119 protein-coding genes, 9 tRNA genes and 1 pseudogene (1 of these 129 cut by a window edge) are annotated in these 113,254 nt (G+C 32.0%); 79 read left to right on the forward strand and 50 right to left on the reverse strand.

What is annotated here, in order from left to right:
- Positions 1-187: 187 nt before the first annotated feature.
- The 3 genes from ELQ04_RS04020 to ELQ04_RS04030 all read right to left on the reverse strand — a co-directional run bounded on the left by ELQ04_RS04020 (position 188) and on the right by ELQ04_RS04030 (position 4,508).
- The gene (locus ELQ04_RS04020) at positions 188-1,234 is read right to left on the reverse strand and encodes a type II asparaginase (protein ID WP_134224446.1); all 1,047 of its coding nucleotides are present in this window, start codon (positions 1,232-1,234) and stop codon (positions 188-190) included.
- Between the two features lie 84 nt (positions 1,235-1,318).
- Positions 1,319-2,890 carry a single-stranded-DNA-specific exonuclease RecJ gene (gene recJ, locus ELQ04_RS04025; RefSeq protein ID WP_002881844.1) on the reverse strand — a complete coding sequence of 524 codons (1,572 nt, stop codon included), beginning with the start codon at positions 2,888-2,890 and terminating at the stop codon, positions 1,319-1,321.
- Entirely contained in the window at positions 2,877-4,508 is a 1,632-nt protein-coding gene (locus tag ELQ04_RS04030) for a CTP synthase (protein ID WP_002860871.1), read from the reverse strand. The genes recJ and ELQ04_RS04030 overlap by 14 nt, the downstream gene beginning before the upstream one ends.
- Before the next feature lie 118 nt (positions 4,509-4,626).
- Here ELQ04_RS04030 and thyX point away from each other — a divergent pair, with 118 nt between their 5' ends.
- Positions 4,627-5,250, forward strand: a complete 624-nt coding sequence (gene thyX / locus ELQ04_RS04035; protein WP_134224448.1) for an FAD-dependent thymidylate synthase — start codon at positions 4,627-4,629, stop codon at positions 5,248-5,250.
- A 268-nt stretch (positions 5,251-5,518) separates the two neighbouring features.
- Positions 5,519-6,753: pseudogene (locus ELQ04_RS04040) on the forward strand (cation:dicarboxylase symporter family transporter).
- Between the two features lie 38 nt (positions 6,754-6,791).
- Here ELQ04_RS04040 and ELQ04_RS04045 read toward each other — a convergent pair.
- Both ELQ04_RS04045 and purB read right to left on the reverse strand, forming a co-directional pair.
- Positions 6,792-9,161, reverse strand: a complete 2,370-nt coding sequence (locus tag ELQ04_RS04045) for a ribonucleoside-diphosphate reductase subunit alpha (protein ID WP_002888402.1) — start codon at positions 9,159-9,161, stop codon at positions 6,792-6,794.
- A 15-nt stretch (positions 9,162-9,176) separates the two neighbouring features.
- On the reverse strand, positions 9,177-10,505 hold the full coding sequence (gene purB, locus ELQ04_RS04050) for an adenylosuccinate lyase (RefSeq protein ID WP_002865088.1): 1,329 nt from the start codon (positions 10,503-10,505) through the stop codon (positions 9,177-9,179).
- A 77-nt stretch (positions 10,506-10,582) separates the two neighbouring features.
- Between purB and ELQ04_RS04055 the strand changes: the two genes are divergently transcribed.
- The 6 genes from ELQ04_RS04055 to dsbI all read left to right on the forward strand — a co-directional run bounded on the left by ELQ04_RS04055 (position 10,583) and on the right by dsbI (position 17,037).
- Entirely contained in the window at positions 10,583-11,485 is a 903-nt protein-coding gene (locus ELQ04_RS04055) for an RluA family pseudouridine synthase (protein ID WP_010891825.1), read from the forward strand.
- A 111-nt stretch (positions 11,486-11,596) separates the two neighbouring features.
- Positions 11,597-12,463, forward strand: coding sequence for a fumarylacetoacetate hydrolase family protein (locus ELQ04_RS04060; RefSeq protein WP_002937576.1), 867 nt, complete (start codon positions 11,597-11,599; stop codon positions 12,461-12,463).
- 80 nt (positions 12,464-12,543) lie between these two features.
- Positions 12,544-13,458 (forward strand): cytochrome-c peroxidase, encoded by a 915-nt coding sequence (locus ELQ04_RS04065; protein WP_044778115.1) that lies wholly within the window; start codon positions 12,544-12,546, stop codon positions 13,456-13,458.
- Complete coding sequence (locus ELQ04_RS04070) at positions 13,448-15,226, forward strand: methyl-accepting chemotaxis protein (RefSeq protein WP_002937560.1); 1,779 nt, start codon at positions 13,448-13,450, stop codon at positions 15,224-15,226. Before ELQ04_RS04065 ends, ELQ04_RS04070 begins: the two co-directional genes overlap by 11 nt.
- A 105-nt stretch (positions 15,227-15,331) precedes the next feature.
- Positions 15,332-15,499, forward strand: a complete 168-nt coding sequence (dba, locus tag ELQ04_RS04075; RefSeq protein WP_002779270.1) for a disulfide bond formation protein Dba — start codon at positions 15,332-15,334, stop codon at positions 15,497-15,499.
- An 11-nt stretch (positions 15,500-15,510) separates the two neighbouring features.
- Complete coding sequence (dsbI, locus tag ELQ04_RS04080) at positions 15,511-17,037, forward strand: disulfide bond formation protein DsbI (RefSeq protein ID WP_044778114.1); 1,527 nt, start codon at positions 15,511-15,513, stop codon at positions 17,035-17,037.
- Positions 17,038-17,057: 20 nt separating this feature from the next.
- Here the strand turns inward: dsbI and queC are convergent, their stop codons facing one another.
- Complete coding sequence (gene queC, locus ELQ04_RS04085; protein WP_044778113.1) at positions 17,058-17,732, reverse strand: 7-cyano-7-deazaguanine synthase QueC; 675 nt, start codon at positions 17,730-17,732, stop codon at positions 17,058-17,060.
- Positions 17,733-17,808: 76 nt separating this feature from the next.
- Here queC and ELQ04_RS04090 point away from each other — a divergent pair, with 76 nt between their 5' ends.
- Both ELQ04_RS04090 and ELQ04_RS04095 read left to right on the forward strand, forming a co-directional pair.
- A complete protein-coding gene (locus ELQ04_RS04090; RefSeq protein WP_044778112.1) occupies positions 17,809-19,035 on the forward strand; it encodes an HD domain-containing protein in 1,227 nt (408 codons plus the stop codon).
- 91 nt (positions 19,036-19,126) lie between these two features.
- Positions 19,127-19,651: a YagU family protein gene (locus ELQ04_RS04095; RefSeq protein ID WP_002937542.1), complete on the forward strand. Its 525-nt coding sequence runs from the start codon at positions 19,127-19,129 to the stop codon at positions 19,649-19,651.
- A gap of 11 nt (positions 19,652-19,662) precedes the next feature.
- On the opposite strand, the gene ilvD is transcribed toward ELQ04_RS04095, so the two are convergent.
- Positions 19,663-21,339, reverse strand: a complete 1,677-nt coding sequence (gene ilvD / locus ELQ04_RS04100; protein ID WP_002937538.1) for a dihydroxy-acid dehydratase — start codon at positions 21,337-21,339, stop codon at positions 19,663-19,665.
- Between the two features lie 159 nt (positions 21,340-21,498).
- Between ilvD and ELQ04_RS04105 the strand changes: the two genes are divergently transcribed.
- From ELQ04_RS04105 to ELQ04_RS04115, 3 genes are all read left to right on the forward strand, one after another.
- Complete coding sequence (locus tag ELQ04_RS04105; protein ID WP_002855562.1) at positions 21,499-22,146, forward strand: ferritin family protein; 648 nt, start codon at positions 21,499-21,501, stop codon at positions 22,144-22,146.
- 64 nt (positions 22,147-22,210) lie between these two features.
- Positions 22,211-22,450 (forward strand): ComEA family DNA-binding protein, encoded by a 240-nt coding sequence (locus ELQ04_RS04110; protein WP_002866798.1) that lies wholly within the window; start codon positions 22,211-22,213, stop codon positions 22,448-22,450.
- A 32-nt stretch (positions 22,451-22,482) separates the two neighbouring features.
- On the forward strand, positions 22,483-23,058 hold the full coding sequence (locus ELQ04_RS04115; protein ID WP_002866799.1) for a ribonuclease HII: 576 nt from the start codon (positions 22,483-22,485) through the stop codon (positions 23,056-23,058).
- On the opposite strand, the gene ELQ04_RS04120 is transcribed toward ELQ04_RS04115, so the two are convergent.
- The 3 genes from ELQ04_RS04120 to ELQ04_RS04130 form a co-directional block, all read right to left on the reverse strand.
- Positions 23,059-24,504, reverse strand: a complete 1,446-nt coding sequence (locus ELQ04_RS04120) for a glutamate synthase subunit beta (protein WP_044778111.1) — start codon at positions 24,502-24,504, stop codon at positions 23,059-23,061.
- A 9-nt stretch (positions 24,505-24,513) separates the two neighbouring features.
- A complete protein-coding gene (gltB, locus tag ELQ04_RS04125; protein ID WP_134224450.1) occupies positions 24,514-29,004 on the reverse strand; it encodes a glutamate synthase large subunit in 4,491 nt (1,496 codons plus the stop codon).
- A 133-nt stretch (positions 29,005-29,137) separates the two neighbouring features.
- On the reverse strand, positions 29,138-30,445 hold the full coding sequence (locus ELQ04_RS04130) for a Na+/H+ antiporter family protein (protein WP_134224452.1): 1,308 nt from the start codon (positions 30,443-30,445) through the stop codon (positions 29,138-29,140).
- Between the two features lie 203 nt (positions 30,446-30,648).
- Here ELQ04_RS04130 and ELQ04_RS04135 point away from each other — a divergent pair, with 203 nt between their 5' ends.
- Positions 30,649-31,887: a sulfite oxidase gene (locus ELQ04_RS04135; protein WP_002937531.1), complete on the forward strand. Its 1,239-nt coding sequence runs from the start codon at positions 30,649-30,651 to the stop codon at positions 31,885-31,887.
- A gap of 2 nt (positions 31,888-31,889) precedes the next feature.
- Entirely contained in the window at positions 31,890-32,231 is a 342-nt protein-coding gene (locus ELQ04_RS04140; RefSeq protein ID WP_002853099.1) for a monoheme cytochrome C, read from the forward strand.
- Between the two features lie 25 nt (positions 32,232-32,256).
- Here ELQ04_RS04140 and gyrB read toward each other — a convergent pair whose 3' ends face one another.
- The 3 genes from gyrB to dnaA form a co-directional block, all read right to left on the reverse strand.
- On the reverse strand, positions 32,257-34,566 hold the full coding sequence (gene gyrB, locus ELQ04_RS04145; RefSeq protein ID WP_044778107.1) for a DNA topoisomerase (ATP-hydrolyzing) subunit B: 2,310 nt from the start codon (positions 34,564-34,566) through the stop codon (positions 32,257-32,259).
- A gap of 28 nt (positions 34,567-34,594) precedes the next feature.
- Positions 34,595-35,662, reverse strand: coding sequence for a DNA polymerase III subunit beta (gene dnaN / locus ELQ04_RS04150; RefSeq protein ID WP_044778106.1), 1,068 nt, complete (start codon positions 35,660-35,662; stop codon positions 34,595-34,597).
- A 159-nt stretch (positions 35,663-35,821) separates the two neighbouring features.
- Positions 35,822-37,144, reverse strand: coding sequence for a chromosomal replication initiator protein DnaA (dnaA, locus tag ELQ04_RS04155; RefSeq protein ID WP_134224454.1), 1,323 nt, complete (start codon positions 37,142-37,144; stop codon positions 35,822-35,824).
- Between the two features lie 95 nt (positions 37,145-37,239).
- Here dnaA and ruvC point away from each other — a divergent pair, with 95 nt between their 5' ends.
- From ruvC to ELQ04_RS04175, 4 genes are all read left to right on the forward strand, one after another.
- Positions 37,240-37,722 (forward strand): crossover junction endodeoxyribonuclease RuvC, encoded by a 483-nt coding sequence (gene ruvC / locus ELQ04_RS04160; RefSeq protein ID WP_010891952.1) that lies wholly within the window; start codon positions 37,240-37,242, stop codon positions 37,720-37,722.
- A 202-nt stretch (positions 37,723-37,924) separates the two neighbouring features.
- Complete coding sequence (gene flgE, locus ELQ04_RS04165; protein ID WP_134224455.1) at positions 37,925-40,507, forward strand: flagellar hook protein FlgE; 2,583 nt, start codon at positions 37,925-37,927, stop codon at positions 40,505-40,507.
- A gap of 246 nt (positions 40,508-40,753) precedes the next feature.
- On the forward strand, positions 40,754-41,137 hold the full coding sequence (queF, locus tag ELQ04_RS04170) for a preQ(1) synthase (protein ID WP_002834281.1): 384 nt from the start codon (positions 40,754-40,756) through the stop codon (positions 41,135-41,137).
- An 11-nt stretch (positions 41,138-41,148) separates the two neighbouring features.
- Positions 41,149-42,111, forward strand: a complete 963-nt coding sequence (locus tag ELQ04_RS04175; RefSeq protein WP_134224456.1) for a Gfo/Idh/MocA family oxidoreductase — start codon at positions 41,149-41,151, stop codon at positions 42,109-42,111.
- On the opposite strand, the gene ELQ04_RS04180 is transcribed toward ELQ04_RS04175, so the two are convergent.
- Positions 42,112-42,741, reverse strand: a complete 630-nt coding sequence (locus ELQ04_RS04180; RefSeq protein WP_002937514.1) for a hypothetical protein — start codon at positions 42,739-42,741, stop codon at positions 42,112-42,114.
- A gap of 320 nt (positions 42,742-43,061) precedes the next feature.
- Here ELQ04_RS04180 and leuA point away from each other — a divergent pair, with 320 nt between their 5' ends.
- The 4 genes from leuA to leuD are packed head-to-tail and all read left to right on the forward strand — an operon-like array spanning position 43,062 to position 47,673.
- Positions 43,062-44,597, forward strand: coding sequence for a 2-isopropylmalate synthase (leuA, locus tag ELQ04_RS04185; protein ID WP_002937512.1), 1,536 nt, complete (start codon positions 43,062-43,064; stop codon positions 44,595-44,597).
- Positions 44,594-45,670: a 3-isopropylmalate dehydrogenase gene (gene leuB / locus ELQ04_RS04190; RefSeq protein WP_002937511.1), complete on the forward strand. Its 1,077-nt coding sequence runs from the start codon at positions 44,594-44,596 to the stop codon at positions 45,668-45,670. The genes leuA and leuB overlap by 4 nt, the downstream gene beginning before the upstream one ends.
- Entirely contained in the window at positions 45,657-47,069 is a 1,413-nt protein-coding gene (gene leuC / locus ELQ04_RS04195; RefSeq protein ID WP_079396633.1) for a 3-isopropylmalate dehydratase large subunit, read from the forward strand. Before leuB ends, leuC begins: the two co-directional genes overlap by 14 nt.
- Position 47,070: 1 nt before the next feature.
- Positions 47,071-47,673, forward strand: coding sequence for a 3-isopropylmalate dehydratase small subunit (leuD, locus tag ELQ04_RS04200; protein WP_002937509.1), 603 nt, complete (start codon positions 47,071-47,073; stop codon positions 47,671-47,673).
- On the opposite strand, the gene ELQ04_RS04205 is transcribed toward leuD, so the two are convergent.
- The 4 genes from ELQ04_RS04205 to ELQ04_RS04220 all read right to left on the reverse strand — a co-directional run bounded on the left by ELQ04_RS04205 (position 47,653) and on the right by ELQ04_RS04220 (position 48,499).
- Complete coding sequence (locus tag ELQ04_RS04205; protein ID WP_002937508.1) at positions 47,653-48,183, reverse strand: GNAT family N-acetyltransferase; 531 nt, start codon at positions 48,181-48,183, stop codon at positions 47,653-47,655. The genes leuD and ELQ04_RS04205 overlap by 21 nt on opposite strands.
- Positions 48,184-48,210: 27 nt before the next feature.
- Positions 48,211-48,286 (reverse strand) — tRNA-Val (locus tag ELQ04_RS04210).
- A 3-nt stretch (positions 48,287-48,289) separates the two neighbouring features.
- Positions 48,290-48,365, reverse strand: a tRNA-Ala gene (locus tag ELQ04_RS04215).
- Positions 48,366-48,411: 46 nt separating this feature from the next.
- Positions 48,412-48,499 (reverse strand) — tRNA-Ser (locus ELQ04_RS04220).
- A 135-nt stretch (positions 48,500-48,634) separates the two neighbouring features.
- Between ELQ04_RS04220 and ELQ04_RS04225 the strand changes: the two genes are divergently transcribed.
- A tRNA-Met gene (locus ELQ04_RS04225) sits at positions 48,635-48,711 on the forward strand.
- A gap of 13 nt (positions 48,712-48,724) precedes the next feature.
- On the opposite strand, the gene ELQ04_RS04230 is transcribed toward ELQ04_RS04225, so the two are convergent.
- From ELQ04_RS04230 to ELQ04_RS04240, 3 genes are read right to left on the reverse strand one after another with little or no spacing between them, the layout of a single operon-like run.
- Positions 48,725-48,823 carry a hypothetical protein gene (locus ELQ04_RS04230; RefSeq protein WP_002867513.1) on the reverse strand — a complete coding sequence of 33 codons (99 nt, stop codon included), beginning with the start codon at positions 48,821-48,823 and terminating at the stop codon, positions 48,725-48,727.
- Positions 48,820-49,890 carry a 23S rRNA (adenine(2503)-C(2))-methyltransferase RlmN gene (rlmN, locus tag ELQ04_RS04235; RefSeq protein WP_044778101.1) on the reverse strand — a complete coding sequence of 357 codons (1,071 nt, stop codon included), beginning with the start codon at positions 49,888-49,890 and terminating at the stop codon, positions 48,820-48,822. Before rlmN ends, ELQ04_RS04230 begins: the two co-directional genes overlap by 4 nt.
- A gap of 22 nt (positions 49,891-49,912) precedes the next feature.
- Entirely contained in the window at positions 49,913-50,449 is a 537-nt protein-coding gene (locus tag ELQ04_RS04240) for a hypothetical protein (RefSeq protein ID WP_002937504.1), read from the reverse strand.
- Positions 50,450-50,529: 80 nt separating this feature from the next.
- Between ELQ04_RS04240 and rsmA the strand changes: the two genes are divergently transcribed.
- Genes rsmA through ELQ04_RS04255 form a run of 3 tightly spaced genes read left to right on the forward strand, consistent with a single transcriptional unit; the run spans position 50,530 to position 54,089 of the window.
- Entirely contained in the window at positions 50,530-51,330 is an 801-nt protein-coding gene (rsmA, locus tag ELQ04_RS04245; protein WP_002937496.1) for a 16S rRNA (adenine(1518)-N(6)/adenine(1519)-N(6))-dimethyltransferase RsmA, read from the forward strand.
- The gene (locus ELQ04_RS04250) at positions 51,299-53,293 is read left to right on the forward strand and encodes a ribonuclease J (protein ID WP_079396632.1); all 1,995 of its coding nucleotides are present in this window, start codon (positions 51,299-51,301) and stop codon (positions 53,291-53,293) included. The genes rsmA and ELQ04_RS04250 overlap by 32 nt, the downstream gene beginning before the upstream one ends.
- A 34-nt stretch (positions 53,294-53,327) precedes the next feature.
- Positions 53,328-54,089 carry a pseudouridine synthase gene (locus ELQ04_RS04255; protein WP_002937493.1) on the forward strand — a complete coding sequence of 254 codons (762 nt, stop codon included), beginning with the start codon at positions 53,328-53,330 and terminating at the stop codon, positions 54,087-54,089.
- A 124-nt stretch (positions 54,090-54,213) separates the two neighbouring features.
- On the opposite strand, the gene ELQ04_RS04260 is transcribed toward ELQ04_RS04255, so the two are convergent.
- Complete coding sequence (locus ELQ04_RS04260) at positions 54,214-54,747, reverse strand: phosphatase PAP2 family protein (RefSeq protein ID WP_052308520.1); 534 nt, start codon at positions 54,745-54,747, stop codon at positions 54,214-54,216.
- A gap of 265 nt (positions 54,748-55,012) precedes the next feature.
- Here ELQ04_RS04260 and rpsJ point away from each other — a divergent pair, with 265 nt between their 5' ends.
- The 21 genes from rpsJ to secY all read left to right on the forward strand — a co-directional run bounded on the left by rpsJ (position 55,013) and on the right by secY (position 64,762).
- A complete protein-coding gene (rpsJ, locus tag ELQ04_RS04265; RefSeq protein WP_002779353.1) occupies positions 55,013-55,324 on the forward strand; it encodes a 30S ribosomal protein S10 in 312 nt (103 codons plus the stop codon).
- Positions 55,325-55,333: 9 nt separating this feature from the next.
- Positions 55,334-55,909: a 50S ribosomal protein L3 gene (rplC, locus tag ELQ04_RS04270; RefSeq protein WP_002870458.1), complete on the forward strand. Its 576-nt coding sequence runs from the start codon at positions 55,334-55,336 to the stop codon at positions 55,907-55,909.
- Positions 55,906-56,520 carry a 50S ribosomal protein L4 gene (gene rplD / locus ELQ04_RS04275; RefSeq protein WP_002937486.1) on the forward strand — a complete coding sequence of 205 codons (615 nt, stop codon included), beginning with the start codon at positions 55,906-55,908 and terminating at the stop codon, positions 56,518-56,520. Before rplC ends, rplD begins: the two co-directional genes overlap by 4 nt.
- A gap of 2 nt (positions 56,521-56,522) precedes the next feature.
- A complete protein-coding gene (locus ELQ04_RS04280) occupies positions 56,523-56,804 on the forward strand; it encodes a 50S ribosomal protein L23 (RefSeq protein ID WP_002856384.1) in 282 nt (93 codons plus the stop codon).
- Position 56,805: 1 nt separating this feature from the next.
- Positions 56,806-57,636 (forward strand): 50S ribosomal protein L2, encoded by an 831-nt coding sequence (gene rplB, locus ELQ04_RS04285; RefSeq protein WP_002825501.1) that lies wholly within the window; start codon positions 56,806-56,808, stop codon positions 57,634-57,636.
- A 1-nt stretch (position 57,637) separates the two neighbouring features.
- Entirely contained in the window at positions 57,638-57,919 is a 282-nt protein-coding gene (gene rpsS, locus ELQ04_RS04290) for a 30S ribosomal protein S19 (protein WP_002851509.1), read from the forward strand.
- Positions 57,920-57,929: 10 nt separating this feature from the next.
- A complete protein-coding gene (gene rplV / locus ELQ04_RS04295) occupies positions 57,930-58,361 on the forward strand; it encodes a 50S ribosomal protein L22 (protein WP_044778099.1) in 432 nt (143 codons plus the stop codon).
- A complete protein-coding gene (gene rpsC / locus ELQ04_RS04300; RefSeq protein WP_002851138.1) occupies positions 58,361-59,062 on the forward strand; it encodes a 30S ribosomal protein S3 in 702 nt (233 codons plus the stop codon). The genes rplV and rpsC overlap by 1 nt, the downstream gene beginning before the upstream one ends.
- 2 nt (positions 59,063-59,064) lie before the next feature.
- The gene (gene rplP, locus ELQ04_RS04305) at positions 59,065-59,490 is read left to right on the forward strand and encodes a 50S ribosomal protein L16 (RefSeq protein ID WP_002779441.1); all 426 of its coding nucleotides are present in this window, start codon (positions 59,065-59,067) and stop codon (positions 59,488-59,490) included.
- Entirely contained in the window at positions 59,477-59,662 is a 186-nt protein-coding gene (gene rpmC / locus ELQ04_RS04310; RefSeq protein ID WP_002851566.1) for a 50S ribosomal protein L29, read from the forward strand. Before rplP ends, rpmC begins: the two co-directional genes overlap by 14 nt.
- A 9-nt stretch (positions 59,663-59,671) precedes the next feature.
- Positions 59,672-59,923: a 30S ribosomal protein S17 gene (rpsQ, locus tag ELQ04_RS04315; protein ID WP_002851549.1), complete on the forward strand. Its 252-nt coding sequence runs from the start codon at positions 59,672-59,674 to the stop codon at positions 59,921-59,923.
- A complete protein-coding gene (gene rplN, locus ELQ04_RS04320) occupies positions 59,923-60,291 on the forward strand; it encodes a 50S ribosomal protein L14 (RefSeq protein ID WP_002779438.1) in 369 nt (122 codons plus the stop codon). Before rpsQ ends, rplN begins: the two co-directional genes overlap by 1 nt.
- Positions 60,291-60,524 (forward strand): 50S ribosomal protein L24, encoded by a 234-nt coding sequence (gene rplX / locus ELQ04_RS04325; RefSeq protein ID WP_002779437.1) that lies wholly within the window; start codon positions 60,291-60,293, stop codon positions 60,522-60,524. Before rplN ends, rplX begins: the two co-directional genes overlap by 1 nt.
- A gap of 3 nt (positions 60,525-60,527) precedes the next feature.
- Complete coding sequence (gene rplE, locus ELQ04_RS04330) at positions 60,528-61,073, forward strand: 50S ribosomal protein L5 (protein WP_002937478.1); 546 nt, start codon at positions 60,528-60,530, stop codon at positions 61,071-61,073.
- 1 nt (position 61,074) lies between these two features.
- Positions 61,075-61,260, forward strand: a complete 186-nt coding sequence (locus ELQ04_RS04335) for a type Z 30S ribosomal protein S14 (RefSeq protein ID WP_002779433.1) — start codon at positions 61,075-61,077, stop codon at positions 61,258-61,260.
- A gap of 9 nt (positions 61,261-61,269) precedes the next feature.
- Entirely contained in the window at positions 61,270-61,665 is a 396-nt protein-coding gene (gene rpsH / locus ELQ04_RS04340) for a 30S ribosomal protein S8 (RefSeq protein ID WP_002851353.1), read from the forward strand.
- Positions 61,666-61,742: 77 nt separating this feature from the next.
- The gene (gene rplF / locus ELQ04_RS04345) at positions 61,743-62,279 is read left to right on the forward strand and encodes a 50S ribosomal protein L6 (RefSeq protein WP_002937477.1); all 537 of its coding nucleotides are present in this window, start codon (positions 61,743-61,745) and stop codon (positions 62,277-62,279) included.
- Positions 62,280-62,288: 9 nt separating this feature from the next.
- On the forward strand, positions 62,289-62,645 hold the full coding sequence (gene rplR, locus ELQ04_RS04350) for a 50S ribosomal protein L18 (protein ID WP_002785535.1): 357 nt from the start codon (positions 62,289-62,291) through the stop codon (positions 62,643-62,645).
- An 11-nt stretch (positions 62,646-62,656) separates the two neighbouring features.
- A complete protein-coding gene (gene rpsE, locus ELQ04_RS04355; protein ID WP_002779428.1) occupies positions 62,657-63,100 on the forward strand; it encodes a 30S ribosomal protein S5 in 444 nt (147 codons plus the stop codon).
- Between the two features lie 4 nt (positions 63,101-63,104).
- Positions 63,105-63,497, forward strand: a complete 393-nt coding sequence (gene rplO, locus ELQ04_RS04360; protein ID WP_002851292.1) for a 50S ribosomal protein L15 — start codon at positions 63,105-63,107, stop codon at positions 63,495-63,497.
- Entirely contained in the window at positions 63,497-64,762 is a 1,266-nt protein-coding gene (secY, locus tag ELQ04_RS04365) for a preprotein translocase subunit SecY (protein WP_002860827.1), read from the forward strand. Before rplO ends, secY begins: the two co-directional genes overlap by 1 nt.
- A 23-nt stretch (positions 64,763-64,785) precedes the next feature.
- Here secY and ELQ04_RS04370 read toward each other — a convergent pair whose 3' ends face one another.
- The gene (locus ELQ04_RS04370) at positions 64,786-66,057 is read right to left on the reverse strand and encodes an MFS transporter (protein ID WP_002937475.1); all 1,272 of its coding nucleotides are present in this window, start codon (positions 66,055-66,057) and stop codon (positions 64,786-64,788) included.
- A gap of 194 nt (positions 66,058-66,251) precedes the next feature.
- Here ELQ04_RS04370 and topA point away from each other — a divergent pair, with 194 nt between their 5' ends.
- From topA to ELQ04_RS04405, 6 genes are all read left to right on the forward strand, one after another.
- Positions 66,252-68,354, forward strand: coding sequence for a type I DNA topoisomerase (gene topA, locus ELQ04_RS04375; RefSeq protein WP_002937473.1), 2,103 nt, complete (start codon positions 66,252-66,254; stop codon positions 68,352-68,354).
- 1 nt (position 68,355) lies between these two features.
- Positions 68,356-69,192, forward strand: a complete 837-nt coding sequence (locus ELQ04_RS04380; RefSeq protein WP_002937471.1) for a biotin synthase — start codon at positions 68,356-68,358, stop codon at positions 69,190-69,192.
- Positions 69,173-70,348 (forward strand): cation:proton antiporter, encoded by a 1,176-nt coding sequence (locus tag ELQ04_RS04385; RefSeq protein WP_002937469.1) that lies wholly within the window; start codon positions 69,173-69,175, stop codon positions 70,346-70,348. Before ELQ04_RS04380 ends, ELQ04_RS04385 begins: the two co-directional genes overlap by 20 nt.
- A 114-nt stretch (positions 70,349-70,462) precedes the next feature.
- Positions 70,463-71,731, forward strand: a complete 1,269-nt coding sequence (locus tag ELQ04_RS04390) for a citrate synthase (protein WP_002937467.1) — start codon at positions 70,463-70,465, stop codon at positions 71,729-71,731.
- Between the two features lie 80 nt (positions 71,732-71,811).
- Positions 71,812-72,576 (forward strand): 3'(2'),5'-bisphosphate nucleotidase CysQ, encoded by a 765-nt coding sequence (locus ELQ04_RS04400; protein ID WP_002937465.1) that lies wholly within the window; start codon positions 71,812-71,814, stop codon positions 72,574-72,576.
- Between the two features lie 39 nt (positions 72,577-72,615).
- Positions 72,616-73,386 carry a hypothetical protein gene (locus tag ELQ04_RS04405; protein WP_079396631.1) on the forward strand — a complete coding sequence of 257 codons (771 nt, stop codon included), beginning with the start codon at positions 72,616-72,618 and terminating at the stop codon, positions 73,384-73,386.
- Between the two features lie 22 nt (positions 73,387-73,408).
- Here the strand turns inward: ELQ04_RS04405 and ELQ04_RS04410 are convergent, their stop codons facing one another.
- From ELQ04_RS04410 to ELQ04_RS04420, 3 genes are read right to left on the reverse strand one after another with little or no spacing between them, the layout of a single operon-like run.
- Positions 73,409-74,185, reverse strand: coding sequence for a UDP-N-acetylmuramate dehydrogenase (locus tag ELQ04_RS04410; protein WP_044778097.1), 777 nt, complete (start codon positions 74,183-74,185; stop codon positions 73,409-73,411).
- A complete protein-coding gene (fliQ, locus tag ELQ04_RS04415) occupies positions 74,182-74,451 on the reverse strand; it encodes a flagellar biosynthesis protein FliQ (protein WP_002851290.1) in 270 nt (89 codons plus the stop codon). Before fliQ ends, ELQ04_RS04410 begins: the two co-directional genes overlap by 4 nt.
- Before the next feature lie 11 nt (positions 74,452-74,462).
- Positions 74,463-75,323: a menaquinone biosynthesis family protein gene (locus tag ELQ04_RS04420; RefSeq protein ID WP_002937444.1), complete on the reverse strand. Its 861-nt coding sequence runs from the start codon at positions 75,321-75,323 to the stop codon at positions 74,463-74,465.
- 105 nt (positions 75,324-75,428) lie between these two features.
- On the opposite strand from ELQ04_RS04420, the gene recA reads away from it, so the two are divergent.
- The 13 genes from recA (at position 75,429) to ELQ04_RS04480 (ending at position 81,295) form a co-directional block, all read left to right on the forward strand.
- Positions 75,429-76,460: a recombinase RecA gene (gene recA, locus ELQ04_RS04425; protein WP_002851424.1), complete on the forward strand. Its 1,032-nt coding sequence runs from the start codon at positions 75,429-75,431 to the stop codon at positions 76,458-76,460.
- Positions 76,460-77,704 (forward strand): phosphopyruvate hydratase, encoded by a 1,245-nt coding sequence (gene eno, locus ELQ04_RS04430; RefSeq protein ID WP_002937443.1) that lies wholly within the window; start codon positions 76,460-76,462, stop codon positions 77,702-77,704. Before recA ends, eno begins: the two co-directional genes overlap by 1 nt.
- Positions 77,705-77,769: 65 nt before the next feature.
- Positions 77,770-77,973 carry a hypothetical protein gene (locus tag ELQ04_RS04435; protein WP_002839177.1) on the forward strand — a complete coding sequence of 68 codons (204 nt, stop codon included), beginning with the start codon at positions 77,770-77,772 and terminating at the stop codon, positions 77,971-77,973.
- Positions 77,963-78,625, forward strand: coding sequence for a glycoprotein CgpA (cgpA, locus tag ELQ04_RS04440; protein WP_002851387.1), 663 nt, complete (start codon positions 77,963-77,965; stop codon positions 78,623-78,625). The genes ELQ04_RS04435 and cgpA overlap by 11 nt, the downstream gene beginning before the upstream one ends.
- Positions 78,625-79,473 carry a DNA ligase gene (locus ELQ04_RS04445; RefSeq protein ID WP_044778096.1) on the forward strand — a complete coding sequence of 283 codons (849 nt, stop codon included), beginning with the start codon at positions 78,625-78,627 and terminating at the stop codon, positions 79,471-79,473. The genes cgpA and ELQ04_RS04445 overlap by 1 nt, the downstream gene beginning before the upstream one ends.
- Positions 79,474-79,515: 42 nt before the next feature.
- Positions 79,516-79,593, forward strand: a tRNA-Pro gene (locus tag ELQ04_RS04450).
- Between the two features lie 24 nt (positions 79,594-79,617).
- Positions 79,618-79,694 (forward strand) — tRNA-His (locus ELQ04_RS04455).
- A 4-nt stretch (positions 79,695-79,698) separates the two neighbouring features.
- Positions 79,699-79,775: transfer RNA gene (locus tag ELQ04_RS04460), tRNA-Arg, on the forward strand.
- 14 nt (positions 79,776-79,789) lie between these two features.
- A tRNA-Arg gene (locus ELQ04_RS04465) sits at positions 79,790-79,866 on the forward strand.
- A gap of 5 nt (positions 79,867-79,871) precedes the next feature.
- Positions 79,872-79,956 (forward strand) — tRNA-Leu (locus tag ELQ04_RS04470).
- 174 nt (positions 79,957-80,130) lie between these two features.
- Positions 80,131-80,547: a hypothetical protein gene (locus ELQ04_RS04475; RefSeq protein ID WP_002937441.1), complete on the forward strand. Its 417-nt coding sequence runs from the start codon at positions 80,131-80,133 to the stop codon at positions 80,545-80,547.
- A 68-nt stretch (positions 80,548-80,615) separates the two neighbouring features.
- Positions 80,616-80,777 (forward strand): hypothetical protein, encoded by a 162-nt coding sequence (locus ELQ04_RS08700; protein WP_002895271.1) that lies wholly within the window; start codon positions 80,616-80,618, stop codon positions 80,775-80,777.
- An 80-nt stretch (positions 80,778-80,857) separates the two neighbouring features.
- A complete protein-coding gene (locus tag ELQ04_RS04480; RefSeq protein ID WP_002858990.1) occupies positions 80,858-81,295 on the forward strand; it encodes a DUF411 domain-containing protein in 438 nt (145 codons plus the stop codon).
- An 8-nt stretch (positions 81,296-81,303) separates the two neighbouring features.
- On the opposite strand, the gene traF is transcribed toward ELQ04_RS04480, so the two are convergent.
- The 9 genes from traF to ELQ04_RS04525 all read right to left on the reverse strand — a co-directional run bounded on the left by traF (position 81,304) and on the right by ELQ04_RS04525 (position 89,953).
- Positions 81,304-81,807, reverse strand: a complete 504-nt coding sequence (gene traF, locus ELQ04_RS04485) for a conjugal transfer protein TraF (RefSeq protein WP_002851157.1) — start codon at positions 81,805-81,807, stop codon at positions 81,304-81,306.
- The gene (locus ELQ04_RS04490; RefSeq protein ID WP_002851267.1) at positions 81,768-82,256 is read right to left on the reverse strand and encodes a TlpA disulfide reductase family protein; all 489 of its coding nucleotides are present in this window, start codon (positions 82,254-82,256) and stop codon (positions 81,768-81,770) included. Before ELQ04_RS04490 ends, traF begins: the two co-directional genes overlap by 40 nt.
- The gene (locus ELQ04_RS04495) at positions 82,253-82,906 is read right to left on the reverse strand and encodes an ABC transporter ATP-binding protein (protein ID WP_002860103.1); all 654 of its coding nucleotides are present in this window, start codon (positions 82,904-82,906) and stop codon (positions 82,253-82,255) included. The genes ELQ04_RS04490 and ELQ04_RS04495 overlap by 4 nt, the downstream gene beginning before the upstream one ends.
- Entirely contained in the window at positions 82,903-84,021 is a 1,119-nt protein-coding gene (locus ELQ04_RS04500; protein WP_044778095.1) for an FtsX-like permease family protein, read from the reverse strand. Before ELQ04_RS04500 ends, ELQ04_RS04495 begins: the two co-directional genes overlap by 4 nt.
- Positions 84,011-85,300, reverse strand: coding sequence for an ABC transporter permease (locus tag ELQ04_RS04505; RefSeq protein ID WP_002926472.1), 1,290 nt, complete (start codon positions 85,298-85,300; stop codon positions 84,011-84,013). The genes ELQ04_RS04500 and ELQ04_RS04505 overlap by 11 nt, the downstream gene beginning before the upstream one ends.
- A complete protein-coding gene (locus tag ELQ04_RS04510) occupies positions 85,290-86,693 on the reverse strand; it encodes a Fe-S-containing protein (protein WP_134224457.1) in 1,404 nt (467 codons plus the stop codon). The genes ELQ04_RS04505 and ELQ04_RS04510 overlap by 11 nt, the downstream gene beginning before the upstream one ends.
- Positions 86,694-86,774: 81 nt before the next feature.
- Complete coding sequence (locus tag ELQ04_RS04515) at positions 86,775-87,314, reverse strand: iron transporter (RefSeq protein ID WP_002778842.1); 540 nt, start codon at positions 87,312-87,314, stop codon at positions 86,775-86,777.
- Entirely contained in the window at positions 87,311-89,401 is a 2,091-nt protein-coding gene (locus ELQ04_RS04520; RefSeq protein ID WP_052780830.1) for an FTR1 family protein, read from the reverse strand. Before ELQ04_RS04520 ends, ELQ04_RS04515 begins: the two co-directional genes overlap by 4 nt.
- 348 nt (positions 89,402-89,749) lie before the next feature.
- Complete coding sequence (locus ELQ04_RS04525; protein WP_002922159.1) at positions 89,750-89,953, reverse strand: hypothetical protein; 204 nt, start codon at positions 89,951-89,953, stop codon at positions 89,750-89,752.
- A 330-nt stretch (positions 89,954-90,283) separates the two neighbouring features.
- Between ELQ04_RS04525 and ELQ04_RS04530 the strand changes: the two genes are divergently transcribed.
- The 6 genes from ELQ04_RS04530 (at position 90,284) to map (ending at position 94,905) form a co-directional block, all read left to right on the forward strand.
- Positions 90,284-90,466 (forward strand): YjfB family protein, encoded by a 183-nt coding sequence (locus tag ELQ04_RS04530; RefSeq protein ID WP_002937402.1) that lies wholly within the window; start codon positions 90,284-90,286, stop codon positions 90,464-90,466.
- A gap of 141 nt (positions 90,467-90,607) precedes the next feature.
- Positions 90,608-91,756, forward strand: coding sequence for a Na+/H+ antiporter NhaA (gene nhaA / locus ELQ04_RS04535; RefSeq protein WP_002855944.1), 1,149 nt, complete (start codon positions 90,608-90,610; stop codon positions 91,754-91,756).
- Positions 91,753-92,922: a Na+/H+ antiporter NhaA gene (gene nhaA / locus ELQ04_RS04540; protein ID WP_002892077.1), complete on the forward strand. Its 1,170-nt coding sequence runs from the start codon at positions 91,753-91,755 to the stop codon at positions 92,920-92,922. The genes nhaA (ELQ04_RS04535) and nhaA (ELQ04_RS04540) overlap by 4 nt, the downstream gene beginning before the upstream one ends.
- 8 nt (positions 92,923-92,930) lie before the next feature.
- On the forward strand, positions 92,931-93,392 hold the full coding sequence (locus ELQ04_RS04545; RefSeq protein WP_044778090.1) for an NlpC/P60 family protein: 462 nt from the start codon (positions 92,931-92,933) through the stop codon (positions 93,390-93,392).
- A gap of 1 nt (position 93,393) precedes the next feature.
- Positions 93,394-94,137 (forward strand): glutamate racemase, encoded by a 744-nt coding sequence (gene murI / locus ELQ04_RS04550; RefSeq protein ID WP_002937396.1) that lies wholly within the window; start codon positions 93,394-93,396, stop codon positions 94,135-94,137.
- A gap of 9 nt (positions 94,138-94,146) precedes the next feature.
- Positions 94,147-94,905 (forward strand): type I methionyl aminopeptidase, encoded by a 759-nt coding sequence (gene map / locus ELQ04_RS04555; RefSeq protein ID WP_002868878.1) that lies wholly within the window; start codon positions 94,147-94,149, stop codon positions 94,903-94,905.
- Positions 94,906-95,274: 369 nt separating this feature from the next.
- Here the strand turns inward: map and ELQ04_RS04560 are convergent, their stop codons facing one another.
- The 13 genes from ELQ04_RS04560 to dnaG all read right to left on the reverse strand — a co-directional run bounded on the left by ELQ04_RS04560 (position 95,275) and on the right by dnaG (position 107,289).
- Positions 95,275-95,775, reverse strand: a complete 501-nt coding sequence (locus ELQ04_RS04560) for a flagellar FLiS export co-chaperone (protein ID WP_002937395.1) — start codon at positions 95,773-95,775, stop codon at positions 95,275-95,277.
- A 55-nt stretch (positions 95,776-95,830) separates the two neighbouring features.
- Positions 95,831-96,430, reverse strand: coding sequence for an ABC-type transport auxiliary lipoprotein family protein (locus ELQ04_RS04565; RefSeq protein WP_002937394.1), 600 nt, complete (start codon positions 96,428-96,430; stop codon positions 95,831-95,833).
- The gene (locus ELQ04_RS04570) at positions 96,430-97,320 is read right to left on the reverse strand and encodes an MlaD family protein (protein WP_002866847.1); all 891 of its coding nucleotides are present in this window, start codon (positions 97,318-97,320) and stop codon (positions 96,430-96,432) included. The genes ELQ04_RS04565 and ELQ04_RS04570 overlap by 1 nt, the downstream gene beginning before the upstream one ends.
- 2 nt (positions 97,321-97,322) lie before the next feature.
- Positions 97,323-98,045 carry an ATP-binding cassette domain-containing protein gene (locus ELQ04_RS04575; protein WP_002937393.1) on the reverse strand — a complete coding sequence of 241 codons (723 nt, stop codon included), beginning with the start codon at positions 98,043-98,045 and terminating at the stop codon, positions 97,323-97,325.
- The gene (locus tag ELQ04_RS04580) at positions 98,046-99,155 is read right to left on the reverse strand and encodes an ABC transporter permease (RefSeq protein ID WP_002937392.1); all 1,110 of its coding nucleotides are present in this window, start codon (positions 99,153-99,155) and stop codon (positions 98,046-98,048) included. It lies immediately after the preceding gene.
- A 1-nt stretch (position 99,156) separates the two neighbouring features.
- Positions 99,157-101,055: a transketolase gene (gene tkt / locus ELQ04_RS04585; RefSeq protein ID WP_044778089.1), complete on the reverse strand. Its 1,899-nt coding sequence runs from the start codon at positions 101,053-101,055 to the stop codon at positions 99,157-99,159.
- A 9-nt stretch (positions 101,056-101,064) separates the two neighbouring features.
- Entirely contained in the window at positions 101,065-101,910 is an 846-nt protein-coding gene (locus ELQ04_RS04590; RefSeq protein WP_002851379.1) for a polyprenyl synthetase family protein, read from the reverse strand.
- Complete coding sequence (locus ELQ04_RS04595; protein ID WP_002862279.1) at positions 101,907-103,001, reverse strand: PDZ domain-containing protein; 1,095 nt, start codon at positions 102,999-103,001, stop codon at positions 101,907-101,909. Before ELQ04_RS04595 ends, ELQ04_RS04590 begins: the two co-directional genes overlap by 4 nt.
- Positions 102,998-103,309 (reverse strand): YbaB/EbfC family nucleoid-associated protein, encoded by a 312-nt coding sequence (locus tag ELQ04_RS04600; protein WP_002851172.1) that lies wholly within the window; start codon positions 103,307-103,309, stop codon positions 102,998-103,000. Before ELQ04_RS04600 ends, ELQ04_RS04595 begins: the two co-directional genes overlap by 4 nt.
- Positions 103,310-103,312: 3 nt before the next feature.
- On the reverse strand, positions 103,313-104,596 hold the full coding sequence (locus ELQ04_RS04605) for a UDP-N-acetylmuramoyl-L-alanyl-D-glutamate--2,6-diaminopimelate ligase (RefSeq protein ID WP_002937390.1): 1,284 nt from the start codon (positions 104,594-104,596) through the stop codon (positions 103,313-103,315).
- A complete protein-coding gene (locus ELQ04_RS04610; protein WP_002855727.1) occupies positions 104,580-105,131 on the reverse strand; it encodes a hypothetical protein in 552 nt (183 codons plus the stop codon). Before ELQ04_RS04610 ends, ELQ04_RS04605 begins: the two co-directional genes overlap by 17 nt.
- Complete coding sequence (locus tag ELQ04_RS04615; RefSeq protein ID WP_002858971.1) at positions 105,118-105,390, reverse strand: NifU family protein; 273 nt, start codon at positions 105,388-105,390, stop codon at positions 105,118-105,120. The genes ELQ04_RS04610 and ELQ04_RS04615 overlap by 14 nt, the downstream gene beginning before the upstream one ends.
- Before the next feature lie 81 nt (positions 105,391-105,471).
- Positions 105,472-107,289 carry a DNA primase gene (gene dnaG, locus ELQ04_RS04620; RefSeq protein WP_002937387.1) on the reverse strand — a complete coding sequence of 606 codons (1,818 nt, stop codon included), beginning with the start codon at positions 107,287-107,289 and terminating at the stop codon, positions 105,472-105,474.
- A gap of 69 nt (positions 107,290-107,358) precedes the next feature.
- On the opposite strand from dnaG, the gene ELQ04_RS04625 reads away from it, so the two are divergent.
- Genes ELQ04_RS04625 through aroC form a run of 4 tightly spaced genes read left to right on the forward strand, consistent with a single transcriptional unit; the run spans position 107,359 to position 110,521 of the window.
- A complete protein-coding gene (locus ELQ04_RS04625; protein ID WP_002868888.1) occupies positions 107,359-108,345 on the forward strand; it encodes a CDC27 family protein in 987 nt (328 codons plus the stop codon).
- Complete coding sequence (gene rnhA / locus ELQ04_RS04630; protein WP_002851277.1) at positions 108,332-108,772, forward strand: ribonuclease HI; 441 nt, start codon at positions 108,332-108,334, stop codon at positions 108,770-108,772. The genes ELQ04_RS04625 and rnhA overlap by 14 nt, the downstream gene beginning before the upstream one ends.
- On the forward strand, positions 108,759-109,433 hold the full coding sequence (gene rnc, locus ELQ04_RS04635) for a ribonuclease III (RefSeq protein ID WP_002862275.1): 675 nt from the start codon (positions 108,759-108,761) through the stop codon (positions 109,431-109,433). Before rnhA ends, rnc begins: the two co-directional genes overlap by 14 nt.
- The gene (gene aroC, locus ELQ04_RS04640; protein ID WP_002937385.1) at positions 109,433-110,521 is read left to right on the forward strand and encodes a chorismate synthase; all 1,089 of its coding nucleotides are present in this window, start codon (positions 109,433-109,435) and stop codon (positions 110,519-110,521) included. Before rnc ends, aroC begins: the two co-directional genes overlap by 1 nt.
- Before the next feature lie 85 nt (positions 110,522-110,606).
- On the opposite strand, the gene ELQ04_RS04645 is transcribed toward aroC, so the two are convergent.
- Positions 110,607-111,590 carry an MnmA/TRMU family protein gene (locus ELQ04_RS04645; protein WP_002922187.1) on the reverse strand — a complete coding sequence of 328 codons (984 nt, stop codon included), beginning with the start codon at positions 111,588-111,590 and terminating at the stop codon, positions 110,607-110,609.
- Between the two features lie 94 nt (positions 111,591-111,684).
- On the opposite strand from ELQ04_RS04645, the gene ELQ04_RS04650 reads away from it, so the two are divergent.
- Entirely contained in the window at positions 111,685-111,846 is a 162-nt protein-coding gene (locus ELQ04_RS04650; protein ID WP_002937383.1) for a hypothetical protein, read from the forward strand.
- 3 nt (positions 111,847-111,849) lie between these two features.
- On the forward strand, positions 111,850-112,719 hold the full coding sequence (locus ELQ04_RS04655; protein ID WP_002937380.1) for a hypothetical protein: 870 nt from the start codon (positions 111,850-111,852) through the stop codon (positions 112,717-112,719).
- 12 nt (positions 112,720-112,731) lie between these two features.
- On the opposite strand, the gene ELQ04_RS04660 is transcribed toward ELQ04_RS04655, so the two are convergent.
- Positions 112,732-113,254, reverse strand: partial view of an energy transducer TonB gene (locus tag ELQ04_RS04660; RefSeq protein WP_002937378.1) — the 3' portion only. Its footprint extends 161 nt past the window's final position; the window shows 523 of its 684 coding nt (coding positions 162-684); the start codon falls outside the window, past its right edge; its stop codon occupies positions 112,732-112,734.

Raw genomic sequence — 113,254 nt, forward strand, 5'->3', positions numbered from 1 at the left:
GATTAAATAAAGGATTAAATAGTATAAATATTTGTGTAAGTATTTATATAAGTATTTGGTGGGTTGAAAAATGGGGGTTATATTTTAATGATAATAAAAAATGCAAGATATAATATACTATTATTAGGATTAAAAGGCTTGACTTAGGGAAGATAATTTCCCTAAGTTTAGAAATATTTAAAAAATTTTAATATTTTAAAAAATACTCTTGAATTTTTTTAGGATCACTTGTTTTTGTAAGCGCTAACATAAGTAAAACTCTTGCTTTTTGAGGATTCAAATCTTCAGCACTAATAAAACCTAATTTTTTATCTGAATCACTCACAGCAACACGCCCTGCCACAACCCTTGAACTTACAACAACATCAAGTCCTTTTTTCATAAGCTCTTTTAAAACATTTTTTTGATTTTCATGTATACTTCCTGCACCACTACCTGCAACAACTATACCCTTAGTTCCATGTTCAAATAAAGCTTTTGCAGCGACACCACTACCATCATTTGAATAGCTATAAAGAATATCTACTTTTGACAAACTTGTGAGTTTGCTTACATCAAAAGGAGCGTTTTTTGTATGAGCTTTAATAACATTATTATAGAAAAAGACTTTACCATCTACTATATAACCCAAATCCCCAAAATCAGGAGAAGAGAAAGCATCAACATTTAAACTATGGGTTTTTACCACGCCTCTAGCACTTAAAATTTTATCATTCATAGCTACCATAACACCCTTACCCTTAGACTCTTTATCAGCAGCTAATGCTACAGCATTGTAAAGATTTTTTGGCCCATCTGCACTTATAGCAGTTGATGGACGCATAGCGCCAACTAAAACTACAGGCTTATCGCTTTTAATGGTTAAATTTAAAAAATAAGCAGTTTCTTCCATAGTGTCAGTACCATGAGTTATAACCACACCATCCACCCCTTCGGCAAAAAGCTTATTGATTTCTTTAGCAAGCTTTAGCCAAATTTCATCACGCATATTTGAACTATCGATATTTGCTATTTGTTCCCCACTAATATTAGCTAAATCTTGAATTTGTGGAACCGCTTTGATTAAAACATCTACACCAACAACCCCAGCTGTATAACCTGTTGTGGCAACAGCACTATCAATAGAACCTGCTATCGTTCCACCTGTTGCTAAAATAGCAATCTTTGGTTTAGCTTCTGCCATACATGCTCCTATAGATAAAAATACTAATACACACAATAGTAACTTTTTCACAATTCTCCCCTTGTTTGTTAAAATTCGTTTCATTAATGAAACTTATATAATATTAATAAATAATAAATAAAAATTTTATAAATTTTATAAAATTTCTTTAATAACAAATTGTGGAGTTACTAATCCTCTAAATTCGTTCTTAGAAATACTTCCAAGCAAAGAAATATTTTGATTCAATTCTGGTTCTTTATCAAAATTAAAAAATAAAGCTTCTATGGTTTTATTTTCCTTGGTTAAAATAAGCTTTAAGTGTTTTTCATCTTTACCTAGAAGTTTTTTATTTTTTACACAAAGATTTTCTAAAACAAAAAAAGGTCGTGGATTTTTATGTCCAAAAGGTTCAAAAGATTCTAAAATTTCAAGCATTTCAAAATCAATTTCGCTAGGTTCTAAGATTCCTAAAATTTCATCTGTGTCCAAAAATTCACTTTCAGAAATTTGCGAACATTCTTTTTTGATTTTATTTTTAAATTGTTCAAAATTTTCAGAGTTTAAACTGATTCCAGCAGCACCTTTATGACCACCATAATTGCTTAATATAGAATTTGTCTTAGAAATTAAAGCTAAAATATCAATCTTGCCAACACTTCTTGCGCTACCTTTTAAGTGTTCTTCATTTTGAGAAAATACAAAAGCAGGTTTATTAAAATGTTTAGCTAAACGACTTGCTACAATCCCTAAAACCCCTTCATGCCAATTTAAACCCGATACCACAATACAAGAATCGTTTTCATCGATTTGATTTAAACTATCTTCAAAAAGCTGTTTTTCTTCATCTTTACGACTTTCATTAAAACTAACAATTTGCTCTAGATATTCTAAAGCTTTATTAAAATCTTTAGTGTGTAAAAATTCATAAGAAATACTTGCATCATCCATTCTTCCAGCACTATTTATAAGCGGAGCAATTAAAAATCCTATATTATCAAGAGCAAACTTATCCTTTTGATAATAATGCTTAATAGCCCGAAAAGCAGCTCTTTTAGATTTGTTAATATGATCTATACCACGCCTTACTAAAGCACGATTTAAATCTCTAAGCTCCATCATATCTGCAATAATTGCAATCGCCAAAAGTTCTAAAAATTTACTCATATCGTATTTAAGCTTGCAAACTTCTTTTAAAGCTGCTATCAAATACCATGCCACTTGAGCTCCACAAATTTCAATTTCTGGAAAATCACAATCTTTTTGCTTTGGATTGATAATGGCAAAAGCATCAGGCAAAACATCTTGAGGCATATGATGATCAGTGATAATCAAATCTATATTTTTTTCTTTGCAGAGTTTGGCTGCTTCAATAGCAGCTATTCCATTATCTACTGTTATTATTAAATTCACATCAAGTTCGTTGATAATCTCAGCATTTAATCCATATCCATCTTTAAAACGATTTGGAATTCTTACTATATAATCAAAACCTATATCATCGAAAAATTCTGCCATAATAACACAAGAAATGATTCCATCAACATCATAATCCCCTACTATGGCGACTTTCTCATTTTTTTCTACAGCTTCTTTGATGCGATTAGCTGCTTTATATGCATCCTTTAAACAGCATGGCAAAGGCAGATCGCAAAGTTTGGTATGCAAATCTTTTTCAAAGCGTGAAGCCAAAATTTTTTTAATTTCATTTTTATTAATTATCTTCATAGTTTATAGCTGCCTTGATAAAACCGCAAATCACAGGATTAACATGCTCAAGTCTTGATGTAAATTCTGGATGAAACTGCACAGCCAAGAAAAAAGGATGACAGTTAAGCTCAACCGCTTCGATCAATCCTTTGCTTTCACCACTTACAATCAAACCGTGTTTTTCAAAATCTGCTCTATATTTTGGATTTGCTTCATAACGGTGACGGTGGCGTTCTTTTACACTTTTTGCTTCATTATAAACCTTAGCCAAAAGGGATTTTTCCTTAATATCGCATTTATAAGCTCCTAAACGCATAGTTCCGCCTAAAGGAGTTTTTGCAGTACGAATTTGTTTTTCTCCATTTGTATCCATAAATTCATCAATCAAATAAACCACAGGATTTTGGCATTTCTCATCAAATTCACTTGAATTTGCATCTTTAAGTTTTAATACATTTCTAGCAAATTCCACCAAAGCAAGCTGCATACCCAAACAAATTCCTAAAAAAGGAATTTTATTTTCTCTTGCGTATTGAATGGCTTTTATCTTACCTTCTACACCACGATATCCAAATCCCCCTGCAACTAAAATTCCACTCACATCTTTAAATACTTCAGCACTTTCCATATTTTCAAGTTTTTCACTATCTACCCATTTTAACTCCACTTTAGTATCTAGGGCTGCACCTGCATGTATAATAGCTTCAGTAAGGCTTTTATAGCTTTCTTTTAAATCCACATATTTGCCTACAAAAGCGATTTTAACTTCATTGCTTGGAGCTATAACTCTTTTTACCAAAGAGTCCCAATTTTCCATATTAGGTTTTAAATTTTTCAAATCCAAAATTTCAGCAATAGGACTTAAAATATCTTGCTTTAAAAAATTAAGTGGAATTTGATAAATACTAGCCGCATCAACACTTTCTATCACACAATTTTTTTCCACACCACAAGAAATAGCAATTTTATCTTTTAAATCCCTATCAAGAGCTTTTTCACTACGACAAATAATCATATCAGGACTAATACCTATGCGTCTTAACTCGCCTACACTATGTTGAGTAGGCTTTGTTTTTAATTCCCCTGCAGCTTTGATAAAAGGTACTAGAGTAAGATGAATATTCATAGCATTATTTTTACCCACTTCCAAACGCAAAGCACGAATAGCTTCTAAAAAAGGCAAGCCTTCTATATCCCCAACAGTTCCGCCTATTTCAACGATGAGTATATCTTTGCCTTCTCCTGCTTTTTTAATGCGATCTTTGATTTCTCCTACTATATGAGGGATAACTTGAATGGTTTTGCCAAGATATTCTCCACGCCTTTCTTTTTCAATCACACTTTGATAAACGCGTCCTGTAGTAAAGTTATTATCTTGAGATAAACTCTCATCCAAAAAACGCTCATAATGCCCCAAATCAAGATCTGTTTCTGCTCCATCATCAGTTACAAAAACTTCCCCATGCTCAAAAGGACTCATAGTGCCTGGATCGACATTGATATAAGGATCAGCTTTTAAAATACTCACTTTAAGCCCTGAATTTTTTAAAAGTGTTGCGATAGAAGCAGCAGCTATCCCTTTACCTAAAGAACTTAAAACTCCACCTGTTACAAAAATATATTTTGTTTGTTTCATTGATAATAAGCCTTATTTTTTTATCTAATTATAGCTTGATAAAACTTTTTATTTCATTAGAATTTTAAGTAAAAAATGCAAGAATTACAAAAAATATTTTTATCAAAAAGGAATAAGCATGCAAATCACTTTACTTTCTCACACTCCATTATCTGTTTGTTCTCATGCAACAAGAACTTGTTGGCAAAGCTTTGAAAAAGGCGATTGCGGTGGCGAAAAAGATAAAGAACTTATCGATCGCGTGGGCAATAAATTCAAACACGCTTCAACCTTAGAACATCTAAACTATACTTTTTATATACAAGGAATTTCAAGAGCTTGTTTACAAGAAGTTGCAAGACACCGTCACACTAGTCCTAGTGTAAAAAGCACGCGTTATACCTTAAAAGAACTTCGCAATGAAGGTGAGTTTAAAATAGGAGATTTTGAAAATGCAAGCCGTTATCTTGTGCTTTGTGGTAATGAAGAGGTTGATAACGCAAGCATTAAAGCCTTAGAAAATTTACGCACTATTTTACAAAAAAGCATTAGTCTAGATATAGCCAAATACTGCTTACCAGAAAGCTATAAAACCGAACTTACACTGACGATTAATGCAAGAAGTTTACAAAATTTTATATCTTTGCGTAGTTCAAAATCAGCTCTTTGGGAAATTAGAAATTTAGCAAATGCTTTATTTGAAGCCTTACCACAAGAACACAAATTTATATTTAAACATTGCTTACATAAAGATATAGAATAAATCATACTAATTTTATCTTATTTAAAATATTTTTATGCTACCATTTATAAAATCAAGCTTTATGCAAGTATATTTTCATATACCTTGTGCTTGATTATAGTTTCTTATAAGGACTTTTTATGGATAAACAATTTTTTCAAGATTTTCTAATGCTTTCACAAGCTCATACTATAGCTACTCTTGCTATACTTTGTGTTGTTTTTTACGCATTAAAAAAATGCGGGATATAAAAATCAATTTTTCTCTTCGCATGCTATTTGCGCTTTTAATGGGTTTGGGGTTTGGTTTTGCTTTGCAATATTTGGCAAATTTTCCAGATGCTGAAGAAGCAAGCAATATTCTTTGGTATAGTGAAACAAAACATTGGTTTGCATTTGTAAGTTCTGTTTTTGTAGCTTTTATAAAAATGCTAGTTGTTCCTCTTGTAAGCATTTGCATTATAAAAGTAATTATAGAAATTGATAAAAATATCAAAATATCTTCCTTGCTTGGAATAAGTCTTTTTTGGATACTCTTTAGCACAGCCATAGCTGCAACCTTGGGTATATTTTTAGGTTATAGTTTTGATTTAGGAAGTAATTTTGCTATACATGAAGGAGATAAACAAATTCGCGAAATTCAAACTTTTTCAAATATTATACTAGGGCTAATACCTAGCAACATCATTACAGCTATTAATAAAGAAAATATTATAGCTATTGTCATTTTTTCTTTTTTTATAGGAATTAGTGCTAAAAAATTTCTAAAAAAGAAGAGTATGAACAAGCCTTTAAAAGTTTTCATAATTTTATCCTAACCTTTTATAATATTATGATGAACATGACTGCTACAGTTATTAGATTTATGCCTTATGCTGTAGTTTGTATGATGGCTAATGTGCTTTTAAGCAATGGTTTTGAAGCTATCAAAACAGCTAGACTTTTTATAATGCTTATTTATATGGCTATGTTTATAATGTTTGGGGTACATTTTTTACTTCTTGCTTCACAAGGGGTAAACCCTATAAAATATGCAAAAAAAGCCTTTCCTGTATGGTTATTTGCATTTAGCTCAAGATCTTCTTTAGGCACTTTGCCTATGACCACTTCAACTTTGCAAAATAAATTTGGAGTTAATTCAGCTATAGCTAATTTTGTAGCATCTATAGGTACAACAACAGGACTTAATGGTTGTGCGGGATATTTTCCAGCTTTAGCGGCAGTTTTTGTAGCTTTTGCTACACATACACATATTGATTTTACATTTGCTTTAATGATAGTTTTGGTAGCTGTTATTGGATCCTTGGGTATAGCTGGGGTACCTGGAAGTGCAACTATGGCAGCTTCTATTATGCTAGCAGGGATTGGATTTGGTAATAATTTTGTCATGCTAAGTTTGATTTTAGCCATAGATCCTATTATAGATATGGCAAGAACAGCAAGCAATGTCTCAGGAGCTATGACTTCGGCACTTTGTACTGCAAAAAATCTAAAAGCTCTAGATAAAGAAATTTACAATTCTTAATCTTTTAAAACCCAATGCTTTTCATTGGGTTTTAGTATTTATTGGCAACCTTCACATTCTATGCTACGATCTGCAACATTGACTTTTTCACTATCAGGGCTTTCACTTCTTAAATAATAAGTAGATTTTACTCCAAGCTCCCAAGCGAGTTGATAAATTTCATTTAAATATCCCCCACTTGCTTTATCAAGTGATAAAAAGATATTTAAACTCTGCCCTTGATCGATCCATTTACCACGCACAGCAGCAGCCTTTACAAGAATTTTTTGATCAAGTTCGTAGGCTGGAGTATAGTATTGCCAAGTATCAAGGCTTAAATTTGGCACAACAACAGGTATCATACCACTTAAATTTTGTTCAAACCACTTTCTTTTGTAAACAGGTTCTATAGTCTGCGTAGTACCCACCAAGATAGAAATAGAAGAAGTAGGCGCAATGGCCATCAAATAACCATTTCTCATACCATCTTTTTTAACTTTTTCTCTAAGTTTAACCCAGTCGCATTCACTTTGATCAAATAAGCCTTCTCTTAAAGTTAAAGCTTTAGCCTTAGGACTTGCTACATCAATAGGAAAAATCCCCTTGCTCCAATTTGATCCTTCAAAATCTTCATAAGAACCTTTTTCAAGAGCTAAATTTGAACTCGCATTAATAGCTTCAAAGCTAATTTGCTCCATAATCTCATCGATTTTATTTAAATGCTCATCGCTTCCCCAATGAATCTTAGCCTCAGCAAGCATTTGCGCCTCGCCCATAACTCCAAGACCTATGGCACGAGATTTTAAATTTGTATCTTTTACTTTTCTATGAGGATAAAAATTTAAATCAATTACATTATCAAGCATACGAATAGCAGTTGGCACAACACGCTCTATATCTTCTTTAGTATACACTTTGCTAAGATTTATACTTGCTAAATTACAAACGGCTGTTTTTCCATCATTTTTATATTTTTCCACTATATAAACTTTATTACCATCAATGCTATCTAAAGTTGAAATTTTTTTGGCCGGTTTTTCATATCCCCCATCGATCACAACTTTTTGTTCTTCATCAAAATGAAGCTCATCTCCATTTTCAAAAACTACTTTAATTTGATAATAATTTGGCTCGGTATTTTGAAAAATTTCAGTACATAAATTTGAACTTCTAATAATTCCTACATGAGCATTTGGATTTGCTCTATTAGCACTATCCTTAAAACATAAAAATGGCAAGCCTGTTTCAAAATAATTTAGCAAAATTTTCTTCCAAAGCTCTTTAGCTTCTACGATTTCTTTGGTAATGCTTTCATCTTTTTCATATTCTTCATAGCGTTTTTCAAAAGCCTCGCCATATAAATCACACAAATCCGCTGTATCTGCAGGATCAAAAAGAGTCCATTTATCATTAGCTCTTACTCTTTTCATAAAAAGATCATTGATCCATAAAGCAGGGAAAAGTTCATGAGCACGGCGTCTTTCTTCGCCTGAATTTTTACGCAAATCGATAAAATCACTTATATCCATGTGCCAAGGTTCTATATAAACAGCTATAGCCCCTTTTCTGGTTCCTAGTTGATCTACTGCCACGGCAATATCGTTGGTAATTTTCAAGAAAGGTATAATCCCTCCTGCGGCATTTTTATGCCCATCTATGCTTCCACCCATAGCACGCACTTTAGACCAATCCCAACCTATACCGCCACCAAATTTAGAAAGCAAAGCCATTTCTTGATAAGAATCAAAAATACCTTCAATATTATCAGGGGTTGATCCTATATAACAAGAACTAAGCTGATGGCGCGTTGTTCTTGCATTAGATAAAGTCGGAGTTGCAAGCATGAGTTCAAATTTAGAAATAAGATCGTAAAATTTCTTCGCCCATTCTTGAGGATTAAATTCATTCTGCGCTAAAAACATCGCAATGGCCATAAACATTTGTTGAGGAAGTTCTATAGGCATACCTTTACTATCTTTAATCAAGTATCTATCATATAAAGTTTTAATACCAAGATAAGTAAATTGCATATCGCGTTCAGGTTTAATATAAGCATTTAAATCATCTAAATCATATTTTTCTTTAAGACCAAGTAAAATTCTTCCTTCTTTTTCACCCTTTTGAAAATACTCACGCAAATGATTATAGCGATTCATACCATTAACTTTTTTATATAAATCAAATAAAAAAAGTCTAGCTGCAACAAAGGTCCAATTTGGACAATCAATATCTATCTTATCTACTGCAGTTTTAATTAAAGTTTTTTGAATTTCTTCAGTTGAAATTCCATCACGAAATTGAATCTTTGCATCAAGTTCAAGTTCGCTTAAATTCACACCTTCTAAATCTTTTACAGCATCAGAGGTGCATTTTTTGATCTTAGAAACATCCAATTCTTCTGTACGACCATTTCTTTTAATAACTTTCATTGCCTTCCTTGCTTTTTATTTAAATGTTCTTTTAAAAATTGCATCAACATTTTTTGTATAGTAGTTATAATCGAAACATTTTCTTACATCCTCTTCGCTCAAACTTTTTCTTAAATCTTCATCGCTTAAAAGCGCTAACAAAAACAAACTTTCATTTTTTTCATTGATAGCAGCCTTACCATTTTGCAAATCTGCCCAAACTTTCATAGCGTTTCTTTGAACTATTTTATAAGCTTCTTCACGACTAATGCCTTTAAATGGAAGTTCTAAAAGCACCCTCCCTGAAAATACAAGCCCGCCTGTAAGATTTAAATTTTTCATCATATTTTCAGGATAAACCAAAAGCTTATCAATCAAATTTGTAAGACGCATAAGCATAAAATCAGCCGTGATAAAAGCATCAGGCAAAATAAATCTTTCAACACTAGAATGGGATATATCTCTTTCATGCCAAAGTGCAACATTTTCTAAAGCTGGAGTTACAAAAGATCTAAGCACACGACAAAGCCCTGTGATATTTTCACTTAAAACAGGATTTCTTTTATGTGGCATAGCTGAACTTCCTTTTTGTCCTACACTAAAATACTCTTCAGCCTCATAAACTTCAGTTCTTTGAAAATGTCTTATGGCTACAGCGATTTGCTCACAACTTGAAGCTAAAATCGCAATAGCAGAAATAACCTGAGCATAACGATCTCTTTGGATCACTTGATTTGAAACAGGAGCGGCCTTAAGACCTAAATTTTTACAAACTTCTTCTTCAAATTCTAAAGGAGCATGAGCAAAATTTCCCATTGCACCGCTGATTTTTCCATAGCTTATCACTTCTTTTGCATGTTCTAAAAGCTCTTTTGCATGCGAAATTTCATCATACCAAATAGCTAACACCAAACCAAAAGTAATAGGTTCTCCATGAATTCCATGACTTCTTCCTACCATTAAGGTGTTTTTATGCTCCAAAGCACGCTTTTTGATCGCTTCTAAAAGCAAAGAAACATCTTCTAAAATAAGCTCCAAACTCTCTTTTATCTGTAAAGCAACAGCTGTATCTATACAATCAGAACTTGTCATTGCATAATGCACAAAACGACTCTCTTCTCCCAAACTTTCACTTACACTTGTAAGAAAAGCTATAACATCATGTTTTGTGGTTTTTTCTATTTCGTCTATTCTTGCAATATCAAATTTTGCATTTTTAAGAATTTTTTCGCAGTCTGTGTCATCAATGAGACCGAGTTTATTCCAAGCTTTTACAGCGGCTAATTCTACTTTTAACCACGCATCGTATTTTGCTTGCATGTCCCATTTTTTAGCCATGATTTCTCTGCTATATCTTTCAACCATCTTTGAAACCTTTTTAGCTATAATTTTATATTTTAAAAAATAGAAATTATATCAAATTATCCTAAGAAAGTTATTAAATGGCCTACATAAAAATAAAACTCTCAAATAATGGAAAAAAGGCGTTTCAAGTCCTTATGGAAAATTTAAAAATTAGCATAAATGAAGCACAAAAACTCATAGACAAAAAAAGACTTTTTTGTGATGGAATTTTAGTAGAAGAAAAGAATAAAATTTTAAATGGTTTAGTAGAGCTTATAGTCTATGAAAACAATCCCAAAGGAGTAGAAATTGTCTTTGAAAATGAAGACTTTGCCATACTTGAAAAAGAAAGTGGGATCTTAAGCCATCCAAATGGTAGACATTGCAAATACAGTCTTAGTGATGAAATTTGGCATCTTTGGGGAAAAGAAGCTTGCGTAGCACACAGGCTCGATAAAGAAACGAGCGGACTTATACTTATAGCCAAAAATAAAAAAGCTCAAATTGATCTTAAAAGCTTGTTTGAAAAAAAACTAGTTCAAAAAGAATACCTTGCTCTAGCTCATGGAAAAATAGAAGAAAATTTTATAGTTGATAAAGCTATAAATTTAACTAAAAACTACGATGATGTAAAAACAAGAATGCAAATTTGCAAAGAAGGAAAACAAGCTATCACTGAATTTGAAATTTTAGAATACTTTCCTAAAATCAACGCTACTCTTTTACTTTGTAAACCCTTAACAGGCAGACAACATCAAATAAGAGTGCATTTACACTATAAAAATCATACCATTTTAGGCGATCCACTTTATGGGCTTAGCAAACAACAAATCGAAAGTATTTTAGATGAAAAATTAAATCCTAAAGAACGCTTAAAACTTACAGGTGCCTTGCGTTTGTGTTTGCATTCTTATCGTTTGAAATTTCAATATAAAAATCAAAATTTTGATATCAACTCAAAAATAAACATAAAAGAAATTTTCAACAATTCCATAAAATAAAATGATGTTTCATTACGCTACAATCAATCACTTTTTTACCAAATTTTAAAACAAAAAAATAATTCTTGCTAAAACTTTAAGTATAATTAAATAAAAAAGCGAGATTTTCCAATGAAATTTGTTAATTTTATACAGGGTCAAAAACACAATCTAGGAGTACTAAATTCTAGTGGAAAAATTGTAAGTTTTACTGATCTTGGCATTGAAACTAACGATATGAATGAATTTATTATCTATTTTGATAAATTTAAACACAAGCTTACAGACTTGGATTCTAAAATAGCCTATGAAATTCCAAAAGAAAATTATCTAGCCCCTATTATAGAACCTCGTCAAGATATTATATGTCTTGGGATTAATTTTTTAGATCATGCCAAAGAATCTGCCAAATTTAAGGGTGAAAAATTTGAAGAAAGAGAATATCCTGTATATTTTGGAAAACGCTGCAATCAAGCTACGCCACCTTTTGGCGATATACCTTTACATGCAGATGTAACTTCTCAGCTTGATTATGAATGTGAGCTTGCATTTATTTTAAGTAAAGATGCTTATAAAATCAAAGCTAAAGATGCAAAAGATTATATCTTTGGTTATACTATTATCAATGAAATTTCAGCTCGCGAACTTCAAAAACGCCACAAACAATTCTACCGAGCAAAAAGTCTTGAAGGTAGCACTATAATGGGACCTTATATCACAAGCGTAGATGAAATTTCTTATCCTCCTAAACTCCAACTTCAAAGCTATGTCAATGATGAACTACGCCAAAACTCTAACACCCAATTGTTTATTTTTGATATTGCTTATGTCTTAGAAGAACTTAGCGCAGGCATGCTTTTAAAAGCTGGAAGTATTATATCTATGGGAACTCCTAGTGGAGTAGGTATGGGGTTAAATCCACCTACTTTTTTAAAATCAGGAGATAAAGTACGTTGTGTCATAGAAAATTTAGGAGAACTTTGTAATAAAATAAAATAAAAAATATCAATTATTAAATAATTTACTAAAATTACACTATAATGGCATTTTAAAAACTTAAATTAAGGCAGAAATTTACCATGAAAAAAATAATAATGATTTTATATTTATCTTATGCAAATATAGTCTTTGCAGTAGATATGATAACCCCTATTCCAAATTCCATCTCTTATGATAAAGAAAAAGCTAAACTTGGAAAAAGTCTTTATATGGATAAAAGTTTATCCAAAGATGGAAAAGTTTCGTGCAATACTTGCCATAGGCTTGATCAACACGGCGTTGATGGACTTGAATTTTCAATAGGAGTTGATAATCAACTCGATAAACCCTTTAATACTCCTACAACCTTTAATTCTGTGTTTAATTTTGTGCAATTTTGGAATGGCAGAGCTAAAGATTTAGCAGAACAAGCTACAGTACCTTTTTTCAATCCTAAAGAAATGGGGCTAAGTCCTGAACTTCTTTTACAAAAAGTTAATTCAAATGAAAATTATGTAAAAACTTTTAAAAAACTTTATGGAGAAGTTACGGTAGAAAACATAGCCCTTGCAGTTGCTGAATTTGAAAAAACCTTGATCACTCCAAATTCTCCTTTTGATCGCTATCTTAGCGGGAATCAAAATGCTATTTCAGCTCAAGCTAAAAAAGGTTATGAAGATTTTAAAGCCAATGGCTGTATCTCTTGCCATCAAGGTCAAAATATAGGTGGGAATATGTTTCAAAAAATCGGTATTTTTGAAGAATACCCAAACCAAGAAGATTTAGGGCGCTATGAAATCACAAAAAGAGAAGCTGATAAAATGGTATTTAAAGTTCCTAGTCTTAGAAATATAGCCAAAACCGCACCTTATTTTCATGATGGATCTATACCTACTTTAGATGCTTGTGTTCAATTTATGGCTTACTATCAACTAGGAAAATTTTTAGATCAAGAAACAGTTGACAACATAGTCGCATTCTTAGAAAGCTTAACAGGAGAATATCATGACAAATAAAAAAAGTTCATTTTTGATAAAATTTATTATTTTATCTACACTAGTTTTAGCTTTCATTCTTGTTTTATTAGGTATTATTTTTAATAACTATTCTTCATCTAAAGATAATAAAGACCTGATAAACACAGTTCAACAACTAGAAATTTCAGATGAAAAAATCAATTCTGTTTTTCAAAATAGCTTCAATTTTATCAACTATGATCCAAGTGTTCAAGCAATAAAAAAAATGCAAGAAAACTTTAAAAAACTTAAAACTTTTGGGATTGACATAAGCAAAGCAGAAGAAATTTTTAATGCCAAACTAATCCAGCTTAATTATTTCAAATCCGCAAATTCCATAGCAGTAAATTCAAAACTTTATTTGTTTGAATTAGCTAAAAATTATTTTGAAGAATTAGAACAAAACCATGAAACAAATAAAAATAACTATAGAACAATGAGTTCTATGTTAAGCGTTCTTTCAACTGAAAATATTTTACAAAAAACAACACTAAATCAACTCAACAATCTTATGAAAGAAATCAAAAATGATACAAAAAGTGAAAATTTACAACTTTTTTTAAAACACTATAAAATGATTGTAAAACAGATTTCTATCATGCAAGATAATTCTTCTATTTATGAGAATAATTCTCTCATGAAAGAGTTAAAACAACTTAACACTTTTACCCAAAATGCTGTAGAACAATCCAATTTATTTAAATTTTATATCGCTTTAGCAGTATTTGGAATTACTCTTGTATTATTTGTATTTTTTATTTTATTAACACTAAAAAAAGTCATCATGCCAATTCATACTTTAGAAAAACTAAGCGCTAATTTAGCTAGCAAAGAAGCCAATCTACACTCTCGTTTAAACATAGATCCAAAAAGCGAGCTTGGACAAAGTGCTCAATATATTAATTCATTTATTTCCACCGTTCAAAACTCAATCATAGAAGCCATAGAAAATGCTAAATCAAGTCATCAAAATTCACAAAAACTCAAAAATAACTCTATGATGCTTGAAAACAGCTCTAATTCGCAACATGAACAAATTCAAGGCGTTAAAGAAATCACCTATGTTTTAGATGATCATATCAATCTTGCAGGAAATTTAGCACAAGAAAGTATAGAAAATATGCAAGATATGCACATACTGATGGATAAGGTAGAACTTACTCTATCTGAGCTTGTAAATTTGATAAATGAAAACAATGAAAAAGAACAAAATGTAGTAGCCAATATGGACAATCTAACCCAAAGTGCAGATAATATCATAGAAATTACAAGTTCTATTAGAGATATAGCCGATCAAACCAATCTACTTGCCCTAAATGCAGCTATTGAAGCTGCAAGAGCAGGCGAACATGGGCGTGGATTTGCTGTTGTAGCTGATGAAGTTAGACAACTTGCTGATAAAACAAGCAAATCTCTTTTAAACATCAATGCTACTGTTAATACTATAGTCCAACAAATCAATGACAACAAAGCCTTGATGGATCTTATCCATGATTCTATGAAAGAAACCTCTTCAAAAACTAATGATTTACAACAAGAACTTGTAAATTCTATGCATAAATTAGAAAGCTCTATAGAATCAACCCAAACCATGAAAGATAAAAGCATGGAAGTAAAAGATAAAATGCTTATCCTAGGAACAAACATAGATAAGGTTAATGAACTTGCAAATTCTGTTAAAGATTTATCATGCGAAATCAATAACATCTCTCAAAATGTTCTAAATGGTGCTTCTAAACTCTCTGAAAAATTAAGTAGCTTTCAGTAACTTTTTTCGTGTTAATTTAAATTAACACGAAATTTTAATAAAAAATTTATTTTTAATTTATGTTTTTCAAGTAAAATTAGCGGTTTTTATTTCAAAGGAGATACTATGGAGTTTCTTGAACTTTTATTAGTTTTAATCGCCTTGATACTGATTATCAAAAAACCAGAAAAAGAAAATTTGGCTTTTGGTTTGGTAATGGTAGCTTGGCTTTTAATGGTTTTTTTCTATGTTGGCCACAAAACAGGCGCACTATTAACAATAATGAATCTGTAAGGAAGGGCTAGATGAACGAAATCAATAAAACAAAAAATTTCTACACGCTAATGTGTTTAGCAGGCTTTTTGATCATACTCTTGCCTGTAGGTATTGCAAATTTTGTATTTGGTTATATGTTGGGCGATAGTCCTTGCACGCTTTGCTGGGGACAAAGAGAAGCAATGATCTTTATCGGTGTAATGGCGCTTTTCATTGTTCGTTATGGTATGAAAGGCAAATACCTTGCCGCTCTTTTAATCATGACAGCAGTAGGACTTTATCAATCTTTTGCTCACTATGGCAACCACGCTCATAGAGATTTAGATCAAGGTTTTGGTTTAGCAGTTTTTGGTATCCATACTTATTTTTGGGCTGAAGTAGTATTTTGGGCTGTTGTATTGCTTTTAGGTGTGATTTTTGCTTTTGCTCCTAAATTTAATGCTTTTGAAACAGAATTAAACGGGGAAAAATTTAGAAAATACACTAAATTTAGCTTTGCGGCGGTTTTAATCAGCACCATCATCGTAGCTTCAAATGTTTTCCAAGCTTTTGTAAGCACAGGAATTCCTCCTTATGTAGGACAAGGCGATCCTGTAAGATTTAGCTTAAATCCAAAATACATCATTTGGAGTAAAGAAGGTTGGAATGGTTTATGGCAAAATATTTCTTTCTTAGGAAAGCGTGATGTTAAAGCTCCTGATTATGCTTTTGCACCTGCAAGTGAAAAACTTGGCATAAAATTTGATAATGATATCAACAATGCTCCATTTGCAAAAATCAATGATGAGCTTAAAATCACAAATGAACAAACCATAAATTTTGACAAAGCAATCAATACTCTTGATTATATCAACAATGAATTTGTAGCAAGTTCTAAATGGGATGTGGCTTTCTTAGATAATAATTTTAGCGTTAAAGAAAGTTTTGAGCTTGATCCTTATTTTTCGGCTTCTATTGATCCAATCATCGGTATCATACCTTATATGAACGATAAATTCATTCTTATGGGCTCAAACAAATCTTTCTTAAGATTTGCAAAAAATCCTAATGCAAGTGAAGAAGATATCGCTAAACAATACGCTGATTTTGTAAAAGGCAATGATAAATTTAAAGGCCAAGGCGAAGGTTTAGGTCGTGGAAGACTTGATACTGTAAGAGCGAAATTTAACCATGTAGCAAGCATGAGCACAGATGGAAATTATCTTTATCTTGCAACTGTTCCAAACAACAAAGACGCTAAAACTTTTGTGATCTCTAAAGTTTCTTTAAAAGATCGTGTTCTTTCGGGAGAATTTACTCCAAAAGCAAATCTTAAAGAAGGTAAAACTTTAGGCGATCTTTATGTAACTTCTATGACTTTTAAAGATGGAGAAATTTATGCACTTAGTAAAAATCACAATGTGATTGCCGTAATTGATCCAGTTAAGGAAGAAGTAGTAAAAACTATTGCTTTCCCAAGCTCTATCACTAATGCTAGAAGCATTTTCTTTAAAGATGGAAAAATCAACATTCTTTCTTATCAAGATGGAGCAAACAAGCTTTATACTCTAAACTAAGCTTTAAGTCCTAGTGAAAACTAGGACTTATATTTGATCTTATCTTTAACCCCTGCTTTTTCAAAACCTCTTAAACGAAGCAAACAGCTATCACACTCCCCGCAAGCTTCATCTTCACTCTCATAACAAGACCAAGTAAGCTCTAAAGGCACATTTTCTTTTAAGGCTAGTTCTACAATTTTAGCTTTATTTAGTCTAATAAGCGGAGTTTTTATACAAACTTTAAAATTCTTACTCGTGCCTTCATTGATAAATTCTTGTGCCTTTTGTGCAAACTCATTAGTACAGTCAGGATAACCACTGCCATCTTCTTCTACCACCCCTATAAAAATACTCTCACAATTTTCCTTTTCAGCCAAAGATCCTGCTATGCTTAAAAAAATTCCGTTACGAAAAGGTACATAAGTAATAGGTGGAGTATCACTTACACAAAGCTCATTTTTAGGAATGTCTATACTTTTATCGGTTAAGGCATTACCCCCTATATCTTTGATAAAACTCACATCTAAAATATAAGATTTTTCTACTTTTAAAGCCCTGCAAATTTGTTTAAAGCATTCTTTTTCTTTTTCTTGAGTGCGTTGTTCATAGTCAAAATGCAAAGCGATGATTTCATAACCTTCTTTTTTGGCTAGATAAGCACACAAAGTACTATCCATACCGCCACTTATGATACAAAGTGCTTTTTTACTCATTTTTATCCTTAAATTTGCTATAATTTCGCAATTTTAACGAAAATTTTTAAATTTAAATTGCAAAAAAGGCAAAAGCATGATAAACATAAAACTCATAGAACACATTTTTAAAGCCGCTTCTATCAGTCGTTGGAATGATTATCCAAGAATGGCAAATTTAGTGGAACTTGACAAACAAGCTCATAAATTCATCATTGCATATTTTATCGCTAAAATGGAAAAAGATGTGGATATGAGAGTGATTATAGAAGGGGGAATTTTTGAATTTTTAAGTCGTGTGGTAGTAACTGATATACGCCCTGATGTGTATCATGAAATCGTGCGTCAAAAAAAAGCTGAAGTTAATGCTTGGGTTTTAAGCAAAATCGAACCTATGATAGAAGATATAGAAGGAGGAGAGTTTTTAAAGCGTTTTGAAGCGTATTTAAACGGCAATGCTTATGCTAAAGAAAGGCTTATCTTAAAAGCAGCTTCGTATTTTGCTACAAGATGGGAATTTAACATAGTTTATCAAACCTCAGCTTTTTTAAACGATATTGATGAGATAAAAAACAAAGTTGAAGAAGAGTTAGAAGATTACTATGAGCTTATAGGAGCTAGAAAAATCGCTTTAAATCAAAAAATAGCCAAAATCATCGATCTTAGCGGAAGACTTCGCTTTCAAAAGCGTTGGGCTCAAACTCCACGCATACCAGAAACTGCGGTTTTAGGACATATGCTTGTGGTGGCGATTTTAGGATATTTTTACTCACTAAAAATCAAGGCTTGCGATAAAAGACTTGAGAATAATTTTTATTGTGCTTTGTTTCATGATTTGCCAGAGTCTTTAACGCGTGATATTATCAGCCCTGTAAAATATGGCATTGATGGGCTTCATGATATCATAAATGATTATGAAATGAAACTTATTAATGAAAGAATTTTACCCTTTGTGCCTGAGGGTTTAAGGGCTGAGTTTTCTTATATTTTAGGTATTAGAGAAGGTAGAAACGGTGAGTCAAATTTTGTAAAAAATGAGTTTGAAAATCGCACTTATAAAAATGCTAGAATAGAGCTTTGTAGCGGAAGTTTAAGTTCTTTTAATGAAAATGAATTTGGTGCTATAGATGGTAAGGCGCTTAAATACTGCGATAAAATCGCCGCTTATATAGAAGCAGGACTTAGTATAAGTTATGGTGTAAAGTCTAAAGAACTTGAAAGTGGTTTTTTAGGAATGCATGAGTTTTTTAAAGAAAATCCTACTATAGATGGGGTGAATTTTTTTGAAATTTGTGAAAGTTTAAGAGAGTATTTTAAAATTTAAATAAGATTTTTATACTCCTATTTTCAATATGTTTTAAATAAAAATATTATAAATTCAAATTTTATTTTGTATAAAATATAAAGGAGTTATTATGAAAAAATACTTTCAAAAGCGCTATACTTTAGCCTTTTTTATAGGTATATTAGCGGGTATTTTCGGAGCTATTGTTAAATGGGGTTGGGAAGTACCTTTTCCTCCAAGAAATCCCAATGTTTTTTGGCCAGCAGATGCTTTAGAACGTGTTACTCCACCTAAAATTTTTCTAGAACAACTAGGCTTACCTACTGATTGGACTTATATGTTTTCAGGTATGCAAATGCCTTTGTCAATTTTTATAGTGCATGTCGGTTTTTCTATTGTTTTTGGAGTAGCTTATTGTATGATAGCGGAAAAATGGCACCGTATTACTATGTGGCAAGGTGCAGTTTTTGGATTTTTTGTTTATCTTTTTGCCCATGTTATTGTAATGCCTTTAATTGCAGAAGTTCCACCACTTTCTGAAATTCCTTTTGATGAACACCTGTCTGAAATTTTTGGCCATATTGTTTGGCTGTGGAGTATGGAAATAGTTCGTAGAGATATAAGAAATCGTATAACTAAAGAAATAGAAGAATGAAAGGTTTCCTTTCATTCCATATCTAAAACCGCACCTTTACTAGCATTGCTAACAAGTTTTTGATACATTCTAAGCCATCTTGAAGGCACTTCTTTTTGAGGCAATACAAATTCTTTTTTGCGTTTAGCGATTTCTTCTTCGCTTAAATTTGCATGGATGGCATAAGCATCTACATCAATTTCTATTTCATCTCCATCTTTTAAAAGTCCTATAAGACCACCTTCAGCTGCTTCAGGGGAAATATGACCCACACTTAAACCTCTTGTAGCCCCGCTAAAACGACCATCGGTGATTAAAGCCACATCAGCACCCAAACCCATACCCATTAAAAGTGAAGTAGGACTTAACATTTCTTGCATACCAGGGCCACCTTTTGGACCTTCATAGCGTATCACACAAACATTTCCTTTTTGCACCTTGCCTTTGATAATGCCTTTTATAGCTTCATCTTGAGAGTTAAAACAAACAGCTTTGCCTTTAAATTTTCTTTCTCCGATTATTCCTGCGGTTTTTATAACACAACCTTGCTCAGCTAAATTTCCAAACAAAATAGCAAGCCCACCTACTTTTGAGTAAGCATTGTCTACTTTGCGAATGATATTTTCATCTTTGATTTTGGCATTTTTTAAGCGTTCTTCGAGACTTTCTCCTGTGATAGTCAGTGCATCAAGTTCTAAAATATGTCCTTGTCTGCTTGAAATTTCAGCCATAACTGCACTCACACCACCTGCTTTGTGGATATCATCCATATAAACACTATTTAGCGATGGGGCTATTTTTGCTATGTGTGCAACTTTGCTTGAGATGAAATTTAAATCTTTAATGTCTAGTGCTACCCCTGCTTCACGCGAAATGGCAAGCATGTGTAAAACAGTATTGCTACTTCCACCCATTGCCATATCTACTACCATAGCATTACGCACAGCTTTTTGAGTGATGATATTGCGAATTTTAAAACGCTCATCTAAGGCGATTTCACAAATACGACGCGCTGCTTTTCTTAAAAGCTCTTCTCTTTCTTTGCTTAAGGCTAAGATGGTTCCATTACCTTCTAATGCTATACCCATAGCTTCGCACAAGGTATTCATAGAATTTGCTGTAAACATTCCCGAGCAAGATCCACCACTTGGACAGGCTGAACATTCTATGTCTTTAAATTCTTCTTCGCTAATTTTTTTGGCTTCATAGGCTCCTACAGCTTCAAAAACAGAGCTAAGACTGATCTTTTCTCCTTTTTTGGTTACTCCTGAAGCCATAGGCCCACCACTTACAAAAATGGTTGGAACATTAACCCTTAAAGCTCCCATTAACATACCAGGAGTGATTTTATCGCAGTTTGGGATACAGATTAAAGCATCAAGTTGATGAGCATTCATCACTGTTTCAATAGAATTTGCGATGATTTCACGACTTGGTAAAGAATAAAGCATACCTTCATGCCCCATAGCTATACCATCATCTACACCTATGGTATTAAACTCAAAAGGCACACAACCATTTTTGCGTATCTCATCTTTAATGATTTTAGCATAATCATTTAAAAAATAATGCCCTGGGATTATGTCTATATAGCTATTTGCTACACCTATAAAAGGTTTGTCAAAATCTTCATCTTTCAAACCACAAGCACGAAGTAAAGAACGATTAGGTGCTTTTAAATGTCCTTTTTTTATCGCATCGCTTCTCATTGTAACTCCTGATAATAATTTTTTAAAATTATATTTAGCAAAGCTTAATTTTTGTGAAATTTATTTTGATATACATTTTCATAAATGATAAAAATTATTAATTGACAAAAATATTTTTTTATAATACAATGCTTTTTGATAATCAAAAAAGGAGTCAAAATGAGACAATATGAAACCTATAAATGCCAAAAATGTGGTAATGAAGTAGAAGTTCAAAATGTAGGTGGCGGTAAGCTTAGCTGTTGCGGTGAAGAAATGAAATGTATCACTACAGATTTAACTGCAGTAAATTTGATGAAAGCTTTTGCAGGCGAATCTATGGCAAGAAACAAATATGATTTATTCGCTGATGTAGCTGAAGAAGAAGGTTGGCATGCGGTTGCTAGACATTTTAGAGAAGCAGCTGAAAATGAAAAATGGCATGCAAGAGCAGAATTTAAAGCTTATCATGAAATCGTTGATGGCAAACCTTTAGAAGTAACTACAAAAAACCTAGTAAGTGCTGCAGAAGGTGAAAACTATGAGCACACAACTATGTATCCAAATTTTGCAAAAATCGCTGAAGATGAAGGTAAAAAGGCTATAGCAAGATTATTTACAGCTATTGGTAAAGTAGAAATCGAACACGAAAGAGAATATCTAGCGCTTAAAAAAATGCTTGAAGAAGAAGAATTTTTTAATAGCGAAGTAGAAGAATTATGGGTTTGTGAAGTATGCGGACATATACATCGTGGCAAAAAAGCTCCAGCAGCCTGTCCTTTATGTAAAGCACCAAAAGAGTATTTTAAACGCGAATTTTTGGGTTAAGTTAAGAAATTCTTATCCTTTTTAAGATAATATTATAATTATTTTTTAATAAAAGGATAAGAAAATGAAAAAATTACTATTTTTATTTTTTGCTTTAACGGCTTTTCTCTTTGGTGCTGTAAATATCAACACTGCAACACTAAAAGAATTAAAAAGTTTAAATGGTATTGGCGAAGCTAAGGCTAAATCGATTTTAGAATACCGCAAAGAAGCAAATTTTACAAGTATTGATGATCTTAAAAAAGTTAAAGGCATAGGTGATAAGCTTTTTGAAAAAATCAAAAATGATATCACAGTAGAATAAAAGGGCATTTTTGCCCTTCTTTTTAGAAAAATTTGAAAACTTTATTTGACACAAAAGAACTTTTAAACGAATTTGATATAAATTTAATCGGTATTGATGAAGCAGGACGCGGTGCTTTAGCAGGTCCTATGATGATGGCGGCTTGTAAACTGAACAAAAAACTTGATGGGTTGTGCGATTCTAAAAAACTAAGCGAAAAAAAACGCGAAGAACTTTATGAAATCATCATCAAAAATTCAAATTATCTCATACTTGCTTTTTCTTCAGAACAAATCGACGCACTAGGCTTAAGCACTTGTTTAAAAACAGGCTTAAAGCTTATAAAAAAGCATTTTAAAACAGAAAATAACTTCTTATATGATGGAAACACCAACCTAGGTATAAACGGGATAAAAACACAAATCAAAGCCGATGCTAGCATTTTGCAAGTAAGTGCAGCTAGCATACTTGCAAAAGTTAGTAAAGATAGGGTGATGAATTTCTTAGCTAAAGACTTTCCTTGTTATGAATTTGAAAAAAACAAAGCCTACGGCACAAAAGCTCATAAAGAACTTATAGCTAAATTTGGAATTTGCAAACTCCACCGAAAAAGTTTTAAACTTTTATGATTATTTTGCTAAATTTTGATGCAAACTCAAAGCACATTCTATACCATCTTTTATAGCCCAAACAACTAAAGATTGTCCTTTTCTAGCATCTCCACAAGCAAAGATTTTTTTATGAGTGGTTTGGAAATTTTCTGTGCTTATGTTGTTTTTCTCATCTAATTTCACTCCAAAATTTTTAGCGATAGCTTCTTCGCACCCGCTAAAACCCATAGCTAAAAGTACTAAATCTGCTTTATAAGTTTTTTTAGAATTTGAAATTTCGACATTTATAGCTTTGCCTTCTTTAAACTCACGTTTTAAATCATTTGCTTCAACACCTTCTACATGAGTTTTTCCTAAAAATTTCTTTGTCATTTTTTGATATTCCCTAGGATCTTTGCCATATACAGCAATGGCTTCTTCTAAACCATAATCAGTAGTAAAAATGTCAGCTTTTAAAGGCCAAGGATTGTTTTGGCTTCTTTGCAAAGGTCTTTTTGGACTTCTTTCAAAACGCACTATAGATTTGGCCCCTTGTCTTGTCGCCACAGCGATACAATCCACACTTGTATCCCCACTTCCTATAACTAAGACATTTTTACCTTTGGCCGTATCTGCGCCCTTGCCTGTTTTTAACAAAGTTTTGGTATTTTGCGTTAAAAAATCAAGGGCAAATTCAACCCCTTTTAGCTTTCTACCTTCTATATCAAGATCTATAGGCTTGCTTGCTCCTGTACAAAGTACCAAAGCATCAAATTCTTTTAGAAGTTTTGAAACCTTATCTTTGCTGTCTATATTTTCATTCACTTTAAATTCAATCCCACTTTTTTTAAGCAAATCCACCCGTCTTTGAACTATACTTTTATCAAGCTTCATATCAGGGATGCCATACATCAAAAGTCCGCCTATTTTATCGCTTCTTTCAAAAACACTTACTTTATAACCTAGTGAATTTAAAGTATTAGCACAAGCAAGCCCAGCAGGTCCACTTCCTATGATAGCGATTTTTTTGCTATTGTATTGCTTAGGTTTATTTACTCTTACTAAATTTTCTTTAAAAGCATTTTCTATAATGGATAATTCATTATTTTTTATGCTCACACTAACACCATTTATCGCACACACACAAGAATCCTCACAAGGAGCAGGGCAAACACGACCGGTAAATTCAGGAAAAGGATTCGTAAAATCAAGTCTTTCATAAGCTTCTTTCCATAAAGAGTGATAAATAAGATCGTTCCATTCAGGAATGAGATTGTTTAAAGGACAGCCCACATCTTTTCCTTCGCTCATCACACCCGTATGACAAAAGGCTACACCACAATCCATACAACGCCCACCTTGAATTTCTTGTTCTTTTTTATCCAAAGGTATAGTAAATTCTTTGAAATTTAAAACCCTTTCCTTAGGAGCAATTTTTTTAAAATCCATTCTTTTAAAGTCTAAAAAACCTCTTGCATTTCCCATTTTTACTCCTTATTTTTGTGTGATTTTCAAAAATGCTGCTAAATTTGGATCTTTTTCATTTTTACAAAGATCAAGCATTTTTAACATCTTTTCATAATCTCTTGGCATAACTTTAAAAAAGTCTTTTTTATCGAATTTTTCTAAGATATCTTTAGCCTTTTTAGAATCTGTATAAGCAATATGTTTTTCTATCACAGCCTTTAATTCTTTTTCATCCTTAACATTAAGATCTTTAATATCCACAAGCTCGGTATTTACATGAGCTTCATTGTGTCTTCCAAAGATATAAACAACGCCCCCACTCATACCAGCAGCGAAATTCGCACCCACATCTCCAAGAACTACAACTTTTCCACCTGTCATATATTCACAGCCATGCACACCTGTTCCTAAAACCACAGCCAAAGCCCCTGAATTTCTTACACAAAATCTTTCCCCTGCTATACCATCTAAATACACTTCACCTTTTGTAGCTCCGTATAAACAAGCATTTCCTGCGATGATATTTTCTTCAGGCGAAAAAGTGGCTTCATTTGAAATTTTTGCTATAATTTTGCCACCACTTAAACCCTTGCCTAAATAATCATTGCTATCGCCTATAATTTCAAGTTTAATGCCCTTTAATAAAAACGCTCCAAAGCTATTGCCAGCATTGCCTATAGCTTTGATATGGATACTATCTTCATCTAAAGCATCTTTTCCATAAGTTTTTAAAATTTCACTTGAAAGCATAGTCGCAAAAGTACGGCTTTGATTTCCTACTTCTAAAGAAAGCTTGATAGGCTCTTTTTTCTCCACAGCATTTTTACAAAGTGGGAGTAAAATTCTATAATCAATCGTTTTTTCAAGTTTATTGTCTTTATAGTCTTTAAAATGCACAGCGGTTCTATTATAAGTAGGTAAGGATTTTAAAATTTTATCCAAATTTAGCTTTCCTGCTTTACCTTGCACACTTTTTTGGCGGAGTTTATCCACACGACCTATCATATCATCTAGGCGTTCAAAACCAAGTCTTGCCATATATTCTCTAAGTTCCTCGGCTATAAAATACATAAAATTAATCACATCATCTACTTTACCTTTAAAACGATCCCTAAGTTCTATATCTTGAGTAGCTATACCAAAAGGACAGGTATTTAGATGGCAAACTCTCATCATCGTACAACCTAAAACAATCAAAGGTGCGGTTGCAAAGCCAAATTCTTCAGCTCCTAAAAGTGCTGCTATGGCTAAATCACGCCCATTCATAAGCTTTCCATCAGTTTCTAATCTTACCCTATCTCTAAGCTTGTTTAAAATCAAAGTTTGATGCGTTTCAGCCAAACCTAACTCCCAAGGAATTCCTGCATGCGGTATAGAAGTTCTAGGACTTGCACCTGTACCTCCATCATAACCTGAAACAAGGATTAAATTCGCTCCTGCCTTAGCCACACCTGCAGCAACCGTTCCTATGCCATTTTCGCTTACAAGTTTTACTGAAATTTTAGCATCTTTATTGGCATTTTTTAAATCATAAATGAGTTGAGCTAAATCTTCTATAGAATAAATATCATGATGAGGAGGCGGGGAAATAAGCGTCACACCTGCAGTAGAATGTCTAGCCTTAGCTATCCAAGGATAGACTTTAAAGCCCATTAACTGTCCGCCTTCACCTGGTTTTGCGCCTTGAGCGACTTTGATTTGAATTTCTTTTGCATGACTTAAATAGTTTAAATCCACGCCAAAACGCCCACTTGCTACTTGCTTAATGGCTGAGTTTTTATCCACACCCTCTTTGATTTTATAGCGTTCTTCATCCTCGCCACCTTCACCTGAATTTGATTTAGCACCTATTTTATTCATAGCCTGTGCTAAACACTCGTGTGCTTCTTTAGAAATAGAACCATAACTCATCGCCCCTGTTCTAAAGCGTTTAACTATACTTTCTACACTTTCAACCTTATCTATACTGATAGCTTCACTAAAATCAAATTCCATCAAAGAACGCAAATTAACTTGTTTTTCATCTACTAAAGCCGAGTATTTTTTAAAGCTTTTATAGTCTTTGTTGCGACAGGCTTGCTGAAGATTAAAAATCACAAGTGGATCGATTAAATGTTCTTCTTTAGCACTTCTAAAACCATGAATTCCTTTAGAATCTAAAGCCTTATGTGTATCGTTAAAAGCATGTTTGTGTAAAGCAATGAGCTCTTTTTCAAAATCTTCTAAATCCATACCTTCAATGCGTGAAGTTGTAGAAGTGAAGTATTTATCAATCACCTTAGAGCTTAAGCCCAGACATTCAAAAAGTGCAGAGCCATTATAACTTTGCAAGGTAGAAACTCCCATTTTAGAAGCAATTTTGACTATGCCACTTGAACTTGCCTTGATGAAATTTTCTACCGCCTTTTCATAGCTTAAATTTAAATCTTTATTGGCAATGAGTTTTTGTATGCTCTCATAAACCAAATAAGGATTAATAACAGTCGCACCATAACCTAAAAGACATGCAAAATGATGAATTTCTCTAGGTTCACCACTTTCGATAATAAGACTTGTATGTGTTCTTAAATTTTTTCTTACTAGATGATTATGCACTCCAGAAACAGCAAGTAAAGCAGGGATATAAGCGTTTTTTTCATCCACTCCTTTATCGCTTAAAATGATAATAGAAGCACCTTTTTTAACCTCATCTTCTATCTTAACGCAAAGCTCATCTAAAGCCTTTTCTAAAGTTTTTTGAGAATAATCATAAAGTATAGAAAATTCTTTAACTTGAAATTTATTTAAAGCTTTAACTTCAAAAAGCTCTTCATTGCTTATCACAGGCAAGGCTATTTTTACGCGTTTTGCATTGTTTTCATCAGGTTTTAATAAATTGCCTTCGCTTCCTAGATAAATCCTAGTAGAAGTAACGATCTCTTCTCTTATAGCATCAAGAGGAGGGTTAGTTACTTGTGCAAAAAGTTGTTTAAAATAATTATACAAAGGTTGATAAGTTTTAGAAAGTATAGCTAAAGGAGTATCTACGCCCATAGCTGCTATAGCTTCTTTACCATTTTGAGCCATAGCAGCCACACTCATTTTAAGCTCATCATAACTCCAACCAAAAGCTTTTTGAAGTTTTAAAACCTCATCTTCTTTTAAAAACTGATGTTTATAAACTCCACTTTTTTGTTTTTCAAGTTCAACTAAATTTTTAAGCCATTTTTTATAAGGCTTAGCATTAGCATAATGCTCTTTGATTTCATTATCAGCTATAACCCTACCTCTTGCTGTATCAACGAGTAAAAGTTTTCCAGGTTCTAAGCGTTTTTTGGCTTTGATATTTTTTTCATCAAGTTTTAAAGCCCCTGTTTCACTTGAAAGTATGAGCATATCATCTTTTGTAAGATAATACCTTGAAGGACGAAAACCATTTCTATCCAAACTCGCCCCCATAATCACTCCATCAGTAAAAACTATAGCAGCAGGCCCATCCCAAGGCTCCATCAATAAAGAATGATATTCATAAAAAGCACGCTTTTTGCTTTCCATATTTTCATTTTTATGCCAAGGTTCTGGCACCATCATCATAAAAGCTTCTTCTAAAGTGCGACCATTTAGAGCTAAAAATTCTAAAGTATTATCAAACATTGCAGAATCACTGCTAGGCTTAGCTATGATAGGAAAAATTTCATCTAAATTTTCAAAATACTCACTTTGCATCAAGCCTTCTCTAGCTCTTATGCTATCAACATTTCCGCGTATAGTATTAATCTCTCCATTATGCACCATATAGCGGTTTGGATGAGCTCTTTCCCAACTTGGGAAGGTATTAGTCGAAAAGCGAGAATGCACCAAAGCGATAGCTGATTTCATATTGACATCTTTAAAATCAAGATAAAAATCGCTCAATTGAGTTGAAAGAAGCATTCCTTTATAAACTATGGTACGTGAAGAAAAACTTGAAAAATAAAATTTTGGCACATTAATAGCTCTTTTTTCTATAAGGCGACGCGTACTATAAAGCACTCTTTCAAACTCAAGTCCTGCACTTATTTTACTTGGTTTTTTCACAAAGGCTTGTAAAAAATAAGGCATAGCTTTTAAAGCACTTGCACCTATATCGCTAGGATTAAAAGGCACTTCTCTAAAACCTAAAAATTCAAGTTTTTTATCCTTTAAACCTTGTAAAAATATTTCTTTTGCTTCTTCTTTTGCATCAGTATTGGGTGATAAAAACATCTGTGCTACAGCATAATTACCCTTTTTAGGAAGTTCAAAACCCAATTCTTGAGTTTTAAAAAAATCATGTGGAATTTGGATTAAAATCCCAGCTCCATCACCTGAATTTTCTTCAGCTCCTGCACCACCTCGGTGTTCAAGATTCATCAAAATTTCTAAAGCATCACAAATAACCTTATAAGAAGCAATACCGCGTATATTAGCAACTGCAGCGATACCACAGGCATCGTGTTCGTTCTTTGGGTGATATAAACCTATGCTTTGATTATTTTCTAGGATATTTTCTAAATCCATTTTGCTCTCCTTATAAGACTGATTTAAATTTTGTTAGCTTTATAAGGATTATAGCATACATTTTTTTAAAATCGATATAATTTTTATCTTAAAAATAAATAAATTAAAAAATATTTTGATAGATTTGCAAAAATTATAAAAACATGGCGATAATACTACCTAAAATCAATAATGGACCATTATAAAAAATAAAAGTTGGTATGCAAGTATCTTTAATGTGATCGTGTTGTTTATCAGCATTTAATCCTACAGTAGTTCCCATGGTTGTTTCACTGGCTGGACTTCCTGCATCTCCTAAAGCTCCTGCTACTCCTAAGATAAATATAATAAGTGCTGTACTAAAACCAAGTTCCAAACAAATAGGACAAAAAAGCGTAGCTATGATAGGTATAGTTCCAAAAGAAGTACCTATACCCATAGTGATGATAAGTCCTATTAAAAGCATGAAAAATACTGCTAAAAATTTACTTTGCTCCATCCAAGGAACGACTGAATTTACAAGATCTATTACTGATCCACTTTCTTTTAAAACTTCTCCATATCCTGCAGCAACAAGGATAACAAAAGCTATAAAACCCATCATTTTAAGCCCATCATCAAAAACTTCATTGACTTTTGAAAATTCAACTCCACCCAAAATAACCATTAAAACAAAACCCAAAAGCCCTGATAAAGGCAAATTCATAGTCAAAATTTGCAAAATTAAAGTTAAAACAAGCCCAGCTAAAACGCCCCATTCCTTACGCGTCATTTCAAGATTTTCTAAATCCACTTTAGTAATTTCTACTTCTTGATACTCTCTTGACTTACGATAAAACACAAAAAGCGCTAAAAAAAGTCCTGCTATCATACAAATCGCAGCGAAATACATAGTATTTGTAACATCATTTAAAGATACACTTACATTATTTGCATTTAAATTATCTTTTAAAAGATCTTGAAAAGTAAGTCCAAAGCCTACTGGCAAAACCATATAAGGCGTAGTAAGTCCAAAAGTTAAAGCACAAGCAACCGCTCTACGATCGATTTTAAGTTTATTAAAAAGACTTAAAAGAGGTGGAATTAACAAAGGTATAAAAGCCACATGAATAGGAATTAAATTTTGAGAAAAACAAGAAATCAAAGCTATAGACAAAAGCAATAAATATTTTTTATGAGATATAAAATGACTTACTATCTTAATCAAATATGCAGTTAAATTTGTCTTTGAAATCGCTGCGGCAATGGCCCCTAAGAGTATATAGCTAAGAGCTGTTTTTAAATTTTCTTTCATTCCGCTTATAAGTATGTTCATAGTATCTACGAGTTCAAGATGAAAAAATACACCTGCAACAAGAGCTGAGATCAAAAGACTCAAAAGTACATTAAAACGAAACAAACAAAGTAAAGTCATCAAAACAACACTGATAATAATAGGATTAGTAAGTAAAGTCAAAATCATTCCTTAAATAATTTTAAAAATTTAATTGTAAAAAAAACTTAGTTAAAATGTAATAAAACTCGAACATATAATGATTTTATTTTAATATGCAAAATTATAAAAATAATTAATTTTTTTAATCAAAAAGATTAATATAATCAATTATTTAAATTCCTAAAATTTATAATAAAATAAAAAAATCATAAAAATATAAGGATATTTCAATGAAACAAAACAATCAAAAAGAAGATCGCAGAGATTTCTTAAAAAATATAGGATTTGGTTTGCTTGGCATCAGTGTATTGTCAAATTTTTCTTTTGAGAATTTTTTAGGAAGTAAGGCTTTGGCAAAAGAATTGCCTGATTTTAAAATAGAAGGTAAAAAAGATCTTATCTACCATGGCGAAAAACCATTAACAGCAGAAACTGAAATTTATGCTCTTGATTCTGATTTTACCAAACCTGAAAATTTCTTTGTTAGAAATAATGGCTTACCACCAAGCCTAGAAACGATAAAAGAAAGACTTCACAAAGGTTGGACGTTAGAAATTGATGGAGAAAGCATTATCAATAAAAAATCTTACACCATAGAAGATTTAAAAAAGAAATTTAAAACCTATACTTATGCCTTAACAGTTGAATGCGGTGGAAATGGTAGATCCGAAGTTATACCTAGCACAAAAGGAACTCAATGGGGTTATGGTGCAGTAGCTTGCGGTAGATGGACAGGAGTGCGTTTAAAAGATATTTTAAAAGATTGTGGCATCAAAAATGATGCAGTTTATATCGGATATTATGGCATAGATACAAAATTAAATGGTGAAGAAACTTCACCTATTAGTAGAGGAGTTCCTATTTCTAAAGCTTTACAAGATGAAACTCTAATAGCTTGGGCTTATGAAGGCAAAGATATTCCTTTAGTCAATGGCTATCCACTTAGACTTGTTTGTGGTGGTTACCCTGCAAGTACAAGCGGTAAATGGCTTTATAAAATTTCAGTAAGAAATAAAATTCATGATGGTGAAAAAATGGAAGGTTCTTATAAAGTTCCTGTAAATCCGGTAAAACCAGGAGATTTTAACTATAAAGGTGAGATGAAAATCATAGAATCAATGCCTATAAGATCTGTAATTACTAATATCAAAAATGGTTCTGAAATAAAAGCAAATAAAAAATTTGAAGTTAGAGGTAAAGCTTGGGCTGGAGAACTTGAAGTTAGTGAAGTTTATATAAGCAATGATTATGGCGTAACATGGACTAAAGCAAAGGTAGAAAAACCATTAAATAGATTAGCATGGCAAAAATGGAGTGCTCAAATATCAATACCAACAAAAGGATATTATGAAATTTGGGCAAGAGCTATCGATAGTCAAGGTAACAGTCAACCTATGGTTTTAGCACAGTGGAATCCAGGAGGATATATCAATAATGCATGCCATAGAGTTAATGTTTATGGAGTTTAAGTATGAAAAAAATTATATTGATCTTAGCATTGTTTTTAAGTGCAAGTTGGGCTCAAAATCTTGAAATTAACCCTGATACAGGATTGATTATCGATCCTGATTCACCTTTAGTGGAAGCAAATTGTTTAGCTTGTCATGGATCCAATCTCATTACCAATATGCATGCAAGTAGAAAAGCTTGGTTAGCAGCTATAAGATGGATGCAAGATAGTGAAGGACTTTGGGAAATAGAACCTGAAGATGAAGAAAAAATTTTAAATTATCTTGAAAAATATTATGGAGAAAAATACGATACAAGAAGAAGAATTCCTCTAGCTATACTCTTACAAAACAAAACTCATTGAAGAAATGACTTCTTCAATGATAAATTTACACATCCAAATGTTTTACATCTTTAGCGTGTGCTTGGATATAATCGCGTCTTGGTTCAACCTCATCACCCATAAAGAGATTAAAGGTATCATTTGCACTTTGTGCATCTTCAATAGTAATTTTTAAAAGTCTTCTTACGCTTGGATCCATTGTGGTTTCCCAAAGTTGCTCAGGATTCATTTCCCCTAAACCTTTATAGCGTTGTATAGTAGCGCCTTTTTTAGCATTGGTTTCAACATCTTCAAGAACTTCTAAAATATCTTTATCAAATTTCAAGCCTCTGTCTTTAATCTTATCAAAAATATAATTTGCTTCTTCATATAATGGATGAGTGAAAAGTTCTTCGTTGATCACAAGTTCTTCTAAGCCATTTTGAGTTTGAACGAAAGCTCGAATTTCATTTTCATTGATATAATGATTTAAGATATTGTGTCCTTGTGTTTCTAAAAATTGTTTGATTGCACTAAATAATTCTTCATTATTTCCTTTGACTAAATTTGAATTTTCTATCATATAGCGTATTACAGAAATTACATTAAAACGCTTTTCAAGATCTTTTAAAATCACACGATAAGCTGCGACGATTTTTAAATAATCTTTTAAATCATTCATTCCTATACCTTCATAGTTTAAACCTTCTATTCCCGTTTCTATCAGGTATTCACTCAAAGCTTTTTCATCTTTTAAATAAATTTGCTTTTTAGCTTTTTTATAAAGATATAAAGGTGGTTGTGCTAAATAAATATGTCCATTTGCCACAAGTTCATTCATAAAACGGAAGAAGAAAGTTAAAAGCAATGTTTGTATATGTGATCCATCAACATCCGCATCTGTCATGATGATAATTTTATGATATCTAAGTTTTGAAAGATCAAAATCTTCACCTATACCACAGCCAAAAGCGGTAATCATATTTTGAATTTGCTCAGATTTTAAAATTTTATCCAGTCTTGCTTTTTCAACATTTAAAATTTTACCACGCAAAGGCAGTATAGCTTGGAAAGATCTTTCTCTACCTTGTTTTGCAGAACCTCCTGCAGAATCCCCTTCCACAAGATAAATTTCACTTTCACTTGGATCTTTACTTTGACAATCAGCTAATTTTCCTGGTAAAGTTCCTACGCTTAAACTTTCTTTTTTACGCGTTAATTCTCTAGCTTTTTTCGCTGCTTCTCTTCCGCGTGCTGCCATTAAAGCTTTGTTCATTATAGCTTTAGCTTCGATAGGATTTTCTTCAAAATATTTAGTCAAATACTCAAAACTTGCTTTTGAAACTATAGGACGCACATAAGTTGAACCAAGTTTTCCTTTGGTTTGTCCTTCAAATTGTGGTTCAGGCACCTTTACACTTACAACAGCAATCAAACCTTCACGCACATCTTCACCCGTGATTTTATTATCCTTTTCTCTAGCACTTGCATTTGCTTCTATATAGTTACTTATCACACGAGTTAAGCCCATTCTAAAACCAGCTTCGTGTGTTCCACCATCTGGGGTTTTGATATTATTTACAAAAGAGAGTAAATTTTCACTATAAGTATCATTGTAAAGCAAAGCTACTTCAACATTCACATCTTCTTCATCTACGCTAAAGAAAATTGCTTTAGTTAAAGCTTCTTTTTTATTTAAGTCTGTAACAAACTGAGAAATTCCACCTTCAAAGTGAAAACTTTCATGTTTGCCTACGCGGTTATCTTTAAAATTTATAGTAATTTTTGGATTTAAGTATGCAAGTTCACGAAATCTTTTAGCCAAAATTTCATAATCAAATTCAGTCACTTCAAAAATTTGATCATCAGGCCAAAATTCTATAGTTGTTCCTGTTTTTTTACTTTTTCCTATCACACCAAATTCACTGATAACTTTACCTTCTGAAAATTCTTGACGATAAATTTCTCCATTTCTTTCAACTGTAGCTACAAGTTTTTTAGAAAGTGCATTTACAACCGAAACCCCAACACCGTGCAAACCGCCTGAAACTTTGTAAGTATCTTTATCGAATTTTCCCCCTGCATGAAGGACAGTTAAAACAACAGTTAAAGTTGGCATATTTTCAGTTGGGTGCATATCAATAGGAATACCACGACCATTATCACTAACTATACAGCTTCCTTCAGTAGTGATTTCTACATCTATAGTATCACAATGTCCTGCCATAGCTTCATCGATAGAATTATCCACAACTTCATAAATCATATGATGAAGTCCGCCTATGTTTGTATCTCCTATATACATACCTGGGCGTTTTCTAACAGCTTCTAAGCCTTTTAAGACTTTAATATTACTCGCACCATAATTTTCTTGCATATTTTTCCTTTATCTTTTACTTGTTTTATTACAAAATCATAGGCATGATAATCATTGATAGTCCTTGGGATTTGACTATAAATGCTGAATTAGATTCATTTACACTTAAAGTGAATTTTTCTTCTTCTATAGAAGTTAAGAAATCAAGTAAATATTTGATTTTTATAGTAAGATTAAATTCTTCACTTACTCCTGTTTGAATTTCAAGCTCTGTTTTTGCTTCCATATTATCTAAACTTATACCTTCAAAGATGATTTTATCTTTGTTAAAATGAAGTTTCATTTTTTCAGTTACAACGCTGATTTTTTTAAGACTATCTATAAAATCTTCAGTTGAAAAACTGAGTTCTTGTTTGAAAGTTTTTGGTATAACTTTTTCATAATCTGGAAATTTATCGTTAATAAGTTTTGTAAAGAATTCAAAATTTTCATTTTTAGCGATAAGCATATTTTGATCGTAAAAAATTTCTATTTTTTCATAGAAAAGTTTTTGCATTTCCATGATAGCTTTTTTAGGGATACTAAAACTAAATTCTTGATTATTTGCTTTTTCTAAAGTATAGATTGCAAGGCGTTTTGTATCAGTTCCTACGAAGTTAATTTTATCTGTTTTTATATCTAAAAATGCACCATTTAAAGAGTATTTTGGGTTGTTTGTATCAATACTTGGTAATATCTTTTTAAGAGAACGACTTAAGTCACTTGAATCAATGTCAAATTGGTTTTTTCCTTCTGTATTTGGAAAATTTGGAAAATCTTCATGATTAAACATAGGAAGTTTGTATTTTGTGCTTTTTTGTCTTATAAATAAAAAATTATCAATGGTTTCTAAAACAACTTCTTCATTGTTTAAGCTTTTAATAACATCTGCAATACTTTTTGCATTTGCAGTAGCAAAACCACTTGATTCTACGCGAATTTTTTTTATTTTATAGTTGATACCTATTTCATAATCACTAGCTCTAATAAGAAGTTTATCTTCATCAGCATGAAAAAAAAGATGAGAAGTAATAGTGCTTGAGTCTTTTTTTTCTACATAAGCATTACATAAAATCACTGCAGATTCTAAAGTATTTTTATTGATACTTAACTTCATTTTTTCTCCTTGGTTTATTTTAATTTTAAATTCGTTGTAATAATAAGCTTGTTGAAATTGTGAAATTCTTCAAAGCAAAATAATCAAATTTGTATTTTATCATACTTTGCTTAATTTCTTTTTTTCACACTCTAGAATTTATTTTTCACATCCTTTCACTTAACTTTGACTTTTAACAAGAATTTTGTTTTTAAGTTCTTCGATTTTTGCTTTTAAAGAAGCATCATTTTCTATCATTTCTGTGATTTTTTTAACATTATGTGAAATAGCTGTATGATCTTTCATTTCAAAATAATTCGCAAGTTGTGGCATAGTCAAAGCCGTAAGTGCCCTAGCTAGGTAAATCACAATGCGTCTTGCTGTGACTATATTTTGAGTTTTTTTATTGGATTTCACATCGCTTGGTTTGATGTTAAATTCTTTACATACCAAAGATAAAATGTCATCTATAGTGATATTTTCTTTCTTTTCTTTGATATGATCTTTCATCACACTTTTGGCAAGTTCGAGTGTGATTTCTTGTCCTAGTATGGTTGCATAAGCATTTAAACTTATGATGATACCTTCGATTTCTCTTATATTATCCCCTAAAGAAGTGGCGATATAGTTTATGATATCATTAGAAAGATTGATATCGTTAAATTCACATTTTTTTCTTATGATGGCTATTTTTGTATCTAGTTGAGGTGGAGTTATATCAGCTATGATCCCATGTGCAAAACGACTTTTTAAGCGTTCGGTTATACCTTTTAGCATGTTGGGTGGATTGTCTGAAGTCATGATGATTTGTCCATCGTTATTTTTGATTTCATTAAATATAAAGAAAAATTCTTCTTGAATTTTATCTGTTTTTCCTAAAAATTGCACATCATCTATAAGTAAAACATCGCAGCTTCTATACTTTTCATGAAATTTATCTAAAGAACCATTTTTTAAATTTGAAGTAAAATCATTTATAAAATTTTCACTTGTAGCGTAAATGACTTTTTTTCCCATTTCTAAGCTCGCATTTCCAACTGCTTGAAGTAAATGCGTTTTTCCAAGTCCTGTAGGCCCATAAACAAAGATTGGATTATAAAGTTTTCCAAGCTTGTCTTTATGCGCTACGGCTTTACATGCTCCATAAGCGTATTTGTTAGAATCCCCAACAACAAAACTTTCAAAAGTAAAAGAAGGATTTAAAATCGTGCTTTGTGCCTTTATATGAGCTATGTCGATTTTTGTGCTTTTGTTGCTTTGTTTAGCACTTTGTGCTTGTATATTTATAATGGCTTTATTTCCACTTTGCACTTCATAAAAATGTGCGATTTTTTTACCGTATTTTGTTTGTATGAATTTAGCCATGAGTTCATTTGGAGCGTTAAAAACTAAAAGATCTGCTTTGCTTTGTTTTTCGTTGAATTTTAAATTTGATAAATAGTTTTCGTATTCGTTTTCACTTAATTCTTTTTTTAAATTTTCAAGTATTTGGCTTGGATTCATAATCTCTCTTTAAATTTTGCATAATGTATAAATTTTATCTTAAATTTTATAAAAAAAGGTTAAAATCCGCTTTTGTATTTTATTTTTCAAAAGGTATGAATTTGAAAATTTTAGGTATAGATCCAGGTTCGAGAAATTGTGGTTATGCTATCATAGAAGCTGACAAAGGAAAAAACATTCTCATAGAAGCAGGACTTATAAAGATAAAGCCAAGTACCTTACAGTATCAAATCACAGAGCTTTGCGAGGGTTTGGACTTGATTTTTAAAAATCATTCTTTTGATGAGGTGGCTATAGAAGATATCTTTTTTGCTTACAATCCAAAAACCGTTTTAAAACTCGCACAATTTCGCGGAGCCCTATCTTTAAAAATTCTTCAAATTCATGGAGATTTTGCAGAATACACTCCCTTACAAGTAAAAAAAGCCGTTACAGGAAAAGCCAAAGCAACCAAAGAACAAGTTGCTTTTATGGTAAAAAGACTTTTAGGACTTAGTAAAGATATCAAGCCTTTAGATATCACAGATGCTATAGCAGTGGCTTTAACTCATGCGGCAAATTTAAGAGTTAGGGTGTGATTTTAGTAATTTTAATTACACAAAAGCCCAAAGCTTCATAAACTCCCAAAATACCTTTAAATTTTTTCTATATTTTTTAAAAATTTTATAAAAAATTTCAAAAGTTGGAACAGAACTTGCTTGTAAACTTCACATCAACGCAAAAGTTTTTTAAAGCCAAAGCGTTAAATTTTTTAAAGCAATATTTTATAAAGGATTTAAGATGATGAGATCACTTTGGTCTGGCGTAAGCGGACTACAAGCACATCAAGTTGCGATGGATGTTGAAGGTAATAACATTTCAAATGTTAATACCACTGGTTTTAAATATTCTCGTGCAGATTTTGGAACTATGTTTAGCCAAACTGTGAAAATCGCTACTGCTCCAACTGATGGAAGAGGTGGACAAAATCCACTTCAAATCGGTCTTGGCGTTTCAGTAAGTTCTACAACAAGAATTCACTCTCAAGGTTCAGTTCAAACTACAGATAAAAACACTGATGTTGCTATCAATGGTGATGGTTTTTTCATGGTAAGTGATGATGGAGGTCTTACAAACTATCTTACAAGAAGTGGGGACTTTAAGCTTGATGCTTATGGAAATTTTGTCAATAATGCTGGCTTTGTGGTTCAAGGATGGAATATCAACTGGGATGATCAAACTATAGATAGTTCAAGAACTCCACAAAATATTTTTATCGATCCAGGTATGCACATCCCTGCAGCAAAATCAACCGAAGTAGCTATCAAAGCAAATTTAAATAGTGGTTTAAATATAGGAACTTCAAGTAGAAATCTTTATGCGCTTGATTCTGTTCATGGATGGAATAATAAAACTCAAAGAACAGAGGATGAAAATGATACAGGAACCACTCAGTTTTATACCACTTCTAAAAATGCTATAGAAGTAACAGAAAAAGGTGTGGATGCGGCTTCTTTGTTTAATGCAAAAGGACAAGGCTTAAATTTAAGAGATGGGCAAGGCATTTGGGTATCTTATGCGGATGCGAAATTTGAGACAAATAAAGTAGGCGTAAATGCTTTTGATCCAAATTTACAACAAAATCAAACTGCGGCTTTTTGGGGTACACCTGATCAAAAAGTAAATTTGGATATAACTTTAAATGGAGTTAAAATCCAAAATGAAAATATACAAAGCATTGATGATGCTATAGCTTATATCAATACCTTTACAGCTCCAACTGATACTAGAGATGGAACAGGAGTAAAAGCGGTTAAAAATAAAGATGGCAGTGGCATTGATTTTATCAACACAAATTCTGATGGCACTACAGATAATATGAAAAATATTGATCTTGTGGTTGCAAATACTAATACAGCAGGGGAACTTTGGAATGCTGTATGGAATCAACAAGATTCAAAATTTACTTTTAATACAGGTGGAACTGGAACACAACCTACCATTAATAGAAATAATAGTTCTTTATGGACAGCTGATACAATGACGCCTAACCCTCCAAATGGAAATAATGCTATAACATTAAATGGGCCAGATCGTGCTAAGATAATAACAGCCCATAAATATATTTATAGTTCAAATCCTGTGGACATAGGCCCTATGTATAATCCAGACGGTGGACCAGGATTTGTAGATAATGATAATATGGCAAATACTAGACCTCAAGATCCTGCTTCAGCAGCTTATTATGATGCAGTTAATGGCGGACTTTTAAATACAGATGCAAGAACTTTTAGAACCACAGAGGATTTAAGAGAACTTTTGCAAAGAGATGCTAGATATGGGGTCGATTATGATGGAAGTGGAACTTTTGCAGCAGCAGATATCAATCAAGCTGTAAAAGTAGTGGTAACTGAAAATGGAAATTTTGCTATTTCAAATGCAAAAGAAAATTCTACTATTCCTGCAAATGCTATAGTAGCAACAGCACAAATGACTACTCCAAAAAATATGAGTTTTAATATCACAGCCTATACTAACAAAGAAGGCACAGTCAGTAAAAATGATGCTTTTACAAATATGTTTAAAGCTTTTGATGGTCCTTTAGTTATAGGAAGTCAGATTAAAGAAAGTGAACAATTTAAACTTTCAGCTTTTTCAGCAGGACTTGAAATTTATGATTCTTTAGGTTCAAAACACACTTTAGAAGTGCAATTTGTCAAGCAAAGCACCACTCAAGATGGGGGTAATGAATGGCAAATGATCATCCGTGTGCCAGAACCTGCAGAGATAAATACTACAGGTGAAGGTCCAAACAATATCATCGTAGGAACAGCAAGATTTAATAACGATGGATCTTTGGCAAACTATACACCAAAAACTATAAATTTCTCACCAAACAATGGTGCTGCGCCAAATCAACAAATCAAACTTTCTTTTGGAACAAGCGGAAGTAATGATGGCCTTGTAAGCTCAAACTCTGCTTCAACTCTAACAGGACAAGCAACTGATGGTTATACTTCAGGCAATTTAAAACCTGATGCTATCCGCGTAGATGATAAAGGAAATATCTTAGGCGAATTTACCAATGGTAAAACCTTTGCAGTGGCAAAAATCGCAATGGCTTCAGTAGCAAACAACTCAGGCCTTGAAGAAATCGGCGGAAATCTTTTCAAAGTTACTGCAAATAGTGGTAATATCGTAGTAGGCGAAGCTGGAACAGGGGGTCGTGGTGAGATGAAAACCTCAGCTCTTGAAATGTCAAATGTGGATTTAAGCCGTTCTTTAACAGAGCTTATTATCATTCAAAGGGGTTATCAAGCAAACTCTAAAACCATTTCAACGAGTGATCAAATGCTTCAAACCTTGATCCAGCTTAAACAATAATTTAAGCTTAGCATTCTATAAAATATTGTTTTTTTGCTCCCTTTAAGGGAGCAAGCCTTGCTTTACAAGCCTATCTTGGTAGTCTTGTAATACTAGGCTTAGGCTTGAACTGCCTTCAATTTATTGCTAACTCACTCTTGCTAGGGGGTGAGTTGCAATAAAATTGCATTTTCTTATCTGTACCATAATCGTTTTAAAAACTTATTTTGTTATAATTTTTGCTCGAATTTAAATTTAAGGAAATTTATGCGTTATGGTGAAAAAGAAATCAAAGAATTTGATGTAGAAAATATGGAAATTTGGCCAAATGATGCAAAAAATGACTATATCATTAAAATCACTTTGCCTGAATTTATGTGTTGTTGTCCGCGTTCGGGTTATCCTGACTTTGCGACGATTTATCTTGAGTATATGCCTGATAAATTTGTGGTTGAGCTTAAGGCGATAAAACTTTATATCAATACTTTTATGTATAGAAATGTTTCACATGAAGCAAGTATCAATGAAATTTACAATACTTTAAAAGATAAATTAAAACCAAAATGGATTAAAGTTGTGGGGGATTTTAACCCGCGTGGAAATGTGCATACGGTGATAGAATGTCGTAGCGATATGGTAGTGCCAAAGTAAAAAGTAGCAAAATGGGAAATGTCGCTTTTTTAGGTGCGGGAGCCATAGCTTCTAAAGTCGCACCCATGCTAAAACAAGCCGGTTTTACTCCTTATGCGGTAGGATCTTTAAGTAATGCTAAGGAATTTGCTAGTGCTTATGGTTTTTCTAAATTTTATACAAATTATGAAGAGCTTGTAAAAGATAAAAATATTGATCTTGTTTATATCAATACCCCGCATTCTTTGCATTACTCTCACATAAAACTTTGCCTTCAAAATGCTAAAAATGTGCTTTGTGAAAAGTCTTTTACATTAAATTACAAAGAGGCTAAAGAGCTTATAGAATTAGCCAGAGCTAAAAATTTGCTTTTGGCTGAAGGCATTTGGACGCGTTATATGCCTTATATAAGCATGGTTAAAGAACTTATAGAGCAAGGTTTTATAGGAGAGTTAGTAAGTATAGAAGCAAATCTAGCTTATAATGTTAAGGATATATACCGCATACAAAGCTTAGAGCTTGGGGGTGGGGCTTTGCTTGATGTGGGAGTTTATACTTTAAATTTCGCCCTTAGTTTTATACAAGATGAGATTAAAAATATAATGGCAACTTGTAAAAAAATGCCTAGCGGTGTAGATGAGAGTAATGGGGTGATTTTAGAGTTTAGTAAAGGAACTTTTGCTTTTTTAAATTCGAGTGTGGCTATGATAAATGATCGCAAAGGAACCATCAATGGGACAAAAGGTTATATAAGCGTGGATAATATCAACAACCCTACTCTTATAGAGCTTTACGATCAAGATAGGAAATGTATCAAAAGCTTAGCTGTGCCAAATCAAATCAATGGTTTTGAGTATGAATTTAAAGCTTGTTTTGAGGCCCTAGAACAAGGCAAGATAGAATGCGACGCAATGAAACATGATGAGATTTTAAAAGTGATGTCTTTGATGGATGAGTTGCGTAAGATTATGGGGGTAAAATTTATCGGTGAGTGATCAACCTCCACCGATAAAGTATTTTTCAACATCATCAAGTAGTTTTTCACAAACTTGAGAATCTGTATTTTTTTCTACTACAAGATTGATATAAGTTTTAGTATCTCTGAAACTTCCTGCTGATTTTGAATTTTCACGAGTGAGTTTTTGATTTTCTTTAGTATATTCTATGGTGATGTTAAATTTTAGAGCAGCACTTGCTTCGCCTAAATTTGTTTTTACTACCACATTCATTTTAGAAGCTTTAGCAAGTGTAGCTTGGGTTTTGTTTATGATCTCTTTAAAGCGTTGGCAAGAGCGTATAAGTGTAGCGATAAATTTGTTATCAAGTCCTTCATAAGCTACTTTGAGTTTATTTTTGATATCTTTTGTACTTTCTTTTTCAGGGGCAACAAAAACCATATAAAAACCATTTTTTATAGCTACATTGTCTGTTTTTACATCTCGTCCGCTTGACATAACTTTAACATAAATGGCATTATCAAGATAAACACGATCTACCATAGGCCCATAAATTTCGTATTCTTTTTTTCGGACTATGACTTCACGAGCTAGGACATTTAATTTCACATTGGCTTCGTGGATAACAGGTTCCATTTCTTTTTTAATCTCTAAGAGTTCTTTTAACATCAATATCCTTTTTGTTACTTAAAATTACAATTATATCAATAATTTTCTTAATTTAAGAATTTTACAAACACATTTACTAAAAATGTGATATATTAAGAACTGATTTTAAACAAAGGAGGAAAAGATGAAACAAATTTTTGAAATTTCAAATTCAGTCCAACAAAAAAGTAAAGACAATACTTTTAATCTGCTACTGCAATTCTCACTCTAAAATTCAATTTTATTTTTAATCATTTTTTACATTTTTAATTTTTTATCATTGTTATTAAGTTTTTGAATTTTTAATTCATTTAGTTTGTTTGGTTTTGAAGGATTAAATCATGAAAGATAATAAAATCATAATCTTTGATACCACTTTACGTGATGGAGAACAAGCTTTAGGTAGTTCTTTAGGTATCAATCAAAAATTACAAATTGCATTAGCGCTTGAAAATTTAGGCGTAGATGTTATAGAAGCAGGTTTTCCGGTATCTTCACAAGGGGATTTTAAAGCGGTGCAAAAGATCGCTTCTAAGGTTAAAAACTCAACTATATGTGCACTTTCTAGGGCATTAGATAAAGATATAGATATGGCTTATGAAGCTTTAAAAGTGGCAAAGCATTTTAGAATTCATACTTTTATAGCCACTTCAACTTTGCATATACAAGATAAATTAAAAAAAGATTTTGATGAAATTTTGTCTATGGCAAAAAGAGCGATTATAAGAGCAAGATCTTATACTGATGATGTAGAATTCTCATGCGAAGATGCAGGAAGAACTCCGATAGATAATCTTTGTTTTATGGTGGAAAATGCGATAAAAGCAGGCGCTAAAACTATAAATATCCCAGATACTGTGGGCTATACCTTGCCAAGTGAATTTGCTAATATTATCAAAATTTTATTTAACAAAGTGCCAAATATAGACAAAGCTATCATTTCTGTGCATTGTCACAATGATTTAGGTATGGCAACGGGCAATAGCTTAAGTGCTATTTTACAAGGTGCAAGACAGATAGAGTGCACTATAAATGGACTTGGCGAAAGGGCGGGCAATTGTGCTTTAGAAGAAGTGGTTATGGCGATAAAAACTAGGAAAGATTATTTAAAAGGTTTTTATACTGATATTAAATGTGAAAATATCTTTAAAACTTCAAAATTAGTTTCAGCTATCACTAATGAAAGCATACCTTCGCATAAAGCTATAGTGGGTAGCAATGCGTTTTCTCATAGTTCAGGCATTCATCAAGATGGAGTGCTTAAAAATAGGCAAACTTACGAGATCATAAGTCCTAGTGCTATAGGAATTCATGAAAATCGTATGTTAATGACGGCAAGAAGTGGAAGGGCTATGATAAAAACTTGCCTTGAAAATTTAGGCTATGATGAAAATACTTATAATTTAGATGATGTTTATGAGCGTTTTTTACGCCTTGCGGATAAAAAGGGTCAAGTGTATGATTATGATTTGGAAGCTTTGATGTTTTTAAGCTATGAAAATGAAGAAGAAAATGAATTTATACTTGAAAAATTAAGCGTGATTAGTGGCAATATCCCAACTGCTTGTGTTTGTATGCGTATTAAAGAAGAGTTAAAAACTGAAGCTTGCACAGGAAATGGTCCTGTTGAAGCAGTTTTTAACTGCATTGCTAGGATAACAAATTTAAAGCCTGCGCTAAAAGCTTATAGTATCAATGCAAAAAGTTCTGGGGTAGATGCTCAAGGACAAGTGGATGTGGATTTGGAATTTAAAGGGAGAAAATTCCATGGAAAAGGAATTTCAACAGATGTTATAGAAGCTTCAGCACAAGCTTTTGTGAGTGCTTACAATGCGATTTATCGCTCTTTAAAAGTAGAAGAAAGGAAAATGGCATGAAAACTTATAAAGTAGCTGTCTTAGCAGGAGATGGTATAGGGCCTTTGGTGATGAAAGAGGCTTTAAAAATTTTAACTTTTATCGCACAAAAATACAATTTTAGTTTTGAATTTAATGAAGCTAAAATAGGTGGTGCAAGTATAGATGCTTATGGAGTGGCTTTAAGTGATGAAACTTTAAAGCTTTGTGAGCAAAGTGATGCGATTTTATTTGGTTCTGTGGGTGGGCCTAAATGGGATAATTTGCCTATAGATCAAAGACCTGAAAGAGCCTCGCTTCTGCCTTTAAGAAAGCATTTTAATTTGTTTGCAAATTTGCGTCCTTGTAAAATTTATGAAAGTTTAACTCATGCTTCACCTTTAAAAAATGAGATTATCCAAAAAGGAGTGGATATTTTATGTGTTAGAGAGCTTACAGGTGGGATTTATTTTGGTAAGCAAGATTTAGATAAAGAAAGTGCGTATGATACTGAAATTTACACTAAAAAAGAGATAGAAAGGATAGCTCATATCGCTTTTGAAAGTGCAAGAATAAGAAAGAAAAAAGTGCATTTAATCGACAAGGCGAATGTTTTAGCAAGTTCTATTTTGTGGCGAGAAGTGGTGGCAAATGTTGCAAAAGATTATCAAGATATAAACTTAGAGTACATGTATGTGGATAATGCTGCGATGCAGATTGTAAAAAATCCTAGCATTTTTGATGTTATGCTTTGTTCAAATCTTTTTGGTGATATTTTGAGTGATGAGTTAGCTGCCATTAATGGATCTTTGGGTTTGTTAAGTTCAGCAAGTTTAAATGATAAAGGTTTTGGACTTTATGAGCCAGCAGGTGGAAGTGCGCCTGATATAGCTCATTTAAATATAGCTAATCCCATAGCTCAAATTTTAAGTGCGGCTTTGATGTTAAAGTATAGTTTCAAAGAAGAACAAGCCGCACAGGATATAGAAAATGCTATATCTTTGGCATTGGCACAAGGAAAAATGACTAAGGATTTAAATACTAAGTCGTATTTAAATACTGATGAAATGGGGGATTGTATTTTAGAAATTTTAAAGGAGAATAACAATGGCTAAAACTTTATATGAGAAAGTCTTTGATGCTCATGTGGTTTATGAAGGCAAAAACGAACTTCCTATACTTTATATCGATAGACATTTAATCCATGAAGTAACAAGCCCTCAAGCATTTTCAGGGCTTAAAATGGCTAAGCGTAGAATGGCAAGAGCGGATTTAACTTTGGCTACCATAGATCATGATGTTTCAACTAAAAGTATGGATTTAAATGCTTGTTCTGATATGGCAAAAGAGCAAATTACAACTTTGATGCAAAATACTAAGGAATTTGGAGTAAGGCTTTTAGGACTTGGAGATAAAAATCAAGGCATAGTTCATATAGTAGGTCCTGAGCTTGGCTTTACTTTACCTGGGGTTACTTTAGTTTGTGGGGATTCTCATACGGCAACGCATGGGGCTTTTGGAGCTTTAGCCTTTGGTATAGGCACGAGTGAAGTAGAGCATGTCATGGCAACGCAAACTTTAAAACAAGCCAAACTTAAAACCATGAAAATCGAATGTAAAGGGCAGTTTCAAAAAGGCGTTTATGCTAAGGATTTGATTTTGTATTTGATCGCACAATACGGCACAGCAAAAGGCACAGGTTATGCTATAGAATTTTGCGGAGAACTTATAAGAAATTTAAGCATGGAAGCTAGAATGACTCTTTGTAATATGGCTATAGAATTTGGAGCTAAAGTAGGTATGATAGCTCCTGATGAAATCACTTTTGAGTATATTAAGGGAAAGGAATTTGCACCTAAAGGAGAAGAATTCCAAAAGTATTGTGAGTATTGGAAGAGTTTAAGAAGTGATGAAGGGGCAAAATATGATGAGAGCATTACTTTGGATGCAAGCAAGATAAAACCACAAATTAGCTATGGAACAAATCCTTCGCAAGTGATTGGCATAGATGAAAAAATTCCAAAAATAAGTGATTTTAAAAATCAAAGTGAGCAAAAATCTTTGCTTGATGCTTTATCTTATGTAAATTTAGAGCAAGATCAAGTTATAAAAGGGGTAAAAATCGACATTGTATTTATAGGATCTTGTACAAATGGGCGTTTAGAAGATCTTAAAATAGCCGCTGATATCTTAAAAGGGCGCAAAATTCATAAAAATGTTAAAGCTTTAATCGTGCCTGGTTCAATGCAAGTAAGAAAAGAAGCTGAAAATTTAGGACTTGATAAGATTTTTATCGATGCAGGGTGTGAGTGGAGATATGCAGGGTGTTCTATGTGTCTTGGTATGAATGATGACAAAGCAAATTCAGGTCAAAGAGTTGCTTCAACTTCAAATCGTAACTTTGTAGGCAGACAAGGTAAAGGTTCTATCACTCATTTGATGAGTCCTGCAAGTGCAGCAGCTTGTGCCATAGAAGGTGTTATTTGTGATAATAGAAAGTATTTAGGAGTTTAATATGCAAAAATTTATTATACACAAAGGTATAGCTTGTCCTTTAGAATATGCTAACATAGACACAGATCAAATTATACCTAAGCAATTTTTACTTGCAGTGTCTAAGCAAGGTTTTGGCAAGCATTTGTTCCATGATTTGCGTTATTTAGATGATAAAGAAAGTGTTTTAAATATGGATTTTAATCTTAACAAAGAAGAATATCAAAATAGTTCTATTTTGGTAAGTTTTGAAAATTTTGGTAGTGGATCTTCAAGAGAGCATGCACCTTGGGCTTTGGTTGATTACGGTATTAGAGCTATTATCGCACCTTCTTTTGCGGATATTTTTAAAAATAACGCCCTAGGAAATGGTTTACTTACCATAGAGCTTGCTAAAGATGAGGTTTTAGAAATAGTTGAGGAGTTAAAAAAATCCCAAGATAAAAATATAGAAATTTCTTTGTTGGAAAAAAGAGTATTTTTTAAAGATAAGACTTTTTCTTTTGATTTAGATGATTTTCACAGAACTTGTCTTTTAGAAGGACTTGATAATATAGCTTTGACTTTAAAACATGAAGCACAAATTAAAGCTTATGAGAAAAATTCAAAAAGCTTTTTGGTTTAGAATTTTTTCATAAGCTAAAAAAGGATCTTGATAGTTAGGGATATTAAAATTTCCACAAAAATTAAAATTGAGTTTTTTAAAAAGCGAATTCATAGGAAAATTTTTACTATGAGTATCTGCTCTTAAACTTGCCTTGTGATTTTCCAAGGCAAAATTTTCGCAAAAATTTAAAAGTTTTTGTGCTACGCCTTTGCCTTTTGCGCTTTGTTTGACGGCTAAACGGTGTAGATAAAAAGCTTTATCATCATAATTTTTGTTAAAAGTAATTTGTTTATAAAATTCAGGTTCAAATTTTTCATTGATGCAGATAAAGCCTAAAATTTCATTATTTTCTTTAAACACATAAAGTTCTTGTGTTTGTATATCTTCTTGAAAAACTATTTCATTGGGATAATTCTCATCCCATTGATGAAAATTCATAGTTTTCATAGCATTTAAAGCATCTTTTGTGATTTCAAGTATAGAATTTAAATCTTTATGGACGGCTTTTTGTATGATAGTGTTTTGCATGATAATCCTTTGTATAAGGAAGGGTAATGGTGGCTCCGATTGGACTTGAACCAACGGCCACTACCATGTCAAGGTAGTGCTCTACCAGCTGAGCTACGGAACCATATGGTGGAGCATAGCGGGTTCGAACCGCTGACCCCAACGCTGCCAGCGTTGTGCTCTCCCAGCTGAGCTAATGCCCCAAATGAAGTTTGTATTATAACTTAGTTTGCCTTAAAGTTTATTTGATGGCAGACAGGAAGGGATTCGAACCCTCGAAAGCTTGCACTTTACACGCGTTCCAGGCGTGCTCCTTCAACCGCTCGGACACCTGTCTATGAAATAAAGCGTTCATTATATCTATAAAAGCTTTAAAAATAAAGAAATTTTTTAAATATTGAAAATAAAATTATTTTTTAAAAAAATCAGAAAATTTTTAGTAAAAAGTAGTATAATTATATTTTTATTTTTAGTCAGGGTAGCTCAGCTGGTTAGAGCGCTGGTCTCATAAGCCGGAGGTCGGGAGTTCAAGTCTCCCCCTTGACACCATTAAATGTAATAATTATTTTTTTTCTTTTGTTACTACAAAAACAATTCCACCAAAACCTATAATCACAACAGCTGTTATAAAAATTATTTCAAAAATATCTAACATCGTCATTGTTCTTTTGCCCTTTCTTTAAGCTGTCCACAAGCAGCTGAGATATCAAGTCCTTTACTTTCTCTTATAGTACAAGTTACACCTTTATTACTTAGTAAATCTTGGAATTTAATCGCATTTTCTAAACTAGGGCGTTTATATAAACTTCCTTCATGTGGATTAAAGAGTATTAAATTCACTTTAGCTTTAATGCCATTTAAAAGCTTGACTAATTCTTTAGCGTGTTCAAGCTTATCATTGATACTATCAATTAAAAGATATTCAAACATGACTCTTTTTCTTTGATCTATAGGGAATTCACGCACCGCATCCATAATCGCAGCGATATTATAAGCTTTATTGATAGGCATAAGTTCGGTTCGAAGTTCATCATTAACCGCATGCAATGATATAGCAAGCAAAACACCTAAATTCATTTGACCTAATTCTTTGATTTGTTTTGCCAAACCGCTAGTACTAATGGTTTGACGGCGAGGACTTATAGCAAGCCCCTCATTTTGCGCTAAAATTTTTACCGCTTTAGAAACATTTTTAAGATTATCCAAAGGCTCGCCCATACCCATATATACTATATTTACACGGCGTTCATAAGGGATATTGTTTTGTTTTTTTATCCATAAAATTTGTCCGACTATCTCACCTGCACTTAAATTTCTTTTCAAACCACCCTTGGCAGTAAGACAAAAACTACATCCACTTTTACAACCTACTTGAGAAGAAACACAGATAGTATATCTCGCATGAGAAATTCTTTTGCCTTCTGTGTCTATTTTTTCTTCTTTCATAGGCAAAAGCACACTTTCTATCCTTAAACCATCGATAAGTTCAAAAAGATATTTTATACTTCCATCTTTGCTTTGCTCATTTTTAACGCATTTTACAGGAGAAAAATGAAAATTTTGCGCAAGTTCTAAACGTAGATCTTTTGGTAAACTTGACATATCGGAAAAATTATTGGCGTATTTTTGATAAATCCATTGATAAATTTGTTTCACGCGAAACATCGGTTTGATTTTTTCTCCTAATTCTTCAGGTAAAAAATCTAAAATATTAACAAGCTCTTTCAAAATTATTTTCCTTTTTGAATTTTTAAATATAATGATATTTTTTTAAATATTCTTCTAATTTTTCTTTTGCTTTTTGATGATTTTTTATAAAATCTTCGTGAGCGTTTTCATTACAAAAATTTGTTGCACACAAAATACACTCTGCATCAATATTTAAATTTTTAGCTATGCTCAAAACAGAAAAGGCTTCCATATTTTCTGCAAAAAAACCTAATTTTGAAAATTCTTTTGCTGCTTTTGAATTTTGACAAATATAATTTGAAGAATTGATTTTGATTGTTTCACGAGAAACATTTTCTTTTTCTAAGCAAATTTCATATTTTGCAGGAGTATAAAAAGCATGTGAAATTTTAGAAAATTCTACATTAAAAGCATATGAACTTCTATAAATTTCTAAAATTTCTCCCTTATCATAAAGTCCACAAGTTCCTATAAATATAAGTTTTGATGGTTTTTCTTTTAAGCAAAGTTGACCCAAATGAAAAGCTGATTCAACCAAACCTATACCTATAGCTTTTGCAAAAGAAAAATTTTCGTTTCCACCCGCACAAATAATCATTTTGATCCTTATGAAATTTTACAAAAAATAATTCTACCTAAAAAGACTTAATTAAGAATTTTTAGATAAAATTATTTCTTATGGTTAAAGCAAAAAAACAATACGGACAAAATTTTTTAATCGATAAAAGCGTATTAGCAAAAATCATCCAAGCCATACCCAAAGAGATGAACAATATCATTGAGATTGGGCCTGGCTTAGGTGATTTAACGCAAGAACTTTTAAAAATTTCTCAAGTAAAAGCTTATGAAATCGATAATGATCTCATACCTATTTTAAAAAAGAAATTTCAAAAAGAACTTGAATGTGGAAAATTTAACTTGATCCATCAAGACGCAAGCGAAGCTTTTAATCCTAGTCTTGATGAAAAACCATATTTTTTGGTTGCAAATTTGCCTTATTATGTTGCAAGTCACATTATATTAAAAGCTTTAGAAGATAAAAATTGTCTAGGGCTTATTGTAATGGTGCAAAAAGAAATGGCTGAAAAATTCTGTGCTAAAGAAGGAAATAGTGAGTTTTCTTCTTTAGGTGTTTTAAGTGCAATGATTTGCGAAAGAAAAATGCTTTTTGATGTTGATCCACAATGTTTTAATCCTCCACCAAAAGTTATGTCAGCGGTGATGAGTTTGATTAAAACTAAGGATTTTGATGAACTTTGCGAAATAGAAAATTTCAAAAATTTTCTAAAAGACTGTTTTAAAGCTCCTAGAAAACAACTCTTAGGAAATTTAAAAACATATAAAGCAAAAGTTTTAGAAGTTTTAAGCACTCTTGGCTTAAAAGAAAACATCAGACCACATGAAATTTGCGTTGATTCATACCTTAAAATTTATGACAAATTAAAGGATGAATATGGACGAAAACAAAGAGATAAATAAAAACGAACAAAATCCGAACTCAAATTTAAAAAACAATAAACGCTATAAATATAAAAATCGCAGAAAAAAATTAGCCGATTCTTTGCAAAATGAAAATGATACTCCAAAAATTGATCAAAATTCTAACAAGGAAATTTCTGAAAACTCAGAGAATAAAACTGAGAAAAAAAAGAAAAAAAATCGCAATCTTCCTTCAAAACTCACAGGTAATGAAGATTGGCAAATCGCTCTTGCAGAATGTATAGAAGCTAACCGTGTTTCACATGAAAACCGCTTACACCCTTTAAAATATAATAATTCTAGCGAGCATAAAATCCGCATTACTCCTTTGGGAGGTTTGGGAGAAATTGGTGGAAATATCAGTGTTTTTGAAACCAATAAAGATGCAATTATAGTAGATATAGGTATGAGTTTTCCTGATGGAACTATGCATGGGGTAGATATTATCATCCCTGATTTTGACTATGTAAGAAAAATTAAAGATAAAATTCGTGGTATAGTGATCACTCATGCACACGAAGATCATATCGGTGCGGTGCCTTATTTCTTTAAAGAATTCCAATTTCCTATCTACGCTACACCTTTGGCTTTAGGAATGATTTCAAACAAATTTGAAGAACATGGTTTAAAAGCAGAACGCAAATGGTTTCGCCCTGTAGAAAAACGCCGTGTTTATGAGATAGGCGAATTTGATATAGAGTGGATCCACATCACGCATTCTATCATTGATGCTTCAGCGCTTGCGATCAAAACAAAAGCAGGAACGATTATCCACACAGGTGATTTTAAAATTGATCAAACTCCAATCGATGGCTATCCAACAGACTTAGGACGTTTGGCACATTATGGAGAAGAAGGGGTTTTATGTCTTTTAAGTGATAGTACAAATTCTTATAAAGAAGGTTATACAAAAAGTGAAAGCTCCGTAGGGCCAACTTTTGATCAAATTTTTGCACGCACCAAAGGCAGGGTGATCATGAGTACCTTTAGTTCTAATATCCACCGCGTTTATCAAGCTATCACTTATGGTTTAAAATACGGCAGAAAAGTTTGTGTTATCGGTCGTTCTATGGAAAGAAATCTTTATACCACTATGGAATTAGGCTACATCAAACTTGATAGAAAAATTTTCATCGATGCTGATGAAGTAAGCAAATATAAAGACAATGAAGTGCTTATCGTAACTACAGGAAGTCAAGGCGAAACCATGAGTGCGCTTTATAGAATGGCAACAGATGAGCATAAATTTATAAAAATCAAACCTACAGATCAAGTGATCATTTCAGCTAAAGCCATACCAGGAAATGAAGCAAGTGTTTCTGCGGTGCTTGATTATCTTTTAAAAGCAGGAGCTAAAGTAGCGTATCAAGAATTTAGTGAAATTCATGTAAGCGGACACGCTAGTATAGAAGAGCAAAAGCTTATGCTAACCCTTACTAAGCCTAAATTTTTCCTACCAGTTCATGGAGAATACAATCACATCACCAAACACAAAGAAACAGCGATGAAATGTGGTATTCCTGAAAGAAATATCTATCTTATGAGTGATGGTGATCAAGTAGAACTTTGCCAAAAATATGTTAAACGCATAAAAACCGTAAAAACAGGTAAAGTTTTTGTGGATAATCAAATCAACAAACAAATCGCCGATGATGTGGTTATAGATCGTCAAAAACTTGCAGATAGTGGTATAGTGGTTATTATCGCACAAATTGACAAAACTACAAAAACACTGATCAACAAGCCAAGAGTGTTTAGCTATGGGTTAGTAGCTGACAAACACGATCATGCTTTTAGTAAAGATATGGCTGAAGTTTTAGGGCAATTTTTCATCAATGTTAAAGATGAAGTACTCAATGATCCAAGATTTTTAGAAAACCAAATTCGCCAAGTTTTAAGAAAGCATATCTTTAGAAAGATTAAAAAATACCCAACCATAGTTCCAACTATTTTTGTAATGTAAAAAAGGGCAAAAACGCCCTTTTTAAGGAAATCAGATGAGAATTAATAAATTTATATCCCACAATACCCGTTATTCACGCCGTGAAGCTGATGAACTTATCAAACAAGGCTTAGTAAAAATAAACAACAAAATCGCCCTTTTAAGCGATGAAGTTAAATTTGATGATAAAGTCTTTGTTAAAGGTAAAAGAGTGCAAAAAAGAACGCAATTTAGCGTGATAATCTACCATAAACAAAAAGGCGAAATTGTCAGTAAAAAAGACGATCGTGGAAGAAAAACTATATACGATACCTTGCCAAGACAATTTAGTACTTGGCTTAGTGTAGGCAGACTGGATTATGCAAGTGAAGGCTTGCTTTTGCTTACAGATTCTCCTGTGATTGCCGATGCTTTAATGCATAGCGATTTAGAAAGAGAATACTACCTTAAAGTTAAAGGTACGGTGAGCAAACAAGTCATCGAAGCGATGCAAAATGGACTTGAGATTAAAAACGAAAAAAAAGGCGCACATGCAAAAACTAAAATTACCTCTATGAGTTTTGCTCCTTTTATAGACTTTGAAATTTTTGGATCAAGTGGAGGTTATACTAAGCTTAGAGTAGTTATAAATGAAGGTAAAAATAGAGAACTTAGACGATTTTTTGGACATTTTGATCTTGAAGTCATGGATCTTAAGCGTGTTGCTTTTGGAGCATTAGATCTTGGTATGTTAAAGGCAGGAAAACATCGCTATTTGGAAAATGGAGAATATGAAAAATTAAGAGATTTTTTGAAAATGAATAATATATATTATTAGTTTTTAATTTTAATAAGTTGTACATGTTGACTTTTTAAAAAATTTAATTCTAAAAGTACGAATATTTAATTCATTTAATAAAATAATAGCGATATTGATTTTTAGATGGATTTTCATCTAAAAATTAAAAGTTTTTTGCATATCTTAAAAAGAAACCATCGCTTCTTGGTTCTAACATGATGTTTGGCGCGCGATCAACTAAAAAATAATTCCAAAGTCCAGCTATAGCTGCTCCAGCAACTACATCTCTTGTGTAATGTTTATCTGCTTTTACGCGAGAATAGCCCACATAACTTGCTAAAATATAAGGAACTATAGCTTGTTTAAAACCATATCTTTTGTGTATAAAAGTTGCTCCCCAAAAAGCAGCAGCACTATGACCACTAGGAAAAGATAAATTATCGCTTCCATCAGGTCTTTCTTCTTTGACTACACGTTTAAGTATTTCAACGCTTCCTTGAGTGGCAGCAAAACTAAGAGCATAAGGTAAAATTCCATCCTTAAAATCATCATTATAAAAAAGTAAACCAAAAGCATATAATGGTACAGCAATTTGTACTATATCCCCAGTTTTTCTAGCTTGTTCTTTATCATCAAAAATATTTGCACTTAAATTTGAAAATAGAACAAAAATTAAAAAAAAGTTGAAAATTTTCATAAAAAACTCCTAAAAAATAAAATGAGCTTTTATTTTACCCCCCCCCTAAATCTAAGCTTAAATTTTGAAAATTTATAATTTTTTTTAGTGTTTATTTTTTAAGTTGAATTCTCATAAAATTATATTTTTATCCTTTTTAAAAGGAAAATAATAGAAAAATTTCATCAAATTCCTTGACTTTGAAAACAAGATTTTATATACTCTCATTTCAATTTTTATAAATTGGTTAGTTTTTAACTAACGAGTTCTTTTTAAAGGAAATATTATGGAAAGAATTAGGCTTAAGCTAAAAGCTTATGACCATCGAGTACTAGACAGAACAGTTGCAGCAATTGTAGAAGCTGTTAAAAGAACAGGTGCGGATATTAGAGGTCCGATACCAATGCCTACTAAAATCAAACGCTATACAGTTTTAAAATCTCCACACATTAACAAAGATTCTCGTGAGCAGTTTGAAATAAGAATTCACGCGCGTATGCTAGATATAGTAGCAGCGACTCCAGATACAGTTGATTCTTTAACTAAGCTTGATTTAGCGCCAGAAGTAAGCGTTGAAGTAAGAGCTATGGGTAAGTAAGGATAAGATATGGAATATATTGTAGAAAAAATCGGAATGAGTAGAACAATTACTAATCCAAGTATCGCTGTAACTTTGCTAAGAGTTGTAAATGCAAAAGTATGTGAAGTTGAAGGCGGAAAGGCTTTAGTAGCATATCCAAAAGGTAAAGCAAGTAATAAATGTGTCGCAGGACAGCAAAAAAAATACAATCTTTCTGCAGAATACAATAGATTTGCGACTTTAGAAGTAGCAAATACTGAAGCAGGAGATTTAGATGAAACTCCATTAAATGAAGCAAAAATTTTAAAAGTAAGCTTTAACACTAAAGGTAGAGGTTATAGCGGTGTTATGAAGAGACATAACTTCGCAGGGGGTCCAGCAAGTCACGGTTCTAGATTTCACAGACGCCATGGATCTATTGGTAATAGAGAATGGCCAGGTCGTGTTCAACCAGGTATGAAAATGGCAGGACACTATGGAAATACTAAAGTGACCGTTAAAAACGAAGTTATATCTTATGATGCTGAAAACAAAATTTTAGTAGTTAAAGGTGCAGTACCAGGTTATAATGGTGCTATGGGTAAAATAAGGATTGCAAAATGAGTAAAGTAGTTGTTTTAAATGATAAATTAGAAAAAGCAGGTGAACTTGATTTACCTTCAAAATATGCGGAAGTAAATCCACACAATCTTTACTTATATGTAAAATCTTACCTTGCAAGTTTAAGAGCAAATACAGCTCATACTAAAGGTAGAAGTGATGTAAGTGGTGGTGGTAAAAAACCTTGGAGACAAAAAGGTCGTGGCGGTGCTAGAGCGGGTTCAACAAGAACTAACGTTTGGGTAGGCGGTGCGGTTGCTTTTGGTCCAACAAATGAAAGAAACTACTTTCAAAAAGTAAATAAAAAACAAAAAAGATTGGCGCTTGAAAGAGCTTTAGCAGATAAAGCAGCTAAAGGTGCGTTATTTACTGCTGATTCTTTGGCTATTGAAAGTGGTAAAACAAAAGATGCAAACGCTGTGATTAAAAAACTTGGCGTCAAAGATGCTTTAATCGTTAAAGATTTACTAGATGAAAAAACACTTTTAGCTTACAGAAATTTAGCAAATTGCTATGTAGTTGATGTAACTGAAGTAAATGCTTATTTAGTATCTGTATTTAATGCTGTTATTATGGAAAAATCAGCGTTAGAATCTATTACAAAAGAGGGATAATTATGGCAGATATTACTGATATAAAGACTATACTTTACACAGAAAAAAGTTTGAATTTGCAAGAGCAAGGTGTCGTAGTTATTCAAACTTCACCAAAGATGACTAAAACAGGCTTAAAAGCGGTTTTAAAAGAGTATTTTGGTGTAACTCCAAAAAGCATCAATTCTTTAAGAATGGATGGAAAAGTTAAGCGTTTTAGAGGTCGTTTAGGTCAAAGAAACGATTACAAAAAATTCTATGTTAAGCTACCTGAAGGTGTTAGCTTAGAAAATACGGAGGCTTAAGATGGCAATTAAAACTTATAAACCATATACTCCAAGTAGAAGATATATTACAGGTTTAAGTTCTGAAGATATTACAGCTAAACCAAGTGTACGCTCACTACTTGTTAAACTTCCAGCACACGCAGGTCGTAACAGCTATGGAAGAATTACAAGTCGTCATAAAGAAGCGGGTGCTAAAAAACTTTACAGAATTATTGATTTTAAACGCCGTAAATTTGGTATAGAAGGTAAAGTAGAAGCGATCGAGTATGATCCATACAGAAATTGTAGAATTGCTTTGATTGCTTATAAAGATGGGGAAAAAAGATATATTCTTCAACCACGTGGATTAAGCGTTGGTGATATCGTTGCAGCTGCTGAAAGCGGACTTGATATTAAACCAGGTAATGCAATGAAACTTAAAAATATTCCTGTGGGTACTATTGTTCATAATGTTGAGTTAAAACCAGGTAAAGGCGGTCAAATGATCCGTTCCGCAGGTGCTTATGCGCAACTTATGGGTAAAGAAGAAAAATATGTTATTTTAAGACTTGCAAGTGGTGAAATGAGACAAGTTTTAGCTGAATGTATGGCAAGTATCGGCGAAGTTGGAAATGAAGAATGGGCTAATGTAACTATCGGTAAAGCAGGTAGAAATCGCCATAGAGGTATCCGCCCGCAAACTCGTGGTTCTGCAATGAACCCAGTAGATCACCCGCACGGTGGGGGTGAAGGTAAGAAAAATTCAGGCCGTCATCCAGTAACTCCATGGGGCAAACCAACCAAAGGTGCGAAAACTCGTCGTAAAAAAGCTAGCGATAAGCTAATAATTTCAAGAAGAAAAGGAAAGTAAGATGGCTAGATCACTAAAAAAAGGTCCTTTTGTTGATGATCATGTAATGAAAAAAGTCATCGCTGCTAAAAAGGCTAATGATAATAAACCAATTAAAACTTGGTCAAGAAGAAGCACAATTACTCCTGATATGATAGGACTTACATTTAATGTTCATAATGGTAAAAGCTTCATTCCAGTTTATATTACTGAAAATCACATCGGCTATAAACTTGGTGAATTTGCTCCAACACGCACATTTAAAGGGCATAAAGGCTCTGTGCAAAAGAAAATTGGTAAGTAAGGGATAAGATATGAGTAAAGCATTAATTAAATTCATAAGATTATCTCCAACTAAAGCAAGATTGATTGCTAGAGAAGTTCAGGGGATGAATGCAGAATTAGCTATGGCTAGTTTAAAATTTATGCCAAATAAAGGTGCAAAATACATCGCAAATGCAATTTCAAGTGCAGTAGCAAATGGTGGCTTTGAAGCAAACGAAGTGGTTGTAAAAAGTTGTCGTGTGGATGCAGCTGCGGTATTAAAAAGATTTAGACCAAGAGCTAGAGGAAGTGCAAGTCGTATTAGAAAACCAACTTCACATATTTTAGTAGAAGTGGCAAAAGCGGAAGTGAAAGCTGAAGAGAAAAAAACAGTAGCTAAAAAAGCTCCAGCAGCTAAAAAAACAACAAGCACTAAAAAAACAACAAGCACTAAAAAAGCAACAGCGAAAAAGGAAAGCTAATGGGACAAAAAGTTAATCCAATTGGTCTAAGACTAGGAATCAATAGAAACTGGGAATCAAGATGGTTTCCAACTAAAGCAAATTTAGTAGAAAATATCGGTGAAGATTATAAAATCAGAGCTTTCTTAAAAAGAAAACTTTATTATGCAGGAATCAGTCAAATTTTAGTAGAAAGAACTGCTAAAAAACTTCGCGTTACTGTAGTTGCTGCAAGACCAGGTATCATCATCGGTAAAAAAGGTAGTGATGTTGATAATTTAAGAAAAGAATTGCAAGATTTAATTGGCAAAGATGTAAATATCAATATCAAAGAAGAAAGAAAAGCAGGAGCTTCAGCTCAACTTGCTGCTGAAAGTGTTGCAACTCAACTTGAAAAAAGAATTGCTTTTAGAAGAGCAATGAAAAAAGTAATCCAAGGTGCGCAAAAAGCAGGTGCTAAAGGAATTAAAGTTTCAGTTTCTGGTCGTTTAGGCGGTGCTGAAATGGCAAGAACAGAATGGTATCTTGAAGGACGCGTTCCACTTCATACTTTAAGAGCAAAAATCGATTATGGTTTTGCAGAAGCTAGAACTACTTATGGAAACATAGGAGTTAAAGTATGGATCTTTAAAGGTGAAGTATTGCACAAAGGTATGCAACCTGAAAAAACTGAAGAAAGTGCTCCAGCTAAAAAGCCAAGACGCACAAGAAGGGGTAAATAATCATGTTAATGCCAAAAAGAACTAAATATCGCAAAATGATGAAAGGGCGTAACAGAGGTTATGCTAATCGTGGAACAGAATTTACTTTTGGTGAATTTGCATTAAAAGCAACTGAAGCAGGACGCATTAACTCACGCCAAATCGAAGCAGCACGTATCGCTTTAACTCGTTTTGTTAAAAGACAAGGAAAAACTTGGATTAGAGTTTTCCCAGATAAGCCTTTGACAAAAAAACCTTTAGAAACTCGTATGGGTAAAGGTAAAGGTGCTGTTGAGGAATGGGTAATGAATATCAAGCCAGGCCGTATCATTTATGAAATGGCAGGAGTAAGCGAAGAAATGGCAAGAGAAGCATTGACTTTAGCTATGCATAAACTTCCATTTAAAACTAAGTTTGTTACAAGAGAGAGCCAAAATGAAATATACTGAGATTAAAGATAAAACAGCAGCTGAGCTTGCAACAATGCTAAAAGAAAAAAAGGTGCTTTTATTCACTTTAAAACAAAAGCTAAAAACAATGCAACTTACTAATCCAAAAGAGATTAGCCAAGTAAAAAAAGACATTGCTAGAATAAATACAGCAATTAACGCTTTAAGATAAGGATAGAAAATGGCATTTAAAAGAGAAATTCAAGGCGTTGTTGTTAAAATCGCTGGTGAAAAAACCGCAAGTGTTTTGGTTGAAAGAAAAGTGGTTCATCCAAGATATAGAAAAATTGTTAAACGCTTTAAAAAATATCTAATTCATGATGAGAGAAATGAAGTTAAAGTGGGTGATACTGTTGTTGCAGTAGAATGCAGACCACTTTCAAAAAGAAAATCATTTCGCTTAAAATCTGTATTAGCTACAGGAGTTGAGTAATGATTCAAAGTTTTACAAGACTTGCAGTTGCTGACAATAGCGGTGCAAAAGAATTAATGTGTATCAAGGTTTTAGGAGGTAGCAAAAGAAGATATGCTACTGTAGGTGATGTAATCGTTGCATCTGTTAAAAAAGCTTTACCAAATGGAAAAGTTAAAAAAGGTCAAGTGGTAAAAGCGGTTATCGTTAGAACTAAAAAAGAAATTCATAGAGATAATGGTTCTTTGATTCGTTTTGATGAAAATGCTGCGGTTATTCTTGATAACAAAAGAGAGCCTATCGGAACTCGTATCTTTGGGCCAGTGGGCAGAGAAGTTAGATATGGTGGCTTTATGAAAATCGTTTCACTAGCACCGGAGGTATTATAATGGCGGTTAAATTAAAAATCAAAAAAGGTGATAGCGTTAAGGTTATCACAGGCGATGATAAAGGTAAAACAGGTAAAGTTTTAGCGGTATATCCAAAAACACTTAAAGTGGTAGTTGAAGGATGTAAAATCGCTAAAAAAGCTATTAAGCCGAGTGAGAAAAACCCAAATGGTGGTTTTATCAATAAAGAAATGCCAATGGATATTTCCAATGTGGCAAAAGTTCAGGAGTAAGCGATGATGAGATTAAAAGAAAAATACAATCAAAGCATTAAACCTGCATTGGTTAAAGAATTTGATATTAAAAATCCTATGCTTATCCCTGTGATCGAAAAAGTAGTTATCAGCGTAGGTGCTGGTGAGTTGGCTAAAGATCAAAAAGTATTGCAAAATGTTGCAGATACTATTTCTTTAATTGCAGGACAAAAGGCTGTGATTACTAAAGCTAAAAAATCAATTGCAGGATTTAAAGTTCGCGAAGGTTTTCCTGTAGGTGTAATGGTAACTTTAAGAAAAGAAAATATGTATGCTTTTCTTGATAAGTTAATTTCTATTGCTTTGCCAAGGGTGAAAGACTTTAGAGGTTTAAGTAGAGATGGTTTTGATGGACGCGGAAACTATAACTTCGGTCTTGATGAGCAGTTGATGTTCCCAGAAGTGGAGTATGATAAAATTTTAAGAACTCATGGTATGAACATTTCTATAGTTACAACAGCACAAAATGACAAACAGGCACAAAAGTTATTAGAACTTATCGGTGTGCCATTTACAAAAGGAAAGTAAGATGGCTAAAAAATCAATGATTGCAAAAGCGGCACGCAAGCCTAAATTTAAGGTTAGAGGTTATACAAGATGCCAAATTTGTGGGCGTCCGCATTCGGTTTATAGAGATTTTGGAATTTGCAGAGTTTGCTTAAGAAAAATGGGCAATGAAGGTTTGATTCCAGGTCTTAAGAAAGCAAGTTGGTAAGGATAAAATATGATAAATGATATTATTTCAGATTCACTCACTCGTATCAGAAATGCAGGAATGAGAAAGCTTGAAACAACCAAGCTTTTACATTCTAAAGTTGTAGAAGCTTTAGTTGGAATTTTTCAAGCTAAAGGCTATATTGAGAGTTTTAATGTTATTGAAGAAGATAAAAAGAAATTTATCAATGTAGTTTTAAAATACGATGAAAAAGGTAAGAGTGTTATCAATGAGCTTAAAAGAATTTCTAAGCCTGGTCGTCGTGTTTATAAAGGTAAAGATGAAATCAAGCGTTTTAAAAATGGTTATGGTACTATCGTAGTTAGCACAAGTCATGGTGTTTTAGCTAATGATGAAGCTTATAAAGCAGGTGTTGGCGGCGAAATTTTATGTACCATTTGGTAAAAATCTGCTTTTTATGGCATTGGGTATCCATTCTTTTAAAAAAGTAGAAATATCCTAGACAAATAAAAAGGAAAAATATGTCTCGTATAGGTAAACAACCAATTGTTATTCCAGCAGGAGTAGAAGTAAAATTAGAAGGAAATTTGCTTAAATTTAAAAAAGGAAATTTGGCAAAAGAACTTGATACTAAAGCAAATGTAAATGTTGAGATTAAAGATAATAATATTCTTTTTTCTCCAAAAGGTGAAGACAGACAAAGTAGAGCTTATTGGGGAACTTATAGAGCTTTAGCTTACAATATCGTTGTAGGTTTAACTCAAGGTTTTTCAAAAACTCTTGAAATCAACGGAGTTGGTTATAAAGCAGCTTTAAAAGGTAAAGTTTTAGAACTAAGCCTTGGTTTTTCTCATCCTATTAATTATGATATTCCAGAAGGAATTGAAATTGTAGTGGATAAAAATACTATTGTGGTTAAAGGAAGTGATAAACAAGTTGTAGGACAAGTTGCTGCTCAAATTCGTGAATTTAGACCACCAGAGCCATATAAAGGAAAAGGCGTTAAGTATTCTGATGAGCGCATTATCCGCAAAGCTGGTAAGACATCTAAGAAGTAAGGGTAGAATATGAGAGCAAATGTATTAAAAAGAAAACTAACTTTAAGAATCAAAAGAAAAAAAAGAATTAGAGCGAAAATTTCAGGTTGTGAAAATTTTCCAAGAATTTCTGTATTTAAATCGAACAGAACTCTATATATCCAAGCGATTGATGATGTAAAAGCTGTAACTTTAGCAGCAGTTGATGGACGCAAACTTGGCGTTAAAGCAAATAAAGAAGGTGCTAAAAAAATCGCTGCTGAATTTGCTAAAACTTTAAAAGCTAAAAAGATAGAACAAGCTGTTTTTGATAGAAATGGTTATGTATATCATGGTGTTATCGCAGCATTGGCTGAATCTTTAAGAGAAAATGGCATTAGGCTATAAGGGGTAAATCGATGGAAAAATATAATAGAGAAGAATTTGAAGAAGTAATCGTCGATATCGGCAGAGTTACTAAGGTTGTTAAAGGTGGTAGAAGATTTAGATTTACTGCTTTAGTTATTGTTGGAAACCGCAAAGGTTTAGTAGGTGTTGGTTATGGTAAAGCTAAGGAAGTTCCAGATGCTATCCGTAAAGCTGTTGACGATGCGTTTAAAAATATCGTTGAAGTTAAAACTAAAGGCTCGACTATCGCTCACGATGTAGAGGTGAAATACAACGCAAGTAGAATTTTACTTAAACCAGCTAGTGAAGGTACAGGAGTTATCGCAGGTGGTTCTACACGCCCTATCGTGGAACTTGCAGGTATTAAAGACATCTTAACCAAGTCTTTGGGTTCAAATAATTCAGCTAATGTGGTTCGTGCTACAATCAAAGCTTTAACAATGTTAAAAGGATAAGAAGATGAATTTAACAAAAGCAGCGGGTTCAACGCATAAAACTAAAAGAATTGGCCGTGGTCAAGGTTCTGGCATGGGTAAGACTGCTACTAAAGGGGGTAAAGGTCAAACTGCTAGAAAAGGTTATAATGAAAAAAGAGGTTTTGAAGGAGGTCAACAACCGCTTCAAAGAAGACTACCAAAAGTAGGTTTTACCTCTAAAATTCAAAAACCTTATGTAATCAATGTTGAAAAAATCACAGCTGTAAAAGAGCTTAGTGAAATTACATTTGAGAGCATTAAAAGTGTTCACAAAATTTCAAAATCTGTGAATAAAATCAAATTAATTGGTGCAAGTGCAAAAGACTTAGTATCAAAAATCAAAGACGAGAATATTAGCGTCACCGGATCAAAATAATGAATAGAGCATTGACGAATAAGATTTTAATCACCTTAGCATTTTTGTTTGCTTATAGGGTTCTGGCTTATGTGCCAGTTCCTGGCGTCAATGCTGATGTGATTGCGGAATTTTTTAATAACAATCAAAACAATGCTTTGGGTTTATTTAATGTTTTTAGTGGTGGAGCGGCTGAACGCTTTTCTATCATTTCTTTAGGTATTATGCCTTATATTACTGCTTCTATTATCATGGAGCTTCTTGCAGCAACTTTTCCAAATATTGGTAAGATGAAAAAAGAGCGTGATAGTATGCAAAAATATATGCAAATTATCCGTTATGCAACTATAGTGATTACTTTAGTACAAAGTATAGGTGTTGCTATAGGTTTGCAAAGCTTACACGGTCGTGGTGGTGCAGGGGCTATAATGGTGGAAGATTTAAATATGTTTATCGCACTTTGTGCTATTTCTATGCTTGCAGGAACTATGCTTTTAATGTGGCTTGGCGAACAAATCACACAAAGAGGTATAGGAAATGGTATTTCTTTAATCATTTTTGCAGGTATTGTTTCAGGTATTCCAAGAGCGATTTCAGGAACTGTAGGGCAAATCAATTCAGGCGAGATGAATTTCTTAACCGCTTTTGCAATTTTTGCTTTGATTTTAATCACCATAGGCGTGATTATTTATGTAGAACTTGGAGAAAGAAGAATTCCTATTTCTTATTCTCGTAAAGTTGTAATGCAAAATCAAAACAAACGCATTATGAATTATATTCCTATTAAACTAAATCTTAGTGGGGTTATTCCACCGATTTTTGCTAGTGCAATTTTGATGTTTCCAACAACAATTCTACAAACTAGTACAAATCCTTATCTACAAGCCATTAATGATTTTTTAAATCCAAATGGTTATTTGTTTCATGTTTTAACCTTCTTGTTTGTAATTTTCTTTGCTTATTTTTATGCTTCTATTGTATTTAACGCTAAAGATATAGCAGAAAATTTGAAAAAGCAAGGTGGTTTTATCCCTGGAATTCGTCCAGGTGAAGGAACTTCAAATTATCTTAACGAAGTGGCTTCTCGTTTAACTTTATCAGGTTCTATTTATTTAGGGCTTGTTGCAACCTTGCCTTGGGTTTTGGTGAAATTTATGGGTGTGCCTTTTCATTTTGGCGGTACTTCTGTACTTATTGTAGTTCAAGTAGCACTTGATACGATGAGAAAAATTGAAGCTCAAATTTATATGAGCAAATACCAAACTTTAAGTGCGGTAGGTTTGTAATAAAATTAGCAAGATTTTTCTTGCTAATTTATCCTAGGTTTTTGCTTTAAAAATAAAAACACAATGCATACTATAAAAATTATTATTGACCATATTAAAAAAGCATCTACAAGACCCATTTGCCTAACGATAGGTTGAGATATAATAGGACTTAAAAATTGTCCTAAAAATATACAACTTGCTAAAATTCCATAAGCCTTAGCGCGAGCATTTTCAGGACAGATTGAAAAAAGATAAGCTGTGTTATTTACAAGCATAATACCTCCGCCCATTCCAAGCAAAGCTAAGGCGATTAAAACTGTAAAAAAGCTATCTACTAAAAAAAGTAGCAAAAAAGAACAAGATACGATAAAAAGAGTTAAAACATAGATAGTTTTAATGCTTAAGAATTTTATAATATATCTATAGCTTAGAGAGAAAAAACCATAACATAGTGCAGATACAGACATCGAAATACCTATGTATTTAGGATCCAATCCTAAATGTTCTTCTATATAGTAAGGAAGTTGAGTTGGTGAAATATAATAAACCACCATGATAAAAAAACCTATAAAATAGATAGGGAAAAATTGCCAATAACTTGTTTTTGCTTCTATTTTTGTATGATTATAAAATTTAAATTTTCTAGGTTCAAAAAGATAAATGATAGCCATTAAGGTAATTAAAATTCCAAGTCCATATACTAAAAAAGGATAACGCCAAGAATAACTTGAAACAAATCCTGCAATGGAAATAAAAACAGCACCCCCTACTGCACAAAAAAATCCTTGAAGACTTAAAGCATTTTCTCTACGATTAAAGCCACCACGACTATAATAATCTCCAAGCAAGGCTGAAGCACCTGTCATTATAAAAGCAGTTGCCATACCAAAAATAGCTCTTGAAGTTAGTATAGCATAAATATCATTTAAGAAAAAGCCACTTACCCCAGAAATAGTCCAAACCACCATAGCAGGAAGAATAAATTTTAATTTGCCAAATTTATCCATTAAAATACCAGCAAATGGAGATAAAATGACAACAAAAATAGCAGGGATGGTTAAAACTAAGCGAACAAGTATATCAAGATGAGCTAATGTGAAACTTGAAGCAAGAGTAGCACCACTTTGGGTTAAAAGTTCTTCAAAATGTCTGTTGATAGCAGGTAGAGCAGATGAAATGACTACACTTCCTAGCATAGTCATAGCAGCCATAGAAAACACAGCTGCTTTAAATCCGGACTTTTCAGTAATTTGAATTATTTTTTTATCCATTTTCGTGTCATTTGGATGAAATTTATAAGTTTTACCATTCATAATTTTTGCCTTTTTTATTTTATTATACTCTAAAAATTATGGTTTGTATTTAAAATTACTTAAAATTATATTTTATTTATTTTGTTATGGTAGTTTTGTTTTTAAAATATTTTAGCTTGATTAAAATATATTTTATAAGTAGAATTTTAAATATTTTTAGCTAAATTCAGCTTTTTATTTAACAAAGGTGTAAAATGAAGAAAAATTTAATCATAGTAGAATCTCCTGCAAAAGCTAAAACTATAGGAAATTTTTTGGGAAAAGATTATGAAGTTATCGCTTCTAAAGGACATATTAGAGATTTACCTAAATCAAGCTTTGGGATTAAAATAGAAGATGATGAATTTATCCCTGAGTATAGAATCACAAGTGATCATAGCACCTTAGTTAAAGAACTTAAAAGCAAGGCTAAAGATGCCAAAGAAGTCTATCTTGCAACGGATGAGGATAGAGAAGGAGAAGCCATTGCTTATCATATTGCAAAAGCTATAGGAAAAGATGAAAACACCTTGCCACGCATTGTTTTTCACGAAATCACTAAAAGTGCTATAGAAAATGCTTTAAAAAATCCAAGAAAATTAGATATGCACTCTGTAAATGCCCAACAAACTAGACGCCTTTTAGATCGCATTGTAGGATATAAACTCAGCCCCTTATTGGGACAAAAAATTCAAAGAGGGCTTAGCGCAGGGCGTGTTCAAAGTGCGGCTTTAAAGATCATAGTCGATCGTGAAAAAGAAATTCGTGCCTTTGTACCCCTAGAATACTTTAGTATTGATATGATTTTTCAAAAAGATTTAGATGCAGAACTGGTTGAGTTTGACAAAGCTAAAATAGAAAAACTTACCATTACCAACAAAGATCGTGCTAAGCTTATACTAGAGGCTTGTAAAAATGAAGTTTATAATATAAATGATATTGAAAGCAAAGAAAGAAAAATCGCTCCACCACCTCCTTTTATGACTTCAACCTTGCAACAAAGCGCAAGCAATCGCCTTGGTTTTAATCCTAAAAAAACCATGATGATAGCTCAAAAACTCTATGAGGGAGTAAATACTCATCAAGGTGTGATGGGGGTTATTACCTACATGAGAACTGATAGTTTAAATTTGGCCAAAGAAGCTATAGAAAATGCAAGAAAATTCATACAAGCAAATTTTGGCAAAGACTATCTTCCAAGTAAAGCAAATGTATACACTACAAAAGCCAAAGGCGCTCAAGAAGCTCATGAGGCTATACGCCCTACAAATTTAAGTTTTACTCCAGAAATTGCGTCCAAATTTTTAGACAAAGATGAGTTAAAACTTTACACACTTATTTACAATCGCTTTTTAGCTTGTCAAATGAATCCTGCTATCTCTCAAACTCAAAATGTATTTGTAAAAAATGATAGAGCAGTTTTTAAAATAAGCGGTAGAAAAATCCTTTTTGATGGATATTATAAAGTTTATGGTGATATGGATAAGGATAAAATTTTACCAAATCTTAAAATAGGTGAAAATTTAAAAGTACAAAATTTAGAAATGAACTCACATTTTACCGAACCGCCTTCAAGGTATTCAGAAGCTGGACTTGTAAAAAAACTTGAAAGTTTAGGTATAGGTCGCCCTTCTACCTATGCGCCAACCATTTCTATACTTACAAGTCGTGATTATGTAAAAATAGATAAAAAACAACTCATTCCTAGCGAGGTTGCTTTTAATGTAACCGAAGTGCTTGAAAAAAATTTTAGCGATATAGTAGATAGCAAATTTACTTCAAATCTTGAAAATACCCTAGATGAAATCGCTGAAGATAAAGCAGATTGGCAAGAAACTTTAAAAGAATTTTACTATCCTTTTATGAGAAAAATCGAAGAAGGAAAAACAAAAATCGCTAGTCAAAAAACTGTTACAAAATTAGGTGAAAGTTGTCCTGATTGTGGTGGGGAACTTGCTATTAGAAAAGGGCGTTTTGGAGAATTTGTAGCGTGTTTAAATTTCCCAAAATGTAAGTATTCAAGAAATTTAAAAAGTGAAAGTAAAAATGAAAGCGAAAATACTGCCGCAAAAACCAAAGCTAATGGTACAGGTATTACTTGTCCAAGTTGTCAAAAAGGTGAAATCGTAGAACGCTTTTCAAAACGCGGTAAATTTTATGGCTGTAGTGCTTATCCAAAATGCAATTTTATAAGCAAATACAAACCAAGTGAAGAAAAATGCGAAGAGTGTGGCGAAACTTTAGTGATAAAAGAGCTTAAAAAAGGTACATTCTTGGAATGTTTAAAATGTAAAATCAAAAAAGAAATGAAGGATTAGAATGCAAATCATGCTTTGCGCTATTTCAAATATAGCAAGTGGAAATTGTTCAGAAGACTGTAAATACTGCACCCAAAGCGCTCATGTAAAAACAGATATTCAAAAATATCGTCGCAAAGAACTTTCACAAATCGTTTTAGAAGCAAAAATGGCAAAGAAAAATGAAGCTTTGGGTTTTTGTTTGGTTACGGCAGGACTTGGACTTGATGATGAAAAGCTTGAGTATGTTTGTGAGGCTGCCAAGGCTGTGCAAAAAGAAGTGCCTAATTTACTTTTAATTGCCTGTAATGGCATGGCAAGCGTGGAACAACTCAAAGAACTTAAAAAAGCAGGAATTTTTTCTTATAATCACAATCTTGAAACTTCTAAGGAATTTTTTCCACAAATTTGCACCACTCATACTTGGGAAAGTAGATTTCAAACCAATTTAAACGCTAAAGAAGCAGGACTTATGCTTTGTTGTGGTGGAATTTATGGTATGGGTGAGAGTGAAGAAGATAGACTAAGTTTTAGAAAATCTTTGCAAGAATTACAGCCTTTTTCAACGCCTATTAATTTTTTTATAGCAAATGAAAATTTAAAATTACAAGTTCCAAGACTTAGTGCTGATGAAGCTTTAAAAATCGTGCGTGACACCAAAGAGGCTTTGCCTCAAACTGTAATCATGGTTGCAGGCGGGCGTGAAGTGGTATTGCAAGAAAGGCAGTATGAAATTTTTCAAGCAGGTGCTGGGGCTATTGTTATAGGGGATTATTTAACTACTAAAGGTGAAGAACCAAGTCAAGATATAATAAAATTAAAAGAAATGGGATTTACTTTTGCATCAGAGTGTCATTGATACACAGGCTTTAATTGATTTAAAAATTCTTATTGTTATAGCTTTATGCTTACTTTTTTCTCCGCATATTGCAAAAATTTTACGCTTGCCTCTTTCAGCTACTGAAATTATTTTAGGTGCGGTAATTGCATATTTTGGTTTTATAGGAAAAAGTGAAAATTTTGCACTTTTAGCCAATGTAGGTTTTTATTATCTAATGTTTATAGCGGGCATGGAGGTAAATTTAAGAGCCTTTTTTAATATGGATAAAGAAGTCGCTAAAAAAAGTTTTTTTTATATTTTTTTACTTTACGCTTTATCTTCTTTTATAGTATGGATTTTTGGACTTTCTTTAGTATTTGTTATCATTATACCTGTGATGAGTGTAGGGCTTTTATCTTTACTTTTTAAGGATTTTGGAAAAGAGTGTTATTGGCTAAATATTGCTATGATAGTAGCTACTTTAGCTGAGGTGATTTCTATTGTGCTTTTGACTATAGCGGGAGCTTTTTTGCGTGAAGGAACAGGTATTATTGATGTAGCGCAAAGTATTTTATATCTTAATATCTTTTTAGGGCTTTGTTTGCTTGGATTTAAAATGCTTGGTGTGCTTTTTTGGTGGTATCCTCAGCTTAAAGTTGTGCTTATGCCATGGGAAGATAAAAATGAAAAAGATATAAGATTTTGTATGGCCATTTTTATACTGATCATTGTTGCTATGGTTATTACAAAACTTGAAATCGTTCTTGGTTCTTTTATAGCAGGTTCTTTTATAGCTACTTTTTTTGATCATAAAAAAGATCTTGAGCACAAGCTTTCTACTTTTGGACACGGGTTTTTGATCCCTATTTTTTTTATCCATATAGGTTCAACCTTTGATCTTAAAATGATTTTAGATTATAAAATCGTTTTAGAAGCATTTTTACTTATGTTTGTTATGGTGGGTTTAAGAATTTTATGTGCAAGTGTTTTTTTAAAAAGAATTGGTTTTAAAAATATGATTTTATTTGGTCTTAGTCATTCTATGCCTTTAACCTTGCTTATAGCAACAGCTACTCTGGGTTATTCGGGCAAGGTTATTGATGAGAAGCTTTATTCAGCACTTATTTTAACAGCGTTATTTGAGGCTATTATTGTTATGAGTATGATTAAATTTCTTTCTAATTCTAAAAAATGAAAGTTACTTTTTTACTCAAAAAAGCAAACAAAATCTTAAAAATTTAATAATAAAAAAACTCATAATCGCCCTTTTTTGTTAGAATTAATAAAAGTAACAATAAAAGGAGCGAAAATGTCAAATTCCGTTACTATAACCGATAATAGAAATGGAAAAAGCTATGAATTTCCTATATATGATGGTACAACTGGGCCAAGCGTTGTAGATATGTCAAGTTTTTATAAACAAACAGGAATGTTTTCTTATGATGAGGGCTTGACTTCTACAGCTACTTGTAAATCAAAAATCACTTATATTGATGGAGAAAACGGAATTTTAATGCACCGTGGCTATCCTATAGAGTGGCTTGCTGAAAACAAACTTTATTTAGATGTGGTTCATCTTTTACTTTATAAAGAACTACCTGATGCTACGCGTCTTGAAGCGTTTCGTTATGAAATGAAAAAACGTTCTTTTATCCATGAAGGTATGCATCGTCTTTTTGATTCTTTCCCTGATAATGCTCATCCTATGGCAGTTTTACAAGGTGCTGTTTCATCGCTTAGTGCTTTTTATCCTGATCATTTAAATATAAATGTAAAAGAAGAATATATGGAAATGGCAGCTAGAATAGTAGCTAAAATCCCTACTATAGTGGCCACCGCTTATAGATATAAACATGGCTTTCCTATGGCTTATCCAAATTTAGATCGTGGTTTTACAGAAAATTTCTTATATATGCTAAGAACCTATCCTTACGATCATGTAGAGCTTAAACCTATAGAAGTAAAAGCACTTGATACAGTTTTTATGCTTCATGCAGATCATGAGCAAAATGCTTCAACTTCAACGGTTCGCGCTGTGGGTTCAACTCATGCTCATCCTTATGCCTGTATAGCAGCAGGTATTGGTGCGCTTTGGGGTCATGCACATGGTGGGGCTAATGAAGGTGTTATTAGAATGCTTGAGCAAATAGGTAGTGTTGATAGGGTAGATGAATTCATCAAAAGAGCTAAAGATAAAAACGATCCTTTCCGCTTGATGGGCTTTGGGCATAGGGTTTATAAAAATTTTGATCCTAGAGCAAAAGTGCTTAAAAAACTTCGTGATCAACTTATTGATGAGTTGGGTATTGATACCAATCTTATTAAAGTAGCAACGCGTATAGAAGAGATTGCTTTAAGTGATGATTATTTTGTTCAAAGAGGGTTATATCCGAATGTTGATTTTCATAGCGGACTTATTTTAAAAGCCTTAGGTATTCCAAATGAAATGTTTGCTACTTTATTTGTTATAGGGCGCACCCCAGGATGGATAGCTCAGTGGATAGAACAAAAAGAGCAAGAAAGTCTTAAGATAGTTCGTCCAAGACAACTTTATTTGGGTGAAACTAGTAAAATTTGATTAAAATTTTTGTGGAAGTTAAAAATTCCACAAAATCTTCTTGTATAATTTTAAAAAATCTTATAGAAAGTCTTATAATTATGCTTAATCTTGATAAATTTTTAGAAATTGCTATAAATGCCAGTAATAAAGCTTCTAAAGCTATTTTAGAAGAGAGAAAAAATTTCAAAACTTGGGAAAAAGAAGATAAAAGCCCGCTTACATCAGCAGATCTTGCTTCTAATAAAATTCTAAATGATATTTTGGGTTCTACAGATATTAAAATTTTATCAGAAGAAAAATTACTCAGCAAAGAAGAGTGTGAAGAATTAAAAACTTTTTGGCTTATCGATCCTCTTGATGGAACAAGTGGTTTTTTAAAAGGCAGTGATGAATTTTGCGTTATGATAAGTTTGGTTCATGACAATCGCCCTGTTTTATCGCTTATACAAAATCCATCAAAAGGTGATATATTCTATGCTCATGCAAAAACCAAGGTTTATAAAAACGATAAACCTTTGCAAATTGACCAGCAAGAATACGAGAAAAATAAATATAAAGCCTTATTGAGTGTTAATCATCTTAGCAAAGAAGATGAAAACTTTGCAAAAGAGCATCAATTAGAAGCTATTAATATAGGCTCTGGATTGAAATTTTGTGCTATTTTAGAGGCTAAGGCAGGAGTTTATAAAAGATTTGAAAAGCTTAGTATTTGGGATATTGTAGCAGGAGATTTTTTGATTAATCAAAATGGAGGATTTATGGGAGATTTTTCTAAAAAATACATTTTATATAACCCTTTAAATTATAAATCCAGTCCTTTTATTTGTGTTTCATCTAGGAATTTTTTACAAGATTTTTTATAAAATAAAGAGTATAATTTTATATTTAAATAGTTTATAAGGATGAAGATGAGGTATTGTTTCATTTTGTTTTTAAGTTTAGTTTTAAGTTCTAATCTTTTAGCGAATAATTTTTCTCAGAAAAAAGTTATTAAAATTGAAAAAAGTGCAGATAGTTTTGAAGTAATAGATCTAAATCAAAATGTTGCAAATCCAAATCTAAATCAACAAAAAGCATTGTTTGATAGTTCTACTTTGATTGAAAAAAAATCGCAAATCACCAAAGATAAAGATATTGATTTTGCTATTGTATTAACTTATAGGAAAAATTTTGGTTATTTTTTAGATGGTTTTAGGGTGAGCGATAAGGAATTTTCTACATTATTTGCTAAAAATTTGATTCAAAGTTTAAGGCTTAATTGGGTTAATTCTGCTGCAAATGGTATTTATCAAAGTCCTAAGACTTTGTCATATTTTAGCCCTAAGGATGCAAAACTTATAAATGTAAGTCCTTTTTTAACACAAGAAAAAGATAAGGCTAAAATGTATGCTAAATTTACAGATTATGTTGTGGTGGTAAATTTGCAAGATTTTTATGTAAATATTACAAATTATTTTATCACAACTAGTAAAGAGGGTGTGGCTAATATTAATTTTAAAATTATTTCTACAAGCAATGGAAAAATTCTTGTAGCAAAAAATGCAAAATTAAATTTGACATTAAAAGATCAAGATGCAAAACAAAATTATCAAGATATTGTAAATCAAATGCCAAAAATGTTAGCTAGTGTTATAGATAATGAAATAAAAAAATTAAAATTAACTATCAATTAATTTAAAGATATATTGAAAATTTTTAGATAATAATCACTTCATTTTCTAAGTTTATGCCAAATTCTTCAAAGACTTTTTTTCTAGCCAATTCGATAAGAAAAAACGCATCTTCAAAACTTGCATTTTTTTTATTGATTAAAAAATTTGCGTGTTTATCGCTTAACATAGCATCTCCCTTGCTAAATCCTTTAAGTCCTACAGCTTCGATTAAACGTCCTGCAAAATCGTTTTTTGGATTTTTAAAGATAGAGCCAAAGCTTGCTCCACTAGGTTGGTTGCTTCTTGCATTTTTTAAAGCTTCATCTTTAAGGGTATCAAAACCAAAATTTAATTTAAATTCAGCCCAAAAAAAAGGCATATTTAAAGGACAAAAACGATAATCAAAATTTATATTTTCTCTTAGAATTTCACCTTGAGAAGTAGCAATTTTGATTAAATTTTGACTGATACACTCTCCTTTAAGCCCTGCATTCATTTTTAAAAGCCCACCAAGTGTGCCAGGAATTTTGTTTAAATACTCAAAACCCTTAAGATTATTTTCTTTAGCAAAGTGATATATTTTACTTGATTTTGTTTTGCAGCCTATGCGAAGATGTATAAAATCTTTATTTTGATCTAAAATTTGTATAAAATCAAAACCATCTCCTAAAATTCCTATATTTTTAGGTTTTGGGCTAACTAAAAGGTTATTTGCACCGCCTATTAAAAAACCATCAAAATCACAAATTTGATCCAAAACCAAAACTTCAAATTCATTTCCTATACGCACAGAAGAGTATTTTTTAAAATCAATGATCATTTGATAAAAGTTGGAATTTGATTTAGTATATTCTCAGTAAAATCAATCATAGTTGTAGTCATCCAAGGCATTAAAAAGATTAAAATAACTACAACTAAGATGATTTTAGGAACAAAAGAAAGTGTCATTTCGTTAATCTGTGTAGTTGCTTGAAAAATACTGATCACAAGCCCTGCAATAAGCCCTGCTAAAAGCATAGGCAAGGAAAGTAAAAGTGTGATTTTAAAGGTTTGCACTCCAAGAGCAACTAAGGTACTTTCATCCATTTTTATCCTTTTTAAGAATTTCTAGCATCTTCGTATTCGCTAGGGATAAGATAATCATTTACATGTATGATTTTATCATAAAATTTATAATCATATCCTAGTTTAAAAAGCGTATCTACAGCTAAAAGTTGAGTTTGATTCATGCTAATGGAGTTTTTATTGGCATATAAATTAAGATAAGTATCAAGTTTTTCTTCATCAACACGGATGAGTTTTCTTTCCATAAGCATAGGGGCTAAAATTTTACGATTTGCATCGGCAATTTTTACAGCATTGGTTAAATCTCTTTCGATCTTAATCGCATCGCTTAAAGGCAAAGAACGACGCAAAGCCATTCCACCTAAAGGCAAAGGTAAATTTTCTTTAGCAAATTCAAGCCATATATCCCAAAGTTCCGCTTCCACGCAAAGACTTTGATCAAATTCTAAAATGCTTTCATGGATTAAAACTCCTGCATCCACTTCGCCACTTAAAACCGCATTTTCAATGTCTAAAAAATTCTTATAAATAATTCTTGCTTCAGGGTATTTCATACGAAAAATCAAAGCATTGGTGGTATTTGCTCCACTCAAAGCGACTTTAAAATTTCTTTTTAAATGCGTGTCTTTTTTCTTGATGAGTTTTGGCCCATAACCTTCACCAAAACTCACTGCTGTGCGTAAAAGCGCATACTCAGAAGCGATTAAAGGATAAAGTCCAAAAGAAATAGCCGTAGCATCAAATTCATTTTTCAAGGCAAATTCATTTAAAGTTTGTATATCTAAAGCTGTATTTTCATAAGCAAAATCATTCCCTATCCACCCAAATTTAATAGCCATATACATAAAAATATCATCAGCATCAGGAGAATGTGCAATAGTAATTTTTTTCATCTATGCTTCCTTTAAATCTTTGCTTTAATTCTAGCAAAATAAATCATTATTTAATTTTATTTTGTTAGAATTCTAACTAAAAATTTAGAATTTTTAAGGAAAGTTATGGATGATAATAAAAGAAAATCTCTAGACGCTGCCCTAAAAAGTTTAGATAAAACCTTCGGAAAAGGCACTATCTTAAGACTAGGGGATAAAGAAGTCGAGCAAATCGATAGCATAGGCACAGGTTCAGTTGGACTTGATCTTGCTTTAGGTATAGGCGGTGTTCCAAAAGGAAGAATTATAGAAATTTATGGGCCTGAAAGTTCAGGTAAAACCACTCTAACTTTACACATTATCGCAGAATGCCAAAAAGCAGGTGGAGTTTGTGCTTTTATCGATGCAGAGCATGCGCTTGATGTGAAATATGCTAAAAATTTAGGTGTAAATACAGATGATTTGTATGTTTCTCAGCCTGATTTTGGAGAACAAGCCTTAGAAATTGTAGAAACTATAGCAAGAAGTGGTGCAGTAGATCTTATCGTAGTAGATAGTGTTGCAGCACTTACCCCAAAAGCAGAAATTGAAGGCGATATGGGTGATCAACATGTAGGACTTCAAGCAAGACTTATGTCTCAAGCTCTAAGAAAACTTACAGGTATAGTTCATAAAATGAATACCACGGTAATTTTTATCAACCAAATTCGTATGAAAATTGGTGCTATGGGTTATGGCACTCCTGAAACTACAACAGGTGGAAATGCGTTAAAATTCTATGCTTCTGTGCGTTTAGATGTTAGAAAAGTAGCAACCTTAAAACAAAACGAAGAACCTATAGGAAACCGCGTTAAAGTAAAAGTAGTTAAAAATAAAGTTGCTCCTCCATTCAGACAGGCTGAATTTGATGTGATGTTTGGAGAGGGTTTAAGCCGCGAAGGTGAATTGATCGATTATGGTGTAAAACTTGATATCGTAGATAAAAGTGGTGCGTGGTTTTCTTATAAAGATAAAAAACTTGGACAAGGTAGAGAAAATTCAAAAGCCTTCTTAAAAGAAAACCCTGAAATTGCAGATGAAATCACAAAAGCGATTCAAAATTCTATGGGAATAGAAGGTATGATCAGCGGTAGCGAAGATGACGAAGGAGAAGAATAATGTTAGTAATTGAAGATGTTAGAGCCTATGAAGTTCTTGATAGCAGAGGAAATCCAACTGTAAAATCCGAAATTACGCTAAGCGATGGAAGTGTAGGTGCAGCTATAGTTCCAAGTGGTGCGAGTACAGGTTCAAAAGAAGCTTTAGAATTGCGTGATAATGATGAAAGATTTGGCGGAAAAGGTGTTTTAAAAGCTGTTGCAAATGTCAATGAAACCATTGCAGATGAAATTTTAGGACTAGATGCTTTTAATCAAACTCAACTTGATGATACTTTGCGTGAGCTTGATGGAACAAATAATTACTCAAATTTAGGTGCAAATGCGACTTTAGGCGTATCTATGGCAACAGCTCGTGCGGCTGCGGCTGCTTTGGGAATGCCTTTGTATCGCTACTTAGGTGGTGCAAATGCGAGCATTTTGCCCGTGCCAATGTGTAATATCATAAATGGCGGTGCTCATGCAAACAACAATGTAGATTTTCAAGAATTTATGATCATGCCTTTTGGTTTTACTAGCTTTAAAGAAGCTTTGCGTTCAGTTTGTGAAATTTATGCGATATTAAAAAAAGAACTCGCAAATTCCGGACATTCTACGGCTTTAGGTGATGAAGGCGGTTTTGCTCCAAATTTAGCTAACAACACAGAACCTATCGATCTTTTAATGACTTGTATCAAAAAAGCAGGTTATGAAAATCGTGTAAAAATCGCTCTTGATGTAGCAAGTACAGAATTTTTCAAAGATGGCAAATACCACATGGAAGGCAAGGCTTTTTCAAGTGAAGATTTGATCGAACGCTATGTAGAACTTTGTGCAAAATATCCAATTTGCAGTATCGAAGATGGCTTAGCTGAAAATGACTTTGAAGGTTGGATTAAGCTTACTGAAAAATTGGGCAATAAAATTCAGCTTGTAGGCGATGATTTGTTTGTAACCAATGAAGATATTTTAAGAGAAGGTATCATCAAAAAAATGGCAAATGCTGTGCTTATTAAACCAAATCAAATCGGAACTATTACCCAAACTATGAGAACTGTGCGTTTAGCGCAAAGAAATAACTATAAATGCGTGATGAGTCATAGAAGCGGCGAAAGCGAAGATGCTTTTATAGCGGATTTTGCTGTAGCTTTAAATACAGGACAAATCAAAACAGGAGCTCTAGCAAGAGGTGAAAGAACTGCAAAATACAATCGCTTGCTTGAAATTGAACTTGAAAGCGATGAATATTTAGGAGAAAAGCTCTGAGCGATTTACTTAAAGAATACGACGAAAGCACAAGAAAAAAAAGTTTTTATACCCATGTTATAAAAATGATTTTTTGGGCTTTTCTTGTTGTAATTGGAGCGATTTATTTTGGCAATATGTTTTTTGGGCAGTATTCTTTAGATACTTTATTGAGCTTAGAAAATACCAAAGAAGAGCTTAATAAAAAGATTATTTTGCTCAAAGAACAAAATGCTAAAGCACAAAAAGATTATTTTGAATTAAAAGGATTATACCCAAATGAAAACTAGAATTTTAGCAATATTTTTTATTTTTACCTCTCTTTTATATGCTGATGAAAATCCTTTCAAGACAGATCAAAATATAACCTTGGTTGCTCCACCTGAATTTCAAAAAGAGGAAGTTAAATTTAATTCTAGTGCAAGAATTTTAAAAAGCATTACTTTTAATTATATCAATTTAGACGGAAGTGAAGATAAGATCGATTTAGATGTCAATAAAAGTATTGATTGGCACGATACTTATACTATATCAAGATTTAAAAGCCCTGATCCTTCAAAAGTACTTGATGTTTCAGTTACTATACCTGAAAAAAATAGTTCTAAACAAGAATCAAACTCAACAGCCAATGTTGAAATACCTTTACAGGTTGCAAAGATTTATGATTTTATTTCTTATGCGGTTTATAAAAACAAAATAAAACTTAACACTAGTGATGAAATGATTACAGATTTTTCAGTAGGAAATCCAAGCAAAATCGTTATAGATTTTAGATCTAAAATGATTAGCCCTACAAAAAACATACGCCTTAGCAATTCTATTTTTAAACGCATAGACTTTGGATCTCATAAAGGATATTATCGACTTGTAATATATCTTGACGGAACTTATAATTATAATATTCAAAAAGATGCAACTGGATATATGATTAATCTGCTTTGATGAGATTTATTTTTTTAATATGTTGTGCTTGTTTAGTTTTTGCTAATGAAATTTTACTTCTTAGCAAATTCGATAAGCAAGATTTTAATTCTAAAGATTTCAATGCTTATTTGATGAGCGAAAAACTTGATGGAGTGCGTGGAATTTGGGATGGGAAATATCTAAAAACTCGCCAAAATTACCAAATAAAAACTCCTGACTTTTTTACAAAAAATTTCCCTCCTTTTGCTGTTGATGGTGAGCTTTGGATAGCAAGAAATAAATTTGATGAAATTTCAGCTTTAATTCGTAGTGGCGATAGCAATTTGACCTTATGGAAGGAAGTAACTTATAATATTTTTGATGTGCCAAATGCTTGTGAAGAATTTCAAATTTCTACTTGCACTCTTAAAAATCGTTTGGCTGTTTTAGAAGAGTATTTGCAAAAATATCCTAGTGCCTATATAAAAATTATTCCTCAAATTCCAGTTGAAAATCAAAATAATTTAAATCAATTTTACGAAAGCATTATAAAAAATCAAGGTGAAGGTATTGTCATACGCAAAAATTTAAGTCCTTATGAAAAAGGCAGAAGTAAAAATGCTATGAAATTAAAACCCTATGATGATGCAGAGTGTGAGTTAGTAGGATTTCGCAAGGGCAAGGGCAAATTTGAAAATCAAGTAGGTGCCTTACTTTGTAAAATGCCTAATGGACAAATCATTAAAATAGGCAGTGGTTTAAAAGATGAAGATAGAAAAAATCCTCCAAAAATTGGTAGTATTGTGACTTATAAATTTAATGGATTGACCAAAAATTCCTTACCTCGCTTTCCGGTTTTTTTAAGAATAAGAGATGAAAATCCTTGACTTTAAAATTATTTTGTGATAAAATATTTCCTTTTATTTATTCGGGGTGTAGCGCAGTCTGGTTAGCGCACTTGGTTTGGGACCAAGGGGCCGAAGGTTCGAATCCTTTCACCCCGACCATTTTTTATAAATTTATACAAAATGGTGAGTGTAGCTCAGTCGGTTAGAGCATCAGATTGTGGTCCTGAGGGTCGTGGGTTCAATTCCCATCACTCACCCCACTAAGCGCTCGTAGCTCAACTGGATAGAGCGACAGACTTCGGATCTGTAGGTTATGGGTTCGATTCCTATCGGGCGCACCACCAAGATTTTATATGCGTTCATAGCTCAGCTGGATAGAGCAACGGCCTTCTAAGCCGTAGGTCAGAGGTTCGAATCCTCTTGGGCGTACCACTTTAGCGGATGTGGTGAAATTGGCAGACACGCCAGACTTAGGATCTGGTGCAGCAATGCGTGAAGGTTCAAGTCCTTTCATCCGCACCACTTACTTTTATCATTTTCAAACAAGAGTTGATTTCTCATAAATTTTTATTTCATTTTAAAATTTCTTATGATTGTTAGATAAAATGCAAATTTAATTTAGATAAATTCAAAAATTATCTTGCAAAAGATTTGAAAAATAATTAAAATATACAAAATTCAATTCAAGGAGATAAAATGAAAAAATTAGGTTTAGCTTTAGCAGTTTTAGTTGCTTTAAATGTGTCAGCATTTGCAGATTTGATAGTTATCAATAAAAAAGATTTAGTTCCAGTTTCAGCAAGCGAAATGCAAAACAAATATTTCCAAGAGAGCATCAAAACAATTATAGATGAGCCACTTTTTAAAAAGGCAACTTTTTATGAAGCAGATATTGTTGCAAAAGTTGATCCAAAAACTTATAAAGTAAATCAAAGTATGATAAAAGACTATTATTCAGATAAAAGCAAATATGTTTATTATAAGACAGTTCTTATATTAACTAGTGATGGCAAAAGAGCTAGATTATCTACTCTTACTTGCGATGTATCAAGTTTTGATAAGAAGGGATATTTTTGTGGAGGAACAGCTGAACATAATTATTCTATTAAGTAAATATTGCAAATAAAAATCCGCCTTGAGTTTTCACTCTTGGCGGAAATCCACTATTAAAGGCTTTTAGAATGAAAAAACATTCTAAGCGTCTTAAAGTAGCATTATATCTAAATTTTAAGCTTTTTAAGTTAAAAATTTCTAGTTTTTTAAATCGTTTTATCTTTTATATCTTTGCTGTAAAGACAAAATCAGCACTCATTAAAAATCTTTTCTTGATTAAATTTTTGTAAATTCATTTTTAGTGTTAAAAATGTGATGATATTAACTTTATAAAAGTATTATTATATATTTTTTACTTAGGATAGCGATTATGAAAAAAACAATTTTAACCATTCTTTTTTTACTCACTCTTACGCAAGCTAAGGAAATACAAGTTTATGAAAGTCCTACTTGTGGCTGTTGTGATCTTTGGGCTGATTATATGAAAGCTAAGGGTTATGAGGTTAGCGTTCATAAAACCAATGATTTTCTTAAAATCAAAGAAAAAATGGGTATAAAAGATGAGTATCAAAGTTGCCATACAGGTGTGATCGAAGGCTATGCTATTGAAGGGCATGTTCCTGAAAGTGCTATAGCATGGTTGCTTGAAAACAAACCTAAAGATGTTATAGGAATTTCAGCTCCTGGCATGCCGCAAGGAAGCCCAGGAATGGAACAAGGTTATAGTGAAAAATATCCTGTAATTTTGATGAAAAAAGATGGAAGCTATGAGCTTTATGGATATTTTATAGGAGATAAAAAGCTTTAAAGTAAATTTTAGCTTTTTACTTTTTTGATTTCTTTTTCAAGTATGCTATAAGGAGTTAAGCCTATGAATTTTTCATCCATTTTTCCTTCTTTGAAAAAACTAAGCACAGGCACTCCATATATTTCCCCAATGGCACTTGAAAGGTATTTAGCTGCTCTTTTTTCATAAAACATTGCTAAATTAGATAAACCTTTTTCATCAGCCCAAGCTTTTGCATCATTTGCATCATTTGCATCGCCTAAAACCACAAAGATATTAAAATCATAATTTTTAGCCAAATTCTGCAAAATAGGAATTTGTTCTTTACAAACTCCACAATCTTTTGTGAAAAATACTAAGGCAAAATTTTGTGCTTTATCATTTAGTTTTAGGCTTTTTTCAAAACCATTGTAGGCAAAATTATAGGTTTTATCACTATTTAAAGCTTTAAAATTTTCTCCACTATCACAAGCTACAAAAAATAAAGCTATGATTAAAGCAAAGAAATAAGCTTGGATTCGAAAAATTCCCATGGTTTTTCTCCTAAAATTCTATCTTTTATCATTCCATCTTTAATGATGATGGTAGTAGGGGTTGCAAACACAGCATAACGATCATTGGTGATTTTAAGATCGTCTTTTAAAACTTTTACATTTTTAAAGTCAAATTGTTCGGCTAAAACCTTAACTACATTGGCATTATCGATGGAATTTATAGCATAAACACTGATTTTATTGGGATGATTTTGTATGAATTCATCTAAAGAAGGGAGTTCTTTTAAGCAAGAAGGGCAGCCATTTTGAAAAAAGACTAAGACTTTTAAACTTGTATTATCATCAGCAAGTTTTACAGCTTTTCCTAAGGTATCTTTAGCTGAAATTTCAGCGCTTTTTTCTCCAACTTTTCCAGTATCTTTTGAATTTTCAAAAGAACAAGCATTGAGCAAGAACAAAATGCTTAAGATTAAAAGGCTTTTTTTCATTTTAACACTCCATGTTGTAAGATAAGGGTTCGATCTGCGAATTTAGCCAAATCAGGATTGTGTGTGATTAAAACTATGGTTTTGCCTTCATTTTTTAATTTTTGCAAGGTTTGAAGAACGATTTGTTCATTGGCTTCATCTAAATTTCCTGTGGGTTCATCTGCGAGTAAAAGCTCTGGGTTGTTGATCAAAGCTCTTGCTATGCAAACTCTTTGTTGTTCTCCACCACTTAATTGGCTAGGTAAATGAGTGAGTCTATGCGAAAGTCCTACTTTTTCAAGAACCATTTTGGCATCTTCTTCATCTACGCTTGAGTGATAATACTGAGAGAGCATAACATTTTCTAAGGCGTTAAGATAGGGGATAAGATGAAATTGTTGAAAGACAAGCCCTATTTTTTCACGACGCAAGGTGATTTTTTGCTCTTCATCCATTTGCTCTAGGTTTTCATTATCCAAGATATACTCTCCAGAGCTTGGAGTATCCATGAGTGATAGTATGTTTAAAAGCGTTGATTTTCCACTTCCTGATGGACCCATGATGGCAAGCCATTCTCCTTCATAGACGCTTAAGTTGATATTGTTTAAGGCTTTAACTTTGCCAAATTCTTTATTTAAGTTGTTTATTTTAATAAGTTCTTTTTTCATCATTCACCTTTCAAATTTTCACACACATTGATTTTTAATGCTCTTTTTATAGGAAAAAATGCAGCCAAAAAGGCAAAAATCAAAGAAATGATTAAGGCTATAAAAACAGCTATAAATCTAAAATCAATACTAGAATTAAAAATCAAATAACCAAAGACATTAGCTAAGAATATTCCACAAAAAGCTCCGATTAAACTAGCAAAAAAACTTACTATAAAGCATTCACTAGCAAAAAGTTTAAAAATTTCACTTTTTTTCGCACCCAAGGCTAAACGCAGTGCGATTTCTTTTTTGCGAGAAAATATAATAGAGCTTAAGGTCGTATTAACGCTAGTAGTGACTATGATCAATACTACAAGTATGATTAAAAACATTAAAGCTTTGATTTTTCCAAGCACTAAACCTTCACTTAAGGATACTGAAGATATAGGTTTTGCATCGATGAATTCATTGCTGATTGCTTGTGTTTTGGCTTTAACTTCATCAAAATTTCCATAAACTACAGCATTAGCATAGTTAATACCGGCTCTATCGCTTAAATTTTGCACCACGCTTAAAGGAGCTAAAACAATGCTATCAAATTCATCATTGCTTGAAAGTATGCCTTTTATGGTAAGTTTTATGCTTTTTCCATTGTTTGGATTGTAAATTTGAAGTTCATTGCCTGTTTTTAGGCCTAGTTGCTTGGCTAAATTAACCCCTAAAAAGGCTGAATTTTCATCAAAATCATTTAGAGAAAAGCTTCCTTCTTTAACTTCTAAAAAAGGTTTAGTGATTTTTAAAGCCCTAAAATCAGTGCCTAAAACCACTCCGCTTGTACTGCCTAAATTTAAAAAATCATACAAAAAAGGAGTTAAAGCTCTAGCCTTTAAATTTTCTTTTATTTTTTCATACTCAGCATTGGAGATAAAATTTTCATCCTGCTTAGGGCTGATCATTACATTTGCTCCATAAGCTTTTAATTCTTTAGAAAGTTTGGTGTCAATATCAAAATAAATATTTAAAAAAGCTGAGCAAGTAAGTGTTCCTATAAAAACACTTAAAACTATTATAAAAAGTCTTTGATAAGAAAAGTTAATGCTTTTAAAAAGCTCATTAAGGAAAAACTTATCTACCATAAAGCACTCCTGCAGCTGAAAGTTGTGTGATATTTTTGATAGGAAGCAAGCAACCTAGTAAGGCAATAAGTCCTGCAAAAATAAAGCTTAAAGGTAAAGCTACAAAGGCTATATCAATAAAATATCCAAAAATGCTAAGGCTGATGATTTGAGAAAGTGCTGTGCCAAAAATAAAGCCAAATAAAGCAGCAAATAAAGCTACGATTAAATTTTCACTAGCAAAGATGAGATAAATTTGAAAAGTATTAGCACCAAGTACTTTTAAAAGTCCTATTTCTTTTTTTCTACGATGAATTTCAGAACTCATCAGGCTTGAAATCGCAATACTTGCAACAATAAGACAAATAATACAAGTAATGCCCATTAAGGATTGGATCTTTTTAACCACCAAGCTTTGAGCATCGCTTATAGCATTTAGAGCTTTTGCATCAGCACCTGGTAAGCCATCACTAATTTGACTAGCGATTGAGCCTACATAAGCTGAGCAATACCATTTGTCATATTCTAACTGATCTAATTTTTCTTCGCCCATGCGACGCACTTTTTCAGAAAGGGCTGATTCAGGTATGGTAAAAGCTCTTACTTCTGCACTTGAGTAAAGCCCTTGTTTGTTGAGTAAATCTTGAGCTAAATTTAAAGGAGCGATGATTTTATTTGACATTTTAGGATTGGCATGAAGTAAAATGCCTACGATTTTTGCTTCTTTGCTTTGATTGTTTTCTCCTATGAGTTTGATGGTATCTCCTAATTTTAGTTTATTGTTTTTAGCAAAGTCTTCGCCTAGCATGATTTCATTGCTATCATCTTTTGCCCATTCTCCTTGCACTGCTAAATAAGGATAAAGACTTTTTATACCTGTGATAAAATCATCATCATCTTTAATTTTTATGGCTTTTTGAAAATAAGTGCCATAAATAAGTGCTTTTTGCTGGGAGTTTTCAATTGTGATTTTACCTTCTAAAAAAGGAGCAAGTGCGGTGATGTTGTTACGCCAATAAATGTCTTTAATCATATATAAATTTTTTTCTTCTAGGTAGTTTTTGTTTTTTAAGGGTTCATAAAGTTCATTACCTATTTCTATACTAAGACTTGAGCCTTTGGGTAAAACAAGGATATTAGAGCCATAGCTTTTGAGTTGTTTGGTTACTTCATCGCCTATACTTAGAGTAATATTTAGCATAGTAGAGAGCAAAAGCGTGGCTAAAAAACAAGTAAGAAAGGCTAAAAATTTTTGAATTTTGTTTTTAAATATAGAGTTAAAAATCATTTTAGCCAACATCGTTTCTCCTTTGGATTAAAAATTGGGCTTCGTTTTCTTCTACATATTTTGTAGGATCTTTTTTAAATTCTTCATAGTTGTTTTGATTTGAAAAATAATAAGTAATCCCTTTATAGCTATAAGAAAAAGGAGCTTGGGTGTTTATAATTTTTGTTTTTGATACAGGATCTTGCACTTCAATTTCCTTGATTTGACTAAAATAATTAGATCCTGCTATTACATCTTTAACATCTATGGTGATTTTTTTACCATCGTATTCGTATTTGAGTGGGATAGGATTGCAACCCCCGCTTTTGCCTACACTAGGCAAGAAAATACGCACATTGCAAGAAATGCAAATGAGTTGTCCATCTTTTTTGATATAACCCATATCTCCACAAATCATACAAGCATCAAAAACAGCTACAGGAGAATCCCTATCTTCTCTTTTATTGATAAGAAAAAACCTTATCACTTTGCCTTCAGCACTGATATAAGCAAAGCGGTGAAGTTTGTTGTCCCTTAAAAGAGCTATATCAAAGATAAATTTGCCATTCTTATCGGGTAAAATTTCTTTAGGCTCATCTATGGTTAAAGGCTTAGAGCTTACCATAAAAAAGTATAAAATAATGCAAAAACTTATAACACAGGAGATAAAAACACTGGAAAAATAGCGATTAATAAGACTTGTTTTAGCTTCGTTTTTGCGATAATTTATATCTAAAATTTGTTTTTTGCTTATATTTTTTTTGCGAATTTTTAGGCTTAAGAATGCTAAAAAAGTGATGAAAATTAAATAAACATAAATTCCAAAAACACCAAAATAATTACTTTTTCCTACAAAACTCACCAAAAAAGTATGAGTTTCTATGATGGAATTTCGCATTAAAGTAAGCAAGATATTGGCTAGAGCTTTATCGCTTTCTATAAGGATAAGCAGTAAAAACAGCATAAAGCTTGTTTTTTGATTAAAATTTTTTTGCCATTTTAAAAAGAAGAAAATCAAAATACAAACAAGCAAGGCTAAAGCAATAAAACCTAAAGAACTTATACCTTCGCTATCGATTAAAGAGCTAGTAAAAATAGGGAAATCTTGACTTAAAAAATAATAATGCAAAGCGGTGCAAAAACTTAAAATTCCCAATAAAATAAAATTTAAAATTTCAATTTTTTTCCAAAAATAAAATATAAAGCTTACTAGTAATAAACCTATAAAAACAAAATCAAAATTAAAGATTAAATTTTCGGTTTTTAAAAATTGTGCTGCGATAAAAAAAGCAAAATATCCAAATAAAAAGCCCAAAAAAACTACTAAAAAACTTTTAAAAATATATTTTTTATCAGGAGTGATAAAGGCCATTAAAATACTTAGCGGTAAAACACTGATAAGAAAATGCACAAAATATATACTCATAATTTACTCTTTAAACATTGTTATTTTAATTTTCAAATAAAAATAAAAATATTTAAACACTCGGAAAATCCGAGTGTAAAATCATTTTGGCGTGCCTGTGTATTTGAATTTATAATCTACTTTAAAAGGTTCAAACCACTTACCCACGCCTGTTTCTTCATCAACATGGCGTCCAAAACCTTGTTTTTCTGGATTTGAGATATAAAAAGTAAGTTCATAATTTCCTACGCCAAAGCCACCTTTTTTATCTTTTTCCATAGCGATATTTGCGCCATAGTGAGGACCATCATCAGCCACCATAGGCATCAAAGTTCCGCGTTTAATCGCACCTGTGTCGGTATTTTTAAGTTCATAGGCTATGGTTAAATAAGGCATCCAAAAACCTTCTGGAAAACCATTTGGATTGTTTTTAAGTGCGTGAATATCAGCTTCTAGGTGAATATCTGCTAAAGACGCAGCTAAATCAATACCTCTTGGTTCCATTTCAATAGGTTGTAAATAAACAGCGGCTATTTCCATACCATTAAGTTCTTTTGGATCACCGATTGGCACTTCGCCTGCAAATAAATTTGTACTAATAACCGCAGCTGCAGCAACTACTGATAAAACTTTTTTTATCATGATTTTACTCCTTTTTTTGAAATTTGTTTTGTTATTAAAATGCCAATAATTAGCATGATCAAAACTATAAATTGAGGGATTAAGGTTTCATAGTAAGGATAAATTCCAAGCCATAAAATCGGTTCAAAATTCATAGGTATAAGACTAGGAATGATGACTTTTCCTTCTATGAGTTCAGCTATACCTTTGCCTGTAAAAACAAAAACCATGTAAAAAATAATGTAAGAAGTGATATAGAAAAATTGTTTTACAGGTATGCGAATGGCTCCTGCTTTTAAAAGAAAATATAAAACAATAAGTATTAAAATTCCAAGTCCAAGCCCACCAAAAACAGCACTAAAATCAGTGCTTGTTTTAGCATCAAAAAGCAAGGCTTGATAAAAAAGCACAGTTTCTGCACCTTCTCTATAAACAGCTAAAAATACGGTAATCCAAAGGGTTTTTGCACTATTGTTTGATATAGCATCTATAGCACCTTGTTTGATAAAGCTTGTCCATTTTTTATTTTGTGCGTTTGAAAGTAACCAAAAGCCCACATAAAAGAGTAGCAATACGGCTATAAGCATGGTAATACCCTCTATAAGCTCTCTACTTTGTCCTGCATTTTCTTTAAATAGCCAAGAAACTCCAAAAGCGGTAACAAAACTTAAAATCACTCCTGTAAAAAGAGCACTATAGGCGATATTTAAACGATTTTTGTTGCCACTTTGCACAAGATAAGAAACAATGGCTACAACGATAATCAAAGCTTCCAAGCCTTCACGCAAAATAATACCTAAAGCCCATATAAACAGCGAATAAGGAGTAGAATCTTGAATTTTATCCACACTGCTTGCTATGAGTTGTTCTAAGTCATTAAAAGTAGCTTCAAGCTCTTTTTTATCTGCACTTGCTTTAATCAGTGCCACGCCTTTGGAAAATAAACTTTCTATTTTAAGTTTTAAGCCGCTATCTACAGCACCGATTTTATTTTCCATACCACTTGCTTCAAAAATATCTAGATAAATTCCTTGTAAATCATCTACTATAGAAGCACTAAAGCCATCATAATTTTTTAAAATTCCATCTAAAGCAAGTTTGATATCATTAGAAACTTTGGCATAATCTTTGCCTTTTGTTTCATCATTAAAGCCTGAAATTTGCAAACTTGAAAGTTCTGAATTTGGAATTTGTAAGAAAACATCAAAAATTTGTTCTTCTATGTTATCTAAGCCATCTCTTAAGCCTTTTTCATCTATTTTTGCATCGTTGATTTGGCGTATAAGGGTGCGTATGGCTTGTTGAATTTTTTGATCGTTTCCTGCTTTGGTAAATTTATTTACTAAAATTTCTACTTTGGTATTGCGATAATCACTAAATAAGGCATCATTTAAAAAATCTTTACTAGCTTGGTAGTTTTTTTCTTTAAAAGCATTAGCTGCCTGTGAAAATTTGGTAGAGATATTATCTAGTATAAATTGCAATCTTGCGTCCATTGCAGCGGCAGCTTGTAAATCAGCGCTTGCATTATCATCTGTAAGTTTGCTTGTGTCGTTGTTTGCAGGTGTAGGATCTTGGGTGGTTAAAGAACTTTGTGCTAAATCTTTTTTATCCACGCCCATCATTTGTGCGATTAAAGCTTCTGCATCAGCTTCGCGTTTGGCATTGGCTTCTAGGCTTGATTTTTCAGCTTTGGCCTTATCATAGTTTGTATCGCTTGCTTCTGCTTTTAAACGATATCCATTTTGTAAGATTGGGGCTACTTCATCAAGATCATAATAAAGACTATCAATTAAAGCATTAATTTGTGTCAAAGGAGCTTCATCTTTATACATGCGACGCAAATTTACAAATTTACGCTCCATGGTGATGGCTTTTCTTCCTATGTTTCTTCCTATAGGGCCTTCCATATTTTCAAAATGTTGAAAATACGCATCTTCGCTAAGCTTTTTAGCACCTAGATTATCGCCCTTTTTGTAAGTTTCTATGCTTTGTTTTAGCATGTCTTTGATAAGATTTGCTTCATTAATATAATCATCTACTCTAGCAAAAGCTGAGCTTGATAAAAAAATACTTATAATTAAAAATATAATTTTAAAAATTTTCATTATCATTATCCTTGGTTTTTGATAAAAATAATATTTATTATCAAAATAAATAATAGCTAGTATAATATTAAAAATCTTAAATAGAACTAAAAAATAAGCTTTTGTATTGATAATATTTTTTATTAATTATATTTAAGATATATTTTAATAAATTTTTAAATATATCTTATTTTGTGATTTAATATGGGTTGTTTTTAAGTATCGCAAGGTTTTCTTCTAGGCTATGCACTTTGGGATATTGTTTTTGTATTTTTAATTTTTCCTTTTTTGATGTTTTAAAAGCTTAATAAAAATCAAAAAATCATTTATTGTGTATTCTTCAAGGAGATAGCTATAGCATATTTTAGATTAAGCAGATATATCCAAAAGTTTATCTTTTTTGTTGGTATCTGTGTTTATAGAATTGCTATTGTCTTTATTTGCTTCTTCTTTCTCAGCTTTAGCTTCTACTTTTTCTTTTTTTTCTTGAAATTTTAAAGTTGAAGTTATATTAATTCTTTTACTTTCAAAATTTGTATCTACTATTCCCCTACAAGGTGTATTAAGTAACATTAGCAAACTCCTATATAATTGCAATAGCTTTTTAAGTTGTAATTTTTGATTATATTATAAATCGTATAAATAAGATAAAACTTAAATTTATTGAAGTAAAATTTTATCTATTTCATTTGCTTCTAAAAGTATCAACCATTTATATTTTGCTTATTGTTTCATAGTGTAAAAATTTTTAAAATAGGATTTTATCTTAAAAAATTTATGATATTTAATTTCAGATATTGGTTTCCTTGAAAAATTTTAAAAAGTTTAGTAAAAAATATTAAGTTTTAAAAATATCATCCGATTTAAATAAAGTCTTAAGACTCAATCTAAAAGGAGGATGATATGGTTTCAGATGTTTCTATGGGTAATGCTAATTTAATGGCTGCTGTTAATACTTCAGTTTTGAAAAAATCTATGGACACAAACGAGGCATTGATGAATGAACTCATCGAAGGTATGGAAGGTGTCTCTCAAGCCTCCGTTCCACAAGTTTCTAGCTCTAGTGGTTTGGATATTTACGCTTAAATATCTTAAGAACAAGCTTAAGAACTTGTTGGTATCTTGGGCTTGTTTTTTTAAATAATTATTTCTTTAGTATTTTTTCGTTATAATTTTGCCATTTTATTTATCGTATTAAATTTTTATAATATTTATTTAGGAGCAAGGATGCAAATGATAAAGAAGATGGTTTTAAGTGAAACTTTCCCTGGTATTTTGCTTATATTTTTTACATTTTTAGCCTTATTATGTAAAAATTCTTCTTTAAGTGTTATTTATACAGATTTTTTTCATGCTAATTTTACAGTAGGATTTGATCATTTTCAAATTTCAAAATCGTTGGATTTATGGATAAATGATGGTTTGATAGCTATATTTTTTCTATGTATAGGGCTTGAGTTAAAATATGAAATTTTACGCGGACAGCTTAAAAATATAAGAGCTGTATCTTTACCTATATTTGGAGCTTTGGGGGGTATGATTACTCCTGCTTTAATTTTTGCTGCTATTAATTATTCCCATGATTTTGCTATGAAAGGTTGGGCAATACCTACAGCAACCGATATAGCTTTTGCAGTGGGTATTTTGATGCTTTTAGGAAATAAAATTCCTACAAGTTTAAAGCTTTTTTTACTTTCTTTAGCTATTTTTGATGATTTGGGCGCTATTGTTATTATTGCTTTATTTTATACAGATCAGCTTTCAGCTTTGGCGATTATTATTTGTTTGTTTTGTATATTTGCTCTGCTTTTGTTAAATTATTATCACATCACCCATCTTTCTTTGTATGTGTTAGTAGGTGTTGTATTGTGGATAGCTATGCTTAAAAGTGGAGTACATGCGACTTTGGCTGGTGTGATCATTTCTTTATTTATACCGCTTGATACAAAAAATAAAAAACCTTATTTGCATGAAGTTCTTAAGGATTTAAATCCTTGGGTGGTTTATTTTATCTTGCCTTTATTTGCTTTTGCTAATGCTGGGATTGATATCAGAGATATGCATCTTGGTTCGGTATTTTCGCCTGTAAGCCTTGGAATTATTCTAGGATTATTTTTAGGAAAGCAACTAGGTGTTTTTACTTTTTGTTTTATTGCTATCAAACTTAAGCTTGCAAAACTACCTGAAAATATTAAATATGGAAAATTTTATGGTATATGTATTTTAACAGGCATTGGTTTTACGATGAGTTTGTTTATTGATGGTTTGGCTTATAAAAATAGTGATATTTTTGAACATGCGGATAAACTTGCTATTTTAATAGCTAGTTTTTTAAGTGCCATTGTTGGTTTTATTTATCTTAAGATTGTTAAATGAATAATATAGTACATAAATTAAAAACTTTAGTTTTAAACGAGGCTTTTGGTGGTGTTTTACTTATAGTTTGTACTTTGCTTGCTTTGCTTGTGCAAAATGGATCTTTTAGCGAACATTATCGAGAATTTCTAAATTTAAAAGTCGGATTTAGCGTAGGTGAATTTGAGCTTAATAAGCCTTTTTTACTTTGGATAAATGATGGGCTTATATCTATATTTTTCTTTGCTATAGGGCTTGAGCTTAAGAAGGAATTTTTGCACGGGGATTTTAAAAATCCTAAAAATATTGTTTTACCTTTTATGGCTGCTTTAGGGGGTATACTTATACCTGCGATGTTGTTTGCTTTGGTAAATATAGGAGATGCTTATACTTTAAAAGGTTGGGCTATACCTACAGCCACAGATACAGCGTTTGCCTTAGCGATTTTAATGATGTGTGGCAAACATATTCCATCAAGTTTAAAAATTTTCTTACTTTCTTTGGCTATTTTTGATGATGTGGGTGCTATTTTAATTATAGCTATTTTTTATACGACAAAATTATCAATAGTTGCTTTTGTCGTTGCAGGAATTGCTATTTTGGCAATGCTTGTTTTAAATATTTTAGGAATAACAAGAAAGTCTTTTTATTTTATTTGCTCAGTTATTCTTTGGATTAGTGTTTTAAAAAGTGGTGTGCATGCAACTTTAGCTGGAATCATAACAGCATTTTTTATACCGATGCAAACTAAAAATGGAGAAGCATTTTTAGAAGAAATCTATGAAAGTCTAAAATTTTGGCTCGCTTTCGTTATATTGCCTTTATTTGCTTTTGCTAACGCTGGGGTAAATTTATCCAATATCGATATAGGAGCAATTTTTTCAGGTGTAAGTGTAGGTATTTTCTTGGGGCTTTTTGTGGGTAAACAAGCGGGTGTATTTTTGTTTTCTTATTTGGCAATCCGCTTTAAATTTGCAGCCTTGCCCCAAGGTTCAAATTTGAAACAACTTTATGGGGTTTGTATACTTACAGGAATTGGTTTTACAATGAGTTTGTTTATCGATGGCTTGGCGTATGAAGTCAGTGATATTTTTAATTATGCAGATAATTTAGCTATTCTCATAGCTTCATTTTGTTCTGGGATTTGGGGTTTTATTTATCTTAAATTCTTTGCTACTCGATCTTAAGGGGATTGATGAGGCATATTTTTTTCATCATCGCGATTATATTCTTTATAAGCGGATGTAGTTTTTATCAGAATTTAAACTATACTCGTCCGATTTATAATACAAATAAAGAAACAAAACTTAAGACTATTGCAAATGAATGGAAAAAAACTCCTTATGTTTTAGGTGGAACTACTAAAAAAGGTGCTGATTGTTCAGGATTTACACAGAGTGCATTAGCTCAGCTTAATATGCGCATACCTCGCACCACAAAAACTCAATTAGGTTCTGGGAGAAAAGTTTCTAAATCAAAATTGCAAACAGGAGATTTGGTATTTTTTAAGACAGGTAGAGGGCCAAATGGTATGCATGTTGGTATTTATATGAGCAAGGGAAAATTTATACATTTATCTACTAAAGGTGGAGTAAAAGAAGTCGAGCTAAATAGTTCTTATTGGAAGGCTCGTTATATAGGAGCAAGAAGGTATTAAAGTGAAAATAGGTGTATTTGATAGCGGGGTAGGGGGGCTTAGCGTTTTAAAATCTCTTTATGAAGCTAGACTTTTTGATGAAATTATCTATTATGGAGATACCGCAAGAGTTCCTTATGGAGTAAAAGATAAAGATACTATTATAAAGTTCTGTCTTGAAGCATTGGAATTTTTTGAACAATTTCAAATTGATATGCTTATCATTGCATGTAATACTGCTAGTGCTTATGCTTTAGATGCTTTAAGGACAAAAGCACATTTTCCAGTATATGGTGTAATTGATGCAGGGGTTGAAGCAACGATAAAAGCTTTGTATGATAAAAATAAAGAAATTTTAGTCATTGCAACAAAAGCAACCATTAAATCAGAAGAATACCAAAAGCGTTTATTATCCCAAGGATATACAAATATAAATGCTTTAGCTACAGGGCTTTTTGTACCTATGGTTGAAGAAGGTATTTTTGAAGGAGATTTTTTGCAAAGTGCTATGGAGTATTATTTTAAAAATATCACAACTCCAGATGCTTTGATACTCGCTTGCACTCATTTCCCTTTACTAGGTCGTTCTTTAAGTAAGTATTTTGGTGATAAAACAAAATTAATTCATTCGGGAGATGCTATAGTTGAATTTCTTAAAGAAAGAGAAAATATAGATTTGAAAAATCATAAAGCAAAATTACATTTTTATGCTTCAAGCGATGTTGAATCTTTAAAAAATACTGCTAAAATTTGGCTAAATTTATAAGGAAATAAAATGATAGAATTGAAAAAACCAGATGAAATAGAAAAATTAAGAATAGCAAATCAAATTGTAGCAAAAACTTTAAATTTTTTAGAGAATGAAATTAAAATAGGAATGAGCTTAAAACAAATCGATAAAATGGCAGAAGATTATATTTTAAGCCTTGGCGCCAAGCCATCATTTAAGGGACTTTATGGTTTTCCAGGTGCCATTTGCACATCTTTAAATCAAGTTTGTATCCATGGAATTCCAGATGATAAAATTATCAAAGAGGGTGATATTTTAGGTCTTGATGTGGGAAGTTTGATTGATGGGTATTATGGGGATGCAGCAAGAACTATTGCTATAGGAGAAGTTTCACCCACTGATAAAGCTTTAATCTCTTGTGCTAAAGACGCGTTATATCATGCTATAGATATTATTCGTGATGGAATGCGTTTTAAGGAACTTTCAGCTGCTTTAGGCGAATTTATCCATGCAAGAGGTTTTGTCCCGCTTCGTGGATATTGCGGGCATGGTATAGGACGAAAGCCCCATGGAGAGCCTGAAATTTTAAACTATTTAGAAAAAGGTGCGAGTGCAAAAAGTGGCCCTAAAATTAAAAATGGAATGGTGTTTTGCATAGAGCCTATGATATGCCAAAAAGATGGAACACCAAAGCATTATAATGGAAAATGGGATGCTGGAAGTATTGATGGGCTGAATGCGGCTCATTATGAACATTGTGTTGCCGTGATTAATGGGCGTGCTGAAATTCTTTCTATGATATGATATTAAATTATAAAAATAATATTTTTTTCTTAAAATCCTAAAAATTTAAAATTTTTTAAATAATATTGTAGTAATATTCTTTAATAATTTAAGTTAATAAATGATATTTTTATAGCAGATTAAGTGTTTTTAGAATAAAATATCACATCGTATTAAACTAAAACATAAATATGATTTAGATAATTTAATAAAAATTGTTAATTATCTAAATATTTATTTTAGTTTAAAGAGATCTTTTAAGATCTCGTTTGGGTTAGGCTATTTCCCTCCCCCTTTTTATTCGTAGCCTAACTCTCTTTTAGAGTTTGGAAAATCTCTTTAAGCTAAAATATATTATATTTGCTTAAAGAGAACAAACGATTACTATTCTTATTTAAATAAATTTTTAAAATCCATTGTAGAGTTATAAATTCCAGCATTATCCATAGTTTCGCCCATGGTAATTGCGGTTGCTAATTCTGATAGAATGATTTTTATTTCATCTCTTTTATCTTGTATATAGGCCAATACACCTTCGTAATTACTTGTTTGAAGAATTAAAAGTGGATTGGCAATTTCAAATTCAAAGAGTTTTTTATCAACATAAACATTGAAAATATTTCCAAAAAGAGCTGTTCCCATGAAAGAGCAGTTTTGTATAAGTTGTGATGCTGTAGCATCAAGAGTTCTTTTTTGCATATCATCTGAATTTTCATCTATTCTTTCTAGAATGCTTTTTTCTATTTTTTTTAAAGACATATCAAGCACTTGAAGCGCTCCTATAAAATCATTTGCATCATTGATTTGAGAGCAAATTTGATTTGCTTTAAATTCATTCACGCCCTGAATTTCACCTAAGTGTTTTTTAAATATATCTAAATCACTTTTCATTGTTTACCTTTCAAAAATATTGCTAAATATTTAAAAAGCAAAAAGTGTTCCTAAATTAGGATAAGTTAGAATTTACCCAAAAAACAATCTCATTGCCAATTTTATTCAAGGCTTTTTGAAAAGCATTATAAGTAGAGCGGATATCTTTTTTTTCTATTTTTTCTTTAGTATTGAAAATTTTATGAGCTATTATTTGATTGTTTTCAAGATTTATGAAATTTACGCTTATAGAAATTTGAGCGTAGTTTTCATTGTTGTTAAGAATTTGCTCAAAAGAGTTAATCCTGCTTTCAAGAGCATAATCCGCACTTAAAGAGCTTGTTGAAGAAAGTAAGGTTGTAAAAATATTGCTTTGTTCAAATTTTGACAAAATTAAAAAAGAATAAAGATTGCTTGGTAAATCTCCCCAGAAATAATGTGCGTATTTGTTGCTAAAACCATTATCTATATAAACAATAGTTCGCGAGTTTAAATACAAAGGTGTATTTGCATTGCGAATTTTAAGAATTTTACCGGTTTTTTTAAAAAAAATATTTGAGTCTATTCCTTCGTCTTTTAATATGATATTTTCATTTTTATTGATGGTTTCGTGTCTTAAAGAGCATCCGCATAACATAAAAATAAAAGTCAAAATATAGAATAATTGCTTTAGCATTATTTTTCTCCTGGTCCTAGTTTAGGTTTGGTTTCTTTAAAAATCAAATCAGCAGGGCTGTTTTGTAAATTTTCTATTAGAATATTGCTTTCAATTAAAACTCGTTTAAAAAGCTCTAAATTTTGCATCAAAGATGCTTTAATATCATCATAAGTGTTTAATTTTTCATCAGCTTTTTTTATGAAATTTTTTAAAATCATTGTGCTTTCTTTTATGTTTTTAAGACTGGAGTTGAAATTTTGCGCACTAAGGCTTATATTATCAGCCATTTTTCCTATTTTTAAACTTGCGTTTGAAAGATTAAGACTTAAATTTTTAGAATTAGCGTTTAAATTTGCACTTAATTCTGCTAGATTTTGCAAAAGGATTTCTAGATTTTTAAGATTTTTTTCGCTTAAAAGTTCTTTTGATTTATCATCGGCCGTTTTAACCAAAGAAAAAATATGTTCACTTTGTCTGTCTATGGTTGCTAAAAAACTTTCTTTAAAAGGAATGACTGGAAGTTTTCCGTGGATAGATACTAGATCTTTACTATTTTTACTTCCGCCTTGAAGTTGGATAAATTTAAGTCCTGTGATACCTTGAAGTTGTAAAGTAGCAAAGGTGTCTTCTTTTATAGGGGTATTGTTTTTGACCTTGATGCGTATATTAACGCCGAGTTCATCTTGATTGTAAATGCTGATTTCTTCCACGCTACCTACTTCCACGCCCAAAAGCCTTACGGGTGCTTTTATACCAAGTCCTGCAACGGATTCTTGTGTGTGAATTTCATAATACTTAAAACTTTCTTCTTTAGAGTATCCCCCAAGCCAAAGTATGAAACCAAGGCTTGCAAAAAATACTCCAAAAACAAAAAGTCCTACAAAAAAATAATTTGCTCTATTTTCCACTTTTACTCCATAAATCTTTTAAAAAGTCGTTCATTTTGCAGGCGTAATTCTTCATAAGTGCCGCAAAATCCAACTTTTTTATTTTCTAAAATGATAAAACGATCGAGTAAATTTTTCATACTTTCTTTATCATGTGTAACCAAAATGATATTTAGATCAAAACTTTTTTTTAACTCTAAAACCAAATCGTCAAATTCACGACTACTATGAGGGTCAAGTCCTGAAGTAGGTTCATCTAAAAAAAGCAATTTACTATCAAGTGCTAAAGCTCTAGCAATTGCCACTCTTTTTTGCATACCGCCACTAAGTTCGCTTGGAAATTGTTTTAAAACACTTTCGTTTAAGCCTGCCATTTTTAGCTTCATTAAAACCAGTTCTTGTATGCTATTTTCATCTAAATGAGTGTATTCTTTTAAAGGAATAGCGATATTTTCATAAACATTAAAAAAGCTAAAAAGTGCAGCAAACTGAAAAACCACACCCCATTTTTTACGCAAAGTAAGTGCATCTTCTTCGTTGATATTTTTAAGTTTATAGCCTAAAATTTCATATTCTCCACCATCAAAATGTTCAAGCATAAGCATTTGTTTTAAAAGGACGGATTTTCCACTTCCACTACCTCCTAAAATACCAAAAATTTCGTTTTTTTTGATTTCAAAACTTACGCCATCATGGACGATTTTTTCTCCAAATTTTGTAATGATATTTTGTGCTTTAATAACCATTTAAATTCCTGCAGAAGTTAGAATAACAGAGAATAAAGCATCAAAAGCTATCACCCAAAAAATAGCATTTACAACACTTTTTGTTGTATAAATTCCTATGCTTTGTGTAGTGTTTTTTACCTCAAAACCACGAAAACAAGCAATAAGTCCTATTAAAAATCCAAAAATAGGTGCCTTTGCAAGTCCTATAAAGATATGTTTTATATCTACAGCTTCTCTAAAGCGTCTTAAAAATTCGGCAAAAGAAATATCAAGATTTAATTTTGCAACCATCATTCCACCTATAACACTGATCGCATCGCTAATGGCAACGATTAAAGGCATAGCCACCACCAAAGCCATAACACGTGGAATAATAATAAATTCAAAAGAACGAAAACCCATAGTATTCATAGCTGCAATTTCATCAGTGATTTTCATCACTCCAATTTGTGCGGTATAAGAACTTGCACTTCTTCCTGCGATCACTATGGCAGCGATTAAAGGTGCAAGTTCTCTAGTGGCTGAAATTCCCATCAAATCCACTATGAAAATATTGGCTCCAAATTGTGCGAGTTGATAAGCAGCCTGATAGGCTAAAACCACTCCTACTAAAAGAGCGGTTAAAATAACTATAGGCAAGGCTTTGAAAGCAGAATTTTCTATATGATATAAAAAAGCAATAAAGCGAAAATTTTTAGGATTTTTAAGGCATAAAAAAAGACTTGTGAAAAAAGCTCCTGTGAAATTGATGAATTTTCTTAAAATTTTTAAAAGTTCTAAACTTAATTTTCCAAGATCGATAAAGTATTCACTGAAATTTTTATGCGATTTTTTTGTTTTGCTTAGTCTTTGGTAGTTTTTTTCGCAAAGTTCAAAAAGAGTTTGAAAGCGTGAATCTAAGCCTTCTTTGGTGATTTTAATATTTTTATCTTTAAGATCATTTTCCAAAGCAAGGAAAAATCTCACTCCAGCGGTATCGATTGCTTTTAGATCTTTAAAATCAAAAATCACTTCCTTGCTTTGAATCAAAGCTAAAAAATCTTTTATTTTTAACTTATAAATACTTGTTTTATCCCAAATTCCAAAGATAAAAAGAGTGTTATTTTGAAATTTGAAATTTGTATTCATTTTATTTGCTAAGGATAAAATTTACAAGCTTTGAAACGCTAAAGCCAAAGTGTTCAAACACATCTTTGTCTTTGCCACTTTCTCCAAAACTTTCTATGCCATACACTTTATGGCAAAATTTATAAAGTTCATTAGAATGTGCTGCTTCAACGCCTATAACTTCACCTTTTAACAATCTTTCTTGATAAGATTTATCTTGTTTTTCAAAAAGTTCAAAACAAGGCATGGAAACAACATTACAAGCAAAACTTTGTTTTTCAAGTTCGATTGCACTTTCTAAACAAAGCCAAACTTCACTTCCACTTGCTAGAAGTGTAAATTTAGCGTCTTTGCTTTCTTTGAGTAAATACGCTCCGTTTTTTACATCTCCAAAAATAGGTTCATTTAGGGCTTTGAGTTTTTGGCGTGAAAGCACAAAAGCACTTGGAATATCAGCATTTAGGGCTATTTGCCAAGCTTTGACATTTTCTACCCCATCAGCAGGCCTAAAGGTTAAAAAATTTGGCATAGCTCTAAAAGTGCTAAGTTGTTCTATAGGCTGGTGTGTTGGTCCATCTTCGCCCACACCTATACTATCGTGCGTGAAAATGAAAAAATGTTTGATTTTCATTAGGGCTGCTATTCTTGCGGCAGGTTTTAAGTACTCACTAAAGATGAAAAAAGTTGCCGAAAATGGTAAGAAAATTCCATATCTTGCAAAAGCATTGTTAATCGCTGCCATAGCGTGTTCTCTAATACCAAAATGGATATTTTTACCTTCTACAAAGTCTCCCATACCATGAAGTTCTGTTTTATTTGAAGGGCCTAAATCCGCACTTCCGCCTAAAAATCCTTCTAAATTTTTAGCTAAAACATTTAAAATTTCACCATTGCTATCTCTTGTAGCAAGATCTTTTCCTTTAAAATCAGGATAAGCTATCTTGCTAAAATCGGGATTGAATAGCCTTTCTAAAAGTTCTTTTTTACCACTTTTTTCAAGCTTATCTTTCCATTTTGCTTCTTCTAAATCCCCAAGTTCTACAGCACTTTCAAAGCGGATTTTGCTTGCTTGTGGGATATGAAAACTGATATTTGGATCAAAACCTGCTTGTTCTTTGGCTTTTTTAATCACTTCTTCACCCAAAGGTGCGCCATGGCTTTTATGACTGCCTTCAAGCTCTCCTGCACCCTTTGCTATAGTTGTTTTTGCGATGATAAGACAAGGTTTTGTGGATTTTTTAGCTTGTTCTAAGGCTTTATTAATTTCTTCATAATCGTGTCCATTTATACTTAAAACTTCAAATCCTTGTGCTTCAAAACGCATTTTTACATTTTCGTTAAAGGCTAACCCTACATCGCCTTCTATGGAGATATCGTTGCTATCGTAAATGAGTATGAAATTATCAAGTTTGTGAAGTCCTGCTAAAGAACAAGCTTCATAAGAAATGCCTTCTTGTAAATCTCCATCTCCGCAAAGACAATAAATTTTATGATCGATTAAATCACTGCCTAGCAAATTTTGTGCTTTTTTTGCCGCCATAGCAAAGCCTACAGCATTGGCAACGCCTTGTCCTAAAGGGCCTGTAGCGATTTCTACTCCAAGAGTTGAAATTTCAGGGTGTCCTGGGGTTTTAGAATGAAGTTGGCGGAAATTTTTAAGATCTTCTAAGCTTAAATCATAGCCGCTTAAATGTAAAAAACTATAAAGTAAAGCACTTGCATGTCCACCTGAAAATACAAGTCTATCACGGTTTAGCCAAGTGGGATTTTTAGGATTGTGTTTTAAATGATAACTTAAAACACTTAAAATATCTGCTAAACCCAAAGGTGCACCTGGGTGTCCTGAGTTTGCTTTTTGCACCATATCAGCACTTAAAAATCTTAGAGTATTTGCCTGTTCTTGTAAAATTTGAATGTCCATTTTTTACCTTTATAAGTATTGAATTATTAAATTTTGTATCATTTGTGCGAGTTTTTCATTAAGTTTTTCTAAGTCTTGTTCGCATTCACTAAGAAGATTTTCTTTTGTTTTTATGGCTTGTTCAAGTCCAAGTAAATTGACAAAAGAATTTTTATGAATATCGTTGTTAGTAGGCTTTCCGCTTTGTTCTTGACTTGTGGTTACATCGATAATATCATCATTGATTTGAAAAATCAGTCCTAGTTTTAAACCAAGTTTGTAAATTTGATTGCTTTCTTCGTTGTTAAGTTCGCAAATTTCACAACCCATTTTTAAAGCTGCAGCGATTAATCTTGCGGTTTTATGTGTGTGTAAAAACTCAAGTTCATTTAAACTCAGTCTTTTGTCTTCAAAAAAACAATCAATAGCTTGTCCTATGACCATTCCATTAAGTCCTGCATTAAAGGCAAGGGTTTTGATGAGTTTGATTTTGATTTCATCTTTTAAATGAGCATGACTTAGAACTAAAAAAGCTTCAGTATTTAAAGCATCACCCACTAAGATGGCTGTAGTTTCATCGTAGCTTTTGTGTAAGGTTGGAATTCCTCGTCTAAAATCCGCATTATCCATAGCGGGTAAATCATCATGTATGAGTGAATAAGTATGGATAAATTCCAAAGCTAAAGCCACATCTAAAGCTTGATTTAAAAGTTCAGGTTTATTGCTTTGTACTACGCTTAAAAGCAATTGTGCACGAAAATGCTTTCCTCCTGCTTTTAGCATAAGAGCTAAAGCTTCATTAAAAAAAGGATGAAAGCTTTCGACTTTAGGTAGATTTTTTTCTAAGTGATGGATAAAAAGTTCTTTTAAATTCACTTAGTAAGCCTTATGAAAAATTGAAATTTACCGTCGCCACCTGAGTTGGCATTTCCGCCTAGTTCATTGTTGAAATTTGATAAAGGTAATTTGGTACTTTTGCGTTCAATTAAGATGCTAAAGTCATTACCAGCGCTTAAAATATTTTGTAATTCTTTAAAGTTATTTAAAATAATATTATTAACGCGTAAAATTTTATCTCCTACCATAAATCCTGCATTTGATGCTTTTGATTTTGGATCTATTTTAGTTACAACAAGACTAGTATTAACCGTTAAACCAAGATTGCTTGTGAAATTTGTAATTTTTGGTTTTGGTTTAGAATCAGGAAGATTAAATTTGCTCAAATCTTTTGCAAAAACTTCAGTAGAAATATTTAAATCCATATTATCACGCAACACTTGAAAATAAAGAGTGCTTCCGCGATCTGCAAAAAGAATTTTTTCATTGAGTTTTCTTAAATCATTGGCGGGCAAGCCATCAACACTTATAACTTGATCGTTGATTAAAAATTGTGGATTTTTTCTTACATTGTTAACATAAATTTTATTTTCTCGAACAACAAAATCAACGCCAATATCCCCCCAATAAACATCGTTATATTTCATAAAATGTTTTAAATAGCGATTGCCTATAAAAGAGCTATTATTTAAAGCAATCCCCATCATTTCACAGCACGGAGTCCCTAAAAGTCCTATTTTAGAATTAAAATCAAGTTGATCTTTTTCATCAATATTTTGAGCTAAATACTTAATATGCCCTATATAAGGTTTATTAGGATCCCAAATTCCAACCCAATCATTACGAGTAAGTTTTTCTTCATCACCCATAGGAGTAGGGATTAGGCTAAAGTCAGTTCTTACAAGATATAAATTTAAAAATGGATCATATTTTACATATTTGTTAAGCTTAGTATTAGGCTGTTTTAGCACAGCAAGTAAATTTTCACTGAGTGCAAAAGCTGGCATTCCTTCATAGTTAAGCATGCTTGCCTTATTTCTTTCATAACCTGCTAAAAAATCTTCAAATTTAGGTCTTTCTATGCCAAAAGACAAAGTAAAAAGCATGCAAATAATTAAAATTTTTTTCATAATTTCATACCTCCAAAACCACCTAAAACATCATTTGCCATACTGGAACGATTTTGCGCAACCATAGCCAAAACATCATTAATCGCAGAAATAAGTAAAATTTGCAAGGACTCTTTATCTTCAAGTAAAGAATCATCAATGCTGACATCGATAATCTCACCTTTTCCATTAGCACTTACTTTAACAAGTCCTGCTCCACTTTTGGCACTAAATTCACGATTTGCAAGTTCTAGTTCTATATTTTTTGCTTTTTCTTGAACTTGATTTAAAAGTTCTCCCATTTTAGAAAAATCCATATTTTCAAACATTGATTATCCTTGATTTTTTAAAATTTCATTAACAACTACTTTATCACTAAAAGGATATTTTATCCCTTTAATTTCTTGAGTAGTTTCATCACCTTTGCCTAAAATAACGACTAAATCGTCATTTTCTTTTAGTTCTAAAGCTTTTTTTATGGCTTCTTTTCTATCTTCTATCATTAAAACTTTTTCTTTTTTAGCAAAGCCTGATAAAATTTCTTCCATGATGGTTTTTGGTTCTTCGCTGCGTGGATTATCACTTGTAATGATAGCAATTTTTGCAAAATGTTCGACGATTTTTCCCATTAAAGGACGTTTGGTTTTATCTCTATCTCCACCTGCTCCAAAAACAACGATGAGTTTTTTATTTTTAAGAGTGTCAAGTACTTTTTCAATGCCATCAGGCGTATGAGCAAAATCCACAATCACACCTTTTGCTACTTGTTCTACCCTGCCACAAACTCCGCCAAATCCACTGATAGCTTTTTCCAAGTCTTTTAAATCAGGCTTTATGAGTTCATTCACACAAGCACTAGCAACTAGAAGATTGTAAAGATTAAAAAGTCCTAGTAAGGGCGAGTCTATGTGAAAAGTTTGATTTTTATTTGTTACAATAGCACTAATGCCTTCTTCTAAAGAATAAGCTTTGATTTGATATAAAGCAGGATTTTCTATGCCGTAAGTAAAAGCGTTACGCACATTAAATTTAATAGCCAAAGCATCTTTGTTGATAAATTTTAAACTCTCATCTGTAAAAAAAAGCTCTTTTGCTTCTTTGTAATTTTCAAAAGTACCGTGAAAATCTAAATGATCTTGAGTGATATTGGTAAAAATTTTAGCAACAAAATTTAAGCCTTCGATGCGGTTTTGAACGAGTGCGTGTGAGCTTACTTCCATGATGAAAAAATCACATTTTTTTTGAGTGGCTATTTGTAGGTACTCTAAGGTTTTAAGAATAGGGGAGGTGGTTAAGGATTTTTCATCAATTTTTTCATCGTTGATAAAAGCTCCTCTTGTTCCGCAAAGTCCGCATTTATAACCTAAATCCAATAAGATAGAATAAATCGCTGCTGCGGTTGTGGTTTTGCCATTGGTTCCTGTGATTCCTATGATTTGAATCTTTTCGTCGATTTTTAAAAGTTTTTTACACTCATTTACATCAATGATTTTTGCACCTTTTTCTAAGGCTTGAGCGTGAAATTTAGCATTTTGTGTGGTTTGTAAAAAAAAGCATTCTTTTTCACACTCTAAGGTATTATCTGTAATGAATGAATTTTCAAGTTTTAATTTCACTTTTAAATCCTATGAGTTTTTCTTGGAGTTTGATAAATCTATCATTTGCCCAAAAATGAGGCATAACATTTTCTATATAATTTAAAGTCATATCTTTATAGCCATTATCAAGTAATTTTTCCAAGAAATCTAAAAAATCATCACGATTATCAATAACTAACTTAGTGCTGTTAATGATATTTTCAAAACTTTTTTGAAAGCCAAGTTCTTCTTCGCTTTTTAAAAAATCTTGATAATTTAGTGCATGCCCATCTTCAAATTCGTTTTCCTGTTTGTTTTCTTGTTTTTTAAATTCAATTGTACTTAAAATTTCTTCTAAGTCTTTATCAATGCTAGAGATTTTGTAATGTTCTATATAAAAATCAAAAAGTAAAGAAGCTTCTTTAGGAGATTTTAAAGCAAGATCACAAAGGCAGATAAAATTTAGCAAGCGTTTATTTTTGCGTTTTTCATAAGCCATAGAAAAATACATTTTTGCAGTTTTAAAATCTTTCTTGTAAAAATGTTCAATTCCAAGTTTTTTATAATTTTGCAAATTCGTCTGCTCCGCCGTTTAAATTGATTATAGTGATTTCTGGATGAATATCAATCTTAAGTTGCCTTTCAAGGCCATATTTTAGCGTTGTTCCACTCGATGCACAGCCTTTACAAGCTCCTATTAAATGGACATAAACAATCCCATTTTTAATTCCTAAAAATTCAAGCCCTCCGCCATCACGTTCAAGCATAGGCAAGCTCTTTTCTAAACTTGCTTTAACAGGATTTATAAGCTCTTCATCACTAAAAGGCATCATAATTTATCCTTAAAAATTTTTATATACTTTAGCGTGATTGTGTTTAAAAAAAGGTAAATTAAGGCTTGAAATTTAAATAAATTAAAAAGGTTCATCATTATCTTGTGTGCTAAATCCTAAATCATAAGCTGTAAAGTTTTTGTTACCAAAAATTCCATTTAAGTTTCTAAATGATTGTTGCAGAATTTCTTCGTTTTTTTCATATTTTAAGAAGATTAAATATTCTTTTAAAAAATTATTTAATTCTTCGGTATTTAAATTTTTAATTAGAAGATTTAAATTTTTATCAATAAGCGTAAAAAGTTGTTTTTTTAATGCGAGTGTAGAATTTTTAATTTTTACATTGTTTAAAAAAGCTAAATTAACCTTGCAAATACCTAACAAGAATTCGCTATAGTTTAAATTTTTTCGAATATTTTTACTTTCAAATTCTCTAATATCACTATCTTCATAACCTTTTTTTTCTAAAATTTTATCCAATAAAATTTTATGCTTAAAACAAACACTATCACTAATTTGCTTAAAATCGTTACATATATCTGGATGCTGTTTTAAAAAAGCTATAAGTTCTAATTCTGCAATGTGAATTTTTTCTTTAGGAAAATTGTATTTATTTTGAGAAATTAAAGGGGTTTGTATGGTTTTTTTTGAATTTTGCGATAAGACAATAAATTTTTCATCCACTTTTAATAAATTTGAAACTAGACCAGTGTAAGAATTTGCCACTAAAGGTTCAAGATTAAAGGTGAATTTTTGTATAGTTTCTAAAGCTTTTTGTTTATCAAGAGCAGAAATTATGGAATGAGTGGATATTAAGCGTCTGATATAAAATTCACCAAGCTCTATTCCTTCATCGAGTATATCATGAAGTTTTGTGCTTTCATTTTTTGTTACGAGCTCAGCAGGATCTTTTCCACCTTGCAAAATTGCCACTTTACCGTCTATTTTGTTTGTGCTTAATAAAAATGCAGATCGTGTCGCAGCTTTTAATCCTGCTTCATCATTGTCAAAACATAAAATCACTTTTGCATCATAACGGCGGATTAAGGGTAGATGATGTTCGGTTAATGCTGTTCCAAGAACTGCTACAGCATTGTTAAACCCTGCTTTGTGAAAAGCTATTGCATCCATGTAGCCTTCACATACTATTATTTCTTTTTTTTTGGCTATATTTTCTTTAGCGATGTTAAAAGCATAAAAAATTCTACTTTTATCAAAAAGTATATTTTGGGGTGAATTTACATACTTTGCCGGTACATTGGGATTTAAAGTACGCCCTCCAAACCCTACCAATAAGTCTTTATGATCGTAGATTGGAAAGGTGATACGCCATATAAAACTTGCGTAAAATTCATTATTTTCATCTTTTTTTAAAGCTCCAACACTCATAGCATCTTCTAAAGGAATTTTTTGATTTTGCAATAATCTTATACTATCTTCACTTGCTCCTGCAAAACCTAATTCGAATTTGGCTATATCTTTGTCATTTAAAGCTCTTTGGTAAAGATAGGTTAAAACTTCTTTGTGGTGTTTGAGATTATCTTTAAAATACGCATTTAAGCTTGGTAGTATAGATTTTAGCTCTTTTTTATTTTCTTGTTTTTCTTTTGTATAACTCAAAGTAAAATTACTAAGGCTTGCAACTTTTTCAACTGCATCGGTAAAACTTAATTTTTCATAATCCATTACAAATTTAAAAGCATCTCCACCAGCCTTGCAGGCAAAACAATGATAAAAACCTTTGGTAGGATTGATATGCATAGACGGGTTTTTATCTGCATGGAAAGGACAGATACACACGAAACTAGAGCCTTGTTTTTTTACTTCGATATAATTTTCTATAATATCAACAATATTAAGTCTTTGGGATAAATTTTCTATACTTTCTTTAGTTATCATTTTACAAACCTTGTTAAAATTATACAAAGATTTGGCTATAATTTGGCATAAAATTTTTAGAGCGAGACTATGGATTTTTTCTTTGTAGAATACAGAGACCCTTTAGTAGGGCTTATAATTTTAACCATTTTAGTATTTGTTGTAGCTGTTGCAAATTATATTTGGAAAATATTTGCTAGCAAAGATGAAGAACAAAAGCTTGAAAAATTTATAAAAAAATTTGAAATGGATAACGCTCATAAAGAGTTGTTAAGAAATAGTAGCTTGAGTTTTGGAAATTTAAGTTTTTTGGCCGAAATTTTTACTAAAAGCGGGGAATTTGAAAAAGCAACTCAAATTTATTTGATTGCTCTTGAAAAATGTAAAGATAAACAAGAAAGAGAATTTATTTTCCTTTCTTTAGCAAAAGTTTATTTTAAAGCAGGATTTTTAGAGCGTGCAAAAGAAGTTTTATTACAAGCTTTAAAACTGCGTCCAAGAAATATACAAGCCTTAAAACTTTTAAAAATTGTTTATTTAAAACTTCGTTCTTATAAAGAAAATTTAGAACTTTTAGAATGTCTTTTTGAGCTTAATGAAGATGTGCAAAAAGAGCATGATTTTATCAAAGCTTTAGAACTTTGTACTTTTAATATCACTGATGAAGAAAAAAAGAAAAAACTTTTAGAATTTAAAATAGAAGATAATCCTATGTTGGGGCGTTTAGTTTTTGAAAAATATCATATGTTTTTAGGGCAAAATTTTTTTGATATTTGTGATTTGCTTTATAGGGAAAATGAAGCGTTTAATTTAGAAAATCAAGATTTTTTAGAATTCTTTTATGCTTTGGGTAAAATTTCAAAGCATGATGATACGCATCAGTTTGTTTTTAAAAATTCTAATTTTAAAATGTTAAAAATTTTAAAAGATAATTCTTTTAATGCGGGGTTAGAATTTTCATACCGTTGTTCTGAGTGTAAAAATGTTATGCCTTTGTTTTTTTATCACTGTCCTGTTTGTTATGAGTTTAATACTTGTAAAATTATTTATGAAGTGAAAAACAATGAAACACATTGAAATTTATACAGATGGTTCATGTCTTAATAATCCAGGTTTTGGCGGATGGGCTTATATTTTGCGTTATAAGGAGTATCAAAAGGAAGGTTTTGGAGCTGAGGCTAATACCACTAACAATAGAATGGAGCTAATGGCAATTATTGAATCTTTGAAGGCTTTAAAAGAGCCTTGTGAAATTTCGCTTTTTACAGATTCTAACCTAATGGTTCAAAGTATTAATGAATGGCTAGAAGGATGGATAAAAAAGGATTTTAAAGGTAAAAAAAATATAGATTTATGGAAGGAATATATTAAAGTGGCAAAATCTCATAAGATTAAGGCTTTTTGGGTAAAAGCACATAATGGACATTTGGAAAATGAAAGGTGTGATACATTGGCGCGTGAAGCTGCTTTGAAAATTGCAAGGGAAAATGATGAAAAACATTGAAAAACTAGAGCAGAGTTTAACTTATGAATTTAAAGATAAAAATCTTCTTATACATGCTTTAACCCATAAAAGTTTTAAAAAATCTTACAACAACGAACGCTTGGAATTTTTAGGTGATGCTGTGCTTGATTTAGTTGTGGGTGAATACCTTTTTCATAAATTCGCTAAAGATGCCGAAGGAGATTTATCTAAGCTTAGAGCGGCTTTAGTGAATGAAAAGTCTTTTGCAAAAATTGCAAATAGTTTAAATTTGGGCGATTTTATTTTTATGAGTGTTGCTGAGGAAAACAATGGAGGAAAAGAAAAGCCTTCTATACTTTCAGATGCGTTAGAAGCCATTATAGGTGCTATACATTTAGAAGCTGGGTTTGAGTTTGCAAAAACTATTGCTTTAAGGCTTATAGAAAAAAATTTCCCTCAAATTGATGCAAAAATTCTTATAAAAGATTATAAAACAAAATTACAAGAGATTACACAGGGAAAAATCGGACAAACTCCGCAGTATGAAACAGTGCGTGCTTTTGGTCCTGATCATTTAAAGCAATTTGAAATCGCTTTAATGCTTGATGGTAAAGAACTTGCAAGAGCTATTGCGGGAAGCAAAAAAGAAGCACAGCAAATGGCAGCAAAAATTGCACTTGAGAAATTAGGAGCTTTATAGTGAATACCTTTGGTACAAGATTGAAATTTACAAGTTTTGGTGAGTCTCATGGTGTGGCTGTTGGATGTATTATTGATGGAATGCCTGCTGGGGTTAAATTTGATGAAGAATTTTTACAAAATGAGCTTGATAAACGCAAAGGCGGGAGTAAATTTGCAACACCAAGAAAAGAAAGCGATAAAGCTCAGGTTTTAAGTGGGGTTTTTGAAGGATATACAACGGGTCATCCCATAGCTATAGTAGTTTTTAATGAAAATGCTCATTCTAAAGATTATGATAATTTAAAAGATCTATTTCGTCCTGCTCATGCGGATTTTACTTATTTTTATAAATATGGCATAAGAGATCATAGGGGTGGGGGTAGATCAAGTGCTAGGGAAAGTGTTGCTAGAGTGGCTGGTGGTGCAGTTGCAGCGATGCTTTTGTGTGAATTTGGCATTTGTGTTCAAAGTGGTGTTTTTGGAATAGGAACTTTTGTATCAAATTTGAAAGAAGAAGAATTTGATTTTGAATTTGCTAAGAAAAGTGAAATTTTTTGCCTTGATCCAAAACTAGAAAGTGACTTTAAGAATGAAATTTTAAATGCTAGAAATTCAAAAGATAGTGTAGGTGCTGCTGTTTTTACAAAAGTTAGTGGTATGCTTGTGGGACTTGGAGAAGTTCTTTATGATAAGTTAGACTCTAAATTAGCTCATGCTTTAATGGGAGTTAATGCCGTTAAAGCAGTTGAAATAGGCGAAGGTATTAATGCAAGCAAAATGCGCGGATCGTGTAATAATGATGCTTTAAAAGATGGCAAGTTTTTAAGCAATCATAGTGGAGGAATTTTAGGAGGAATTTCAAATGGAGAAAATCTTATTTTAAAAACTTATTTTAAACCTACTCCTTCTATTTTTGCCAAGCAAGAAAGTATAGATAAATTTGGCAATAATTTGGAATTTGAACTCAAAGGTAGGCATGATCCTTGTGTAGGTGTTAGAGGAAGTGTTGTAGCTAGTGCTATGGTGCGTTTAGTTTTGGCTGATTGTTTGCTTTTGAATGCGAGTGCGAATTTAAACAATTTAAAAAATGCTTATGGATTAAAATAAAAAAAGCCCATTTTCATGGGCTTGATTGCAATATTTTGAAAAGATTCAAATACTATATCGCTTGTTTTGCTAAATACTTTATACTTTAACTAATAAAAAATTGATTAATATCAGCCTTATTTTCAAAAGCTATACTTGTATAAGCTTGATTTTTAAATTTAAGTTCATAGCTTTTTCCTACTTCGTGTTTAGTATAGGTAAGGGCTATTTTTAAGGCAAGTTCTAAGTCTTTTTCTGAAATTTTTTCATCTACCAAAGAGTAAGCTCCGATTAAATCCCCAAGTTCTATTACTTCATATTTAGGAGTTTTTAAACCTTTTAAAAGAGTATTTTCAAGTTCATTTCTACCTATGATCATTTTAGCTCCATTGGGTAATCTTAAATGACGACCATATTTTAAAAGTTGTGCGTCATTAACCTGCATATCTTTGTCAAATTCTATGAAATCTCGAATTTTTTTAGCAAAACTATCAAGAGTTAGCAAACAACCCCCACCTGGGCTTTCAAAGTCTTCTAATCCAAATTTAGCTGCAAGTTCAAGTTGTCTTTTACGACTTCTTCCGCTAATACCTTCGAGTTTTTCTCTATCTACCCAACCTTCTCTTTCAGGTTTGGTTAGAGGTAGGTTTTTTGCACACATAGGACGCAAGATTAAATCTTCTTCATCAAGAGCAAGTTTTTTAACCTTTGCCATCGCATCACTTCTTTGACTCATAGGGCGTTGTCCTAAAACTTCTCCTGTGATGATAAAACTTGAATTTTCTTCTTTTAACATAGCAAGAGCAGTTTTAAACATAAAAGCATGACAATCTATACAAGGATTAAAATGTTTGCCATAGCCGTATTGTGGATTAAAAAGCACTTCTTGAAGATAGGAATTTCTTACATCTATCATTTCAAAATCCGCACCTACCATTGCTGCACGCTTTTTCATGATTTCGCTTTTATCACTTGTGCTTCCAAAACCTATGTTGATATTTAGAGCTTTAACTTCTATGCCTTGTGCAGTGATGAGTTTCATTGCAAGCATACTATCAAGCCCACCGCTAAAAAGAGCTAATGCTTTCATTGATTCCTTTCTGAGATTATAAAGTTTTTTAAGATTTTGTCGATTATAAAAGGTATAATTTTAACTAAAAAATCTTTAAAATAAGGATTAGAAAGTGTTAAAAATAATTTTGGTTTTAAGCATTTTGAGTTCTTTTACTTTTGCAAATTCTTGTGCTAACTACGAGCAAGAACTTAAAAAGTGTAATTCTTTAAAAAATTCACATGAGAGAAAAATGTGTCGTTTAGGTTTATTTGCAAAATGTAAAAAAGGATAAATAATGAAAATCGATACTTCTGCTAGTTTAACTCATTCTTTAACTAATAATGTTGATAAAAAAGAGCTTAGCGTGTTAAAAAAAGAAGATCAAGATAAAATTCCCGTGCAAGATCTTTCGAGTTTAAATAGCGATGGTGTTAAGGTTGTTTTTGAAAATAAGCAAGGTGAACTTATAGCTTTAAATTTAAGCGATGAAAATTATAGTAGTTTACAAAAAAATTTTGGTTCTTATACGAATTATGTTGCTAGAAATGATGGTAGTATAAGGCTTAATGGTGAAGCAAATCAATTTGTTTCAAATTGGTTTGAAAGTGTAAAAGATAATTTTGGTTCTTTAAATTCAAATTTAAATAATAAACAACAAAGTGTAAAATTAAATTTTAATACAAGCACCCTTCAACAAAGTATGCAAAATTTAGGCTTTAAAACAAGCGATGAAAAAATATCTGATGATGTAAATATAGAAGAAAAATTAAATTTTTTTATTGATAAAGATGTAAATAAAGATGGTAAAGTTGATGATAGTGATGTTAAAGAACCTAGCATGAGAGAAATTTTAAGCGACATTAAAGAAGCATCAGGTGGTGGAGCTAGTGCTATGAAAACCATAGATCCGCAAAAAATCAATAAAAAAGATGATAAGGAAAATAATATCAAAGAAAAAGAAGACGAAGATTTGCTTCAAAAAGCTCAAGAAAAAGGTTTAAATGCTTTAAGTGCTGATGAGCAGGCAAAGCTTAAGGCAAGCAATCCTGAAGAATTTGAAAAACTGAAGCAAAAATCCTTGCAAGAATTAAGTCAGAATTTAAGTAAAGATTTTCAAAATAAAATTGAAAATCAAGAAGCGCAAATTGTAGATAAGAGAGTGTAGTAAATTATAATTTTATCCTCTTAGGGTTTTAAAATCATATATAATAGGTAGTGTAATTCTTAAATCCCCGTTATAGTATGGAAAATTTAAAGAAGCTTTTCTTATGCTTTCTAAAGCACTTTTATCTAATAAATCATATCCTGAGCTTTCTATAATTTTTAAATCTGCTAAAGTTTTGTTTTCTTTCCATAAAAATTCTACTTTTACAGTTCCTTGCATACGCATTTTTTTTGCTTGCCTTGGATAAAATTGTGCTTGTTGTATAGCTTTTTGGATTTCTTTTAATACAGGGTGATTATCTTTTCCTTGTGTTAATTGAGTGATCTTAGGTTTGACATTTGTATCAGTTGTTTTTGCAAAAGTTTTAACTTCTTGAGTTGGTGCTATTGGGGTTTTATTTGGTATTGGGTGTGGAGGTGTTTTTTTTATCTTTTTTTGAATTTTTTCAGGAGTTTTTTTAATAACTTTTGGCTGAGGTTTTGGTTTGATAGGTTCTATAATGGATTCTGTTGGTTTAGTCTCATTTGTTGGATTG

Source organism: Campylobacter sp. CH278, assembly GCF_004378845.1.
In the GTDB taxonomy this organism is placed as follows: domain Bacteria; phylum Campylobacterota; class Campylobacteria; order Campylobacterales; family Campylobacteraceae; genus Campylobacter_D; species Campylobacter_D jejuni.

Bases quoted from the DNA above. Each gene is read 5' to 3' on its own strand.
- recJ (WP_002881844.1), bottom strand. From the start codon at position 2,890: ATGAAGATAATTAATAAAAATGAAATTAAAAAAATTTTGGCTTCACGC.
- ELQ04_RS04030 (WP_002860871.1), bottom strand. From the start codon at position 4,508: ATGAAACAAACAAAATATATTTTTGTAACAGGTGGAGTTTTAAGTTCT.
- thyX (WP_134224448.1), top strand. From the start codon at position 4,627: ATGCAAATCACTTTACTTTCTCACACTCCATTATCTGTTTGTTCTCAT.
- ELQ04_RS04045 (WP_002888402.1), bottom strand. From the start codon at position 9,161: ATGAAAGTTATTAAAAGAAATGGTCGTACAGAAGAATTGGATGTTTCT.
- purB (WP_002865088.1), bottom strand. From the start codon at position 10,505: ATGGTTGAAAGATATAGCAGAGAAATCATGGCTAAAAAATGGGACATG.
- ELQ04_RS04055 (WP_010891825.1), top strand. From the start codon at position 10,583: ATGGCCTACATAAAAATAAAACTCTCAAATAATGGAAAAAAGGCGTTT.
- ELQ04_RS04060 (WP_002937576.1), top strand. From the start codon at position 11,597: ATGAAATTTGTTAATTTTATACAGGGTCAAAAACACAATCTAGGAGTA.
- ELQ04_RS04065 (WP_044778115.1), top strand. From the start codon at position 12,544: ATGAAAAAAATAATAATGATTTTATATTTATCTTATGCAAATATAGTC.
- ELQ04_RS04070 (WP_002937560.1), top strand. From the start codon at position 13,448: ATGACAAATAAAAAAAGTTCATTTTTGATAAAATTTATTATTTTATCT.
- dba (WP_002779270.1), top strand. From the start codon at position 15,332: ATGGAGTTTCTTGAACTTTTATTAGTTTTAATCGCCTTGATACTGATT.
- dsbI (WP_044778114.1), top strand. From the start codon at position 15,511: ATGAACGAAATCAATAAAACAAAAAATTTCTACACGCTAATGTGTTTA.
- queC (WP_044778113.1), bottom strand. From the start codon at position 17,732: ATGAGTAAAAAAGCACTTTGTATCATAAGTGGCGGTATGGATAGTACT.
- ELQ04_RS04090 (WP_044778112.1), top strand. From the start codon at position 17,809: ATGATAAACATAAAACTCATAGAACACATTTTTAAAGCCGCTTCTATC.
- ELQ04_RS04095 (WP_002937542.1), top strand. From the start codon at position 19,127: ATGAAAAAATACTTTCAAAAGCGCTATACTTTAGCCTTTTTTATAGGT.
- ilvD (WP_002937538.1), bottom strand. From the start codon at position 21,339: ATGAGAAGCGATGCGATAAAAAAAGGACATTTAAAAGCACCTAATCGT.
- ELQ04_RS04105 (WP_002855562.1), top strand. From the start codon at position 21,499: ATGAGACAATATGAAACCTATAAATGCCAAAAATGTGGTAATGAAGTA.
- ELQ04_RS04110 (WP_002866798.1), top strand. From the start codon at position 22,211: ATGAAAAAATTACTATTTTTATTTTTTGCTTTAACGGCTTTTCTCTTT.
- ELQ04_RS04120 (WP_044778111.1), bottom strand. From the start codon at position 24,504: ATGGGAAATGCAAGAGGTTTTTTAGACTTTAAAAGAATGGATTTTAAA.
- gltB (WP_134224450.1), bottom strand. From the start codon at position 29,004: ATGGATTTAGAAAATATCCTAGAAAATAATCAAAGCATAGGTTTATAT.
- ELQ04_RS04130 (WP_134224452.1), bottom strand. From the start codon at position 30,445: ATGATTTTGACTTTACTTACTAATCCTATTATTATCAGTGTTGTTTTG.
- ELQ04_RS04135 (WP_002937531.1), top strand. From the start codon at position 30,649: ATGAAACAAAACAATCAAAAAGAAGATCGCAGAGATTTCTTAAAAAAT.
- ELQ04_RS04140 (WP_002853099.1), top strand. From the start codon at position 31,890: ATGAAAAAAATTATATTGATCTTAGCATTGTTTTTAAGTGCAAGTTGG.
- gyrB (WP_044778107.1), bottom strand. From the start codon at position 34,566: ATGCAAGAAAATTATGGTGCGAGTAATATTAAAGTCTTAAAAGGCTTA.
- dnaN (WP_044778106.1), bottom strand. From the start codon at position 35,662: ATGAAGTTAAGTATCAATAAAAATACTTTAGAATCTGCAGTGATTTTA.
- dnaA (WP_134224454.1), bottom strand. From the start codon at position 37,144: ATGAATCCAAGCCAAATACTTGAAAATTTAAAAAAAGAATTAAGTGAA.
- ruvC (WP_010891952.1), top strand. From the start codon at position 37,240: ATGAATTTGAAAATTTTAGGTATAGATCCAGGTTCGAGAAATTGTGGT.
- flgE (WP_134224455.1), top strand. From the start codon at position 37,925: ATGATGAGATCACTTTGGTCTGGCGTAAGCGGACTACAAGCACATCAA.
- queF (WP_002834281.1), top strand. From the start codon at position 40,754: ATGCGTTATGGTGAAAAAGAAATCAAAGAATTTGATGTAGAAAATATG.
- ELQ04_RS04175 (WP_134224456.1), top strand. From the start codon at position 41,149: ATGGGAAATGTCGCTTTTTTAGGTGCGGGAGCCATAGCTTCTAAAGTC.
- ELQ04_RS04180 (WP_002937514.1), bottom strand. From the start codon at position 42,741: ATGTTAAAAGAACTCTTAGAGATTAAAAAAGAAATGGAACCTGTTATC.
- leuA (WP_002937512.1), top strand. From the start codon at position 43,062: ATGAAAGATAATAAAATCATAATCTTTGATACCACTTTACGTGATGGA.
- leuB (WP_002937511.1), top strand. From the start codon at position 44,594: ATGAAAACTTATAAAGTAGCTGTCTTAGCAGGAGATGGTATAGGGCCT.
- leuD (WP_002937509.1), top strand. From the start codon at position 47,071: ATGCAAAAATTTATTATACACAAAGGTATAGCTTGTCCTTTAGAATAT.
- ELQ04_RS04205 (WP_002937508.1), bottom strand. From the start codon at position 48,183: ATGCAAAACACTATCATACAAAAAGCCGTCCATAAAGATTTAAATTCT.
- ELQ04_RS04230 (WP_002867513.1), bottom strand. From the start codon at position 48,823: ATGACGATGTTAGATATTTTTGAAATAATTTTTATAACAGCTGTTGTG.
- ELQ04_RS04240 (WP_002937504.1), bottom strand. From the start codon at position 50,449: ATGATTATTTGTGCGGGTGGAAACGAAAATTTTTCTTTTGCAAAAGCT.
- rsmA (WP_002937496.1), top strand. From the start codon at position 50,530: ATGGTTAAAGCAAAAAAACAATACGGACAAAATTTTTTAATCGATAAA.
- ELQ04_RS04250 (WP_079396632.1), top strand. From the start codon at position 51,299: ATGAATATGGACGAAAACAAAGAGATAAATAAAAACGAACAAAATCCG.
- ELQ04_RS04255 (WP_002937493.1), top strand. From the start codon at position 53,328: ATGAGAATTAATAAATTTATATCCCACAATACCCGTTATTCACGCCGT.
- ELQ04_RS04260 (WP_052308520.1), bottom strand. From the start codon at position 54,747: ATGAAAATTTTCAACTTTTTTTTAATTTTTGTTCTATTTTCAAATTTA.
- rpsJ (WP_002779353.1), top strand. From the start codon at position 55,013: ATGGAAAGAATTAGGCTTAAGCTAAAAGCTTATGACCATCGAGTACTA.
- rplC (WP_002870458.1), top strand. From the start codon at position 55,334: ATGGAATATATTGTAGAAAAAATCGGAATGAGTAGAACAATTACTAAT.
- rplD (WP_002937486.1), top strand. From the start codon at position 55,906: ATGAGTAAAGTAGTTGTTTTAAATGATAAATTAGAAAAAGCAGGTGAA.
- ELQ04_RS04280 (WP_002856384.1), top strand. From the start codon at position 56,523: ATGGCAGATATTACTGATATAAAGACTATACTTTACACAGAAAAAAGT.
- rplB (WP_002825501.1), top strand. From the start codon at position 56,806: ATGGCAATTAAAACTTATAAACCATATACTCCAAGTAGAAGATATATT.
- rpsS (WP_002851509.1), top strand. From the start codon at position 57,638: ATGGCTAGATCACTAAAAAAAGGTCCTTTTGTTGATGATCATGTAATG.
- rplV (WP_044778099.1), top strand. From the start codon at position 57,930: ATGAGTAAAGCATTAATTAAATTCATAAGATTATCTCCAACTAAAGCA.
- rpsC (WP_002851138.1), top strand. From the start codon at position 58,361: ATGGGACAAAAAGTTAATCCAATTGGTCTAAGACTAGGAATCAATAGA.
- rplP (WP_002779441.1), top strand. From the start codon at position 59,065: ATGTTAATGCCAAAAAGAACTAAATATCGCAAAATGATGAAAGGGCGT.
- rpmC (WP_002851566.1), top strand. From the start codon at position 59,477: ATGAAATATACTGAGATTAAAGATAAAACAGCAGCTGAGCTTGCAACA.
- rpsQ (WP_002851549.1), top strand. From the start codon at position 59,672: ATGGCATTTAAAAGAGAAATTCAAGGCGTTGTTGTTAAAATCGCTGGT.
- rplN (WP_002779438.1), top strand. From the start codon at position 59,923: ATGATTCAAAGTTTTACAAGACTTGCAGTTGCTGACAATAGCGGTGCA.
- rplX (WP_002779437.1), top strand. From the start codon at position 60,291: ATGGCGGTTAAATTAAAAATCAAAAAAGGTGATAGCGTTAAGGTTATC.
- rplE (WP_002937478.1), top strand. From the start codon at position 60,528: ATGATGAGATTAAAAGAAAAATACAATCAAAGCATTAAACCTGCATTG.
- ELQ04_RS04335 (WP_002779433.1), top strand. From the start codon at position 61,075: ATGGCTAAAAAATCAATGATTGCAAAAGCGGCACGCAAGCCTAAATTT.
- rpsH (WP_002851353.1), top strand. From the start codon at position 61,270: ATGATAAATGATATTATTTCAGATTCACTCACTCGTATCAGAAATGCA.
- rplF (WP_002937477.1), top strand. From the start codon at position 61,743: ATGTCTCGTATAGGTAAACAACCAATTGTTATTCCAGCAGGAGTAGAA.
- rplR (WP_002785535.1), top strand. From the start codon at position 62,289: ATGAGAGCAAATGTATTAAAAAGAAAACTAACTTTAAGAATCAAAAGA.
- rpsE (WP_002779428.1), top strand. From the start codon at position 62,657: ATGGAAAAATATAATAGAGAAGAATTTGAAGAAGTAATCGTCGATATC.
- rplO (WP_002851292.1), top strand. From the start codon at position 63,105: ATGAATTTAACAAAAGCAGCGGGTTCAACGCATAAAACTAAAAGAATT.
- secY (WP_002860827.1), top strand. From the start codon at position 63,497: ATGAATAGAGCATTGACGAATAAGATTTTAATCACCTTAGCATTTTTG.
- ELQ04_RS04370 (WP_002937475.1), bottom strand. From the start codon at position 66,057: ATGAATGGTAAAACTTATAAATTTCATCCAAATGACACGAAAATGGAT.
- topA (WP_002937473.1), top strand. From the start codon at position 66,252: ATGAAGAAAAATTTAATCATAGTAGAATCTCCTGCAAAAGCTAAAACT.
- ELQ04_RS04380 (WP_002937471.1), top strand. From the start codon at position 68,356: ATGCAAATCATGCTTTGCGCTATTTCAAATATAGCAAGTGGAAATTGT.
- ELQ04_RS04390 (WP_002937467.1), top strand. From the start codon at position 70,463: ATGTCAAATTCCGTTACTATAACCGATAATAGAAATGGAAAAAGCTAT.
- ELQ04_RS04400 (WP_002937465.1), top strand. From the start codon at position 71,812: ATGCTTAATCTTGATAAATTTTTAGAAATTGCTATAAATGCCAGTAAT.
- ELQ04_RS04405 (WP_079396631.1), top strand. From the start codon at position 72,616: ATGAAGATGAGGTATTGTTTCATTTTGTTTTTAAGTTTAGTTTTAAGT.
- ELQ04_RS04410 (WP_044778097.1), bottom strand. From the start codon at position 74,185: ATGATCATTGATTTTAAAAAATACTCTTCTGTGCGTATAGGAAATGAA.
- fliQ (WP_002851290.1), bottom strand. From the start codon at position 74,451: ATGGATGAAAGTACCTTAGTTGCTCTTGGAGTGCAAACCTTTAAAATC.
- ELQ04_RS04420 (WP_002937444.1), bottom strand. From the start codon at position 75,323: ATGAAAAAAATTACTATTGCACATTCTCCTGATGCTGATGATATTTTT.
- recA (WP_002851424.1), top strand. From the start codon at position 75,429: ATGGATGATAATAAAAGAAAATCTCTAGACGCTGCCCTAAAAAGTTTA.
- eno (WP_002937443.1), top strand. From the start codon at position 76,460: ATGTTAGTAATTGAAGATGTTAGAGCCTATGAAGTTCTTGATAGCAGA.
- ELQ04_RS04435 (WP_002839177.1), top strand. From the start codon at position 77,770: ATGATTTTTTGGGCTTTTCTTGTTGTAATTGGAGCGATTTATTTTGGC.
- cgpA (WP_002851387.1), top strand. From the start codon at position 77,963: ATGAAAACTAGAATTTTAGCAATATTTTTTATTTTTACCTCTCTTTTA.
- ELQ04_RS04445 (WP_044778096.1), top strand. From the start codon at position 78,625: ATGAGATTTATTTTTTTAATATGTTGTGCTTGTTTAGTTTTTGCTAAT.
- ELQ04_RS04475 (WP_002937441.1), top strand. From the start codon at position 80,131: ATGAAAAAATTAGGTTTAGCTTTAGCAGTTTTAGTTGCTTTAAATGTG.
- ELQ04_RS08700 (WP_002895271.1), top strand. From the start codon at position 80,616: ATGAAAAAACATTCTAAGCGTCTTAAAGTAGCATTATATCTAAATTTT.
- ELQ04_RS04480 (WP_002858990.1), top strand. From the start codon at position 80,858: ATGAAAAAAACAATTTTAACCATTCTTTTTTTACTCACTCTTACGCAA.
- traF (WP_002851157.1), bottom strand. From the start codon at position 81,807: ATGGGAATTTTTCGAATCCAAGCTTATTTCTTTGCTTTAATCATAGCT.
- ELQ04_RS04490 (WP_002851267.1), bottom strand. From the start codon at position 82,256: ATGAAAAAAAGCCTTTTAATCTTAAGCATTTTGTTCTTGCTCAATGCT.
- ELQ04_RS04495 (WP_002860103.1), bottom strand. From the start codon at position 82,906: ATGATGAAAAAAGAACTTATTAAAATAAACAACTTAAATAAAGAATTT.
- ELQ04_RS04500 (WP_044778095.1), bottom strand. From the start codon at position 84,021: ATGGTAGATAAGTTTTTCCTTAATGAGCTTTTTAAAAGCATTAACTTT.
- ELQ04_RS04505 (WP_002926472.1), bottom strand. From the start codon at position 85,300: ATGTTGGCTAAAATGATTTTTAACTCTATATTTAAAAACAAAATTCAA.
- ELQ04_RS04510 (WP_134224457.1), bottom strand. From the start codon at position 86,693: ATGAGTATATATTTTGTGCATTTTCTTATCAGTGTTTTACCGCTAAGT.
- ELQ04_RS04515 (WP_002778842.1), bottom strand. From the start codon at position 87,314: ATGATAAAAAAAGTTTTATCAGTAGTTGCTGCAGCTGCGGTTATTAGT.
- ELQ04_RS04520 (WP_052780830.1), bottom strand. From the start codon at position 89,401: ATGAAAATTTTTAAAATTATATTTTTAATTATAAGTATTTTTTTATCA.
- ELQ04_RS04525 (WP_002922159.1), bottom strand. From the start codon at position 89,953: ATGTTACTTAATACACCTTGTAGGGGAATAGTAGATACAAATTTTGAA.
- ELQ04_RS04530 (WP_002937402.1), top strand. From the start codon at position 90,284: ATGGTTTCAGATGTTTCTATGGGTAATGCTAATTTAATGGCTGCTGTT.
- nhaA (WP_002855944.1), top strand. From the start codon at position 90,608: ATGCAAATGATAAAGAAGATGGTTTTAAGTGAAACTTTCCCTGGTATT.
- nhaA (WP_002892077.1), top strand. From the start codon at position 91,753: ATGAATAATATAGTACATAAATTAAAAACTTTAGTTTTAAACGAGGCT.
- ELQ04_RS04545 (WP_044778090.1), top strand. From the start codon at position 92,931: ATGAGGCATATTTTTTTCATCATCGCGATTATATTCTTTATAAGCGGA.
- map (WP_002868878.1), top strand. From the start codon at position 94,147: ATGATAGAATTGAAAAAACCAGATGAAATAGAAAAATTAAGAATAGCA.
- ELQ04_RS04560 (WP_002937395.1), bottom strand. From the start codon at position 95,775: ATGAAAAGTGATTTAGATATATTTAAAAAACACTTAGGTGAAATTCAG.
- ELQ04_RS04565 (WP_002937394.1), bottom strand. From the start codon at position 96,430: ATGCTAAAGCAATTATTCTATATTTTGACTTTTATTTTTATGTTATGC.
- ELQ04_RS04575 (WP_002937393.1), bottom strand. From the start codon at position 98,045: ATGGTTATTAAAGCACAAAATATCATTACAAAATTTGGAGAAAAAATC.
- ELQ04_RS04580 (WP_002937392.1), bottom strand. From the start codon at position 99,155: ATGAATACAAATTTCAAATTTCAAAATAACACTCTTTTTATCTTTGGA.
- tkt (WP_044778089.1), bottom strand. From the start codon at position 101,055: ATGGACATTCAAATTTTACAAGAACAGGCAAATACTCTAAGATTTTTA.
- ELQ04_RS04595 (WP_002862279.1), bottom strand. From the start codon at position 103,001: ATGAAAAAAATTTTAATTATTTGCATGCTTTTTACTTTGTCTTTTGGC.
- ELQ04_RS04600 (WP_002851172.1), bottom strand. From the start codon at position 103,309: ATGTTTGAAAATATGGATTTTTCTAAAATGGGAGAACTTTTAAATCAA.
- ELQ04_RS04615 (WP_002858971.1), bottom strand. From the start codon at position 105,390: ATGATGCCTTTTAGTGATGAAGAGCTTATAAATCCTGTTAAAGCAAGT.
- dnaG (WP_002937387.1), bottom strand. From the start codon at position 107,289: ATGATAACTAAAGAAAGTATAGAAAATTTATCCCAAAGACTTAATATT.
- ELQ04_RS04625 (WP_002868888.1), top strand. From the start codon at position 107,359: ATGGATTTTTTCTTTGTAGAATACAGAGACCCTTTAGTAGGGCTTATA.
- rnhA (WP_002851277.1), top strand. From the start codon at position 108,332: ATGAAACACATTGAAATTTATACAGATGGTTCATGTCTTAATAATCCA.
- rnc (WP_002862275.1), top strand. From the start codon at position 108,759: ATGAAAAACATTGAAAAACTAGAGCAGAGTTTAACTTATGAATTTAAA.
- ELQ04_RS04645 (WP_002922187.1), bottom strand. From the start codon at position 111,590: ATGAAAGCATTAGCTCTTTTTAGCGGTGGGCTTGATAGTATGCTTGCA.
- ELQ04_RS04655 (WP_002937380.1), top strand. From the start codon at position 111,850: ATGAAAATCGATACTTCTGCTAGTTTAACTCATTCTTTAACTAATAAT.